The sequence below is a fragment of the Bradyrhizobium icense genome (genome assembly GCF_001693385.1).
Classification (GTDB): Bacteria; Pseudomonadota; Alphaproteobacteria; order Rhizobiales; family Xanthobacteraceae; genus Bradyrhizobium; species Bradyrhizobium icense.
The window spans coordinates 3,283,301-3,397,030 of record NZ_CP016428.1; the positions used below are offsets into that span (position 1 = coordinate 3,283,301).

106 protein-coding genes, 2 pseudogenes and 2 riboswitches (2 of these 110 only partly in view) are annotated in these 113,730 nt (G+C 63.3%); of the genes and pseudogenes, 63 read left to right on the top strand and 45 right to left on the bottom strand.

Translation table 11 applies throughout. The annotated features are described in order from the left end of the window. Together recA and LMTR13_RS15290 are read left to right on the top strand one after the other, a co-directional pair. Nucleotides 1–872, top strand: partial view of a recombinase RecA gene (gene recA / locus LMTR13_RS15285; protein ID WP_028350014.1) — the 3' portion only. 220 nt of this gene lie to the left of the window's left edge; the window shows 872 of its 1,092 coding nt (coding positions 221–1,092); its start codon lies beyond the left edge, outside the window; the stop codon is at nt 870–872. A 117-nt stretch (nt 873–989) separates the two neighbouring features. Continuing rightward, a complete protein-coding gene (locus tag LMTR13_RS15290) occupies nt 990–1,970 on the top strand; it encodes a hypothetical protein (RefSeq protein ID WP_065728592.1) in 981 nt (326 codons plus the stop codon). Nucleotides 1,971–2,053: 83 nt separating this feature from the next. Here LMTR13_RS15290 and gcvP read toward each other — a convergent pair whose 3' ends face one another. From gcvP to gcvT, 3 genes are all read right to left on the bottom strand, one after another. After that, nucleotides 2,054–4,927 carry an aminomethyl-transferring glycine dehydrogenase gene (gene gcvP, locus LMTR13_RS15295; protein ID WP_065728593.1) on the bottom strand — a complete coding sequence of 958 codons (2,874 nt, stop codon included), beginning with the start codon at nt 4,925–4,927 and terminating at the stop codon, nt 2,054–2,056. Between the two features lie 174 nt (nt 4,928–5,101). Continuing rightward, nucleotides 5,102–5,467, bottom strand: a complete 366-nt coding sequence (gene gcvH / locus LMTR13_RS15300; RefSeq protein ID WP_065728594.1) for a glycine cleavage system protein GcvH — start codon at nt 5,465–5,467, stop codon at nt 5,102–5,104. Nucleotides 5,468–5,493: 26 nt separating this feature from the next. Continuing rightward, nucleotides 5,494–6,639: a glycine cleavage system aminomethyltransferase GcvT gene (gene gcvT, locus LMTR13_RS15305; protein ID WP_065728595.1), complete on the bottom strand. Its 1,146-nt coding sequence runs from the start codon at nt 6,637–6,639 to the stop codon at nt 5,494–5,496. Between the two features lie 55 nt (nt 6,640–6,694). After that, nucleotides 6,695–6,773, bottom strand: a riboswitch (glycine riboswitch). 3 nt (nt 6,774–6,776) lie between these two features. Next, nucleotides 6,777–6,867: riboswitch (glycine riboswitch) on the bottom strand. Nucleotides 6,868–7,083: 216 nt separating this feature from the next. Here gcvT and alaS point away from each other — a divergent pair. The 3 genes from alaS (at nt 7,084) to LMTR13_RS15315 (ending at nt 11,417) form a co-directional block, all read left to right on the top strand. Further along, the gene (alaS, locus tag LMTR13_RS15310) at nt 7,084–9,756 is read left to right on the top strand and encodes an alanine--tRNA ligase (protein ID WP_065732712.1); all 2,673 of its coding nucleotides are present in this window, start codon (nt 7,084–7,086) and stop codon (nt 9,754–9,756) included. Nucleotides 9,757–10,163: 407 nt separating this feature from the next. Continuing rightward, a complete protein-coding gene (locus LMTR13_RS39320; RefSeq protein WP_083219062.1) occupies nt 10,164–10,487 on the top strand; it encodes a septal ring lytic transglycosylase RlpA family protein in 324 nt (107 codons plus the stop codon). A 255-nt stretch (nt 10,488–10,742) separates the two neighbouring features. Beyond that, a complete protein-coding gene (locus LMTR13_RS15315; RefSeq protein WP_065728596.1) occupies nt 10,743–11,417 on the top strand; it encodes a DUF2270 domain-containing protein in 675 nt (224 codons plus the stop codon). A gap of 94 nt (nt 11,418–11,511) precedes the next feature. On the opposite strand, the gene LMTR13_RS15320 is transcribed toward LMTR13_RS15315, so the two are convergent. After that, nucleotides 11,512–12,018 (bottom strand): DUF3455 domain-containing protein, encoded by a 507-nt coding sequence (locus LMTR13_RS15320; protein ID WP_065728597.1) that lies wholly within the window; start codon nt 12,016–12,018, stop codon nt 11,512–11,514. A 135-nt stretch (nt 12,019–12,153) separates the two neighbouring features. Further along, entirely contained in the window at nt 12,154–13,368 is a 1,215-nt protein-coding gene (locus LMTR13_RS15325; protein WP_065728598.1) for an NADP-dependent isocitrate dehydrogenase, read from the bottom strand. Nucleotides 13,369–13,926: 558 nt separating this feature from the next. Between LMTR13_RS15325 and LMTR13_RS15330 the strand changes: the two genes are divergently transcribed. From LMTR13_RS15330 to LMTR13_RS15340, 3 genes are all read left to right on the top strand, one after another. Then, entirely contained in the window at nt 13,927–15,126 is a 1,200-nt protein-coding gene (locus LMTR13_RS15330) for a TrmJ/YjtD family RNA methyltransferase (RefSeq protein WP_065728599.1), read from the top strand. 218 nt (nt 15,127–15,344) lie between these two features. Beyond that, on the top strand, nt 15,345–15,977 hold the full coding sequence (locus LMTR13_RS15335; protein WP_065728600.1) for a DUF1326 domain-containing protein: 633 nt from the start codon (nt 15,345–15,347) through the stop codon (nt 15,975–15,977). A 42-nt stretch (nt 15,978–16,019) separates the two neighbouring features. Then, nucleotides 16,020–16,814 carry a DUF2182 domain-containing protein gene (locus tag LMTR13_RS15340; protein ID WP_065728601.1) on the top strand — a complete coding sequence of 265 codons (795 nt, stop codon included), beginning with the start codon at nt 16,020–16,022 and terminating at the stop codon, nt 16,812–16,814. Nucleotides 16,815–16,819: 5 nt separating this feature from the next. On the opposite strand, the gene LMTR13_RS15345 is transcribed toward LMTR13_RS15340, so the two are convergent. After that, nucleotides 16,820–17,479 (bottom strand): TetR/AcrR family transcriptional regulator, encoded by a 660-nt coding sequence (locus LMTR13_RS15345; RefSeq protein WP_065728602.1) that lies wholly within the window; start codon nt 17,477–17,479, stop codon nt 16,820–16,822. Between the two features lie 228 nt (nt 17,480–17,707). Between LMTR13_RS15345 and LMTR13_RS15350 the strand changes: the two genes are divergently transcribed. From LMTR13_RS15350 to LMTR13_RS15375, 6 genes are all read left to right on the top strand, one after another. Continuing rightward, a complete protein-coding gene (locus LMTR13_RS15350) occupies nt 17,708–18,250 on the top strand; it encodes an OsmC family protein (RefSeq protein WP_065728603.1) in 543 nt (180 codons plus the stop codon). A gap of 35 nt (nt 18,251–18,285) precedes the next feature. Next, nucleotides 18,286–19,410 (top strand): acyl-CoA dehydrogenase family protein, encoded by a 1,125-nt coding sequence (locus LMTR13_RS15355; RefSeq protein ID WP_065728604.1) that lies wholly within the window; start codon nt 18,286–18,288, stop codon nt 19,408–19,410. A gap of 52 nt (nt 19,411–19,462) precedes the next feature. Beyond that, nucleotides 19,463–20,341 carry a sulfurtransferase gene (locus tag LMTR13_RS15360; RefSeq protein WP_065728605.1) on the top strand — a complete coding sequence of 293 codons (879 nt, stop codon included), beginning with the start codon at nt 19,463–19,465 and terminating at the stop codon, nt 20,339–20,341. Nucleotides 20,342–20,449: 108 nt separating this feature from the next. Next, nucleotides 20,450–21,832 (top strand): CmpA/NrtA family ABC transporter substrate-binding protein, encoded by a 1,383-nt coding sequence (locus tag LMTR13_RS15365; RefSeq protein WP_065728606.1) that lies wholly within the window; start codon nt 20,450–20,452, stop codon nt 21,830–21,832. Nucleotides 21,833–22,111: 279 nt separating this feature from the next. Next, nucleotides 22,112–22,606: a hypothetical protein gene (locus LMTR13_RS15370; protein WP_335622085.1), complete on the top strand. Its 495-nt coding sequence runs from the start codon at nt 22,112–22,114 to the stop codon at nt 22,604–22,606. A gap of 190 nt (nt 22,607–22,796) precedes the next feature. After that, a complete protein-coding gene (locus LMTR13_RS15375) occupies nt 22,797–23,051 on the top strand; it encodes a hypothetical protein (protein WP_065728608.1) in 255 nt (84 codons plus the stop codon). A gap of 133 nt (nt 23,052–23,184) precedes the next feature. On the opposite strand, the gene LMTR13_RS15380 is transcribed toward LMTR13_RS15375, so the two are convergent. After that, nucleotides 23,185–25,107: a sigma 54-interacting transcriptional regulator gene (locus LMTR13_RS15380; protein WP_065728609.1), complete on the bottom strand. Its 1,923-nt coding sequence runs from the start codon at nt 25,105–25,107 to the stop codon at nt 23,185–23,187. Between the two features lie 167 nt (nt 25,108–25,274). On the opposite strand from LMTR13_RS15380, the gene LMTR13_RS15385 reads away from it, so the two are divergent. From LMTR13_RS15385 to cynS, 4 genes are all read left to right on the top strand, one after another. Beyond that, nucleotides 25,275–26,657 carry a CmpA/NrtA family ABC transporter substrate-binding protein gene (locus LMTR13_RS15385; protein ID WP_065728610.1) on the top strand — a complete coding sequence of 461 codons (1,383 nt, stop codon included), beginning with the start codon at nt 25,275–25,277 and terminating at the stop codon, nt 26,655–26,657. A gap of 166 nt (nt 26,658–26,823) precedes the next feature. After that, complete coding sequence (gene ntrB / locus LMTR13_RS15390; RefSeq protein ID WP_065732713.1) at nt 26,824–27,663, top strand: nitrate ABC transporter permease; 840 nt, start codon at nt 26,824–26,826, stop codon at nt 27,661–27,663. A 4-nt stretch (nt 27,664–27,667) separates the two neighbouring features. After that, on the top strand, nt 27,668–28,594 hold the full coding sequence (locus tag LMTR13_RS15395; RefSeq protein ID WP_065728611.1) for an ABC transporter ATP-binding protein: 927 nt from the start codon (nt 27,668–27,670) through the stop codon (nt 28,592–28,594). A gap of 68 nt (nt 28,595–28,662) precedes the next feature. Continuing rightward, nucleotides 28,663–29,151 (top strand): cyanase, encoded by a 489-nt coding sequence (gene cynS, locus LMTR13_RS15400; RefSeq protein WP_065732714.1) that lies wholly within the window; start codon nt 28,663–28,665, stop codon nt 29,149–29,151. 49 nt (nt 29,152–29,200) lie between these two features. Here the strand turns inward: cynS and LMTR13_RS15405 are convergent, their stop codons facing one another. After that, the gene (locus LMTR13_RS15405) at nt 29,201–30,028 is read right to left on the bottom strand and encodes an isocitrate lyase/PEP mutase family protein (RefSeq protein ID WP_065728612.1); all 828 of its coding nucleotides are present in this window, start codon (nt 30,026–30,028) and stop codon (nt 29,201–29,203) included. 110 nt (nt 30,029–30,138) lie between these two features. Here LMTR13_RS15405 and LMTR13_RS15410 point away from each other — a divergent pair, with 110 nt between their 5' ends. Further along, nucleotides 30,139–31,035, top strand: a complete 897-nt coding sequence (locus LMTR13_RS15410) for a LysR family transcriptional regulator (protein ID WP_065728613.1) — start codon at nt 30,139–30,141, stop codon at nt 31,033–31,035. Between the two features lie 122 nt (nt 31,036–31,157). Here LMTR13_RS15410 and LMTR13_RS15415 read toward each other — a convergent pair whose 3' ends face one another. Next, entirely contained in the window at nt 31,158–31,481 is a 324-nt protein-coding gene (locus LMTR13_RS15415) for a DUF1476 domain-containing protein (RefSeq protein WP_065728614.1), read from the bottom strand. A gap of 336 nt (nt 31,482–31,817) precedes the next feature. Between LMTR13_RS15415 and purC the strand changes: the two genes are divergently transcribed. Further along, a complete protein-coding gene (gene purC, locus LMTR13_RS15420) occupies nt 31,818–32,585 on the top strand; it encodes a phosphoribosylaminoimidazolesuccinocarboxamide synthase (RefSeq protein ID WP_008974302.1) in 768 nt (255 codons plus the stop codon). A gap of 21 nt (nt 32,586–32,606) precedes the next feature. Continuing rightward, nucleotides 32,607–32,849 (top strand): phosphoribosylformylglycinamidine synthase subunit PurS, encoded by a 243-nt coding sequence (gene purS, locus LMTR13_RS15425; RefSeq protein ID WP_065728615.1) that lies wholly within the window; start codon nt 32,607–32,609, stop codon nt 32,847–32,849. Between the two features lie 25 nt (nt 32,850–32,874). On the opposite strand, the gene corA is transcribed toward purS, so the two are convergent. Further along, complete coding sequence (corA, locus tag LMTR13_RS15430) at nt 32,875–33,891, bottom strand: magnesium/cobalt transporter CorA (protein ID WP_083219460.1); 1,017 nt, start codon at nt 33,889–33,891, stop codon at nt 32,875–32,877. 148 nt (nt 33,892–34,039) lie between these two features. Here corA and purQ point away from each other — a divergent pair, with 148 nt between their 5' ends. Beyond that, the gene (gene purQ, locus LMTR13_RS15435) at nt 34,040–34,741 is read left to right on the top strand and encodes a phosphoribosylformylglycinamidine synthase subunit PurQ (RefSeq protein ID WP_065732716.1); all 702 of its coding nucleotides are present in this window, start codon (nt 34,040–34,042) and stop codon (nt 34,739–34,741) included. Between the two features lie 5 nt (nt 34,742–34,746). Beyond that, nucleotides 34,747–34,884 carry a hypothetical protein gene (locus LMTR13_RS40780; protein WP_156795639.1) on the top strand — a complete coding sequence of 46 codons (138 nt, stop codon included), beginning with the start codon at nt 34,747–34,749 and terminating at the stop codon, nt 34,882–34,884. Nucleotides 34,885–34,976: 92 nt separating this feature from the next. Here the strand turns inward: LMTR13_RS40780 and LMTR13_RS40785 are convergent, their stop codons facing one another. From LMTR13_RS40785 to LMTR13_RS15455, 3 genes are all read right to left on the bottom strand, one after another. Then, on the bottom strand, nt 34,977–35,300 hold the full coding sequence (locus LMTR13_RS40785; protein ID WP_156795640.1) for a hypothetical protein: 324 nt from the start codon (nt 35,298–35,300) through the stop codon (nt 34,977–34,979). A 192-nt stretch (nt 35,301–35,492) separates the two neighbouring features. Further along, nucleotides 35,493–36,437, bottom strand: coding sequence for a DMT family transporter (locus LMTR13_RS15450; protein WP_065728618.1), 945 nt, complete (start codon nt 36,435–36,437; stop codon nt 35,493–35,495). Continuing rightward, nucleotides 36,427–36,915 carry a PaaI family thioesterase gene (locus LMTR13_RS15455; protein WP_065728619.1) on the bottom strand — a complete coding sequence of 163 codons (489 nt, stop codon included), beginning with the start codon at nt 36,913–36,915 and terminating at the stop codon, nt 36,427–36,429. The genes LMTR13_RS15450 and LMTR13_RS15455 overlap by 11 nt, the downstream gene beginning before the upstream one ends. 161 nt (nt 36,916–37,076) lie before the next feature. Here LMTR13_RS15455 and purL point away from each other — a divergent pair, with 161 nt between their 5' ends. Beyond that, entirely contained in the window at nt 37,077–39,284 is a 2,208-nt protein-coding gene (gene purL / locus LMTR13_RS15460; protein WP_065728620.1) for a phosphoribosylformylglycinamidine synthase subunit PurL, read from the top strand. Nucleotides 39,285–39,426: 142 nt separating this feature from the next. Here the strand turns inward: purL and LMTR13_RS15465 are convergent, their stop codons facing one another. Then, nucleotides 39,427–40,611, bottom strand: coding sequence for an acyltransferase family protein (locus LMTR13_RS15465; RefSeq protein WP_065728621.1), 1,185 nt, complete (start codon nt 40,609–40,611; stop codon nt 39,427–39,429). A gap of 189 nt (nt 40,612–40,800) precedes the next feature. On the opposite strand from LMTR13_RS15465, the gene LMTR13_RS15470 reads away from it, so the two are divergent. Then, nucleotides 40,801–40,974, top strand: coding sequence for a DUF1328 domain-containing protein (locus LMTR13_RS15470; protein ID WP_065732717.1), 174 nt, complete (start codon nt 40,801–40,803; stop codon nt 40,972–40,974). 142 nt (nt 40,975–41,116) lie between these two features. Here LMTR13_RS15470 and LMTR13_RS15475 read toward each other — a convergent pair whose 3' ends face one another. Continuing rightward, nucleotides 41,117–41,476 carry a DUF427 domain-containing protein gene (locus LMTR13_RS15475; RefSeq protein WP_065728622.1) on the bottom strand — a complete coding sequence of 120 codons (360 nt, stop codon included), beginning with the start codon at nt 41,474–41,476 and terminating at the stop codon, nt 41,117–41,119. 184 nt (nt 41,477–41,660) lie between these two features. On the opposite strand from LMTR13_RS15475, the gene LMTR13_RS15480 reads away from it, so the two are divergent. The 3 genes and pseudogenes from LMTR13_RS15480 to LMTR13_RS15495 all read left to right on the top strand — a co-directional run bounded on the left by LMTR13_RS15480 (nt 41,661) and on the right by LMTR13_RS15495 (nt 43,938). Continuing rightward, entirely contained in the window at nt 41,661–41,915 is a 255-nt protein-coding gene (locus tag LMTR13_RS15480; RefSeq protein WP_065728623.1) for a BolA family protein, read from the top strand. A gap of 21 nt (nt 41,916–41,936) precedes the next feature. Continuing rightward, nucleotides 41,937–43,116, top strand: a pseudogene (locus tag LMTR13_RS15485) (low temperature requirement protein A). A gap of 522 nt (nt 43,117–43,638) precedes the next feature. Beyond that, entirely contained in the window at nt 43,639–43,938 is a 300-nt protein-coding gene (locus LMTR13_RS15495) for a hypothetical protein (protein ID WP_156795641.1), read from the top strand. 22 nt (nt 43,939–43,960) lie between these two features. On the opposite strand, the gene egtD is transcribed toward LMTR13_RS15495, so the two are convergent. Both egtD and egtB read right to left on the bottom strand, forming a co-directional pair. Then, nucleotides 43,961–44,932, bottom strand: a complete 972-nt coding sequence (gene egtD / locus LMTR13_RS15500) for an L-histidine N(alpha)-methyltransferase (protein WP_065728626.1) — start codon at nt 44,930–44,932, stop codon at nt 43,961–43,963. A 48-nt stretch (nt 44,933–44,980) separates the two neighbouring features. Beyond that, complete coding sequence (egtB, locus tag LMTR13_RS15505; RefSeq protein WP_065728627.1) at nt 44,981–46,231, bottom strand: ergothioneine biosynthesis protein EgtB; 1,251 nt, start codon at nt 46,229–46,231, stop codon at nt 44,981–44,983. A gap of 293 nt (nt 46,232–46,524) precedes the next feature. Here egtB and grxD point away from each other — a divergent pair, with 293 nt between their 5' ends. The 4 genes from grxD to LMTR13_RS15525 are packed head-to-tail and all read left to right on the top strand — an operon-like array spanning nt 46,525 to nt 50,025. Beyond that, nucleotides 46,525–46,863: a Grx4 family monothiol glutaredoxin gene (gene grxD, locus LMTR13_RS15510; RefSeq protein WP_065732718.1), complete on the top strand. Its 339-nt coding sequence runs from the start codon at nt 46,525–46,527 to the stop codon at nt 46,861–46,863. Next, nucleotides 46,860–47,414, top strand: a complete 555-nt coding sequence (locus LMTR13_RS15515; RefSeq protein ID WP_065728628.1) for an O-acetyl-ADP-ribose deacetylase — start codon at nt 46,860–46,862, stop codon at nt 47,412–47,414. The genes grxD and LMTR13_RS15515 overlap by 4 nt, the downstream gene beginning before the upstream one ends. 42 nt (nt 47,415–47,456) lie before the next feature. After that, nucleotides 47,457–48,740 carry a serine hydrolase domain-containing protein gene (locus LMTR13_RS15520; RefSeq protein WP_065728629.1) on the top strand — a complete coding sequence of 428 codons (1,284 nt, stop codon included), beginning with the start codon at nt 47,457–47,459 and terminating at the stop codon, nt 48,738–48,740. Continuing rightward, the gene (locus LMTR13_RS15525) at nt 48,721–50,025 is read left to right on the top strand and encodes a serine hydrolase domain-containing protein (RefSeq protein WP_065728630.1); all 1,305 of its coding nucleotides are present in this window, start codon (nt 48,721–48,723) and stop codon (nt 50,023–50,025) included. Before LMTR13_RS15520 ends, LMTR13_RS15525 begins: the two co-directional genes overlap by 20 nt. An 11-nt stretch (nt 50,026–50,036) precedes the next feature. Here LMTR13_RS15525 and LMTR13_RS15530 read toward each other — a convergent pair whose 3' ends face one another. Further along, nucleotides 50,037–51,521, bottom strand: a complete 1,485-nt coding sequence (locus tag LMTR13_RS15530) for a GH1 family beta-glucosidase (RefSeq protein WP_065732719.1) — start codon at nt 51,519–51,521, stop codon at nt 50,037–50,039. Nucleotides 51,522–51,718: 197 nt separating this feature from the next. Here LMTR13_RS15530 and LMTR13_RS15535 point away from each other — a divergent pair, with 197 nt between their 5' ends. Then, on the top strand, nt 51,719–53,314 hold the full coding sequence (locus LMTR13_RS15535) for a glycoside hydrolase family 17 protein (RefSeq protein ID WP_236843470.1): 1,596 nt from the start codon (nt 51,719–51,721) through the stop codon (nt 53,312–53,314). A 25-nt stretch (nt 53,315–53,339) separates the two neighbouring features. Here the strand turns inward: LMTR13_RS15535 and LMTR13_RS15540 are convergent, their stop codons facing one another. The 5 genes from LMTR13_RS15540 to LMTR13_RS15560 all read right to left on the bottom strand — a co-directional run bounded on the left by LMTR13_RS15540 (nt 53,340) and on the right by LMTR13_RS15560 (nt 58,295). After that, nucleotides 53,340–54,407 (bottom strand): threonine aldolase family protein, encoded by a 1,068-nt coding sequence (locus LMTR13_RS15540; RefSeq protein WP_065728632.1) that lies wholly within the window; start codon nt 54,405–54,407, stop codon nt 53,340–53,342. Between the two features lie 41 nt (nt 54,408–54,448). Then, entirely contained in the window at nt 54,449–55,594 is a 1,146-nt protein-coding gene (locus LMTR13_RS15545) for an alpha-hydroxy acid oxidase (protein WP_065728633.1), read from the bottom strand. Nucleotides 55,595–55,711: 117 nt separating this feature from the next. Next, nucleotides 55,712–56,329, bottom strand: a complete 618-nt coding sequence (gene rpsD, locus LMTR13_RS15550; RefSeq protein WP_065728634.1) for a 30S ribosomal protein S4 — start codon at nt 56,327–56,329, stop codon at nt 55,712–55,714. 206 nt (nt 56,330–56,535) lie between these two features. Beyond that, the gene (locus LMTR13_RS15555) at nt 56,536–57,315 is read right to left on the bottom strand and encodes an acyltransferase (protein WP_065728635.1); all 780 of its coding nucleotides are present in this window, start codon (nt 57,313–57,315) and stop codon (nt 56,536–56,538) included. Between the two features lie 200 nt (nt 57,316–57,515). Then, nucleotides 57,516–58,295, bottom strand: a complete 780-nt coding sequence (locus tag LMTR13_RS15560; RefSeq protein ID WP_065732720.1) for an HpcH/HpaI aldolase family protein — start codon at nt 58,293–58,295, stop codon at nt 57,516–57,518. 260 nt (nt 58,296–58,555) lie between these two features. On the opposite strand from LMTR13_RS15560, the gene LMTR13_RS15565 reads away from it, so the two are divergent. Next, complete coding sequence (locus LMTR13_RS15565; RefSeq protein ID WP_065728636.1) at nt 58,556–59,023, top strand: GlcG/HbpS family heme-binding protein; 468 nt, start codon at nt 58,556–58,558, stop codon at nt 59,021–59,023. 114 nt (nt 59,024–59,137) lie between these two features. On the opposite strand, the gene murI is transcribed toward LMTR13_RS15565, so the two are convergent. Both murI and LMTR13_RS15575 read right to left on the bottom strand, forming a co-directional pair. Beyond that, nucleotides 59,138–59,926 (bottom strand): glutamate racemase, encoded by a 789-nt coding sequence (murI, locus tag LMTR13_RS15570; RefSeq protein ID WP_065728637.1) that lies wholly within the window; start codon nt 59,924–59,926, stop codon nt 59,138–59,140. A gap of 184 nt (nt 59,927–60,110) precedes the next feature. Continuing rightward, nucleotides 60,111–60,509 carry a RidA family protein gene (locus tag LMTR13_RS15575; protein WP_065728638.1) on the bottom strand — a complete coding sequence of 133 codons (399 nt, stop codon included), beginning with the start codon at nt 60,507–60,509 and terminating at the stop codon, nt 60,111–60,113. A gap of 159 nt (nt 60,510–60,668) precedes the next feature. Between LMTR13_RS15575 and LMTR13_RS15580 the strand changes: the two genes are divergently transcribed. Further along, entirely contained in the window at nt 60,669–61,265 is a 597-nt protein-coding gene (locus LMTR13_RS15580; protein WP_065732721.1) for a TetR/AcrR family transcriptional regulator, read from the top strand. Nucleotides 61,266–61,291: 26 nt separating this feature from the next. Here LMTR13_RS15580 and purB read toward each other — a convergent pair whose 3' ends face one another. From purB to LMTR13_RS15595, 3 genes are all read right to left on the bottom strand, one after another. Continuing rightward, nucleotides 61,292–62,599: an adenylosuccinate lyase gene (gene purB / locus LMTR13_RS15585; RefSeq protein WP_065728639.1), complete on the bottom strand. Its 1,308-nt coding sequence runs from the start codon at nt 62,597–62,599 to the stop codon at nt 61,292–61,294. A gap of 172 nt (nt 62,600–62,771) precedes the next feature. Continuing rightward, complete coding sequence (locus tag LMTR13_RS15590; protein WP_065728640.1) at nt 62,772–63,425, bottom strand: response regulator; 654 nt, start codon at nt 63,423–63,425, stop codon at nt 62,772–62,774. Further along, nucleotides 63,425–64,795: a sensor histidine kinase gene (locus LMTR13_RS15595; protein ID WP_065728641.1), complete on the bottom strand. Its 1,371-nt coding sequence runs from the start codon at nt 64,793–64,795 to the stop codon at nt 63,425–63,427. Before LMTR13_RS15595 ends, LMTR13_RS15590 begins: the two co-directional genes overlap by 1 nt. 214 nt (nt 64,796–65,009) lie before the next feature. Here LMTR13_RS15595 and LMTR13_RS15600 point away from each other — a divergent pair, with 214 nt between their 5' ends. The 5 genes from LMTR13_RS15600 to LMTR13_RS15620 all read left to right on the top strand — a co-directional run bounded on the left by LMTR13_RS15600 (nt 65,010) and on the right by LMTR13_RS15620 (nt 69,922). After that, nucleotides 65,010–65,777 carry a MotA/TolQ/ExbB proton channel family protein gene (locus LMTR13_RS15600; RefSeq protein WP_065728642.1) on the top strand — a complete coding sequence of 256 codons (768 nt, stop codon included), beginning with the start codon at nt 65,010–65,012 and terminating at the stop codon, nt 65,775–65,777. Beyond that, nucleotides 65,774–66,448, top strand: a complete 675-nt coding sequence (locus LMTR13_RS15605; RefSeq protein ID WP_065728643.1) for a hypothetical protein — start codon at nt 65,774–65,776, stop codon at nt 66,446–66,448. The genes LMTR13_RS15600 and LMTR13_RS15605 overlap by 4 nt, the downstream gene beginning before the upstream one ends. Then, nucleotides 66,441–67,046 carry a hypothetical protein gene (locus LMTR13_RS15610; RefSeq protein ID WP_065728644.1) on the top strand — a complete coding sequence of 202 codons (606 nt, stop codon included), beginning with the start codon at nt 66,441–66,443 and terminating at the stop codon, nt 67,044–67,046. The genes LMTR13_RS15605 and LMTR13_RS15610 overlap by 8 nt, the downstream gene beginning before the upstream one ends. Nucleotides 67,047–67,391: 345 nt before the next feature. Continuing rightward, nucleotides 67,392–67,988 carry a TetR/AcrR family transcriptional regulator gene (locus LMTR13_RS15615; RefSeq protein ID WP_065728645.1) on the top strand — a complete coding sequence of 199 codons (597 nt, stop codon included), beginning with the start codon at nt 67,392–67,394 and terminating at the stop codon, nt 67,986–67,988. 263 nt (nt 67,989–68,251) lie between these two features. Beyond that, nucleotides 68,252–69,922, top strand: coding sequence for a response regulator transcription factor (locus tag LMTR13_RS15620; RefSeq protein WP_065728646.1), 1,671 nt, complete (start codon nt 68,252–68,254; stop codon nt 69,920–69,922). Nucleotides 69,923–69,968: 46 nt separating this feature from the next. On the opposite strand, the gene LMTR13_RS43685 is transcribed toward LMTR13_RS15620, so the two are convergent. After that, complete coding sequence (locus LMTR13_RS43685; protein WP_083219064.1) at nt 69,969–70,415, bottom strand: GFA family protein; 447 nt, start codon at nt 70,413–70,415, stop codon at nt 69,969–69,971. Nucleotides 70,416–70,583: 168 nt separating this feature from the next. Between LMTR13_RS43685 and LMTR13_RS15625 the strand changes: the two genes are divergently transcribed. After that, nucleotides 70,584–71,783 carry an NAD(P)/FAD-dependent oxidoreductase gene (locus tag LMTR13_RS15625; RefSeq protein ID WP_065728647.1) on the top strand — a complete coding sequence of 400 codons (1,200 nt, stop codon included), beginning with the start codon at nt 70,584–70,586 and terminating at the stop codon, nt 71,781–71,783. A 111-nt stretch (nt 71,784–71,894) separates the two neighbouring features. On the opposite strand, the gene LMTR13_RS15630 is transcribed toward LMTR13_RS15625, so the two are convergent. Both LMTR13_RS15630 and rpe read right to left on the bottom strand, forming a co-directional pair. Then, the gene (locus LMTR13_RS15630) at nt 71,895–72,275 is read right to left on the bottom strand and encodes a hypothetical protein (RefSeq protein WP_065728648.1); all 381 of its coding nucleotides are present in this window, start codon (nt 72,273–72,275) and stop codon (nt 71,895–71,897) included. A 139-nt stretch (nt 72,276–72,414) separates the two neighbouring features. After that, nucleotides 72,415–73,116, bottom strand: coding sequence for a ribulose-phosphate 3-epimerase (gene rpe / locus LMTR13_RS15635; protein WP_065728649.1), 702 nt, complete (start codon nt 73,114–73,116; stop codon nt 72,415–72,417). Nucleotides 73,117–73,374: 258 nt separating this feature from the next. Here rpe and LMTR13_RS15640 point away from each other — a divergent pair, with 258 nt between their 5' ends. Continuing rightward, nucleotides 73,375–74,130: an EF-hand domain-containing protein gene (locus tag LMTR13_RS15640; RefSeq protein WP_065728650.1), complete on the top strand. Its 756-nt coding sequence runs from the start codon at nt 73,375–73,377 to the stop codon at nt 74,128–74,130. 36 nt (nt 74,131–74,166) lie between these two features. Here the strand turns inward: LMTR13_RS15640 and LMTR13_RS15645 are convergent, their stop codons facing one another. Next, nucleotides 74,167–75,162 carry a P1 family peptidase gene (locus tag LMTR13_RS15645; protein WP_065728651.1) on the bottom strand — a complete coding sequence of 332 codons (996 nt, stop codon included), beginning with the start codon at nt 75,160–75,162 and terminating at the stop codon, nt 74,167–74,169. Nucleotides 75,163–75,232: 70 nt separating this feature from the next. Then, nucleotides 75,233–77,590: an MASE4 domain-containing protein gene (locus tag LMTR13_RS15650; RefSeq protein WP_197521159.1), complete on the bottom strand. Its 2,358-nt coding sequence runs from the start codon at nt 77,588–77,590 to the stop codon at nt 75,233–75,235. Nucleotides 77,591–77,891: 301 nt separating this feature from the next. Between LMTR13_RS15650 and LMTR13_RS15655 the strand changes: the two genes are divergently transcribed. Continuing rightward, nucleotides 77,892–78,290, top strand: a complete 399-nt coding sequence (locus LMTR13_RS15655) for a response regulator (RefSeq protein ID WP_065728652.1) — start codon at nt 77,892–77,894, stop codon at nt 78,288–78,290. 55 nt (nt 78,291–78,345) lie between these two features. Here LMTR13_RS15655 and LMTR13_RS15660 read toward each other — a convergent pair whose 3' ends face one another. The 7 genes from LMTR13_RS15660 to LMTR13_RS15690 all read right to left on the bottom strand — a co-directional run bounded on the left by LMTR13_RS15660 (nt 78,346) and on the right by LMTR13_RS15690 (nt 91,796). Further along, entirely contained in the window at nt 78,346–79,851 is a 1,506-nt protein-coding gene (locus LMTR13_RS15660) for an HWE histidine kinase domain-containing protein (RefSeq protein ID WP_083219461.1), read from the bottom strand. A 16-nt stretch (nt 79,852–79,867) separates the two neighbouring features. Beyond that, nucleotides 79,868–86,065, bottom strand: a complete 6,198-nt coding sequence (locus LMTR13_RS15665; RefSeq protein WP_418219798.1) for a HAMP domain-containing protein — start codon at nt 86,063–86,065, stop codon at nt 79,868–79,870. Between the two features lie 344 nt (nt 86,066–86,409). Beyond that, complete coding sequence (locus LMTR13_RS15670) at nt 86,410–87,528, bottom strand: branched-chain amino acid ABC transporter substrate-binding protein (RefSeq protein WP_065728654.1); 1,119 nt, start codon at nt 87,526–87,528, stop codon at nt 86,410–86,412. 306 nt (nt 87,529–87,834) lie between these two features. Beyond that, nucleotides 87,835–88,569 (bottom strand): ABC transporter ATP-binding protein, encoded by a 735-nt coding sequence (locus LMTR13_RS15675; protein ID WP_065728655.1) that lies wholly within the window; start codon nt 88,567–88,569, stop codon nt 87,835–87,837. Between the two features lie 148 nt (nt 88,570–88,717). Continuing rightward, entirely contained in the window at nt 88,718–89,551 is an 834-nt protein-coding gene (locus LMTR13_RS15680) for an ABC transporter ATP-binding protein (RefSeq protein WP_065728656.1), read from the bottom strand. Continuing rightward, nucleotides 89,548–90,867 (bottom strand): high-affinity branched-chain amino acid ABC transporter permease LivM, encoded by a 1,320-nt coding sequence (gene livM / locus LMTR13_RS15685; protein WP_156795642.1) that lies wholly within the window; start codon nt 90,865–90,867, stop codon nt 89,548–89,550. The genes LMTR13_RS15680 and livM overlap by 4 nt, the downstream gene beginning before the upstream one ends. Nucleotides 90,868–90,878: 11 nt before the next feature. Beyond that, on the bottom strand, nt 90,879–91,796 hold the full coding sequence (locus tag LMTR13_RS15690) for an ABC transporter permease subunit (RefSeq protein ID WP_065728658.1): 918 nt from the start codon (nt 91,794–91,796) through the stop codon (nt 90,879–90,881). A gap of 272 nt (nt 91,797–92,068) precedes the next feature. Here LMTR13_RS15690 and LMTR13_RS41720 point away from each other — a divergent pair, with 272 nt between their 5' ends. Further along, nucleotides 92,069–92,227, top strand: coding sequence for a hypothetical protein (locus LMTR13_RS41720; protein ID WP_197521110.1), 159 nt, complete (start codon nt 92,069–92,071; stop codon nt 92,225–92,227). Nucleotides 92,228–92,466: 239 nt separating this feature from the next. Here LMTR13_RS41720 and LMTR13_RS15700 read toward each other — a convergent pair whose 3' ends face one another. From LMTR13_RS15700 to LMTR13_RS15710, 3 genes are all read right to left on the bottom strand, one after another. Further along, entirely contained in the window at nt 92,467–92,859 is a 393-nt protein-coding gene (locus LMTR13_RS15700) for a carboxymuconolactone decarboxylase family protein (protein ID WP_065728660.1), read from the bottom strand. 105 nt (nt 92,860–92,964) lie between these two features. Continuing rightward, nucleotides 92,965–93,747, bottom strand: coding sequence for a 3-oxoadipate enol-lactonase (gene pcaD / locus LMTR13_RS15705; RefSeq protein ID WP_065728661.1), 783 nt, complete (start codon nt 93,745–93,747; stop codon nt 92,965–92,967). Between the two features lie 17 nt (nt 93,748–93,764). After that, a complete protein-coding gene (locus LMTR13_RS15710; protein ID WP_065728662.1) occupies nt 93,765–95,120 on the bottom strand; it encodes a 3-carboxy-cis,cis-muconate cycloisomerase in 1,356 nt (451 codons plus the stop codon). 156 nt (nt 95,121–95,276) lie between these two features. On the opposite strand from LMTR13_RS15710, the gene LMTR13_RS15715 reads away from it, so the two are divergent. The 13 genes from LMTR13_RS15715 (at nt 95,277) to adhP (ending at nt 106,300) form a co-directional block, all read left to right on the top strand. Continuing rightward, nucleotides 95,277–95,723, top strand: a complete 447-nt coding sequence (locus LMTR13_RS15715) for a CoxG family protein (RefSeq protein WP_065728663.1) — start codon at nt 95,277–95,279, stop codon at nt 95,721–95,723. Between the two features lie 203 nt (nt 95,724–95,926). Further along, nucleotides 95,927–96,406: a (2Fe-2S)-binding protein gene (locus LMTR13_RS15720; RefSeq protein WP_065732723.1), complete on the top strand. Its 480-nt coding sequence runs from the start codon at nt 95,927–95,929 to the stop codon at nt 96,404–96,406. 69 nt (nt 96,407–96,475) lie between these two features. Further along, nucleotides 96,476–97,279: an FAD binding domain-containing protein gene (locus tag LMTR13_RS15725; RefSeq protein WP_065728664.1), complete on the top strand. Its 804-nt coding sequence runs from the start codon at nt 96,476–96,478 to the stop codon at nt 97,277–97,279. Between the two features lie 38 nt (nt 97,280–97,317). Then, nucleotides 97,318–98,226 (top strand): AAA family ATPase, encoded by a 909-nt coding sequence (locus LMTR13_RS15730; RefSeq protein ID WP_065728665.1) that lies wholly within the window; start codon nt 97,318–97,320, stop codon nt 98,224–98,226. Between the two features lie 127 nt (nt 98,227–98,353). Then, nucleotides 98,354–99,559 carry a vWA domain-containing protein gene (locus LMTR13_RS15735; protein ID WP_065728666.1) on the top strand — a complete coding sequence of 402 codons (1,206 nt, stop codon included), beginning with the start codon at nt 98,354–98,356 and terminating at the stop codon, nt 99,557–99,559. Between the two features lie 11 nt (nt 99,560–99,570). Next, entirely contained in the window at nt 99,571–99,900 is a 330-nt protein-coding gene (locus LMTR13_RS15740) for an XdhC family protein (RefSeq protein WP_025589337.1), read from the top strand. Beyond that, the gene (locus tag LMTR13_RS15745; RefSeq protein ID WP_065728667.1) at nt 99,897–100,601 is read left to right on the top strand and encodes an XdhC family protein; all 705 of its coding nucleotides are present in this window, start codon (nt 99,897–99,899) and stop codon (nt 100,599–100,601) included. The genes LMTR13_RS15740 and LMTR13_RS15745 overlap by 4 nt, the downstream gene beginning before the upstream one ends. Then, nucleotides 100,598–102,202, top strand: a complete 1,605-nt coding sequence (locus LMTR13_RS15750) for an NTP transferase domain-containing protein (protein ID WP_065728668.1) — start codon at nt 100,598–100,600, stop codon at nt 102,200–102,202. Before LMTR13_RS15745 ends, LMTR13_RS15750 begins: the two co-directional genes overlap by 4 nt. A 221-nt stretch (nt 102,203–102,423) precedes the next feature. Continuing rightward, nucleotides 102,424–102,813, top strand: a complete 390-nt coding sequence (locus tag LMTR13_RS15755) for a DUF4189 domain-containing protein (RefSeq protein WP_065732724.1) — start codon at nt 102,424–102,426, stop codon at nt 102,811–102,813. 125 nt (nt 102,814–102,938) lie between these two features. Next, nucleotides 102,939–103,349 (top strand): DUF2000 family protein, encoded by a 411-nt coding sequence (locus LMTR13_RS15760; protein WP_065732725.1) that lies wholly within the window; start codon nt 102,939–102,941, stop codon nt 103,347–103,349. 76 nt (nt 103,350–103,425) lie between these two features. Next, a complete protein-coding gene (locus LMTR13_RS15765; RefSeq protein WP_065728669.1) occupies nt 103,426–103,944 on the top strand; it encodes a GNAT family N-acetyltransferase in 519 nt (172 codons plus the stop codon). 329 nt (nt 103,945–104,273) lie between these two features. Continuing rightward, nucleotides 104,274–105,235, top strand: a protein-coding gene (locus tag LMTR13_RS39330) for an IS630 family transposase (protein ID WP_156795382.1) whose coding sequence is annotated in 2 segments (ribosomal slippage) — nt 104,274–104,613 and nt 104,613–105,235 — 963 coding nt in all. Because the reading frame shifts where the segments join, the coding sequence is not laid out codon by codon here. Nucleotides 105,236–105,271: 36 nt separating this feature from the next. Beyond that, nucleotides 105,272–106,300: an alcohol dehydrogenase AdhP gene (gene adhP, locus LMTR13_RS15780; RefSeq protein ID WP_065728670.1), complete on the top strand. Its 1,029-nt coding sequence runs from the start codon at nt 105,272–105,274 to the stop codon at nt 106,298–106,300. A 197-nt stretch (nt 106,301–106,497) separates the two neighbouring features. On the opposite strand, the gene LMTR13_RS15785 is transcribed toward adhP, so the two are convergent. Beyond that, the gene (locus LMTR13_RS15785) at nt 106,498–106,815 is read right to left on the bottom strand and encodes a hypothetical protein (protein ID WP_065728671.1); all 318 of its coding nucleotides are present in this window, start codon (nt 106,813–106,815) and stop codon (nt 106,498–106,500) included. Between the two features lie 444 nt (nt 106,816–107,259). Between LMTR13_RS15785 and LMTR13_RS15790 the strand changes: the two genes are divergently transcribed. The 3 genes from LMTR13_RS15790 to LMTR13_RS15800 all read left to right on the top strand — a co-directional run bounded on the left by LMTR13_RS15790 (nt 107,260) and on the right by LMTR13_RS15800 (nt 109,378). Beyond that, nucleotides 107,260–108,579, top strand: coding sequence for a sulfite oxidase (locus tag LMTR13_RS15790; RefSeq protein WP_065728672.1), 1,320 nt, complete (start codon nt 107,260–107,262; stop codon nt 108,577–108,579). Beyond that, nucleotides 108,579–108,926 (top strand): hypothetical protein, encoded by a 348-nt coding sequence (locus tag LMTR13_RS15795; protein ID WP_156795645.1) that lies wholly within the window; start codon nt 108,579–108,581, stop codon nt 108,924–108,926. Before LMTR13_RS15790 ends, LMTR13_RS15795 begins: the two co-directional genes overlap by 1 nt. 239 nt (nt 108,927–109,165) lie before the next feature. Further along, a complete protein-coding gene (locus LMTR13_RS15800; protein WP_065728674.1) occupies nt 109,166–109,378 on the top strand; it encodes a hypothetical protein in 213 nt (70 codons plus the stop codon). A gap of 176 nt (nt 109,379–109,554) precedes the next feature. Here LMTR13_RS15800 and LMTR13_RS15805 read toward each other — a convergent pair whose 3' ends face one another. Then, nucleotides 109,555–110,508 (bottom strand): cyclase family protein, encoded by a 954-nt coding sequence (locus LMTR13_RS15805; protein WP_197521111.1) that lies wholly within the window; start codon nt 110,506–110,508, stop codon nt 109,555–109,557. Between the two features lie 211 nt (nt 110,509–110,719). On the opposite strand from LMTR13_RS15805, the pseudogene LMTR13_RS15810 reads away from it, so the two are divergent. From LMTR13_RS15810 to LMTR13_RS15820, 3 genes and pseudogenes are all read left to right on the top strand, one after another. Next, nucleotides 110,720–111,807: pseudogene (locus tag LMTR13_RS15810) on the top strand (TRAP transporter substrate-binding protein). A gap of 108 nt (nt 111,808–111,915) precedes the next feature. Next, nucleotides 111,916–112,329: a hypothetical protein gene (locus tag LMTR13_RS15815; RefSeq protein WP_156795646.1), complete on the top strand. Its 414-nt coding sequence runs from the start codon at nt 111,916–111,918 to the stop codon at nt 112,327–112,329. Nucleotides 112,330–113,241: 912 nt separating this feature from the next. Then, nucleotides 113,242–113,730, top strand: the 5' portion of a protein-coding gene (locus LMTR13_RS15820; protein ID WP_065728677.1) for a TetR/AcrR family transcriptional regulator. 219 nt of this gene lie beyond the right edge of the window; the window shows 489 of its 708 coding nt (coding positions 1–489); the start codon lies at nt 113,242–113,244; its stop codon lies beyond the right edge, outside the window.

Consider the following 113,730-nt stretch of genomic DNA (forward strand, 5'->3'; position numbering starts at 1 on the left):
AAATCTACGGGCCGGAATCGTCGGGCAAGACCACGCTGGCGCTGCACACGGTGGCGGAAGGGCAGAAGAAGGGCGGCATCTGTGCCTTCATCGACGCCGAACACGCGCTTGACCCGGTCTATGCCCGCAAGCTCGGCGTCAACATCGACGAACTCCTGATCTCGCAGCCCGACACCGGTGAGCAGGCGCTGGAAATCTGCGACACGCTGGTGCGCTCCGGCGCGATCGACGTGCTGGTGGTCGATTCGGTGGCGGCCTTGGTGCCGAAGGCCGAACTCGAGGGCGAGATGGGCGATGCGCTGCCCGGTCTGCAGGCGCGGCTGATGAGCCAGGCGCTGCGCAAGCTCACCGCCTCGATCAACAAGTCCAACACCATGGTAATCTTCATCAACCAGATCCGCATGAAGATCGGCGTGATGTACGGCTCGCCGGAAACGACGACCGGCGGCAACGCGCTGAAATTTTACGCCTCCGTCCGCCTCGACATCCGCCGCATCGGCGCGATCAAGGAGCGCGACGAAGTCGTCGGCAACACCACCCGCGTCAAGGTGGTGAAGAACAAGCTGGCACCGCCCTTCAAGCAGGTCGAGTTCGACATCATGTATGGCGAGGGCGTCTCCAAGATGGGCGAGATCCTCGACCTCGGCGTCAAGGCCGGAATCGTCGAAAAATCCGGCGCCTGGTTCTCCTATGACAGCCAGCGGCTGGGTCAGGGCCGCGAGAACGCCAAAGCATTCCTCAAGGCTAACCCCGACATGGTCGCCAAGATCGAGATGGCGATCCGCCAGAACTCCGGCCTGATCGCCGAGCAGATTTTGGCTGGTCCCGCCGAGCGCGACGCTGACGGCGAAGAGCCGGCGGACGACGAATAAGTTTTAAGAAACGCTTCAGGGGTTAAGGCCTGAAACGTGACGGACGGGTGCTGCGGACGTTGAGTTGCCGACGTCCTCAGTGCCCGTTTTGTTTTGTATGTATTGTCGGAGAGAGCAATGAAGCCTCTGATTCTGACCGGTTGGCCGATGCCGGACTTTGACTTCGCTGATCTCGCACTGGATTTAGCATTTTTCGACTTCATCTGGGGACAGCAGCCCTCGCCGGATGAACTCGCAGCCCACCTCGGTCCCCGCACTGCAAGCCACAGCCACGACAGAGCCACACACTGGTCGGACTGGGGCGGTAGCCAGTGGAAACACAGCAAAAGCAGGAAGCACCGGGATCTCAGCCTGGCCGAATTCTGCCAGCACTATGAAACCGTCGAACTATGGTTTGACGTGCGGCCGAAAGCGCAGATGAAACTGATCTGGCTGCTCGATTATTTCCGCTCTTATCCGCAAACCGTTGGCAGGTTGAAGCTGCGTCTTGTCGATCTGGACATGAGAGCGCTTGACAAATTTGGCCGGTGGGATCCGCCGGCCGTTGACGTCACGGAAAAGGAATTGGCGACGGCGAGCACGGCCTGGCAGGCTTGGCGATCGCCCACACCGGAAGCTTGCTTCGATCTGCTCGGCAAGGATTTGAGCGCTCTTCCGCTTCTCAGACCCGTCCTGATTGATCTGCTCGAAGAACTGCCGTCAAGTTCGACAGGGCTTGGCGCCTCGGAAATGCGGATGCTCGAGCTGATCGCGCGGGGATACTCGCTGACGAATGCGCTCTTCCATCTCTACCAACTGCGGCAAACGCGCATTTTCAGCGAGTGGGAATACGGATATTTGCTGGATGGGCTTGCGCATGGCCCGCGACCGGCCGTGGCAGGTCTCGACGAAGAACTGCGCACGCTCGACCGTGAAAATTTGCGGGACCGCCACGCGGCTTACCTGCGCAGCCGGCTATCGCTCACCGAGTTCGGCAGGGCTGTTGTCGCCCATGGGGAAGACTTCAGCCGACACAATCCGATCGATCGCTGGTGGGGTGGCACGCACCTGACCAACGATAATTTGTGGCGTTGGAATCAGATCCTGCTCGCGCCGTAGCGGCGCATCCGTGAACGGTAGGATGGGTAGAGCCACCGGGTCCGGCCTTTGGCCGGCCCGATGACTCCACCCATCCTACGAAGCTACTCCGCGGCTTGCGCGTAGTCCGCCACCGGCGGGCACGAGCACACCAGATTGCGGTCGCCATAGACATTGTCGACCCGTCCCACCGGGCTCCAATATTTGTCCGTGCGCGAGACGCCATCGGGGAAACAACCGGTGGCGCGGCTATAGGGGCGGCTCCATGCATCATCGACAATGTCGTGCACGGTGTGCGGGGCGTGGCGCAAGGGCGAGGCTTCGACCTTCCAGCGGCCGATCTCGATCTCCGTGATCTCGCTCCGGATCGCGATCATGGCGTCGCAGAACCGATCGAGCTCCGCCTTCGATTCCGATTCGGTCGGCTCGATCATCAGCGTGCCCGGCACCGGAAAACTCATGGTCGGGGCGTGGAAGCCGTAGTCGATCAGCCGTTTTGCAATGTCATCGACGGTGACGCCGCTGGTCGTCTTCAGCGGGCGGGGATCGACGATGCATTCATGCGCGACGCGGCCCTTGGCATTCCTGTACAACACCGGGAAATGCGGATCGAGCCGGCTGCCGATGTAGTTGGCATTGAGGATCGCCATTTCAGTGGCGCGCGTCAGGCCTTCGCCACCCATCATCAGGATGTAGATGTAGGAAATGGTCAGGATCGACGCCGAGCCTGATGGAGCCGCCGACACCGGGCCGATGGCATGCGGCACGGCGCCGTCGGTTGCGGGATGGCCGGGCAGGTAGGGGGCGAGATGCGCCTTGACGCCGATCGGGCCCATGCCCGGGCCGCCGCCGCCGTGCGGGATGCAGAAGGTCTTGTGCAAATTGAGATGCGAGACGTCCGCGCCGTAATCGCCGGGGCGTGAGAGACCGACCTGCGCGTTCATGTTGGCGCCGTCGAGATAGACCTGGCCGCCATGGCTGTGCACGATGTCGCAGATCTCCGTGATGTGTTCCTCGAACACGCCATGGGTCGAGGGATAGGTGATCATGACGGCGGCGAGACTTTTCGAATGCTTCTCCGCCTTGGCGCGGAGGTCGTCGACATCGACGTCGCCGCGCGCGTCGCAGGCGGTCACCACCACTTCCATGCCGGCCATGTGGGCCGAGGCCGGATTGGTGCCGTGTGCGGAGGAGGGGATCAGGCACACCTTGCGATGCGGCTCGCCGCGCGCGGCGTGATAGGCGCGGATCGCCAGCAGCCCGGCATATTCGCCCTGCGCGCCGGAATTCGGCTGCAGCGAGATCGCGTCATAGCCGGTGATGTCGCACAGCCATTTTTCAAGGCGCGCAAACAGCGCGTGATAGCCGGCGGCTTGTTCGCGCGGGGCGAACGGATGGAGCGAGCCGAATTCGGGCCAGGTCAGCGGGATCATCTCCGTGGTCGCGTTCAGCTTCATGGTGCAGGAGCCGAGCGGGATCATGGCGCGGTCGAGCGCGAGGTCGCGATCGCTGAGCTTGCGCATGTAGCGCAGCAGCTCGGTCTCGGAACGGTGCGTGTGGAACACGGGATGAATGAGGAAGGCGCTGTCGCGCTTCAGCGTGACAGGCAACGTCTCGCGCGCGTTCAACTCGACGTCCGCATAGGACAGCTTATCGCCGAAGGCGCGCCACACCGCCTCGACGATCGCAGGCGTCGTGGTCTCGTCGACGGCGATGCCGAGCGTGCCATCACCGATCCGCAGATTGATCTTCTCGGCGAGCGCGCGTGCAACGATTTCGCTCTGCTTCGCGCCCGCGGCTACCGTGATCGTATCGAAGAACGCTTGCGACGTCGGCGCATAGCCGAGTTTTGTCAGTCCCGCCGCCAGCACCGCTGCGCGCCGGTGGATGGTGCGCGCGATATGCGTCAGCCCCTCCGGCCCGTGATAGACCGCGTACATCGAGGCGATCACCGCCAGCAGCACCTGCGCGGTGCAGATGTTGGAGGTGGCCTTCTCGCGGCGGATATGCTGCTCGCGGGTCTGCAGCGCCAGCCGATAGGCCGGCTGCCCCCGCGAATCCACCGACAGGCCGACGATGCGGCCGGGCAGCGAGCGCTTTAGCGCGTCACGCACCGACATGTAGGCCGCATGCGGGCCGCCATAACCCATCGGCACGCCAAAACGCTGCGCCGAGCCGATGGCGATGTCGGCGCCAAGCTCACCGGGGGAAGCGATCAGCGTCAGCGCCAGCAGATCGGCGGCAACCACTGCAAGCGCGCCCTTGGCACGCAGCGCCGAGATCGCCGGCCGCAGGTCGCGCACCGCGCCCGTCGTTCCCGGATACTGCAGCAGGCCGCCGAACACATCCGCGCCTTCGAGATCGGCAAGGGGATCGCCGACGACGAGATTCCAGCCCAGCGGCTCGGCGCGGGTGCGCAGCACCGCGAGCGTCTGCGGATGCACCTCCGCATCGACGAAGAACGATTTTGTCTTCACCTGCGAGGCGCGCTCGGCCAGCGCCATCGCTTCCGCTGCGGCGGTGCCTTCATCGAGCAGCGAGGCATTGGCGACGTCGAGCCCGGTGAGGTCGCAGATCATGGTCTGGAAGTTGAACAGCGCCTCCAGCCGGCCCTGGCTGATCTCCGGCTGATACGGCGTATAGGCCGTGTACCAGGCCGGGTTCTCCAGAATGTTGCGCTGGATCACCGCGGGCAGGATCGTGCCGGAATAGCCTTGGCCGATCAGCGAGGTGAACACCTGGTTCTGCGCGGCGAGCTCGCGCATATGCGAAAGCGCTTCGGTCTCGCTCAACGCTGGACCCAGATCGAGCGGCGCCTTCTGCCGGATCGAGGACGGTAGCGTCTGGCTCATCAGCTCGGCGAGGCTGTTCGCGCCGACGCTCTCCAGCATCGCACTGACGTCGCGGGTCGAGGGGCCGATGTGTCGGCGCACGAAATCGGTGGCGGCTTCGGCGGTGGTTTTGAGCGGCGCGTTCATGGGTCTTTCCTCGTTATTCGTCGTCGTGCCCCGCGAAGGCGGGGCATCCAGTACGCCGTGACGTCAGCGATTGAATCGAGAATTCCCGGCGTACTGGGTCGCCCGGTCCCAGTGCGCAATTGCGCACAAGGCCGGGCGATGACAGTGAGTGTGTGGTGGCGGAGTGCCTCATCATCACGCCGTGTGGGCCTTGTAGGCGGCCTCATCCATCAGGCCGCCGAGTTCGCTCTTGTCCGCGATCTTCAGCTTGAAGAACCAGGCCTTGCCGCCGGCGTCGGAGTTGACCAGTGCGGGTTCGGCGGCGAGCGCTTCGTTGACCTCGATGACCTCGCCGGAGATCGGCGCGTAGACGTCGGAAGCTGCCTTCACCGATTCAACGACGGCGGCGGCTTCGGCCTTCTTCAGCGCGCGGCCGACCTTGGGTAGTTCGACGAACACGACGTCGCCGAGCTGCGATTGCGCATAATCGGTGACGCCGATGGTGGCGACATCGCCCTCGATGCGGAGCCACTCATGGTCGGATGTGAACAACGTTGTCATGAAAACTTCCCTCAGCGTTTGCAAGTTCAGCGTTTGTAGGTGTTGGGAACGAAGGGCATAGCTGCGACCTGCAGCGGCAGGCGCTGGCCGCGCACTTCGGCGAATACCTGCGCGCCGTTTGCGGCGAGCGCTGTCGGCAGATAGCCCATCGCAACCGGCGCATTGAGGCTCGGGCCGAAGCCGCCCGAGGTGACGTTGCCGACCGGCTCGCTTGAAGCGCTATCTGCGAATAGCACCGCGCCTTCGCGCACCGGCGCGCGGCCTTGCGCGCGCAAGCCGACGCGGCGGCGCGATGCGCCTTTCTCAAATTGTGAGAGGATTTTTTCCGCGCCCGGAAAGCCACCGGCGCGGGCGCCGCCGCTGCGGCGGCTTTTTTGCACCGACCATTCCAGCGCGCCCTCGACTGGCGTCGTCGTGGTGTCGAGGTCGTGGCCGTAGAGGCAGAGCCCGGCTTCCAGCCGCAGGCTGTCGCGCGCCCCTAAGCCAATCGGCAGCACGTCCGGATTATCCAGCAGTAGCGACACCAGCGCCTCGGCCTGTTCGGCCGGCACCGAAATCTCAAAACCGTCCTCGCCGGTATAGCCGGAGCGCGAGACGAAACAGTCGAAGGCGCCGATTTTGCGCGGTCCGGTATCCATGAACCGCATGGCGGCAACGTCTGCGCCAAGCTTCGCCAGCACCGATTCCGCTTTCGGCCCCTGCAGCGCGATCAGCCCGCGCTGGCTAAGCGAATCGATGATGCAGGTATCCGAGAGATGAGCGCGTAAGTGCGCTTCGTCCTCGGCCTTGCAGGCGGCGTTGACGACCAGAAACAGATGGTCGCCGAAGTTCGCCACCATCAGATCGTCGAGAATGCCGCCGTCATTATTGGTGAACTGGGCGTAGCGCTGCCGTCCCGGCGCAACGGCCAAGATGTCCTGCGGCACCAGCCGCTCCAGCGCCAGCGCCGCATCCTCGACCTTGCCGGTTTTCGCCCGCAGCGTGAGTTGGCCCATATGCGAGACGTCGAACAGGCCGGCGGCGCTTCGCGTATGCAGATGTTCCCTGAGCACGCCGGCCGGGAATTGCACCGGCATCTCGTAGCCCGCAAAGGCAACCATTTTGCCGCCGCGCGCGACATGGAGCGCGTGGAACGGGGTGCGTTTTAGGGGAGTTGCGTCGCGTGCCAGCATCGTTAAGGCCCTCATGGGTTCCGGAGACCAGCCTCCGAAAACCCAAAGAAAGCCCCATCTGTCGCTGTGCCTGAGAGTATTATCCCGTCGGCGGACGCCCTGGGCCAATGCAGCCCGGCGTCACTTTCCAGATGCTATTTCGTCACGCGGTCCGTTTGCCTGAGAGTTTCCGGGGCGGTTGCTCCTTCGGCGCCGGCGCTGAAGCCGATCTCTCCCGACGTGACGTCTTATAGATAAGAGGGAAACACAGCCCTGCCAAGCCTGTCAACGCAGCCGCAGCATTATCAACGGGACTTGCGCGCCCATCTTGTGTGCTGCGGCAAGCCTATGATCCGCCTGCACAGTTTCTGGACACCGCAGGCCGCCTTGTCTAAAAGCGTTCCGCCGGAAGGTTTAAAGGCTGGTTGTAGCCTGACCCGGCCCTTTTTTTCCGATTGGATGAACATGAGCGGCGTCAACGAGATCAGGTCTAAATTCTTGGATTTCTTTGCGGAGAACGGTCACGAGATCGTGGCCTCGTCGCCGCTCGTGCCGCGCAACGACCCGACCCTGATGTTCACCAACGCCGGCATGGTGCAGTTCAAGAACGTCTTCACCGGCGTCGAGAAGCGGCCCTACCAGCGCGCTACCACCTCGCAGAAATGCGTGCGCGCCGGCGGCAAGCACAACGACCTCGACAATGTCGGCTACACCGCGCGGCATCTCACCTTCTTCGAGATGCTCGGCAATTTCTCGTTCGGCGATTACTTCAAGGAGCGTGCGATCGAGCTCGCCTGGAACCTGATCACCAAGGAGTTCGGGCTGAAAAAGGACAAGCTGCTCGTCACCATCTACCACGATGACGAGGAGGCGGCGCGCCACTGGAAGAACATCGCGGGCTTTTCGGACGACCGCATCATCCGGATCGCGACCTCGGACAATTTCTGGGCCATGGGAGATACCGGCCCGTGCGGACCGTGCTCTGAAATATTCATCGACCGCGGCGAGCACATCTGGGGCGGGCCTCCGGGCAGCCCGGAAGAGGACGGCGATCGCTTCCTTGAATTCTGGAACCTGGTCTTCATGCAATTCGAGCAGGTGACGAAGGACGAGCGCGTCGCGCTGCCGCGCCCGTCGATCGATACCGGCATGGGGCTGGAGCGCATGGCCTGCATCCTGCAGGGGGTGGACAGCGTCTTCGAGACCGATCTTTTCCGTCATCTGATCGATGCCGCGGCGTCCGCCCTAGGGCACGGGCCGGAGGAGCAGACCGTCGCGTCGTTCCGGGTCATCGCGGACCACCTACGCTCTTCAGCCTTCCTCGTCGCCGACGGCGTGCTGCCGTCGAATGAAGGCCGCGGCTATGTGCTGCGCCGGATCATGCGCCGCGCGATGCGCCACGCGCAGTTGCTCGGCGCGCGCGAGCCGCTGATGCATCGTCTGGTCTGGGCCCTGGTGCGCGAGATGGGCCAGGCCTATCCGGACCTGGTGCGCGCCGAAACGCTGATCGAGGAAACGCTGCGGCTCGAAGAGACCCGGTTCCGCAAGACGCTGGAGCGGGGCCTTGCGATCCTCGACGAAAAGAGCGCCGGGCTGAAGAAGGGCGACATGTTCGACGGCGATACCGCCTTCACGCTGTACGACACCTACGGCTTCCCGCTGGATCTCACACAGGACGCGCTGAAGTCGCGCGGCATCAGCGTCGATCAGGCGGCGTTTTCGGACGCGATGGAGCGGCAGCGCGTGAAGGCGCGCGCGTCGTGGGCCGGCTCGGGCGAAGCGGCGAGCGAGAACGTCTGGTTCCCGTTGCGCGAAAAACTCGGCGCCACCGAATTCCTCGGCTACGACACCGAGAGCGCCGAGGGCGTGGTGACGGCGCTGGTGAAGGACGGCAGGGATGCCGACAGCCTGAAAACGGGCGAGAGCGGCGCGATCGTTTTGAACCAGACGCCGTTCTATGCGGAGTCCGGCGGCCAGGTCGGCGACATCGGTCTGCTGACGGGCGAGGGCGTCAAGTTCCGCGTCACCGACACGCAGAAGAAGGCGGGCGATCTGTTCGTGCATCTAGGCACAGTGGAGCAGGGCACGCTGAAGACAGGCACCGCGCTGCAGCTCGAGGTCGATCATGCGCGCCGGTCGTCGATCCGCGCCCATCACTCGGCGACGCACCTGCTGCATGAGGCGCTGCGCCAGGTGTTAGGGGATCACATCGCCCAGCGCGGCTCGCTGGTGGCGCCCGATCGTCTGCGCTTCGACTTCGTGCATCCAAAGCCGATCACGGCGGAAGAGCTCGCCCGCGTCGAGGACATCGCCAACGAAGTCGTGCTCGAAAACGACGAGGTCACGACACGGCTGATGGCGGTCGACGATGCTCGCGAGGCCGGCGCGCGCGCCTTGTTCGGCGAGAAATACGGCGACGAGGTCCGCGTGGTCTCGATGGGCAAGCAGGCCCGCGCCCACGGCCAGAACGCGCTCGGCTGGTCGGTCGAACTGTGCGGCGGCACCCATGTGCGCCGCACCGGGGATATTGGCTTGATCTCGGTGACCGGCGAAAGCGCGGTGGCCTCAGGCGTCCGCCGCATCGAGGCGCTGACCGGACGTCACGCGCGCAAGCATGCCAACGACACGATGGCGATTGCGAAGACGGCGGCGTTCGAGCTGCGCACCAGCGTCGACGACATGCCGGCGCGCATCGCAGCGCTGATGGAAGAGCGCAAGAAGCTGGAGCGCGATTTGTCGGATGCGCGTAAGAAGCTCGCGATGGGCGGCGGCGCCGGCAACGGCGCAGCGGCCGGCGGCGTGCGCGAAGCGGGCGGCGTCAAGCTGCTGGCCCGCGCGGTCGAGGGCGTCGAGACCAAGGATCTGAAGAGCCTCGTCGACGACGGCAAGAAGCAGATCGGCTCCGGCGTGGTCGCGATCGTCGGCGTCACCGAGGACGGCAAGGCCGGCATCGTCGTCGGCGTCACCGCCGATCTCACGGCGCGATTCAACGCCGTCGAACTGGTGCGCAAGGGCTCCGAGGCGCTCGGCGGCAAGGGCGGCGGCGGCCGGCCCGACATGGCGCAGGCCGGCGGCCCCGACGGGGCCAAGGCGAACGCAGCGCTGTCGGCGATCGAACAAGCGATGGCTGACGCCTGAGGGCGATTGTGCCGACGGCCGCTACATTCACCCTGAGCCCGCGCTGAACGGCGAGTTGGGCCTAGAATGCGGTAAGCAAGCGCCAACTATTGCAACGCTCGCACTCAAGTTTATCGGCGGCATTAAGATTTCGCCGTCGCCGATTACGATGACGCCATCCAACCTAATCGCAGTGTCCGTAGAGCGGCCAGAAAGAATCTGAAGGCGTCTCGCTGTCGCGCCTCACGCAGGACATTCCCCAATCGATCGAACCATAGTCCTGCGCCGGATACCGCCATTCTCCCGCGCTCAGATGATCCTGTTACCGCGCGATGCTGTGCCGCTTCTTCGTTCTTGCGCCGCTGGAACTTAGAGGGCCGGGAAAAGTTTGCAACTCGCCAATTGAGCCTCGGTCCTGGAAGGTGACGATGATCCGCCCGATATGCGCCGCCTTGGCGCTCACCTGTCTATCTGCGCCGGCATTCGCCGAAACCTGTATTGCTTCTCGCTATGGCTACAGCGGTGGCCGAACCGCATCGGGGGAGCGGATGAATCCAAATGTGATGACCGCGGCGCATCGTGCAAGACCATTCGGTTCTCACGTCACAGTCACCTCACATTCCACCGGGCGAAGTGTCACAGTCCGGATAAATGATCGTGGTCCGTTCGTGAAGGGACGGTGCATAGACCTATCCACAGGGGCTGCCCGTGTACTTGGCTTCACCGGGATTGCGAAGGTCTCTCTCCGCTGAAGTAGATGACGCCAAGTGGGAAGCTGTCGTGCTTTGATCGTCGTCGTTTTGTAGCGCACGACGAACGACCCAATGCGGACGCTAAGTCGTGATGTGCGGTGCACCGTTCTATGGCTCGGCCCGTCGCTGGCAATTCGGCCCCGGTGCGAGCATAGTTGCGGGCGTCACAATTCCGGATAGGTTCATCGGCGTTGATGATGTGGACTCTCCCGGTCAACGCCGCCGATCCCCGGTTCGGACAACCGGAGTCCCGCCATGTCTGTCACGGCTTCCAGCGAAACACACCGCCAACACACCTTCAATTCTGCTGAAATGGGCGCCATCGCACATCTCTACCGAGGCGAGGTCTACCGCTCGACGATCTGGAGAACGCGCCTCGACAACACGACGAACTGGGCGATCGTCACAATGGGCATCGCCCTGTCGACGACCTTTTCGAGCCCGGAAGCTTCACCGCTGCCACTCCTGCTCGTAGGCTTGCTCATTGCCGTGTTTCTCGGCATGGAGGCGCGACGTTATCGCTACTTCAATGTCTGGCGCGCCCGAGCCCGGTGGATGGAAACGAATTTCTACGCGCCGATATTCACCGGTGAAGCCCGCGACGATAGCTGGCAGGTGATACTCGGGCGCGACTACACCGCGCCTCGCCACCACATTTCGTTTGTCCGCGCAGCGGGGCGGCGGCTGCGTCGCAACTACGTCTGGATTCTCGCCGTCCAGGTGATTGCCTATTACGGCAAGATCGCAATCCATCCGGCGCCTGCGTCAACCTTGGCGGAATTTGTCGATCGAGCCGCAGTCGGACCGATACCCGGCTGGGTCGTTCTGATAGTAGGATTTGCCTACAATCTCGGCTGGCTGGCGTTCGCGTTCGGCACCATGTGGCTCGACGAACGCGAGCACCGGGGCGACAGGGTGGCGATGGGTTAGCGGCAGCCCTGGCTCATTTGAAGCTCGTCATAGCCGGTAAACCGCGCGATGCGCGTCTTCGCGTCAGGTGTTCCGGCCATGACGGAGAAGGCGTTCAGCTCTTGCGCAGGAATACGTAGTCCGCGGAGTAGGGCACGTTGCGATAGTTCCCCGCCTTATCGCAGGCGCCTTCGAGTTTTCCGCCCGACGTGTTGATCCGCTGCACCGTAGTGACGCCGGAGAGGATGCCGGTGCCGCGGCCGGACGTCACTTCCAGCTTCAGCCATGGAATATCGTTCGGCGTTGCGCCGGGCGCATTGCCGACGGCCTTGCCGACGACGGCGCTAGAGTCGATGTGCTCCCAGTTCGGCCCGGTGTAGTGCCGACCGACGGTCTTGCCGTCGAGCAGCAGCGTCGCGATCGGCTCGCGGAATGTCCAGGCCAGCTTGCCGTCGTTGCCGGCCCTGCATTCGTAGACCTGCGCGCCTTCGGCGTGGAGGGTGAGCACGGTTTTTTCTCCCGGCGCCGCGATGGCATCGGGAAGCGGCGTCTGGGTGGAGGCGGTTGAAAGCGACGCCAACAACGAGAGAATCGTAACTGCAGTACTTCTAAGCAGCGACATTGCGGCGCTCCGTCGTTAGTCTCCGTCATTGCGAGCGCAGCGAAGCAATCCTTGGTGCCGCAGGCTAAGAAATGGATTGCTTCGCTTTGCTCCTCGCAATGACGTGGATAGGACTTCGCGGAATACGAAGGCGGCCTATGCCGCCATCGCCTTCTCGAGATTGGCCGCGACCTTGTCGAGGAAGCCGGTCGTGGACAGCCAGCGCTGATCGGCACCGACCAAAAGCGCGAGGTCCTTGGTCATGTAGCCTTCCTCGACGGTCGCAACGCAGACCTTTTCCAGCGTGTCGGCGAATTTCGCGAGCTGCGGGTTGTTGTCGAGCTTGGCGCGGTGGGCGAGGCCGCGGGTCCAGGCGAAGATCGACGCGATCGAGTTGGTCGAGGTCTCCTTGCCCTTCTGGTGCTCACGGTAGTGCCGGGTCACCGTGCCGTGCGCGGCTTCAGCTTCCACCGTCTTGCCGTCCGGTGTCAGCAGCACCGAAGTCATCAGGCCGAGCGAGCCGTAGCCCTGCGCCACCGTATCCGACTGCACGTCGCCGTCGTAGTTCTTGCAGGCCCAGACGTAGCCGCCGGACCATTTCAGCGCGGAAGCCACCATGTCGTCGATCAGGCGGTGTTCGTAGGTGAGCCGCTTGGCCTCGAATTCCTTCTTGAACTCGCGGTCGTAGACGTCCTGGAAGATGTCCTTGAAGCGGCCGTCATAGACCTTGAGAATCGTGTTCTTGGTCGAGAGGTAGACGGGGTAGCCGCGCAGCAGGCCGTAATTGAAGGAGGCGCGGGCGAAGTCGATGATGGAATCGTCGAGGTTGTACATCCCCATCGCGACGCCCGCATCGGGCGCCTTGAAGACTTCCTTCTCGATGATGGTGCCGTCCTCGCCGACGAACTTCATCGTCAGCGCGCCCTTGCCGGGGAACTTGAAGTCGGTGGCGCGGTACTGGTCGCCAAAGGCGTGGCGGCCGATGATGATCGGCTTGGTCCAGCCGGGAACCAGGCGCGGCACGTTCTTGCAGATGATCGGCTCGCGGAAGATGACGCCGCCGAGGATGTTGCGGATGGTGCCGTTCGGCGACTTCCACATCTCCTTCAAGCCGAATTCCTTCACCCGGGCTTCATCAGGGGTGATGGTGGCGCATTTGACGCCGACGCCGACCTTCTTGATGGCGTTGGCGGCGTCGATCGTGACCTGGTCGTTGGTCTGGTCGCGGTATTCCATTCCGAGGTCAAAATACAACAGCTCGACATCCAGGAACGGGTTGATCAGCTTGTCCTTGATGTACTGCCAGATGATCCGGGTCATCTCGTCGCCATCGAGTTCGACGACGGGGTTGGTCACCTTGATTTTTGCCATGACGGAGGGGGCCTTTTCTCGGAAAACCGCGCGTTTGGGGCGGGGTGGGTGATTATGGGCGGGCTATAGCACCGCAAATCGGTCGGCGGAAGCTGGGGCAGGTCCGACTTTTAGCCCATCTTTCAGGCGCGGAATGCATGGGGGCAGTGCGGTTGAAGCCGCGTTCCCCGGATGCTGAGCAGCTCGAAGTGATGCGCTGCTGAGTCGGGGCGCACACGTGGCGGCGGTGGGTCCCGGCTCTGCGGTGCTGCTCCAAGCGCTGCACCGCGTCCGGGACACGGTGTCTGGCCGCACAGCGTTGGATCAAACCGCCGCCCAATGCCGACATTCGGGAAAGTGAGGAGGCATGCGCTAACTTGGCAGATCGAGCCTTCTTCACCGCAAAGAGCCGCATTTGGAGGCTTTGACCGAACGTCAAACCACGATACTAACCTCATTATTTTGCTTGAGAATTCTGGCCGCTTTGGTGAAAAGCGGCCAACCATGAGGCTTTGGATCAGGCGCTTGGCAAGCCGATTCAAGATCTTTGGAAGTTGAATCAGAAAGTGAAGTCGAGACATGTCCGGCACCGATAAAACCAAGACTGGTTTGGACTTGGCCGGGCCAATTGTGATCCTCGTCGAGCCGCAGCTCGGCGAGAATATCGGCATGGCCGCGCGCGCGATGGGCAATTTCGCGCTGTCGCGTCTGCGGATCGTCAATCCGCGCGACGGCTGGCCGAACATCGCGGCGCAGCGGGCGGCGGCCGGCGCCGACCAGATTCTGGAGCAGGTGCAGTTGTTCGACACGGTGGAACAGGCGGTGGCTGATCTGACGCTGCTATTCGCCACCACCGCGCGCGCCCACGACCAGGCCAAGCCGGTGGTTGGGCCTGAGAAGGCCGCACGCGAGATCGTGGCACATGTCGGAGCCGGCGGCGGGGCCGGTATCCTGTTCGGCCGCGAGCGCTACGGACTGCAAAACGAGGAGGTGGCGCTCGCCAACCGGATCATCACCTTTCCGGTCAATCCGGGATTCGCGTCGCTCAATCTGGCGCAGGCGGTGCTGTTGATCGGCTACGAGTGGTTCAAGCTGTCGACCGGCGGCACGTTGCCATTCGCGATGCCAGAGCGGTCGGAACCGGCGTCGCAACATCAGATGCAGGCCTTCTTCGACAATCTGGTTCGGGAACTCGACAAGGCCGAATTCCTCCGCCCGCGCGAGAAGCGCGAGACCATGCTGGTGAACCTGCGCAACATCTTCACCCGGATGGACCCGACCAAGCAGGACATGCACACCCTGCACGGGGTGGTGATGGCGATCGCCGAGGGACGCAAGGGTCCGGCCAAGGGCGGCGTGCTCGACGGCGAACAGGCGACGCGGCTGCGGGCGCTGTTGGCCGAGCACGGGCAGGGGCCGGCGGTGCCTGGCGACAGCTCGACCGTGCGAGGGCTCGCCCGGTTGCTCCGGCGCAACCCGACCGATGCCGAGCGGATATTGTGGCAGGCACTGACCCGCGACCGCCGTTTCGCCGGCCAGTTCAAGCGCCAGACCCCGGTCGGGCGCCATATCCCCGACTTCGTGTCCTTCGTGCATCGCCTCGCTATCGAACTGGTCAATCCGAACGAGACCGAGGCGATTGTGGCCGACCGCGCTGGGCGGCAGGCGTGGCTGGAGGCGAGGGATTACCGCGTAATCGAGATGCGGGTCGCTGATGTGGAGCGGGATCTGGCAACTGAGTTGGGACGACTCGAGGCGAGCCTGCGCGACCGCGGCTAGCATCCGGCCGGCGGGCACATTATCGCGAGGTGGCCGTCGGCGCTGCTGTCCCCGCGCGCACAAAGGAGGTAAGCTCGCATCGCTGGGACAGCACGTCGCTAGACGCCACTTGCCATGGTGCCTTGATCGCGACCCGGCCGCACCGATCGTGCATTCGACGCCGGCAAGCAAAGTCAAGCGGCTGCAGTCCGATCGACAACGCAAATCGGAGGTGTGCAATGGCGACATCTGACTGGCGTCTCGAAGGCGAATGGATCAAGAACTGCAATTGCGCGTTTGGCTGTCCGTGCGATTTCAACGCGCGGCCGAGCCAGGGCTATTGCAAGGGCCTGGTCGGCATGCGGATCACCAAAGGACATTTCGAGAGCACCAGCCTCGACGGCCTAGTTTTCGCGGTTACGGTTGATTTTCCCGGAGCGCTGCATGAAGGCAATGGCCAGATGCAGCCGATCATCGACGAGCGCGCCACGGCTGAGCAGCGCGAAGGCCTTTTCAACATCATGTCGGGCAAGCATTCCGCTGAAGGCACGCTGTTTCATATCTTCAGCCTGATCGTGACGAAAATCCATGAACCGGTGTTTGTGCCGTTCGAGTTTTCGTTCGACAAGGACGGACGCGTCGCGCGTGTCGTGGCCAAGGGCGTGCTGGAGACCGAAGTCGAGCCGATCAAGAATCCGGTGACCGGGCAGCCGCATCGCATTCAGGTCGTGATGCCCGAGGGCTTCGAACACCGCGTTGCCGAGATTGCCTCGGCCAACATCCGCTCGACGGGCGCGATCAAGTTCGACACCAAGGGGTCGCACAGTTCGCTGGCGAACGTCGTCCAGACGCCGGAGGGCGTCGCGGCCTGACGCTGCATTCGACGTGGCGTTACCGTGGCGGAGGTTAAGTCCATGTCCGGGACCTCTGCGCTTGAACAGACCTTGCGCCACGATCGCCTGATCGTGGCATTCAGCATGGCTACCGTGGTTGCCTTCGCCTGGGGCTATCTGGTCGCCGGCGCCGGCATCGACATGAGCATGGCCGATATGCCCATGGACCCGGAGCCGTGGTCGCCCTCGCAGGCCGCGCTGATGTTCGCGATGTGGTGGGTGATGATGGTCGCGATGATGGTGCCGAGCGCGGCGCCGATGGTGCTGCTGTTCACGGCAATCAAGCGGAGGCAGGCAACGGAGAATCCTGTCATCTCAAGCTGGCTCTTTCTCGCCGGCTATCTCCTGATATGGTCCGGCTTCAGCCTGGCCGCGGTCGCGGTGCAGTGGGCACTCGACCAGGCCGGGTTGCTGTCCGGCATGATGGCGAGCACCAGCAGCATGCTCGCCGGCATCATCCTGCTTGCCGCCGGGCTCTATCAGCTCACGCCGATCAAGCGCGCCTGCCTGCGGTACTGCCAGAATCCGGTGTTGTTCCTGAGTCGCCACTGGCAACCGGGTGCCATCGGAGCTCTGCGAATGGGTTTCCGGCACGGCAGCTACTGTGTCGGCTGTTGCTGGTTTCTCATGGCGCTGCTGTTCGTTGCCGGCGTGATGAACCTGCTGTGGATCGCAGCGGTCGCGATCTATGTCGCCTTCGAGAAACTGCTGCCCCGCAGCCTATGGCTCAGCCGCGCCGCCGGCGTGGGCCTGATCCTGGCTGGTGGGGTTGTGTTGGCGCGCAGCCTTGTGACGACGGCTTCCGCATCGCTGTAGTTTACTCAGACGGCGACAAGCTCCGCAGGGTTACCCGCGCGCTTCGTCTTCTTCACCCTCGAAGGCCCGAACAGATTGCCGGCGGCAAGACCTGCGGTGTCGGCGACGCCGGGATCGCGCGAAACCATGGCGGCGACGATGGCGCCATCGATCAGAAGCGCGAGCTGATGGGCCAGCACCTGCGGCTCAGACGCGCCCATCTCGGCGGCGAGCTTTTCGATGTGCGCCAGCACCACTTTCTTGTGGCGCAGCGCGATGTTGCGGAACTGCTTGGCGTCCTTGTCGTGCTCGGCGACCGCATTGATGAAGGGGCAGCCATAGAAGCGCTCCTCGCCGAACCAGCGCTTCAGCGCCGGAAAAATCCGCGTCAGCTTCGCCTGCGCGTCGCCGCCGCCATCCTCCATCGCGCCGATGAACCATTCGCGCCAGGCCTTGCCTTCGCTTTCCAGCACGGCGTTGACGAGGTTGGTCTTCGATCCGAACAATTTGTAGAGCGTGGTCTTCGCCGTTCCGGCTTCGTCGATGATGGCATCGATCCCGGTGGCGTTGATGCCGTTCTTGCAGAACAGGTGCGTCGCCGCGCTGAGCAGGCGACCGCGCGCGGATTCCTCGTCGCCTGCAGCCGACGCCGCGACAGCTTTCTTCCTGGAAACTGATTTGCCCATGCGCCGCAGTTAATCGGAGCGCGGCGCAATCATCAAGCCGCATCTTTGCGCCGAAAATAATCGCACGCACGCGGGCAATTGCTTCGCGCCTGTGCAGCGCGGCGCTGACCAGTTTCCGGGCAGGCATCGCTAAGCGACGAGAGACGTTCGGCTTTTGATTTCGACCTGATCTGGCACGCTTCATGCAGGAAACAGAACGTTCGGTATCCTACCCTAGGGAGAGAAAAGATGACTGCGGTCGCTCAGAAAACGGTGCTCACGGGCTGCCTGGCCCCGATCGACAAAAATGGGCTCGAACAGCTCATCGCCAACGGCAAGGCCAATCCGAAGGTCATCAAGACCTTGAAGTGCAAGACGGTGGCGGAGGGCAAGTTCCGTCACGCCAACTACATCCGCAACCTCGCGCCCTACATCGTCGACGAGCCGCCGGGCCTTTTGGGCGACGACACCGCACCCAATCCTTCGGAAGCCTCGCTCGCCGCGCTCGGCTCCTGCCTTGCGGTCGGTCTGCACGCCAATGCCGTGCACCGCGGCTGGATCGTCAACAAGCTCGAGCTCGAGCTGGAAGGCGACCTCAACATCACCGCGGTGTGGGGCACCGGCGACGTCAGCGAGAAGCCGGTCGGCTTCACAGATGTCCGCGTCAAGGTCGACATGGAATGCGAGGGCATTCCGAAGAGCGAGATCGATGCGCTGGTCGCCCACGTCAAGAAATGGTCGCCGGTCGCCAACACGTTTACGCGCCCGGTCAATCTCGACGTCAGCGCATAAGCAGTCGCAACAAGGTTTGGGGTGCGGAGGGTCTCATGGGTTCATTGGCGGTATCGCGGCTCGCAGTTGACGACGATCTCCCGGCGGCATCGACCGTGGATCAAGTCGCGGCGATTGCGCGGAGTGAACTCGCACCCCAGGCCATCGCGATCGATGAAGGCACGGTGTACCCGGATGCGTTGCTGCGGCGTCTTGGCGGCGCCGGCGCATGGGGCAGTCATCAGCCTCTCAATGGCGCAGCCGATCTGCGCTGCGCCATTCAATCGATCGCGGCACTTGGAGAGGTCTGCGGCGCTACCGCCTTTATGGCGTGGTGCCAGAACACGCTGGTCTGGTACGCCGCGAATTCAGACAATCCAGGGCTCGTCGCCAAGTTCGCCGGCAAGTTTGCAAGCGGCGAGATTCTTGGCGGCACCGGGCTGTCCAACCCGATGAAGAGTTTCTTCGGCATCGAGCGGCTGAAACTAAGGGGACGCAAGGTCGAGGGCGGCTACATCGTCAAGGGCGCGCTGCCCTGGGTGTCGAATCTCGGTCCCGATCATTTCTTCGGCACCATCTTCGAGCGCGAGGACGAGGGTGGCGGCATCGTCATGTTCCTCGCCGACTGTTCGAATCCCGCGATCACCCTGCAACCCTGCAAGCCGTTCCTCGCGATGGATGGCACCGGCACCTATGCCGTGCAGTTCCGCGATGTCTTCGTGCCGGATGAGCTGATCCTGGCCGAACCGGCGGGGCCGTTCGTGAAGAATATCCGGGCTGGCTTCATCCTGCTGCAGGCCGGCATGGCACTCGGTCTGATCAAGGATTGCATCCAGATCATGGATGAGGTCGGACCGCCGCTCGGCCACGTCAACCGCTATCTGCCGCAGCAGCCGGTTCAGTTCCGCGAACTCCATGCCGAGTTCGAGAAGGAGACCATGGCGCTGGCGTGCGATCCCTATAATTCCGACGACGGCTACTGGCGCCGTGTGATCGCGCTTCGGCTGCGTGCCGGCGACGCCAGCGTCGCGGCCGCGCATGCGGCGATGCTCCATTGCGGCGCGCGCGGCTATCTGAAGAGCCACCGCGCTCAGCGGCGGCTGCGCGAGGCCTATTTCGTCGCCATCGTCACCCCCGCCACCAAGCAGCTTCGCAAGATGCTGGCCGGCGACGAGCACTAAAGGGATTTCCGACCGACCCGAACCAGCAACCACGAAACAGGAGAGGCCTGCCATGACGGACGTTCTGATTACTGCCGGCGAACTCGCGGAATTCCTCAAGCAAGAGCCGTGTGTCGTCATCGACACCCGCAATCCCGAGGCTTACGGCGCGGGGCATCTCCCGAACGCCGTCAACGTCCATGAAATCTTCACTTATCTCGCGACCTCGACGCCGGAGGGCATTCACGAACTGAAGACGAAATTCGCCGACGCGTTCGGCGCCGCCGGGCTTTCGGGCAAGGAAACGGCGGTCATCTACGAACAGTCGATGAATTCCGGCTTCGGCCAATCTTGCCGCGGCTACTATCTGCTCACCATGCTCGGCTATCCCAAGGTCAAGGTGCTGCATGGCGGTTACGATGCCTGGGCGGCAGCGGGGCTGCCGGTGGCCACGGACGTGCCGTCGCCGGTGAAGGCGTCGTTCGCGGTTCTGCCCGAAGCCGGCGATATCCTGATCGATGCGAAGACCATGCTCGCCGCCGTCGGCAAGCCCGGCGTCGCCTTGCTCGACGTGCGCGACATCGACGAGTGGATCGGCGAAAGCTCTTCACCGTATGGCAAGGATTTCTGTCCGCGCAAGGGACGCATCCCCGGCGCCGTCTGGCTCGAGTGGTACCGCATGATGAAGCCGACCGCGGAAGGGCCGCGCTTCAAGTCCAAGAACGAGATTTTGGCGGAATGCGCCACCGTCGGTATCACGGAGAATACGCCGGTCTATCTCTATTGCTTCAAGGGGGCGCGCGCCTCGAACACGTTCCTCGCATTGAAGAATGCCGGCGTGAAGGACGTGCGGATGTATTTCGGCTCCTGGAACGAATGGTCACGCGATCCGTCGCTGCCGATCGAGGAGGGGCTGCCGATGGAGGCCAAGCTTACGACCAAGGCGGCGTAGAGCCGTTTGTTGCCAACGGCCCGGCTGGCAACGGCCGGGCCGTGAACGGGTGGACCGGATCACGGCAGGAGAATGGCTGCCGCTGTGGCGATACGACAGGGGCGCAACATGACATTCGATGATCCTTTCGATTCCGACCGCAAGCTCTCGCGCACAGGCTGCGTGTGCGGCCAGCATGGCTCCGCGGCCGAGCACAACCAGGCGACACTAGCGTTGCGCTGCGAGCCGGTTCGCAGCGAGGAGCAGCGGTATGAGGGCGTCGTCGCCTCCGCCGTGGTGCGGGCGATGTTTCCAAAGGATGCCGCGCGCCGCGCCTTCCTGAAATCGGTGGGGGCTTCGACCGCACTCGCCGCGATATCGCAGTTCTTCCCGCTGCAGACGGCGACCGAGGCTTTTGCCTCAGCCGGCGCGCCGGAGAAGAAGGACCTCAAGGTCGGCTTCATTCCGATTACCTGCGCGACGCCAATCATCATGGCGGCGCCGCTGGGTTTCTACTCCAGGCATGGCCTCAACGTCGAGGTCGTGAAGACAGCGGGCTGGGCGGTCGTTCGCGACAAGACCATCAACAAGGAATACGACGCTGCCCACATGCTGGCGCCGATGCCGCTCGCGATTTCGCTGGGTCTCGGCTCGAATGCGATACCGTTTGCGGTGCCGGCGATCGAGAACATCAACGGGCAGGGCATTACGCTGGCCCTGAAGCACAAGGACAAGCGGGATCCGAAGGACTGGAAGGGCATGAAGTTCGCGATTCCGTTCGACTATTCCATGCACAATTATCTCTTGCGCTATTATCTCGCCGAGCACGGCCTCGATCCCGATACCGATGTGCAACTCCGTTCGGTGCCCCCGCCGGAGATGGTCGCCAATCTCCGCGCCGACAACATCGACGGCTTCCTCGCGCCCGACAACATCTGCCAGCGGGCGATCTACGACGGTGTCGGCTTCCTGCACATCCTGTCGAAGGAAATCTGGGACGGCCATCCCTGCTGCAGCCTCGCGGTGAGCCGGGAATTCATCACCCAGTCGCCGAACAGCTTCGCGGCGCTGACGCGCGCGATCGTCGATGCCACGGCCTATGCCTCGAAGGCCGAGAACCGCAAGCAGATTGCCGAGGCTATCGCGCCGGCGAACTACATCAACGCGCCGGTGACCGTGCTCGAGCAGGTGCTGACTGGCACCTATGCGGATGGACTGGGAGGTGTGAAGACTGACGCGAAGCGCGTCGATTTCGATCCGTTCCCCTGGCAATCCTTCGCGGTCTGGATGCTGACCCAAATGAAGCGCTGGGGACAGATCAAGGGCGATGTAGATTACATGCAGGTCGCCGAGCAGGTTTATCTCGCAACCGGAACGCACAAGGTGATGGCCGAGATGGGACTGACGCCGCCTGCGACGTCGTACAAATCCTTCTCGGTGATGGGCAAGACGTTCGACCCGGCGAAGCCCGAGGATTATCTCGCGAGCTTCAGGATTCGAAAGTCGTCCTGATATCGCGCAGCGAATGCGCCCTGATGCTTCCGCCCGTTCGCGGAGGAACCGGCGCGCCGGGCCGAGGAGATATGCTGCGCGAGTTGATCCAACCCGAACAGCCCCTCTGGCGCTTCAGATGTCCCGAGCGTATAATTCGACGACATGTTGGTGGTCGCTCGGATGTCCGGTTCCTCACGTAGATTAGCTTTCGCCATAGCATTGGTCGTGGTTTGTTTCGGCGGGCGAACGGCCCATGCCCAAGCGAGCCCCGTAAATTACTGGATCCCAGGCTGGCCTATGGGGTTCAGCGGGGAAGCGGGCGAGAGCCCGAGCGCTTACGGCAATTTTCCGAGCTTCGATTTCCGCGACGTCGGAAACGGCTCTTCCTATGCGCGCTACAATTTTTCGAACGGCTTTTTTGTCGGTAGCCAGCGCAGCAACATGGGTTTCAGCGGTCTGAGCCAGAGCGCGTTCGGCAGTTTCGGCTCGATCTATAGCGAAGGCGTGCAGTTCGGCTATAGCCTCAAGAACAGCGGATTGCCCATCACCTTCTATGCCGGTTTCGACACGCTGAAATACAATACCGGCATCGGCGGCCCGTTCGCGCCGTTCGATTCCAAATCCGGCACGCTGCCGATCTCCAGCGTGAATGCCGGCGTCGAATTCCAGGCGACGTCGAATCTCAGCCTCTCTCTGGGCGTCGGCTACGTCCAGCAGTCGGGCCGGATCGACAGCGAATTCAATTCGCTACCCGGCGCCTCGCCGTTCGCCATCGGCGGCCGCCGCTATTAGGGCATGTACTCGCAATTAAGTCAGGTCCGCTTTACTCTCGGAAGGCGACTAGCAAGCCAACATTGATGCATGTCGCCTTTTTGGGGCCACATTCAGACATCCGCAGGGTCGGGGGCTTCCTCCTGATGCCTTTAGGTTGGAACAGACTTGGCTTAAGCCGGTTTCCTTTGCTGAATTGGAGAATGCACAGATGAAGCCCTTCTTGATGGCGTTCGCCACTGCACTTGTAAGCAGCACTTTCGCGCTTGCTGACACCCCAGTGACACCGGCAGAGGCCGAGAAGATCAAGGCTGCCTTGGAAGTCTTTGGCTGCACGGGCGGCAAGATGGAAAAGGAGACCGAGGGCAGCGGCTACTTTGAAGTCGATGACGCCAAATGCAAGGACGGGCAGTACGACATCAAGCTCGACAAGGACTTCAAGGTACTCGCGATGACTCGCGACTGAGCATGCTCAAGGACTGTTTTGCAGTGGGCCGTCCAGCGATGTCCGAGATGGGTCACCCACGCTGCCGATCGCGGCAAGCCCGGTGATCTCCGCATCGGCGTGGGAAGCCGACGTTTATGAGTGCACGCCCTGATTAGCCAGCCAAGCTTCGCGTATTCGTAATTCCCAGCGCCTTGATGCGCGAGGCCAGCGTGGTCGGCTTGATGTCCAGCATCTCGGCAGCGCCGCCGGGGCCGAACACTTTCCCAGAGCAGGCCTGAAGCGCGGCGAGAATATTGGCGCGCTCGTGGGCGCGCATTTCCGACGCGGTCAAGACAACCGGCCGGGCATCGGCTTTCACGTGCGCCGCGCCGGGGGAGGGCTGCGCGCCGGATGTATCGGGCAGGTCAATGCGCAAGCGGCCGTTCTGCGCCAGGATCGCCGCGCGCTCGATCACGTTCTGCAGCTCGCGGACGTTGCCAGGCCAGTCGTAACGCGAAAGCCGGCGCGCATCGCCTTCAGATAGCCGCAGCCTGGATTTCAGCGCCTTGCTCTCGCGGGTCAAAAAGTGCTGCGCCAAGAGCGGAATATCCTCGCGCCGTTCGCGCAGCGGCACCGACTCCACCGGAAAGACATTGAGCCGGAAATACAGGTCCTCGCGAAATCGGCCGCGCTGCACTTCCTGCTTGAGATCGCGGTTGGTGGCGGCGATCACGCGCACATCGACCGCGCGGGTGCGCTCCTCGCCGACGCGTTCGAAATTGCCCTCCTGCAGCACCCGCAACAGCTTGCCTTGAAGTTCGATCGGGATTTCGCCGACCTCGTCGAGAAACAGCGTGCCGCCGTCGGCGAGCTCGAAGCGTCCGATGCGGTCGCGCATCGCGCCGGTGAAGGCGCCGCGGACGTGGCCGAAGAACTCGCTTTCAAAGAGTTCGCGCGGGATCGCGGCACAATTGACGCGGATCAGCGGCCGGTCGCGGCGGCTGCTCGCCTCGTGGATGGCGCGCGCGATCAATTCCTTGCCGGTGCCGGATTCGCCGGTAATCATCACCGCGGCGGTGGTCGGCGCCACCAGCTTGACCTGGCGCAGCGTCTTCTGGATCGCTTCGCTCTGGCCGATGATGCCGCGCGGGTTGGTCTCGATGCGGATTTCTTCCTGCAGGTAGGCATTTTCCAGCTCGAGCCGCTCGCGCAGGCGATCGACCTCGGCGAGCGCTGCATGCAGCTTCTCGTCGGCCTCGCGGCGCTGGCTGACGTCACGGAACACGATGACGGCGCCGACCACGACGCCGCGGTCGCGGATCGGCGTCGAGGTGTATTCGACCCAGACCGGCGTGCCGTCCTTGCGCCAGAACACCTCGCCCTCAACCTGGTGCACGGCGCCGTCGCGAAACGCCGCGTAGATCGGGCAATCGTGATCGGGATAGTGTCGCCCATCATGATGGGTGTGATGGACGATCGGGTGGATTGCCTTGCCGACCAGTTCTTCCGCACCCCAGCCCAGCATGCGCTCGGCGGCCGGATTGACAAAGGTGGTCTTGCCCTCGGCGTTGACGCCGTAGATGCCTTCGCCAGCGGCGCGCAGGATCAACTGGTTCTCCCGCTCGATATCCTGGAACACGCGCTCAACGCGCTGCCAGGTCGCGATCCCGCCGCGCATGTGGTCTTCGGCCGCCGCATCGACATAGCGGCGGCGGCGCGCGTCGAGATCGCTCATGGTGAGGAGCACCAGCGGGCGGCCGTCACCTGGCACGAGTGAGCCGGCATATTCCAGGCGCAGGCTTTGCCCAGTCGCGTGGCGCGGGGTCAGCGCGTTGGTCCAGTACGCGCCCTTGTCGAGCACGGCCTGCGTGAACACGATCAGGACAGGCAATTGTCCGGCATGCAGCGTGCTGACCTTGGTCTGGCGCAGCAAGGCGCGGTCATAGCCGAGCAGGGTGCAGGCGGCCGGATTGGCGTCAAGGATCTGGTCGGCATAGGGGTCCAGCAGCAGCGCTGGCTCGATCGCAAACTCGAACGCTGTGGCACGCAGTTCGACATCCTGCGGCGGGGCGGTTGAGCCGAGGGCCAGATCCATCCGGTCGATACTCCGAAAATTCGTAATTGAACTACGACATTTCGTGTATCACGAATTCTCGTAGCCTCCAACTTCAGCAAAATCCCTGTGATGTCAGAGCCATTGCCGCAGAACGGGGCTGGCATGTGCCTTGCTTAATTAGGGGGCAACGTCGCGCAGGAGGTCTGATGTCTACCTTCGACAATCCATTCGATCCCAACCGCCGCCTTCATGCCGGTGGCTGTAGCTGTGGCCAGCATGTCAGCGAAGCCGAGCACCAGGCCGCCCAACTGCAGGCCCAGTCCGCCATCGAGAGCGAGCAGAAGCGCTACGAGGGCGTCGTCGCCTCCGCCGTAATGCGGGCGATGTTTCCGCAGGACGTCGCCCGGCGCGCGTTTTTGAAGTCGGTGGGCGCGGCAACCGCCGCGGCAGCGCTGTCGCAATTCTTCCCGCTCAAGACCGCGACCGAAGCGTTCGCGGCAGGCGGGCCGCTGGAAAAGAAGGATCTCAAGGTCGGCTTCATTCCGATCACCTGCGCCACGCCGATCATCATGGCGGCGCCGATGGGTTTCTATGCCAAGAACGGCCTGAACGTCGAAGTCATCAAGACCGCCGGCTGGGCCGTCATCCGCGACAAGACCATCAACAAGGAATACGACGCCGCCCACATGCTGTCGCCGATGCCGCTCGCCATCACCATGGGCGCCGGCTCCAATCCGATTCCCTACACCATGCCGGCGGTCGAGAACATCAACGGCCAGGCCATCACTCTGTCGATCAAGCACAAGAACAGGCGCGATCCGAAGAGCTGGAAGGGGTTCAAGTTCGCCGTGCCCTTCGACTACTCGATGCATAATTACCTGCTGCGCTATTATCTCGCCGAGCATGGCCTCGACCCCGACATCGACGTGCAGATCCGCGCGGTGCCGCCGCCGGAGATGGTCGCTAACCTCCGTGCCGACAACATCGACGGCTATCTCGGTCCCGATCCGATGAACCAGCGCGCCGTCTTCGACGGCGTCGGCTTCATTCACATCCTCACCAAGGACATCTGGGAAGGGCACCCGTGCTGCGCCTTCGCCGCGTCGAAGGAATTCGTCACCTCGATGCCGAATACCTATGGCGCGCTGCTCAAATCGATCATCGAGGCCACCGCCTACGCGCACAAGGCGGAGAACCGCAAGGAGATTGCCGCGGCGATCGCGCCGGCGAATTATCTCAATCAGCCGCCGATCGTGCTGGAGCAGATTTTGACCGGCACGTTCGCGGACGGGCTGGGCAACATCGTGCAGCAGCCGAACCGCGTCGATTTCGATCCGTTCCCGTGGCAATCCTTTGCGATCTGGATCATGACCCAGATGAAGCGCTGGGGTCAGATCAAGGGCGATGTCGATTATGCCGGCATTGCTTCGCAGGTCTATCTCGCGACCGACGCCATCAGGCTGATGAAGGAAGCCGGTCTGACGCCGCCCGCGGCGACGACCAAGAGCTTTTCGGTGATGGGCAAGACGTTCGATCCCGCCAAGCCGGAAGACTATCTCGCCAGCTTCAAGATCAGGAAGGCGTCGTGATGAGCGATGCTCTCGTGTCCCGGACGCAATGCAGCGCGCAGCACGACGTGCGTGGCGGTGCATTGCTGAGCCGGGACCGCCGCGAGTTGGGTGGGTCCCGGTTCTGCGGCGCACCACTGCGCTGCGCCTCGTGCTGCGCCGCGCCCGGGACACGGAGGACTCGGCCATGACCTCATCCCTTCGTTTCCGCGCAGCCGTGGTCTCGATCGCGTTGTTCGCGGCCTTCCTCGGCATCTGGCATCTCGCCACGCGCCCGACCGCTGCGGCCACCAACATGTCGCCGGAATACGCCAAGCTGATGGGGCTGACGGCGACCCAGGGCAAATCGGCGATGCCGGGCCCGCTCGATGTCGGCGCCAAATTGTGGGAGCACCTCAGGCAACCGTTCTATGACAACGGCCCCAACGACAAGGGGCTCGGCATCCAGCTCGGCTATTCCATTGCGCGCGTCGGCCTCGGCTATTTTCTCGCCGTGATCGTCGCGATCCCGCTCGGCTTTTTGATCGGGATGTCGCCCTTGATCAGCAAGGCGCTCGATCCGTTCATCCAGGTGCTGAAGCCGATCTCGCCGCTCGCGTGGATGCCGCTGGCGCTCTACACCATCAAGGATTCCTCGATCTCGGCGATCTTCGTCATCTTCATCTGTTCGGTGTGGCCAATGTTGCTCAACACCGCGTTCGGCGTCGCCGCGGTGCGCAAGGAATGGATCAACGTCGCACGCACGCTGGAAGTCGGTACCGTCAGGCGTGCCTTCACCGTAATCCTGCCGGCAGCGGCGCCGACCATCCTGACGGGCATGCGGATTTCGATCGGCATCGCCTGGCTCGTGATCGTCGCGGCCGAGATGCTCGTCGGCGGCACCGGCATCGGCTACTTCGTCTGGAACGAGTGGAACAACCTCTCGATCACCAACGTCATCATCGCCATCCTCATGATCGGCATCGTCGGCATGCTGCTCGACCAGATCCTGGCGCGGTTCACGCGCATGGTCACTTTCCCGGAATAGCACCATGACAGACAAGTTCATTTCCATCGAGGGTATCGCTCGGCGATACCCGGGCGCGGGTGGCGGCGAGACCACGATCTTCGAGGATCTGTGGCTGTCGATGAAGCGCGGTGAATTCGGTTGCGTGATCGGGCATTCCGGCTGCGGCAAGACGACGGTGTTGAACATCCTGGCCGGGCTCGACGAGCCGAGCGAGGGCGCCGTCATCGTCGACGGACAGGCGATCGAAGGCACGAGCCTCGATCGCGCCGTGATCTTTCAGAGCCATGCGCTGTTGCCGTGGCGCACGGTGCTCGGCAACGTCGCCTATGCGGTGACCTCGAAATGGCGCAACTGGGATCGCGCCAAGGTGAAGGCGCATGCGCAGAAGTTCATCGATCTGGTCGGGCTGACAGGTTCCGAGCACAAGCGGCCGTCCGAATTGTCCGGCGGCATGAAGCAGCGTGTCGGCATTGCGCGGGCGCTCTCGATCACGCCAAAGATCATGCTGATGGACGAGCCGTTCTCGGCGCTGGATGCGCTGACGCGCGGCACGCTGCAGGACGAGGTGCGCCGCATTTGCCTCGAGACCGGACAGACTGCGTTCATGATCACCCATGACGTGGATGAAGCGATCTATCTCGCCGACAAGATCTTCCTGATGACCAACGGCCCCGGCGCCGTGCTCGCCGAGATCGTGGAAAACCCGCTGCCGAAGGATCGCGGCCGCATCGATCTGCACCGCCATCCGCTGTACTACGCGGTGCGCAACCACATCGTCGATTTCCTGGTCAGCCGAAGCAAGACGTTTGCCGCCACCGTGGCCGACCATGATCCGCGCAACGTGCCGGTCGTGCGGCCGGGCAAGCCGGAACTGGTGCTGGCCGCGGAGGCGGAGGATTCGATTGAGGCGTCATGGCCGGGCTTGGCCCGGCCATCCGCATCTTCCTAGGCAATCCAAAACAAGACGTGAATGCCTGGGACAAGCCTGGGCATGACGAGCACACAAGGAGACAAGGCATGAAGCGCGAAGACCTCACCGAAAAGCTGCTCGACATCAAGCGCGAGAAGGGCTGGAGCTGGAAACACGTCTGCGAAAAGATCGGCGGCTATTCGGAAGTGCTGATCGTCGGTGCCATCATGGGCCAGATGAAACTGACGAAGCCGCAGGCCGCAAATGCCGGCGAATTGTTCGGGCTGTCGAAATCGGAAGTCGCGATGCTCAACGAGGTGCCGATGCGCGGCACCGGTACGCCGATGCCGCCAACCGATCCGTTGATCTACCGCTTCTACGAAATGGTGATGGTCAACGGGCCGGCGTGGAAGGCGCTGATCGAGGAGGAGTTCGGCGACGGCATCATGTCCGCGATCGACTTCGACATGGCGATCGACCGCGTCGCCAATCCGAAGGGCGACCGGGTCAAGATCACGATGTCCGGAAAATTCCTGCCGTATAAGTACTACGGCGCCAGCGGCAACGTGCCGGAATATGGCTTTAAAGAGGAGTGAGGGATGCGAATGGCGAGTAACGAATAGAGGAGGGGCCACTCGCCATTCGCTACTCGCTATTCGCCGCGATAAACGCCTTCCGCACTTCAGCGATCGGCGCCATGTCGCGCACATAGGTAAACGCACCGCGTTCCTTCATCTCGCGGGCGCATTTCAGGAAAGCAGCGAGCGCGTAGCGCTCCATCGCGCCGCCGACGCTGATGCGCTTGACGCCGGCCTCGGCGAGTTGCGGGGCGGTCAGCGTCGGATCGGCTAAGCCCATCACCAGATTGAACGGCTTCCCGACCGAGGACACCACGGTGCGAATGGTGCCGATGTCATAAAGGCCGGGCGAATACAAAACGTCGGCGCCGGCGGCCTCGAACGCCTGCAGCCGCTTGATGGTGTCGTCGAGATCCTTGCGGCCGTGCAGGAAATTCTCGGCCCGCGCGGTCAGCGTGAACGGAAAGGGCAGGGCGCGGGCCGCTTCGACCGCGGCCTGCACGCGCTCGACCGCGAGCGAGAAATCGTAAATCGGCCTCGTTGGATCGCCGGTAAAATCCTCGATCGAGCCGCCGACGGCGCCGGCTTCGGCCGCGCGCGTGATCGCCCTTGCCGCAGCCTTCGGATCGTCCGCGCCGCAGTTCTCCAGGTCGGCGCTGACGGGAAGGTCGGTTGCTTCGGCGATCGCCCGGCAGTTCTCGAGGATAGCATCGAGGCTGACGGTCACGCTGCCGAGCGTGTTGGCAAGGCCGAGGCTCGTGGTCGCCAGCGCCTCAAACCCCATCGCGGCGAGCAGTTTTGCGGTGCCGGCGTCCCATGGATTGGGGATGATGAAGGCGTCCGGGCGCGCATGCAGCGCGCGAAACGCTTCGGCTTTTTCCATCTGACTTCGCATCGGTAGCTCCGCTTGTCGTCGTTCTGATGGCCGCGAAACTAGCGGGCTGTCGCCCATCAGCCAAATTTGTTATTTCTCTATACAACATCAGCTTTTTGCATGAGCCTGATATGGACAGCGATGCGCTTCTCACCTTCCTGACGGTTCATCGCCGCGGCGGTATTTCGAACGCCGCAAGAGCGCTGCACCGCTCGCAGCCGGCGATCTCGCGACGCATTGCGCTGTTGGAGCAGGAACTCGGCGTGCCGCTGTTCGAGCGCATTGCAGGCCGCACCATGTTGAGCGATGCGGGGAGGGTGCTGGTGCCGCATGCCGAGCGCGCGGTTGCTGCCGCACAGGATGCGGAGAATGCGGTGCGCGCGCTGGCGCGGCCGAATTCGGGCCCCATTGCGCTGGCCGTAGTCGGCACGCTCGCCGGCGGGCGGCTGTCGGCGGTTCTCAAGCGGTTTGCGGCCGAGCACCCGCAGGTCGAATTGTCCCTGCGCACGGCGACCAGCGCGGAGGTCAGCGACATGGTCCGGCGCGGCGAGGTGACCATCGGCCTGCGCTATGACCGCGAGGGCTCGCGCGATCTCGACTGCGAATTGCTGTTCTCCGAGCGGCTGCAGGTGGTGTGCGCGCTGGACCATCCGCGCGCCGGTCGCCGAGTGGCGAAGCTCGCCGACTTGCGTGGCGAGCGCTGGATTGCATTTCCGATCGTGCCGGGACGGCGCGAGATTACGGCCGCGCATGTCTTTGCGCTGTTCCAAACCCATGGATTGGGTGAAATAGACTGGACGCCAGTCGACAGCCTGACCGCGCAGAAGCGCCTGGTCGAAGCCGGCCTCGGCATCGCGCTATTGTCTGAGAGCAATGCGGCCGAGGAACTGCGACACAAGACGATTTCGACCATCAGGGTCGGCGACCTCAAGGCAAGCCACGACGTCGTCACAGTGACGCGCCGCGGCGGATTTTTAAGCGCGGCAGCGCGGCGGCTGCTGGAGATCCTTCGGAAGGAGTATCGCTAGACGTCATCTTACCGTCATTCCGGGATGGACCGAAGGACCAGACCCGGAATCTCGAGATTCCCCGATGCGCAATTGCGCATCCGAGATCGCGGCTTCGCGTCGTCCGGAATGACGGTGAGGTGTCAGGTCCCCGCCTTCACCTGGGCGGCGGCCTGCGCCATTAGCTCGTCCATCTTGGCGCGCACCTCAGGGGCAGCGATCGCGACGCCCTTGGCGGCAAAGTCCTTCACGATCTTGTTCTGGACGTCCTTGTCGCCGGCTTCCTCGAAATCGGCGGCAACCACTTCCTTGGAATAGGCAGTGGCGGCGTCGCCTGTCAGCCCGAGCTTTTCCGCTGCCCAAAGACCGAGCAGCTTGTTGCGGCGCACCTCAGCCTTGAACTTCTGCTCCTCGTCGAGGGCGAATTTCTTCTCAAAACCTTCCTCGCGCTTGTCGAAAGTGGTCATTCTTCGGTTCCAATCCCCGCAAACGGTAAATAAGGCCGCGTTGTCGCGGCCCGCTGGACTACCTAGATAGAGGGAGCGAATCGGTAAAACAACGGTCCGTTAAGCCGCAGGCAATCGGGATAAGTTGGGCCCAATCGGGCCGGGTCGATTGTGCTGGATGGGCCAATCGGATAGGTTGCCATCAGGCGAGGTTCTTGTTCTGTTTCCGGTCGCTTAAGTTCAGGACGCCGTTAAGGATCAAGACTTGGCCTTCACGGCAGCTCCGTCGTGGTCGCAAACCCTTGTCATCCGGAGCACACCAATTTCATGGATTTCAACAAAACACGGTACATCCCAATGAGCCGTCGACGCCGTATTTATGAAGGCAAGGCCAAGGTCCTATATGAAGGTCCGGAGCCGGGAACTCTGATTCAGCACTTCAAGGATGATGCGACCGCGTTCAATGCCAAGAAACACCAGGTGATCGAGGGCAAGGGCGTCCTCAACAACCGGATTTCGGAGTACCTGTTTCAGCACCTCAACGATATCGGGGTGCCGACCCATTTCATCCGCCGCCTCAACATGCGCGAGCAGTTGATTCGCGAGGTCGAGATCGTGCCGCTGGAGGTGGTGGTGCGGAACGTCGCGGCCGGTTCGTTGTCGCAGCGCCTCGGCATCGAGGAGGGCACGCAACTGCCGCGCTCGATCATCGAATTCTATTACAAGAACGACCAGCTCAACGACCCCATGGTGTCGGAAGAGCACATCACCGCGTTCGGCTGGGCGACGCCGCAGGAAATCGACGACATCATGGCGCTCGCCATCCGGGTCAATGACTTCCTCACCGGGCTGTTCCTCGGGATCGGCATCCGTCTAGTCGATTTCAAGATGGAATGCGGCCGCCTGTTCGAGAACGAGATGATGCGGATCATCGTCGCCGACGAGATCTCGCCCGACTCATGCCGGCTGTGGGATATCAAGTCGAACGAGAAGCTCGACAAGGACCGTTTTCGCAGGGACCTCGGTGGCTTGCTCGAAGCCTATACCGAAGTGGCGAAACGGCTGGGCATTCTGATGGAGAACGAGCGCCCGGCCGGTTCGGGTCCGGTGCTGGTGAAGAGCTAAAGAAGAACTGGGGCAAGTCTCGTGAAGGCACGCGTTACCGTTACGTTGAAATCCGGCATCCTCGATCCGCAGGGCAAGGCCATCGAAGGCGCGCTGAAATCGCTCGGCGTCGATGGCGTCGCCAGCGTCCGCCAGGGCAAGGTGTTCGACATCGAGCTTTCAGGCTCGGACAAGGCCAAGGCCGAGGCGGCACTGAAGGATGCTGCCGACAAGCTCCTGGCGAACACCGTGATCGAGAATTACCGGGTCGAGCTTCTGGGGTAGCAACGCGCGCGGGCCGGTCCGCCGCTCACAGCCACCCCACGCGGCGGAATTGCCAATACAACCCCGTGCAGGCGGCGAGCATCAGTCCCAGCACCATGAGATATCCGTACTGCCAGTCCAGCTCGGGCATGTGCTTGAAGTTCATCCCGTAGATTCCGGCCAGCGCCGTCGGCACCGCGATGATGGCGAGCCATGAGGCCAGCTTCTTGGAGACAGCGGTCTCCTGCGCCTGGCCGACCAAAAGGCTTGCCTCGAACGCGAAGGCCAGCACCTCGCGCATTGAATCGGTGCGCTCCTGAATGGTCCTGACATGATCGGTGACATCGCGAAACAGCGGCCGCATGGTCGAGCGCACCATCGGCAAATTGTCGTGTTCAAGCCGGCGGCAGACTTCCACCAGCGGCCCAATCGCGTTGCGCAGCCGCAAGAGATCCCGGCGCAGCATATAGAGCCGCTCGACCTGAGTCCGCGTGATGGCGCTGGCGAGCACGTGGTCTTCGATCTCCTCGACCTCTTCGTGGATCGCGTCCAGCACGGGGGAGTAATTGTCGACGATGAAATCGAGGATGGCGTAGAGAATATAGTCCTCGCCGCGCGCCAGCGCTCGGGGACAGCTCTCGCAGCGCGCGCGTACCGCCGCGTATGACGTCGATGCGCCGTGGCGCACCGAGACCAGATAGCCTTCGCCGACGAACAAGTGGGTCTCGCCGAACGCAATCCGGCCCTGGATCAATTGCGCCGTCCGCGCCACGATGAACAGGCCGTCGCCATATTGCTCGATCTTGGGGCGCTGATGGGCGTGGTTGGCGTCCTCGATCGCGAGATCGTGCAGGTCGAATTGCTGCTGCACGCTGGTCAGAAGCGCGAGATCCGGCTCGTAGAGGCCGATCCAGACGACGTGACCGGGCTTGCAGCGCCAGCTCGATGCCTCCTCGATGGCGATATTGGCGATACGGCGGCCATCGACGTAAACACCGGCCGCGACGACGCCTTCGGAGGTCCTCGGTTGGGTTGCAGATGTCGCCCGCGACGGGACATTCATGGTTTCCATCCCTGAGCGATTGTTGTTGAACGTGGCTTCCACGCAGGCCGTTTTGGCGACGCTAGCACTGGAAAAACCCGCGTCAAATGGTTATGTCTTCGGCCGGTCGGCGGTCTGCCGCCGAATCTCCTTTCCAGTCGGAACCGCCATGAAATCAGCCGTTCTCGTCTTTCCCGGAATCAACCGCGAGCGCGACATGGCGCGGGCGCTGAAGCTCGCCTCGGGGCAGGAGGCGGCGATGGTGTGGCATGCCGAGACCGAGTTGCCTGATGGCACCGATCTCGTGGTCGTGCCCGGCGGGTTTTCGTATGGCGACTACCTGCGCTGCGGCGCCATTGCGGCGCGCGCCCCTGTCATGGACGCGGTGCGCAAATATGCCGCCGATGGCGGCCTGGTGCTCGGCGTCTGCAACGGGTTTCAGATCCTCTGCGAAGCGGGGCTGTTGCCTGGCGTCCTGATGCGCAATGCCAAGCTGAAATTCGTCTGCAGGGACGTGCATCTGCGGGTCGAGCGCTCGGATTCGCCGTTCACGCGCGGCTACAACGCCGGCCAGGTCATTCGCGTGCCGGTCGCCCATGGCGAGGGCAACTACGAAGCCGACGAGGAAACAGTGAAGCGGCTCGAGGGCGAGGGGAGGGTGCTCTACCGCTACTGCTCCGCCGAGGGCATCGTCGACGAGGAATCCAACATCAACGGCGCGGCGCAGTCGATCGCCGGCATCGTCAACGCGCGCGGCAATGTGCTCGGCATGATGCCGCATCCGGAAAACCACGTCGAAGACATCATGGGCTGCACCGACGGCCGCGGCCTGTTCGCGGGCCTTGCCGCGCATCTGCAAAAGGCGGCGTAAGATTCTTGGTGTCGCGCCTGACGGTCGTCGGTTTGGCGCTGCTATGCGCCGTGGCAACCCGCGCGCAGGATTATCAAGACGATCTCTCCACCGTTGCTCCTGACGCCAACGAGTATGCGAGCGAAGTGCTCGGCCAGTGGTGACGGCGATGTCGAGAAATACAAAGCTGCTGGAAGAGAAGAAGTAGCACCCAGCGATCATGCAATGAAAAAGCCCCGCCGAGCGGGGCTTCTTGTTATCGGCCGGTAGTCGAACCCGGACCCGTCGGCGATAGGGTCGAACCGCTCGGCGAGGGGTTGATGTGGGTGTTCCCTGACGGATTCACTGCACTGTTTCGGTCGGCTGCGGCGCTGCCGGCATCGTTGCTCATGCCGGTGGTGGAATTACCGCCCGTTCCACTTCCGGCGGTCGTTCCGCTGGTAGAGGATCCTGCCGCACCACCTGCCGCCGCGCCACCCGTGCCCGAACTTCCGCCCGCGCCGCTGCCGCCGGTTTGCGCCAGGGCAAAGGTGTTCGTGAATGCCAGCGCCATGGCCAATCCGATTGTTGCGAGTTTCATGATTGCTCCTTTTCTTGCTGCGTAACGGCGCAACACGATGCGCCTGCGAGCGTTCCAGTGGGTCAATCACGGTTGGTTGCTGTTCCACCACCGTTCCCCGCTGCGACGCGCGCCGAAATATTTGCGCGAAGCCCAGGCCGAGTGGCTTTCGACCGCCGAGAAACAATTTGTCGACTTGAACGCCGACGGTCTTCATCCGGCTTTCGGCTTGCCGCGCAGGCGCTCGACCCACTTGCGATAATGGGCGCGCGGGATGGTCATTGCGGCGACGCCCGCCATCACGAGGACGAGGCCGAGCGCCAGATTCGGCGGTACGGGTTCGCCGAGCAACAGCACCGACAGGCCGACGCCGATCGGGATGCGCAAGTAGCCCTGCGCATTGGTGGTCAGCGTGCCGAGCCGCGTCAGGCACATGTAGAACAGCATCAGCCCGAAGGCGCTCGAGAAGATGCCCATCGCGGCGGTGGCCACCAGCGCCTCGGCCGTCGGCCGCAAGGTCCAGGGATGATCGACGATCAGCGCGAGCGGCAGCAGCACGGTGCCGCCGAACAACAGCGAGCCGGCCGCGACCACCATCGGATCGTAGTCGGTCAGCTTGAGCCCGAAGATCGTGGCGCAGGCGAACGAGATGGTGGCGATCAGGATGACCGTTTCGGCAAAGAGGTTGCTGGAGAGCCCGCCGAGCGTATCGAGGCCAATGGTCACGGCCGTACCGGCCAGGCCCAGAATGGCGCCGATCAGCTTCAGCAGCGTCGCGGGCTCGTGCCGCGTGATGGCCCAGGTGATGAGGAAGGCGAAGATCGGCGTGGTCGAGGCCAGCACGACGGTCGGCGCTGCCGCCACATATTGCTGCGCCCAGGTGATCATCAGGAACGGAATAGTCGAGTTGATGGTCTGCTGGAACGCAAACAGCTTCCAGGCCTTGCCGTCCGTCGGCAGCCGTAAGCCGCGGGCGCGCAGGATCACCAGCAGGAAGCCCGCCGCGATCAGCGAGCGCGCCGAGATGAAGGTGACCGGCGGGATCGAGCCGAGGCCGATCTTGGTCAGCGGATAGGTCGAACTCCAGCAGCACGCCAGCGCGAGCAGCAACGCATAGTCGCGCCAGCCGCGACGGGCCTGTGGCGCGTCAGGTGGCAACGGCGGCGGTGCCGGCAGGCTTCTTCCACTTCACCCGCTTGATCGTCCCTGAGAAGGTGAACAGCGACCGCTCGCCCGATTTCAGCACGCCGCGCAGGAAGATCAGCGAGCCGCCGGCGCGGGTGATCTCACCCTCGCATTCGACCAGCTCGCCTTCGCGCGCGGCATCGAGAAACTCGCAGGCAAACGATACCGTCACGCCCGGCCCCTCAAGCACGGAAGAGGCGATCGCAAACAGGCAGTAGTCGGCGAACGACATGAAGCAGCCGCCATGGACGTTGCGCATGCCGTTGAGGTGTTTTTTCTCGACCCGGAACGCGCAGCGCACCTGGCCGTTTTCGTCCATTCGGTGCCAGAACGGGCCGTTATGGGTCTCGAAACTGTCGCGGGTCCAGGTCCGCCAGCCCGCAAATTCGCCCTCGGTTTCGACATGCAGATCGGGGCGGCGGTGAAATGCATTTTGGGGGAGTTCGTTCACTAAAAATGACCTTCAATTCGATGTTTCAGCCCTTAAATCCGATCCGGGAACGATGTGCAAACGCCGATCCCGCAAGGCCCCCTTCGCAAAGCTCTGGACAGGGCGGAAATGCGCCATAAAAGGCCTTTTCGCATCCCCTTGATCTTCCTATTAAGGCACCCATGAACGAGCCCCAGATCACCCCCGAACTCGTCGCCAGCCACGGGCTGAAGCCCGACGAGTATGAGCGCATCCTCAAGCTGATCGGGCGGGTGCCGACCTTCACCGAGCTCGGGATTTTCTCGGCGATGTGGAACGAGCACTGCTCGTACAAATCCTCGCGCATCCATCTGCGCGGCCTGCCGACCAAGGCGCCCTGGGTGATCCAGGGGCCCGGCGAGAACGCCGGCGTGATCGACATCGGGGACGGGCAGGCGGTCGTCTTCAAGATGGAGAGCCACAACCACCCGAGCTACATCGAGCCGTATCAGGGCGCGACCACCGGCGTCGGCGGCATTTTGCGCGACGTATTCACGATGGGCGCGCGGCCCATCGCTTGCCTCAATGCGCTTTCCTTCGGCGCGCCGGAGCACCCCAAGACGCGGCATCTTGTTTCGGGCGTGGTGGCTGGCGTCGGCGGCTATGGCAATTCCTTTGGCGTGCCGACAGTCGGCGGGCAGGTGCGCTTCCACACCAGCTACGACGGCAACATCCTGGTCAACGCAATGGCGGTCGGTCTAGCCGAGACCGACAAGATTTTCTATGCGGCCGCCTCCGGCGTGAACATGCCGATCGTCTATCTCGGCTCCAAGACCGGGCGCGACGGCATTCACGGCGCCTCGATGGCCTCGGCCGAGTTCGACGACAATTCCGAGGAGAAGCGCCCGACCGTGCAGGTCGGCGATCCCTTCGCGGAAAAGCTGCTGCTGGAAGCCTGCCTCGAAATCATGGAAAAGGGCTGCGTCATCGCAATCCAGGACATGGGCGCGGCGGGCTTGACGTGTTCGGCGGTCGAGATGGGCGCCAAGGGCGATCTCGGCGTCGAACTCGATCTCAACGCGGTGCCGACCCGCGAAACCGGCATGAGCGCCTACGAGATGATGCTCTCGGAAAGCCAGGAGCGCATGCTCATGGTGCTCAAACCGGAGAAGGAGAAAGAGGCCGAGGCGATCTTCACAAAGTGGGGGCTCGATTTCGCCATCGTCGGCTACACCACGCCGACCAAACGCTTCGTGGTAAAGCACGGCGGCGACGTGATGGCCGATCTGCCGATCAAAGAGCTCGGCGACGAGGCGCCGGTCTATGACCGGCCGCACGTCCCATCCGCAGCCTTGCCGATGGTGCAGGCGCGCGAGGTGACGGCGCCGATCGGCATTTCCGCGGCGCTGGAGAAGCTGATCGGCACGCCGGAGCTATGCTCGAAGCGCTGGGTCTGGGAGCAATACGACCACGTCATTCTGGGCAATACCGTGCAGCGTCCGGGCGGCGATGCCGCGGTGGTGCGCGTCGAGGACGGGCCGAAGGGGCTCGCGCTCACCGTCGACGTGACGCCGCGCTATTGCGAGGCCGATCCATTCGAAGGCGGCAAGCAGGCCGTCGCCGAAGCATGGCGCAACATCACCGCGGTAGGCGGCCGCCCGCTCGCGATCACCGACAACCTCAATTTCGGCAATCCGGAACGGCCCGAAATCATGGGCCAGTTCGTCGGCTGCCTGAAGGGCATTTCGGAGGCTTGCCGCACGCTCGATTTCCCTGTCGTTTCGGGCAACGTCTCGCTCTACAACGAGACCAACGGCCGCGGCATTCTGCCGACGCCTTCGATCGGCGGCGTCGGTGTGCTCGACGACTTCACCAAGTCGGCAACGCTGGCTTTCAAGGCGGCCGGCGAAGCGATCCTCCTGATCGGCGATACGCAGGGCTGGCTCGGACAGTCGGTGTACTTGCGCGACATCTGCGGCCGCGAAGAAGGCGCGCCGCCGCCGGTCGATCTGGCCGCCGAAAAGCGCAACGGCGACGTAGTGCGCGGCATGATCCACGCCGGCACGGCGACCGCGGTGCATGACGTCTCCGACGGCGGCTTGCTGATCGCGCTGGCCGAGATGGCGATTGCCAGTGGCATCGGCGCGCAGCTATTGGCGGCGCCGAACGCGATCGTGCCGCACGCTTACTGGTTCGGCGAGGACCAGGCACGCTACATCGTGACGGTGCCGGCGGCGGATGCCGGTCTCGTGCTGGCGAAGATGAAGGGCGCGGGCGTGCCGTGTGCACGGATCGGTACCACGGGCGGCGATGCGGTTGCGGTTGCCGACGACGCGCCGGTCGCGGTGGACGTGCTGAAAACGGCGTTCGAGCACTGGCTGCCTGCCTATATGAGCGGCAAGGCGGCGTAACAGTTTGTCGTCATTCCGGGATGGTCCGAAGGACCAGACCTCAGATGCGCAATTGCGCATCGGGGAATCTCGAGATTCTCAGGTGCGCAATTGTGCATCATAGTTCGATGCTACGCATCGCCCCGGAACGACGGCGTGGCGCTCACAGTACCTTGCTCGCGCCCGGGATCTGCCGCAACGCTCGCGTCAGCGCCCAGCTCGCCGCGACTGTCAGCACGAACCCGATCGTGACCTTGACGACCGCTGGCAGGTCATAGTCGAACAGCCAGTATTGCAGCCAAAGCGCGATCGGGTAGTGCACCAGGAACATGCCGTAGGCGTCCGACTGCATCGGGTCGAGTAGCCTGGCTGAGCCTGATTGCCTGAACCTCTGGAAAAAGGCCAGGATCAGAAACATGATGGCCACGCTGAAGACGGTGAAGCAGATGGCATAGAGCGCTTCATACCAGTCCGGCAGCGGCGACGGATTTCCCAGTATTTGGCGCTTGATGAAGATCAGCACCCACAAGAGGCAATACGGAACGATCGCCAGCACCATCCAGTCCCAGCTCACTTTCGCCATCCGTCCGTCTGCCGAGAGCAGCCCGCGATCCATTTGTGCGACGCCGATGCCGGCACCGAAAAAGAAATAGCTCGCATAGAGCATCACGCGCCCGTGCTGCACCGAGAACGGCCCGAACTCGAACCAACTGCTATGTCCGTAGTGAACCAGCCCGGGAATGTAGAACGCAGCGGTGACAGCAAGCATGACCGCGAAGAAAACTGCGGGGCGGCGACGACCGTGCAGCGAGAGGCGGTTGATCGGATCGAGCAGGTTGGGTGACAGCCGATACAAGATGCAGGCCACCACGTCGAAACTGAGCAGGACCCAAAGGAACCAGATCGGCCCGCTCGGCCAGGGGCCCTTCGTAATCATATTCCACCAGTATTCCGAAAAGCCGATCTCGGGATGGTGCCGCAGTGAGATGGCGTAATAGGCGAGCGGAATGACCGTGAAGGCGCAGATCACGAAGGGTAAGCCAAGCCGAAGCAGGCGATCTGCCAAATAGCTCAGCGGTCCCTTCCGGGCGATACCAGACCAGGCGAACAGTCCCGACAGGAAAAAGAACATCGCCATGAAGAAACTGTCGGTGGCGAGCACGATCATATCGAAGCCGAAGAAGTACTTCGGATCGGTATGACCGAAATAGGTATAGGGGATGACGGCATGGTGGAGCAGCACCACCAACGTCAGGAAGGTGCGGGCGCGATCGAGCGAAAGGTTTCGCGATTTGGCCTTGGGCTCTGCGCCCACGTCGGCATGCCCCACGGCGGAAATCGATGTCATGCGCGCCTCCCAGCCAGGCTATGTAGTCAAATGTTGCAGCGGGGAACCTGATTCAGCAAGGCCGAATTGTGCCGGACAACTCTGCCTCGTCGCGCCGGGTTGCTGCGGAACCCGTGACGCAACCCGCGGTTAGAACGAGTGGATGGATTGGCCGCCATTGGCGCGGCCATGGAGGTCCCGGAGCACGCAATGACAATCCTCAAGTGGGCGCTGATCTTCTTTCTGGTGTCCATCGTCGCAGGCATTCTCGGCTTCACCGGCATTTCGGAAGCCTCTGCCGACATCGCCCGCTTCCTGTTCTATGTCTTCGTGGTGATCTTCCTGGTTCTGCTCATCCTTGGGCTGACGATATTCAGGGCGTAGCTCTACGTCGTCATTCCGGGATGGCGCAACGCGCCAGACCTCAGGAGTGCAATTGCACCCCGGGGAATCCTGGGATTCTCAGGGGCGCAAGGGCGCCCCATAGTTCGCGCTTCGCATCGCCCCGGAATGACGTTCTTCTTTATTACGCCACTTCCTCGACCGTCACCTTGTCCGGATAGAACGCCAGCCGGCCGGCGATCTCGGCCATGGCCGGGAAGGGCGTCTCGTAGGTCCAGATCGAATTTTCGAGGTTCTTGCCCTTGGCGTTGATGCTGAAATAGTTCGCGTCCCCCTTGTACGGACAATGGGTGGTCCGCTCGGTGCGGGACAATAACGCCATATTGGCGTCCTCGCGCGGGACATATTGCACCGCCGGATAGCTGGCCTCCTTGAGGATCAGCGCGCGGGTGGTATCGGCAATGACCACGCCATTTGCCGAGACCCGGACGCGCTTGGGGTTTGCCGTAATCGTGATCGGATGGTCGGGACCAGGCAATTTCATGATTTTGAGCCTCTTTTTAGGTCAGCCCGAAATGATCGGGCGCGACGCGATCTCGCGGTGTCAAACGGTTCGGCCGGGAATATAGTGCCGCCAGGCGTGACCTAGAAGAGCGTACGCGCTAGGTTCGGCCGTCACGGTCGCGCGAGCCGGCCGTGATTCGAAACACCTGAGGAGACATGCTGGAATGCCGATGGATGCCCACGATATCGAGTCGATGATCAAGGCAGCTATCCCCGATGCCGAGGTGACGATCCGCGATCTCGCGGGCGATGGCGATCACTACGCCGCGACCGTGATCTCGGAGTCCTTCCGTGGCAAGTCGCGCGTGCAGCAGCACCAGATCGTCTACCAGTCGCTCAAGGGGCAGATGGGCGGCTTGCTGCATGCGCTGGCGCTGCAGACCGGCGTACCTGGCGGACCGGGAGTACCTGACAGCTAGTCCCGGCCGGCGGGGGCATCGATGACGGAGAACGCACACGGCGCGCTGTTTCGCCCGATCGTGCCGCACCAGCATAGCCGCGTCACTTACGCAGAGCTGTTCTTCGACCTCGTCTTCGTCTTTGCGATCACGCAAATATCGCACACGCTGCTGGCTCACTTTACGCCGCTGGGTGCGTTGCAGGTCACGCTGCTGTTTCTCGCGGTCTGGTGGGTATGGGTCTTCACTACCTGGATCACCAACTGGCTCAATCCCGAAAAGACTCCGGTCCGTCTCCTGCTGTTCGCGATGATGCTGGGCGGGCTGGTGCTATCGACCTCGATTCCAAAGGCGTTTGACGAGCGCGGCCTGTGGTTTGCCATCGCCTACGCGTCGATGCAGGTCGGCAAGACGATATTTCTCTGGTTATCGACGCCGCCCTCGCGCCCGCGGACACGCCTGAATGCCATCCGGATCGCCGCCTGGCTCTCGGTGTCGGCCATCTTCTGGATCGCCGGCGGGATAGTCGAAGGCCAGTGGCGGTTGGCGCTATGGGCCGCCGCGCTTGTCATCGAATATGTTTCGCCGGCGGTGCGGTTCTGGATTCCCCGCCACGGCGCGTCCTCGGTCGCCGACTGGATGATCGAAGGCGGTCATATGGCGGAGCGCTGCGGGCTGTTCATCATCATTACGCTCGGCGAATCCATCGTCGTCATCGGCGCGACTTTTGCCGAACTCGCCTGGACCACCGAAAACGTCCTGGCGTTCGTCTCGGCCCTGGTCGGCAGCATCGCGATGTGGTGGATCTATTTCCACCCTTGGTGCCAAGGCCGGCTCCGAGCAGCTTTCAAAATCGAGCGAGCCGGGAAGGCTGGCGCGGCTGGCCTATACCTATCTGCACCTGCCGATCGTGGCCGGCATCATCGTCGCGGCGGTGGCGGACGAACTCGTGCTGAAACACCCGGGCGGACATTCCGACCTGAAGACGGTAACGAGTGCGATCGGCGGCCCCTTGCTGTTTCTGTTCGGGACCATCCTGTTCAAGTTGAGCTTCCGCGGCTTCCTTCAGCTCTCGCACGGCGCGGGCATCATCACGCTTTGCGTGCTCGCCTGGTTCGCAAGCGAGCTGTCGCCGTTGATGCTATCGATCCTGACCACCGCGATCATGATCGCGGTCGCGGTGTGGGAATCGGTCTCGCTGCGGTCCGATCCGGCGGGATAGCGCCCTTAGTCCAGCCTGGGCCTTCTCACCGGCATCAATTGCGGCGAGTTGTGCTGATCGACGACATTTCTGAGAACGAGATTTGACAGTTGGACGACGAGAGCGCGGAGCCTCGCATTTTCCTCGCGAAGTGCCACCCGCTCGGTGTCTGCTCCTTCGTCCCAGCCGGTGTCCGTGTCATTGTGAACAGACGACGATGCCGAACGTTGCTTGCGGTTGCTGGACGCTGGATATGCGTTGCCCATGACTGATATCCCCTGGCACGAACTCACCCCAAGCCATGCTGCCGCGGAGGCTCGGCTGAGTCCGCGTCAAAAATTGGACATTTCGAAGGGGAAACGACAGCGCAGATGGACCGTTTTGCGGGCGGGGTAATAAAGATGAATACTTGTTAAGAAGTTTGGTTATACTGAGCCCGGACAAGGTGTGGGGACGCGCGGCGGCGTAAGCACCTTTCCATCAAACCTTGACCAGCGCGATCACTCAGTGCCCACGGGGGTGCCGTGGTGGGAATACGCGCCTATGAAACAGAGCGAAGCAAGAGTACGGATTATTGAAGAGTGGGACCGCTGGATATTGACGCGGGCGATCGAGCCGGACGGACCGACTGGAAAAGACTCGTTGAAATTTTTCCACGAAATGCAGGACGCAGGATCTCCGCTGCTGGATTTCCAGTCCCGCGGACAGGACAAGTGGCGGATCATTCACGCGTGGCTGTTGGGTGCAGACCGGTTGTCCGACGACTGGATATCTGTCGCCCCCCGCATTGCGCCAACGCGCAGACCGCGGCCGGACCGCAGGCGGTCCGTCTGCAAGACGTGAGCAGCAAGCCCGCGACCAATTTTCAGGCTGACGCCATCAGCGCGTGAACCGAAAACATCTGGTCGCGGTCGGTCCAGGATTCCCGCACCGACCAACCCGACTCGCGCGCCAACACGGTGAAGCGGTCGAGACTGTATTTGTAGCTCGACTCGGTGTGGATGCTCTCGCCGGGACGGAATGAAAAATTCCGTCCCAGGATGCGCACGCTCTGCGCCTTCTTGGAAATCAGATGCATCTCGATGCGATGCCGCTCGCGATTGTAGATCGAGCGGTGCATGAAGGCGGAGACGTCGAAATTGCCGCCGAGTTCGCGGTTGATGCGGACCAGAACGTTGAGATTGAACCGCGCGGTGACGCCGGCAGCGTCGTTATAGGCGTCGTACAGCACCCGCTCGTTCTTCTCGAGGTCGACGCCGATGATCATCTGTGCGTCTTCGCCGAGAATATCGCGCGCGCTGCGCAGGAAGGCGCGCGCCTCGTGCGGCTCGAAGTTGCCGAGCGTCGATCCCGGGAAGAATCCGACCTTGGGCATGTCGGCGATTTCGGCCGGCAGCTCGAATGGCGCGGTGAAATCGGCGGCAACCGGGTAAACGCCGAGATCGGGAAAATCCTCGCGCAAGCCGCTGGCCTGCGCATTCAGGAAATCACCCGAAATATCGACCGGGACGTAGGCGGAAAAATCGCAGCGCTCCAATAGCAGGCGGACCTTGGTGGTCGCGCCGGCGCCGAATTCGACCAGGGCCGCACCCTTCGGAATGAGTGCGGCGATTTCGTCGCCGCGGCTGCGCAGGATGCCGAGCTCGGTGCGGGTCGGGTAATATTCCGGCAGCACCGTGATCTGCTCGAACAGCTCCGAGCCTGCGGCGTCGTAGAAATATTTCGGCGACAGGCGCTTGGGGAATTGCGAGAGGTTGCCGATCACATCGCCGGCAAAGGCGGACGTCTGCTCGTCGAACGGGAGCGTGTGGGCCAAAGCGGCGGCATGCACATTCATGATACTCTCCTGAACGCGCTTTCCGGCGCGCTTCGATGATCGAAAATGTCAGGCGTAATCGGCGAGGCGCAGCCCCGTGAATTGCCAGCGGTGATGCGGATAGAAGAAGTTACGGTAGGTGATGCGGCTGTGGCCGGCCGGGGTTGCAAGCGAGGAGCCGCGCAGCACCAGTTGATTGACCATGAACTTGCCGTTGTATTCCCCGAGCGCCCCCTCGATGGCACGGTAGCCGGGGTAGGGAGAATAGGAGCTGCGGGTCCACTGCCAGACGATGCCGAAGGCATCGTTGAGCTGACCGGCGCGGGCGGCGACTTCCCATTCCATTTCGGTCGGCAGATGGCGGCCGGCCCAGCGCGCGAATGCGTCCGCCTCGTAATAGCTGACATGGCTGACCGGGGCGGCCGGATCGATCGGCTGCAATCCGCCGAGCGTCATGATCCGCCATTCGCTGTCGAGCTGGCGCCAGTGGCCGGGCGCCTGCCAGCTCTCGCCAGTCGCCGCGGCAAAGCCGTCCATCAGCCAGAGCGTCGCCGTGCCGTAGCCGCCGTCCTGCATGAAGGCGAGCCATTCGGCATTGGTGACGAGGTTGCGGGCGAGCCTGACCGGGCCGACCAGCGCGCGGTGCGCCGGCTTTTCATTGTCGAAATGGAAGCTGTCGTCGGCGTGGCCAACGCTGTGGATGCCCTCGTTGAGGGTGACCCATTCCTCTGCCGAACGGTGCGGCACTGGGAAGCGCCACGACGGATCGTAGGCCGGCGGGATCGGGTTCTGGGCAAAGGCGTGCAGGATGTCGGTCAGCATCAATTCCTGATGCTGCTGCTCGTGGTTGAGGCCGACCTCCACCAGCGGGACCAGTTTTGCGAGGCGCTCCTCGCCGGCGGTCTGGAAGAATTTTATCACGGCGGCATCGACATGCCGGCGATAGGCGGTGACTTCGTCCGCGCTCGGGCGGGTCAAATGGCCGCGCTGGTGACGGGCGTGCCGCGGTCCGGCGCTGACATAATAGGAATTGAATAGAAACGCATAATCAGGGTGGAACGGCTGGTAACCCTCGCAGTGCTCGCCGAGCAGGAATTGCTCGAAGAACCAGGTGGTATGGGCGCGATGCCATTTGGCCGGGCTAGCGTCCGGCATCGACTGTATGAGCTGGTCCTCGGGGCTCAAGGGAGCGGCCCGGCGCTCGGTCTCGCCGCGGACGGCCAGATAGGCTTCCGCCAAGTTCTGGGCGAGGGCGCCGGAATCGGAGAAAAGTGACGGTGCGGGGGTCGCGAACGCGGCGGCGGCTACTGGTTTCGTCACGGGTATCTCCGTTCGAAGGAGAGAACGTTAGTCCGGGAAACTGGTTCCCGGCGGGCAGTCCGTCCTAGATAGGGGCTCTGTTCCGGGAAAAAAGCCTGCCCCCGCTATGATATTAATGCTGTCAGACTATGGGTCAGGGGTGCCCGAGCCGGCCCCGAGCATGCCAGCTCTTCGCCATTTTACTTTGGATGCACAATCGTTTGGGCTACATATATGGCATGTATCCGGGTTAGGTGGACGAGCCGGCCCGTAAGGCGACGCCGCAGGGGGCAGAGCCCCAAAAGGAAGCAAATATGAGCATTGAACAATTCATCGACAACGAAGTGAAGTCGAACGACGTCGTGCTGTTCATGAAGGGCACGCCGCAGTTTCCGCAGTGCGGTTTCTCGGGGCAGGTGGTCCAGATCCTCGACCACGTCGGCGTCGGCTACAAGGGGCTGAACGTGCTGGAATCCGCCGAGCTTCGCAACGGCATCAAGGAATACTCGAACTGGCCGACCATCCCCCAGCTTTACGTGAAGGGCGAATTCGTCGGCGGTTGCGACATCATCCGCGAGATGTTCCAGGCCGGTGAATTGCAGCAGCTCTTTGCCGACAAGGGCGTCACCCTCAACGCGGCGGCTTCCGCCTGAGCGGCACCGCGCGCCGGGTCGGCCAGGCGCGGTTGGAAGTCGTTGTTGCCGACATTACGACGCTGCGCGTTGACGCCATCGTCAACGCGGCGAACTCGTCCCTGCTCGGCGGGGGCGGCGTCGATGGCGCAATCCATCGGGCGGCCGGACCTGAACTGCTTGCCGAGTGCCGCACGCTGAACGGCTGCGCGACCGGCGACGCCAAGATCACCCGAGGATACCGGTTGCCGGCCAGCCATGTGATCCACGCCGTAGGGCCGGTTTGGCACGGCGGCACTGATGGAGAGGAAGGGCTGCTCGCTTCCTGCTATCGGCGCTCTCTCGAGCTCTGCCAGGCCAACGCGCTCTCCTCTCTGGCCTTTCCCGCGATCTCTACGGGCGTCTATCGCTTCCCTGCCGACCGTGCGGCGGGCATCGCAGCCGCAACCGTCGTCGATGGACTGGCCGCGGCGCCTACCGTGACAAGGGTTATCTTCTGCTGCTTCTCCCGCGACAGCGCTCGGTTGCATGAAGAGGCGCTGGCAGCCTTTGGCAGCCCTTGCGCCGACTAACGGCGCAGCTACACTCCTGTCCGAATTCCGGAGGGGGTTCCAATGAACTCACGTCAATTGCGGCGCGTGCTTGTCTGCGGCGCGCTAATGCTCGTTGCAGTGCCACAAGTCCGTGCCGATGGCACGTTCGATATTCCCGCCGGCGCGCGTTTCAACAAGGACAAGCTTGCGAAGATCACCGAGTTCTTCAAGAACGAGGTGACGAACGGCAAGATCGCCGGTGCGAACGTTCTGATCCAGCAGCACGGCAAGCCAGTCTATCACGAAACCTTCGGCGTTCAGGACGTGGAGTCCAGGAAGCCAATCACCGACAAGACGATCTTCCGCCTGTTCTCGATGACGAAAGCGATCACGTCGGTCGTGGCCATGCAATTGGTCGAGGACGGCACGATCAAACTCGACGATCCCATCTCAAAGTACATTCCATCCTTCGCGAATGTGAAGGTTGGTGTCGAGAAGAAGAACGAGGATGGCACCAAGACGCTCGAACTGGTGCCAACGATCCGGCCGATGACCGTCCGTGACCTGATGGTGCATACGTCAGGGATCACCTATGGCTTCTACGGCGACAGCCTGGTCCGCAAGGCCTATGCGGCCGCCAATATCTATGAGGGAGATTTCGATCTGGCCGGGTTCGCCGAACGGATCGCCAAACTGCCGCTGCACAATCAGCCTGGCGCGCTCTGGCAATACGGTCATTCCACCGACGTCCTGGCGCGCGTGATGGAGGTCGCGTCCGGAAAATCCCTGCTCACGATCATGCGTGAAAGGCTGCTCGATCCGCTCGGCATGGTCGACACCGGCTTCTACATCACCGATCCGGAGAAGCAAAAGCGGATCGCGCTGCCGGTGCCCAACGACAGCAACTTCCGCGTCGGCCGCGACACCAACCCGACCAACGTCAAGAAGATCGAATTCGCCAGCGGCGGCATGTACTCGACCATGGCAGATTACCGCCGCTTTACGCAGATGCTGCTCAATGGCGGCACGTTCGAGGGCAAGACCTATCTGAAGCCCGAAACGTTCAAGCTGATGACGACCGACTATGTCGGCCCCGGGTCCGGGGTCGAGCGGGATTATTTCTATTTCCCGGGGGACGGCTTCGGAATGGGCCTCGGGCTTGCGGTGCGCACCGATCCCGGCAATGCCAAGCCGCCGCCGCCGGGATCCCTTGGCGAATTGAAATGGGATGGCGCCAGCGGCTGCTATTTCGTGGTCGACCGCAAGCAGGACATGTTCTTCGTGCTGCTCGAGCAGACTCCGACGGAACGCCAGCGCATCCAGCGGACGCTGAAGCAGTTGGTCTATGAAGCGCTGGAGAACTGATGGCGCCACCGGGCGCTGCCTTGCTGCGGCGGCGCTCGTGGGTTCCCTGATCGGCGGCCATCCGCATGAGGCGCGGGCCGAGCCGAAAGCGCCGGCCGCGCCAACTTTTTCGCGCGCGGCCCTTGACCGGATCGGTGACCACGTTCGCAACGAGATCACGACCGGCAAGATTCCCGGCGCGGTGCTTCTGATCCAGCAGCACGGCAAGCCGGTCTATTTCGAATGTTTTGGCGTGCGGGATCCGGCGTCCAGCCAGCCGATGACGCGGGACACGATTTTCCAGATCTATTCGATGTCGAAGGCCGTCACCTCGGTTGCCGCGATGATGCTGGTCGACGACGGCAAGCTGGCCCTCGATGATCCCGTGTCGAAATACATTCGCTCCTTTGCGGACGCAAAAGTCGGCGTCGATCTTTCCGATGAAGCAGGAAAGTATCCGCTCAAACTCGAGCCGCTGAAGCGCCCGATCACGATCAGGGATCTGCTCCGGCACACGTCGGGTATCACCTACGGTTTCTTCGGCGAAACCGCGGTGCAGAAACTCTATGCCAACCCGCAATTGTACGCCGGCGACTTCGACAACGCCGAATTCGCTGACCGCATCGCGACACTGCCGCTCGCCGATCAGCCTGCAACACGTTGGAACTACAGCCACTCGACCGACGTGCTCGGCCGCGTCGTCGAGGTGGTCTCGGGGCAGACGCTATCTCAATTCGAGAAGCAGCGACTGTTCGACCCGCTCGGCATGTCCGAGACCGCATACTATGTCACCGATAAAACGAAATGGCCGCGCATTGCCCAGCCATATCCAGTCGACCGCTTTCGGGTGGCCGGAATCGGCGACCCGACGGTGCCGCGGCGATGGGAATCCGGTGGCGCGGGTCTGGTCTCGACGGCCGCCGACTACGCCCGGTTCCTGCAGATGCTGCTGAATGGCGGCAAACTGGACGGCAGGCGGTACCTCAAGCCCGAAACAGTCGCGCTCATGACGTCGGATCAGATCGGTCCGGAAACCAGGATCATTCACGATCCCTTTTATTTTCCGGGCCCGTCCAGCGGCTTCGGTCTTGGCTTTGCCGTGCGCACCTCACCGCCGCCAAACACCACATGGCCGCTCGGCGAATACCGGTGGGATGGCGCAGGCGGCAGTTTCTATTTCGTCGATCCGCAGGACGACTTGCTCGTTGTCTTCATGGTGCAGGCGCCTACGCAGGGCGGACGAATTCAACTGGCGCTAAAGACGATCATGTATGAGGCGCTCGGCAAGGGCCTGCGCAAGGATTGACAATCGTCTGATTACGCCACCGCGTTTCGAGCGATCGTCTCGCGATAGAAAGCCGCGCTCAGTTTCGGCGTACGCCGCTTGGAATCGAAGTCGACGTGGTAGATGCCGAAGCGCTGCTCATAGCCGTCGGACCATTCGAAATTGTCCATCAGGCTCCACAGGAAGTATCCGAGCACGGGCACGCCCTCGGATGTCGCACGCTGCAACTGTGTCAGGTAGTTGCGCAGGTACATGATGCGATCGACGTCGTAGATGGTCCCATCCGCGGCCGGCTGGTCGCTGCCCGACGTTCCGTTCTCGGTGATATAGATCGACTTCACGTTCCACAGTTTGGCGACATGGCGCGGCACCCAGTAGATGGCCTCGGGGCCCGGCCTGAGCCAGCTCGCTTTCATGTGCGGAAACGAGGCGGGAAACGGCGCCAGCGTGAAGCCGCGCTCGTTGTCGGCGGCAACGACATAATGGTCGGGCGTGTAGACGTTCAGCCCGACGAAATCGATCGGGGATGAAATGACGCGCAGATCATCGGCGGTGAATTTCGGCGCGTCGTTGCCGGCCCGCGCCAGATATGCGTCCGTGTATTTTCCCTCTAGCATCACGGTCAGATAGCCGGCGTTGAGTTCGCGCGTCGCGATCTCGGCCGCACGGATGTTGGCCGGCGTTTCGATGGCAGGGATGCAGCTCACGGCATTTTCCGCCGGACCGACTCGGGTTCCGGCGCGCCCATGTGCGCGAATCGCCTGAACCGCGAGACCATGTCCCAGCGCGACGTGGTGACGGACCTGGTTCAATCCTGATTGCGGTAGTTTGAGGCCCGGCGCGTCGGCGCCAAGGCCGTGGCCGAGATGAACGAGCCTGGAGCATTCGTTGATGGTGAAGAAATGCTTCACGCGGTCGCTCAGACGGGCAGTGACATGGGCTGCGTAGTCCGCGAATGCCTTTGAGGTGTCGCGCGAGGTCCAGCCGCCGAAGCGATCCTGCAGCGCCTGCGGCAGGTCCCAATGATACAGGGTTGCAAACGGCTCGATGCCGTTCGCCGACAATTCGTCGACAAGGCGGCTGTAGAAATCGAGGCCTTTTGGATTTGCCGATCCGGTCCCCTCCGGGAAGACGCGCGGCCATGCGATCGAGAATCGATAGGCTTTTACGCCCAGCGACTTCATGAGCTGGATGTCTTGCTTGTAGAGACGATAATGGTCGGTCGCGGTGTCGCCATTGCTGCGATCGGAGATGGTGCCGGGCGTGTGGGCAAAGCGGTCCCAGATCGACGGCCCGCGGCCGTCTTCGTTGACGGCGCCTTCGACCTGATAGGCGGAGGTTGCCGTGCCCCACAGAAAGCCGCTCGGAAAATCCGACGGGGGGCGCTGATTCTGTATTCCGGTCGCTTGATCCGATTGAGCCGTACTGGACCTGGCCGACAGCATCATCGACAATCCAAACGCCGACGAGCCTGCAAGTCCGCCAAATTGTCGCCGGGAAAATCTCTTGAATGGCATCATTTCACTCGTCGAAGCGGGATCAATTTTGAGCAAACAAAGCTCACTTTTGAAGGAGCCTAATATCACCGCTTCCGTACTCTCGCGCAATTGTACACACGGCGGGCTCAGCGGGTCGACATGCGTGCCGCGCACGGCTAAACAGGCTCATCTATTCGTCTGTCAGGGGAGCAGGACTAATCGGCTTTCGCACGCCGCTGGCGCTTTTGTTTCTATCGCTGGGCATCATTGTCGCGGCGTGGTGGTGGCTGGCCACGCCGGTGGCGCTGACGCGCGCGCCGATCGATGATGCATCGAAGCTGGAATGCGTTTCCTACGCACCGTTCCGCAACGATCAGACGCCGCATGATCCGACGCTCATCGTCAGCCCGGAGCAGATCGCGGAGGATCTGAAGGAGCTTGCCAAAGTCTCCAAATGCATCCGCACATATTCCATCGATAACGGGCTGGACAAGGTGCCCGAGCTTGCGTCCAGGGTCGGATTGAAGGTTCTGCTCGGCGTGTGGATCGGGCGTGATCGCGCGAAGAACGCCCAACTTTGCGACATTGCGGTCTCGCTGGTGAAGGATCATCCCGGCACGGTCGCGGCGCTCATCGTCGGCAGCGAAGTGCTGCTGCGCGGCGATATGACGGTGGGCGACCTTCGTCAAACAATCCAGACGGTCAAGCCGCGCGTGGATGTTCCGGTAACCTATGCCGATGTCTGGGAATTCTGGCTGCGTTACCGCGAAGTGGCCGCTGATGTCGATTTCGTCACCGCCCATTTCCTGCCTTATTGGGAGGACCTTCCGCCGCGCGCCGAGGATGCGGCCGCGCATGTGGATGATGTCCGCAAGCAGGTCGTCGCGGCCTTTCCTGGCAAGGAGATTTTGATCGGCGAAACCGGTTGGCCAAGCCACGGGCGGATGCGCGACGGCGCGCTGGCTTCCCGCGTCAACCAGGCACGTTTCATTTCCGAGATTCTCGAACGGGCAAGACGCGACAAGTTTCGCGTCAATCTGTTCGAGGCCTATGACGAGCCATGGAAGCGCCGCTGGGAAGGAACGGTGGGTGGCTATTGGGGCCTGTTCGACGGAGCCGAACGCAAGCTGAAATATCCGGCCGGCGTGGCCATCAGCAACTACCCGTTCTGGAAGCTGCAGATGGCAGGTGGGCTGTTGCTCTGCATGGGCGTATTCGCGGTTGCCTTCTTCACGCCGAAGCGGCGGCTGGCGTCGCCGTCCCTGGCATCATGGGTCGCGGTCGCCGTATCCGCGACCGCCGGCGGGATCTTGCTGGGCATCAGCATCGACAAGATGCTCCAGGAAAGCTACGGGCTTGGCGGTTGGCTGGTCCAGGGTTTTCTGCTGACGGCGGCCGTGACGGCGCCGCTGCTGTCCAGCTACGCGCTGATGTCGGGTCAACGGCTTCCGGCGTTTCTTGAAGTATTGGGACCGCCCAAGGGCCTGACCCCGCTGTTCTTGAGCAACATGCTCGGCGTTATGCTGATCGTGACGACGCTCATTGCCGCGCAAACCGCGCTCAGCCTGATATTCGACGCGCGCTGGCGCGACTTCCCGTTCGCCGCACTGACCATGGCCGTGGTGCCGCTCTGGACGTTGGCGTTTCTCAACGGCTCGAAATCCGGCGAGCGGGCACTCTCGGAAGCCGTGTTTGCCGGGCTGTTCGCCCTGGCGGCGGTCTATATCGTCTTCAACGAAGGCTTTCAGAACTGGCAGGCGATGTGGACCGGCGCGACCTATTTGCTGCTCGGCAGCGCGCTGTGGCGGGCGCGCACGCCTGCTGCTGTCTGAGTTCACGGCCTCGGGCTGACGTCTCTTACGCCCCGCGGACGATCTCGCGCACCAGCCCGACGGTCTCCTCGATCATCGCAGCACTGACGTCGAGATGCGTGCAGGCGCGAATGCGGCCGTCCATCATGGCGAGCAGCACGCCGCGCTTGCGCAAGGCCTCGACCATCTTGTCGCCCGCGATGCCGGCTCCATCAGGCTTGAAGAACACCAGGTTGGTCTCGGGCTCTTGCACCTCGATGCCGTCGATCTGCGACAGGCCCCGCGCCAGTGCCCGCGCATTGGCATGATCGTCGGCGAGGCGGTCGACGTGATGGTCGAGCGCGTAGACGCAGGCTGCGGCGCAAATGCCGGCCTGCCGCATCGATCCGCCGAGGCGCTGCTTCCAGCGCCAGACATCGTCGATGAAGGCGCGCGAGCCCGCAATCACGCCGCCGATCGGCGCGCCGAGGCCTTTTGAGAAGTCGATCCAGGCCGAATCCCAGCCCGCGGCCATGTCGCGCGCCGATATCCCGGTCGCGACGCAGGCGTTCAGCAGCCGCGCGCCGTCCATATGGGTGATCAGCCCATGCGCCCCGGCGATCTCCACGATTTCATCCAGCGCCGCTTTTTTCCAGATCGTGCCGCCGCCGATATTGGCGGTTTGCTCGACGCTGACGACCGTCTGCGGCGGCTGGTAGCGCGAGCGCGGGTGCAGTGCGGCGCGGAATGTTTCCGGCGCGAACTGCCCGTCCTCGCCCGGCAGCGGCATGATCTGGAAGCCGCCCAGCGCTGCATGCGCGCCGCCCTCACGCGCGATGATATGGGCGGTGGCGTGGGCCAGGATTTCATCGCCCGGCCGGCAATGGGCGAGGGTGGCCGCGACGTTGCACATGGTGCCTGACGGCATGAAGACGGCGGCTTCCTTGCCGAGCAGGTCAGCCACGCGCTCGCACAGCAAATTCACGGTCGGATCGTCGCCGATCTGCTCGTCGCCGACTTCCGCCCGCGCCATCGCCTCCCGCATCGCGGGTGTGGGTCGCGTCTGGGTATCCGACAACAGATTGATGCGAATGGGATCGGCCTTGGGATCGCGCTGGGCAGGGGTGTAGTGCATGGCAGTTTCTCGTCTCTTTCAACTTGATGGCGGGACAGAAATTATCTGAACCGCAGATTTTCGCGAGAGAGCTGATTGATCGCGGTGCATCCCATCAGCTTCATTCCCCGCTCGAGTTCCGACCGCATCAGGTCGAGAGCCCGCTCGACGCCGGCCTGGCCGGCTGCCGCGAGAGGATAGAGATAATAGCGTCCAACGCCTACGGCCTTGGCTCCAAGCGACAACGCCTTCAAGACATGGGTGCCCCGCTGAATTCCGCCGTCCATGATCACGTCAATTCGACCGCCGACCGCATCCACGATTTCGGCCAATTGATCGAATGGCGCACGCGAACCGTCCAACTGCCGGCCGCCATGATTGGAGAGCACGATGCCGGTGCAACCGATCTCGACGGCGCGCCTCGCGTCCGCCACCGACATGACACCCTTCAGGCAGAAGTGCCCGTTCCATAGCCGGACCATTTCAGCCACATCGTCCCAGTTCATGGAAGGATCCAGCATCTCGGTGAAATATTTGGAGATCGACAGCGCGCCGCTGCCCATGTCGACGTGCTGGTCCAGTTGCGGAAGCTTGAACCGCTCATGCGTGAGATAATTGATGCCCCAGGCCGGCTTGATCCCGAACTGGTACATCCCGGCAAGCGTCAGCCGAAATGGAATCGAAAAGCCGGTGCGCTTGTCGCGCTCGCGGTTGCCGCCCGTGATGCTGTCCACGGTGAGCATCATCACCTGGACGCCGGCTTCTTTCGCGCGTTGCATCATCGCGCGATTGAGACCGCGATCCCGATGATAATAGAACTGATAAACCTGCGGCGTGTCGTGGGCCTTGCGCAGCTCCTCCAGGCTTACCGTGCCGAGCGAGGAGACGCCGAACATCGTGCCGTACTTCGCCGCAGCGGCGGCGACGGCGCGTTCGCCGGCGTGGTGGAACAGGCGTTGCAGTGCGGTCGGAGAACAATAGATCGGGATGGCGAGCTTCTGGCCCAGGACCGTCACCGACAGATCGACGTTTTCGACGCCGCGCAGCACGTTGGGTACCAGGTCACAGCGCTCGAAACTCGCGGTGTTCTGGCGATGGGTCACCTCGTCGTCAGCCGCGCCATCGATGTAATCGAAGATAGGACCGGGCAGCCGCCGGCGCGCCAGCCTGCGGAAATCATGAAAGTTGTGGCAGTCGCGCAAGCGCATGTTGATCCCGCATTGGTGCAAGCCCACAGCGAGGCTCGCGTTGAGACGACGCCATACTCGCATACAAAAAGGCCCCGGCAAAACCGGGGCCTTTGATATCTCGCAACTGAAAACCGATCAGCGCGAATAGAATTCGACGATCAGATGCGGCTCCATCTGCACCGCGAACGGCACGTCCGACAGCGCGGGGATGCGGCTGAACTTCGCCGTCATCTTGGAGTGATCGGCTTCGATGAAGTCGGGCACGTCGCGCTCGCCGAGCTGGCTTGCTTCCAGAACCGGGGTGAGCTGCTTGGAGGATTCCTTGATCTCGACGAGATCGCCGGGCTTGAGCTTGTAGCTCGGAATGTTGACGCGGCGGCCGTTCACCTTGATGTGGCCGTGGTTGATGAACTGGCGGGCGGCAAACATCGTCGCGACGAACTTGGCGCGATAGACCACCGTGTCGAGACGGCGCTCCAGGAGGCCGATCAGGTTCTCACCGGTGTCGCCCTTCATCCGGCCGGCCTCGACATAAATGCCGTGGAACTGGCGCTCGGAAATGTTGGCGTAGTAGCCTTTAAGCTTCTGCTTGGCGCGAAGCTGGACACCGAAGTCGGACAGCTTGCCCTTGCGGCGCTGGCCGTGCTGGCCGGGGCCGTATTCCCGGCGGTTCACGGGGCTCTTCGGGCGGCCCCAGATGTTCTGGCCCATACGGCGATCGATCTTGTATTTCGCCTCACTGCGCTTTGTCATCGCGTCCTCTGCTTAAGAGTTTGGGTTTGAGGAAACGCGCCCTCCTGTGCACCGGGGTTGCCGGGGCCGACAGGTCCGCCTCGAAAGCTCGGGGAGGACCACGGGTCGCGAAACGCATCGCGGGCCGAAACCGGCCCGCGAGCAAGCGGGTTCTTAGGGAGAAACCACCGTTCTGTCAACGAAAAGCGCCCCCAGAGGAGGCACTGTCACGTCGCGACCGCTCGGACCGGTTTGGGCTCGGTTTGCTGACGATTGGCCCGCAACTCGGCTGATAATTCGCCGTTCAGCACCTGTTCCAGCCGGTTGAGCGCCCTAGCCATCGGGGCGGCGTCGGTAATCCGGTGATCCCAACGCAAGACCACATCGATGGTCTGGTCGGGCTTTTCCACCCCATAGCTCAGGACAAAGGGCCCGGGGCTGATGGCATGGAGCTGGCCCGCGCCATAGGCGGCCACGGATGTGACGCCAAAACTACCGAAATAATTGGCCCGCTGGCGGCCGAAATTCAGCCCGACCGCCCAGAACAGCCGCCGCAACGGCAGCGGCAGCCGTGTGGTCCGCAGGATCTTCCGGAACGCCGGCACCTCGTCGATCGGCGCCACCTTGGCGTGCCGGATCAGGGCGTCGACCTCGGCAAGCGGCATTTCGTCAGGCGCGGCGACCTTTTGCGGCAGCACGCAATCCTGATCGTCCTCGACCCGGGCGATCGCCACCATCGCGACGCTGCGCGGCAGTTCGTAGAAGGCAGGAATCGGCCATTTGACATAGAGGGTGCGCAGGATCGGCTCTTCCTTGGCCACCAGCGCGAAGGCCTTGACGAAAATCGCGGCCCAGCCCGGCCGCAGGGCGGCCTGCGCGCGGGCTTCCTGCAGGCCGCGAATGCTAAGGGGCCGCGAGAGCGAAACAAAGGGCACGCGGATCGAGGCGTGCATGAGGTCGGCGACCAGACGGCGCGGTAGTGTGATTTTTCGAACCGTTCCGCGCATCGCTCCGCCCAGGTTTCCGCAATAGATCAATCAAAGGGCCGGCTGGCTGCCCCGGCACCCTGCCAGCACCTCATCTAGCACGAACAAGGCGTTTTGACGCCAGAAGGTTCGTATCCGGATTGCCCCGGATGCCAGCGCCGCGCACTCGAGGGACCTCGTAAACCCCGAGAACTTTGAAGGGCTTGCCGCCGTCTCGGCACCTATCGCTTGATCCCTTCAAAGCTTGCCGCGATGCCGCGCTGGAACAGCGACCAGTCGAAGCCGAGCGCCAGCGCGACGTAGCCGCGGTCGATCATCTTGTTGGCTTGCTCGGCCGTACGCGCGACGCCGCCGATCGGGACGCCGCTCCTGAGGATGCCTTCCTCGGCACGCTTCATCAGTGCCACTACCTCGGGATCATCCGGCCGGCCGCGCTTGTTGATGGAGGTGGCGAGATCGCCTGGGCCGATCACGGCGACATCGATGCCGGGCGTGGCCATGATCTCGTCGATGCGCTCGACCGCTTCGACATGTTCGATGGTGACCATGCAGATCATGTCGTCGTCCGCGGTCGCCATATAATCCGCCATCGAGACGCCCCAGCGGAACGGCGCATGAAACGGGCCCCATAGCCGCTCGCCGTTTGGCGGGTAGCGCACGCTGCGCACCGCCTTCTCGGCGTCGGCACGATTGCAGATCATCGGAAAGTTGATACCGAGCGCGCCGAGGTCCATCGGCGCTTTCGCCAGCCACGGCTCGTTGGCAGCAATCCGCACCATCGGCACGCACGGCGTACCAGAAGTCGCCGTGATCATCGCATGCGCCGAACCGAGATCGATCGGGCCGTGTTCGAGGTCGACAATGATGAAGTCGATTCCTGAACGCGCCATGATCTGCACGGTCTGGATCGATGGGATGGTCGCGATCGCGCCGAAGGTCGGGCGTCCCTCCCGCCATAGCTGACGGAGGCGGTTAAGCGGCGCAGGCTTTGCGGAGGTCAAGACGGAAACTCCCTCTTCAAATGATCGATTTAAAACTTGGCGCTCGGCATCATATGGATAAATTCGCGGGCCATCGAGCCACCAATTTTTGCGCATCGCATTCGGCCCGTCATGGATGCTGCGTCAAACCGCACAACCACATGTCAATTCGGGCGCTTGGCTGGCGGCGAACCACACAGGGCTTTGCGACATCATTCGACATCGACGTTTTCATTCGCCCCGGTATGATCCCCTGCACAATAAAACCTAGGGAGGAGAAGATGAGGACAATTCTAGTCGCCGCCGCACTCGCCGCCCTTACCGCTGGCGCATCCGCTCAGGACAAGCGCCCTGATTACGGCACCGCGGTCAATGCCGCGGGCGCGAAGAAGATTGCAGCCGGCGTACTCGCCGAATGCCAGAAGAACGGATGGAACGTGGCTGTCGCTGTGGTCGATAATCACGGATTCCTTGTGTACTTCGAGCGCATGGACAACACGCAAACGGCCAGCATGGACATCGCCGTCGGCAAGGCGAGGGCCGCGGCGACCTATCGGCGCCCGACGCGCGTCTTCATGGAGGCGATCAACAAGGGCGGGCCGGCCACGGCCACACTTCCCGGTGTCTTCGCCTCGCCTGGCGGAGTGCCGATCATGGTCGACGGCAAAGTCACTGGCGGCGTGGGCGTGAGTGGCGTCACCGGCGACCAGGACGAGCAATGCGCCAAGGCCGGCCTTGGAACGACATAAAAAATTTCATCCGACGTGCGAGAGCCGGCACGGTTCTGTTGCAGCCGTGCCGCGCCTTGACTAGCCACCAATACGCAGAGGCAATAGTTACGCGTCTGATGATCGGCGAGCGCTTTACGCCGGCACGCGGCCGCCGAAGAACGGCATCAGCGCCTGGCTCAGCGTGTGCGGCCGCTGGGAGGTAAATATCATCTCGGCTCCGGCCTCATTGCTTTCCCGGCCTGGAGACCCGAGCAGGTCGGACACGCGGCGGGCGATGGCGGGGGCCGGATCGATCCAGTCGACCGGCCACGGCGCGAGCTTGGTCATGCGGTCGAGCAACAGCGGATAATGGGTGCAGGCCAGCACGACGGTGTCGGTGCGGACATCGCCGTTTCCGACAAAGCAGGGGGCAAGCTCCGCCGCGATATCCTCGTCGCGCACGTCGTTGCCGCTGAGGGCGGATTCGGCAAGCGAGGCGAGCTCGGCCGATCCCACTAGCGTCACTTCGCAGCCTTGCGCGAAATCATCGATCAGCCGCCTGGTGTATTCGCGCTTGACGGTGCCCTTGGTGCCGAGCACCGACACGCGCTTGGTCTTCGAACTGGCGCAGGCCGGCTTGATCGCCGGCACGGTGCCGACGAACGGCACGCTATAGGCGTTGCGCAGATGCGACATCACGAGCGTGGACGCGGTGTTGCAGGCGATCACCACCAGGACCGGGGCGTGGCGGGCGATCAACTCGCCGACCAGCGGCACCACGCGGGCGATGATCTCTTCCTCGCCGTGATGGCCGTAGGGAAAGAACGCGTCGTCGGCGACATAGACGTAATGCGCGTCGGGCCGCATGCGGACGATCTCGCGCAGGACCGAGAGGCCGCCAAGGCCGGAGTCGAAGACGAGGATTTTCGGCGAAGATGACACGCTGCGACCTTAGCCGATTTGCGGTTACCGTTAGGTTGCTTCGAGGGTGCCGGCGGGGGTCGTGGAGGTTATCGACGGCGGTTGCGACGAGTTGGAACCATTTAATTCGGCTTGGCAAGGCCGGAAAACTGCTGGTTCGGCCACCCAGAACGCCCTACAAGCGGGGACGCCCGCCGCCAATCGGTCAGGTGGACTGAGGAAGGCGCGCGATGACCTTGATTTCAAAATCGAAGCCCGCCAGCCAGTTCACGCCCACCGCGGTCCAGTTCGGATAGGGCGGCTCACCGATCTCCTTCAGGCGAACTGCGTTGACCGCTTCCCACTGCGTGGCCGGATCGGTGTGGAACGTGGTCACGTCAACGACGTCGTCGAACGTGCAACCGGCAGACTTCAGCACGGCCGAGAGATTGTCGAAGGCAAGCTGGACCTGCTTTTCGAAGACCGGCTCCGGCGACCCGTCATCGCGGCTGCCGACTTGGCCCGAGACGAACAGGAGGTCGCCCGAGCGGATCGCCGCCGAATAACGGTTGATCTCGTACAGCGCCTGCCGGCCGGCGGGGAAGATTGCATCGCGTTTGGCCATGACGTCACTCCTGTTCAAAGGCAAACCAGACCTCCCGGGTCCGGCTGTTCGCATCCTACTCGAGCGATAAATTGACATACGCTCCGTATGTTTCTATAGGTTACATACGCGGCGTATGTCAACTAGCATACGGAGCGTATGTGATTTGCGGAGATGGCGGTGGCCGCGAAGCGACGCGCACAGATGGTGGAGGAAACCCGGGCCAAGCTGATCCAGGCCGCCCGTAAGGCTTTCGCGACCAAAGGCTATGCGGCGGCGTCGATGGACGATTTAACCGCCGAGGCCGGCCTGACGCGCGGTGCGCTCTATCACAACTTCGGCGACAAGAAGGGTCTGCTGCAGGCCGTGATCGGCCAGATCGACGCCGAAATGGTGGCGCGAATGCGCGCTGCACAAAATCAGGCGGAGACCCGGTGGCTCGGTTTTCTCGCCGAGGGCGTCGCCTATATCGAGATGGCGCTGGAGCCGGAGATCCAGCGCATCATGCTGCTGGACGGGCCGGCCGTGCTCGGCGATCCATCGCTATGGCCCAATCAGACTGCGTGTCTTCGCGCGACCACGCAAACGATCCAGGCGCTTATCGACGAAGGAACGGTGAGGCCGATGGATGCGGAAGCTGCCGCGCGGCTCATCAATGGAGCGGCGCTCAACGCTTCGCTCTGGATTGCCGCAGCCGACGATCCGCACGCCGTCTTTGCAAAAGCTGTCGAGGCTTTCCGATATCTCGCGGTTGGGTTGCTGCAGACCGAGAGATGACGTCAAGCGTTCCGATGGGTGCGTAATCAGCTCTCGCCGAACACGCGCCTGAAAATCGTATCGACGTGCTTGAAGTGATAGCCGAGGTCGAACTGCTCCTCGATTTCGGCATCGGAGAGGTGCTTCTTCACGTCGGGGTCTTTCTTCAGCAGCGTCTGGAAGTCGCCTTCGCCGCGCCAGACCGGCATGGCGTTGCGCTGGACGTATTTGTAGGCGTCCTCGCGGCTGGCGCCCTTCTGCGTCAGCGCGATCAGAAGCCGCTGCGAATGCACGAGACCACCGAGGCGGTCGAGGTTCTTCTGCATGTTGGCGGGATAGATCAGGAGCTTCTCGATCAGGCCGGCAAGGCGCATCAAGGCGAAATCGAGCGTCACGGTGGCGTCCGGCCCGATCATGCGCTCGGCCGAGGAGTGCGAGATGTCGCGCTCGTGCCAAAGCGCCACGTTTTCCATCGCCGGCATCGCATAAGCGCGCACCATGCGCGACAGGCCGGTGAGATTCTCCGACAGCACCGGGTTGCGCTTGTGCGGCATGGCCGACGAGCCCTTCTGGCCCTCGGAGAAGAACTCTTCGGCTTCCAATACCTCAGTGCGCTGCAGATGGCGGATTTCGATGGCGAGCCGCTCGACGGAAGAGGCGATCACGCCAAGCGTCGCAAAATACATCGCATGCCGGTCGCGCGGGATCACTTGCGTGGAGATCGGCTCCGGCTCCAGCCCCATCGCCTTGGCTACGTGCTCTTCGACGCGCGGGTCGATCTGGGCAAAAGTGCCAACGGCGCCCGAAATCGCGCAGGTCGCGACTTCCTTGCGGGCGGCGACCAGGCGCTCGCGGGCACGGGAGAACTCCGCATAGGCATAAGCGAGCTTGAGCCCGAACGTCACCGGCTCGGCGTGGATGCCGTGGGAGCGGCCGATGGTCGGCGTCATCTTGTGCTCGAAGGCGCGCTTCTTCAGCGCGGCCAGCACCTTGTCGAGGTCTGATATCAAGAGGTCGGCGGCGCGGGTGAGCTGCACGTTGAGGCAGGTGTCGAGCACGTCGGAGGAGGTCATGCCCTGGTGCACGAAGCGGGCCTCGGGGCCGACAATTTCGGCCAGATGGGTCAGGAAGGCGATCACGTCATGCTTGGTCTCGCGCTCGATCTCGTCGATCCGCTCCACGTTGAAGGTCGCGTGCTTGGCCTTGGCCCAGATCGTCTTCGCCGCCTCCTTGGGGATCACGCCGAGCTCGGCCTGGGCGTCAGCGGCATGCGCCTCGATCTCGAACCAGATCTTGAAACGCGTCTGCGGCTCCCAGATGGAGGCCATTTCCGGGCGGGTATAGCGGGGGATCATCGACAACTCCGAAACGGGCAAGCGAGGCGCGCGAGGCGGCTCCCGGCCGATTTGTTTTTACGCCGTGCTTTAGCAAATCGGGCCCGTGGAGGCCACCCGTACGGCGGCCGCGAGCGGGGAAAACCGGGCCTTTGCAAGGGCCTAGCCGGACGAAAAATCGCCCGCGCCGCCGCTACAGACTGGCCAGCCCGCATTCCACGGCCAGGCGGACAAGCTGCGCGTCCGTCCGCATGCCGGTCTTGGTCTTGATAAGATAGTGGTAGTTCTGCACGGTCTTGATGCTGAGATTGAGGTTTGAGGCGATCTGCTCGGTGGTCGCGCCGGCGGCCAATTGCCTGAGGATCTCGATTTCCCGTTCTCCGAGTTGATCGAGCGCCGATCCCGAGGGGGAGAGGCTTTCCAGCGCCAGCACGCGGGCGATGTCGTCGCTCATCGCCTGTTCGCCGCGGACAAGCGAACGGATCGCCCGGATCAGCGCCGATGGGTCGGAGCCCTTCGTGACATAGCCGTTCGCGCCGGCATTGAAGGCGGCTTTCACCTGGGTCGCCTCGCAGTGCATGCTGAAGACGAGAATGCGCGTGTCGGACGAGCGGGCGCGAATGTTTCTGATTGCCTCAAGCCCGCTGGCACCCGGCATCGATATGTCCATGACCACCACATCTGGAGCATGCGCCTTGAACGCGCGGTAGGCCTCTGCGGCGTTGTCGGCCTCGGCCACCACCTCGAAATCGTCCTGATGCTCCAGCACGCGCCGGTAGCCTTGCCGGACCACGGGATGGTCGTCGACAAGCAGGATCGAAATGCCTTTGGTCTGCGACGTGGTCATCAGGCTGCAAGCGGGATCGTGGCGGCCACGCTCACTCCGCGGTTCGCATCCGCGATCGACAGTGAGCCGCCAAGCGCGGCGACCCTCTCGCGAATGCCGGTCAGGCCGAAGCCGGGAGAGCAGGCCACTTTGGCAGCATCGCCGCCGCCGTCGTCCTCGACGTGGACCAGCAGCGCGTTTTCCGCGCCAGTGCGCCGCTCGATCCGCAGCACGATCACCCGTGCCGAACTGTGCCGCAAGGAATTGGTCAGGCACTCCTGGGCGACCCGATAGGCAGTCGCAGCGACGGCGCCGCGGACGTCGGCGAGATCGCCCTTGAGATCGAGCTGGATCATCGGCTGCGTCGCGTTCCGCGAGCGCCAGCTATCGACGAGATCGACGAGGCAGGCTTCGAGCCCGAGCTCCTCGGCGGGCGGATGGCGCAAGCGGTTCAACGTGTCGCGCAGGCACGCCATGATGCGATGGGTGGCTTGCGAGATCATCCGCGCGTCCTGCGCGACCTCGCTCTTGTCCTTTTCCCGCGCGCTGGTCGTTTCGATCGTGTTGGCAAACGCGAGGATCGCCGTCAGGTTCTGTCCGAATTCGTCATGCAGTTCACGGGCGAGCGCCCGCCGCTCGTCGCTGCGGATTTCGAGCAGGCGCCGCGTCAGCGCGGCGCGTTCATCCATGGACTGCGCGAGGCGGTCGCCGAGATCGCCGACGGCCTGTCCGATCATGGCAAGGTCCATCGATCGGAAGCGGGGCAGCGACGTGCTGTATTGCCCACGTGCCATCCGCTGCAGCGCGGCGACGATTTGCTGCGCCGGCGCAAGCGTATGCGCAATCGCGAGTGAGGCAAGCAACGCGATTGCCACCGCCATCAGCAGGGCGACGTGGATGTTGTCGAGGATGTGCTGCCAGGCGAGTGCGATGGCGGCATTTGGATCGGCGGCGGCCGAGACGCTGCCTGCGTTGGCCGTTCGCGTGCTGATCGGTCGCACGATCGCAGGGTGATCCCCAAGCAGCGTCTGTACGGTGGCCGCGAACCAGCGCGGCGGAGATTGGCCGATTCCCTTGTTCTGACCGCAAAGCGGCTTCTCGAACGCGCCTGCGGGCTCGAACCGGACGCATATGCCCGGAGAGATCAGCGCCATCGTTTCGATCGTACGCCATTCCGGCGTCGGCAGCAGTTGCTCGCGCATCCTGTTGCTGCGCAACAGCAATTCGCGCCAGTAGAGCGCTTCAAGCGCCACCGAGACACGCTCGGCGGAAGCGGCCGTGGCTCGATCGACGCTGCGATGGGCGTCGATCGTCGCCCAGACGGTTGCCGCTCCCAGGCACAGAATGACCACGACAAACAGGCGGGCGACGAGCTGAAGCACGAGGCGCATGCGATCACTCCCGAACGTGCGGACAAGCGTAACAGCACCGCCAATTCGTGCCAATTGCAAGCCGGGCCGTGAGGTCCAATTTGGGAAAATTTCCCAACCAACCGTGGGCATATGTCTTTGGACGCGGCCATGACCGCTGATCTATCAAAGCTAAAGGGCCTAATCGCAGGCGGCCTTTGGGCCGAGGCGCACTTTTCCAGGGAGCTGACGCAGCATGAGTGCAACGGTTGGCGCCGAGACCGCATCATCCAGCGCAGATACGTCGGAACGCAGCGTTCTCCTGTTGTGGATGATTTTTACCGGGCTCTCGGTTTTCGCCGTGGTGCTGTTGTGGCGATACGGGTTGCTCCATCTGATGATCATTTCAGACCGCACCTACATTTCGAGCGTCATTGCCGTCCTCTATATCGTTACGTGCTTCCATTGCTTTTGGCGGACGCGCGCGATCGCGCATGAAGGCGAGGTCGCGCGACGCTGCCGCGCGATCCTGTCGGTCCCGGGCGGCGCAAGGGGGCTGGACGAGGATGCGCGGGCGCTACCGGGCGGGCTGGTGACGGATCACATCCGCAGCCTCGCGCAGAAGGCGAGGGCGCAGGCTGCCGGGCGCATCGACCAGACGCTGCTGCTCCGCTCGCTCGCCGACCGGCTGCGGGGCTCCAACGGATTTGGCGCATTCGTGTCCGACACGCTGATGAAGCTTGGGCTGCTCGGCACCATCATCGGCTTCATCATCATGCTGGCGCCGATTGCTACCCTCGATGCGGCCGACAAGGTGGCGATGAAATCATCGATGGGCCTGATGAGCGATGGCATGGCCGTGGCCATGTACACGACGCTAGCCGGCCTGATCGGCTCCATCCTCGTGAAGATCCAGTACTACATGCTGGATGCCGCGACCCAGCGGGTGTTTTCCGATGCCGTCATGCTGACCGAGACGCACGTCACCCCGGCGCTGGAACGCCATCTTGGAACGCCGGCATGATGGATGATTTCGGTCTCTATCCGCGCGAGGAGGCCTTCGATCCGCTCGGCGTCATGCTGTTCAAGGCGCTGCAGGTGATTGCGTTCCTGTTCTTCCTGGCGCTGCTCGCGGTCTCGCCGGACGCGAAGGACGGCAAAATCGATTCCAAGGCCGAGTTCATCATCACGATGGACTGGCCGGACAATCATCCTGACGATCTCGACCTGTTCGTGCAGGATCCTGCCGGCAACATCGCATGGTATCGTCATCGCGAAGCCGGATTCCTCACACTCGACCGTGACGACCGCGGCGGCGCCAACAATTCCATTGTCGTCAACGGCAAGAAGATCGCGTCGCCGATCCGCGAAGAGATCGTCACCGTGCGCGGCATCGTCGCCGGCGAATACACCGTCAACGTCTCGCACTTTCAGGCGACGACCGGGCAGCCCGTCGCGGTGAGCGTGAAAGTCCAAAAACTCAATCCGACTGCGCAGGTGATCTTCGACAACAAGCTGACGCTCGTCCACACCGGCGAGGAAAAAACCGCGCTGCGGTTCTGGCTCGATGCCGAAGGCAAGGTGGTCGACGTCCAGCAGCGGCAAAAGTCGCTGATGGAGACGTTCCGCAACGTCCGTGCCAATGGTGCGGATCTCGATCCGAAAACCGGTGTCAGGATGCCGCGCCGTGAGTAACCTGCAATCCGTCGTCCTGACGCTCTCTCTTAGTTACGCGCTGATCGGCGCGCTGTTGCTGATTGTCCTGGTCTATGCGCGCTTGCCCTGGTCGGCCAAGGCGGTCGCCGTGGTGGTGACGAGCGCGTTCTACATTGCGAGCTTCATGGGCGTGCGCGGCCTGTTGGGGTGGGCCAGCATCGACAGCCTGCCCGCAAGTTTCAAGCTGTTGCAGGCCCGGATCGTGGAGCCGCACTCGCTGGAGGGCGACCCAGGCTCGATCTATCTCTGGGTCGAGGCGCTCGACGACGGCAATCGGCCAAGCGGCGTGCCCCGGGCGTTCCGCGTTCCCTATAGCGACAAGCTCGCGCAAAAGACCGACAAGGCTGCCAGTGAGATCGCCGCTGGCCGTCCGCAGGGCGGCCGCGCCGCCGATTTTGGCGATGGCGGGGGCAGCCTTCTTGAGGCCGCCCGGGAGTACATCATGCCCACAGCGATCATCGATACTTCGGGAGGCGACGCCTCCACGGGCTGGGGATTGGCCGCGCCCCGCGACGGCGACGGCGTGTCGTTTACACCGCTGCTCCCGCCGCGGATGCCGCCCAAGGACGAGCAGTAGGCTCCAGGTCGGGGGGAGGGAGGCCCTCGGAAAGGTCGGTCGATCACGGGTTATTGACTGACAGATATTGAAATCTGTCAGCGAGACATGCTACATCCATTGCCGACGCCGCTACTGGGCGTCGCCCGCCTCGTTGGCCCTGAGGCCGGGGACTTGCAAAGGACTACGCCATGACTGCCCATCTCATCCATCTCACCGCCCAAATCCAGCGCTGGCTCAATCAGATCGTCGCCCGCCATCTGGCCGCCCAGGCCGAGCGGCTGGAACCGGTGAAACATTAATCCGCCAAGGGATTTACAAGGGGATTAGAATGACCGCCCGTCCCATCGTTACGCAGGTGTGCGCATGAACGAAGTCGTGGTTTTGACCCCCGAACGGATCCTGGAGGTCACCGAGGACGTATTGCGGCGCTACGGGCTGGCCAAGGCAACGGTGGTGGACGTGGCCCGTGCGCTGGATGTCAGCCACGGCAGCGTCTACCGCCATTTCCCCAGCAAGGCCTCGCTGCGCGAGGCGGTGGCCAAGCGCTGGCTTGATCGTCTCAGCGCGCCGCTCCTGAAGATCGCTGAAAGCTCCGGCTCGGCACCGGCGCGGTTGGATAAGTGGCTGCGCACGATGTTTTCGATGAAGCACAAGCGGCTCGGCGACGACCCCGAGATGTTTGCGACTTACCTCACGCTGGCGCGCGAGGCCTGCAAGGCCGTGAACTGTCACAAGGACTGCCTGGTCGATCAGATTGTCCTGATCCTGTCCGACGGAGTGAAGCAGGGCGAGTTCCAGGTCGCCGACGTCAAGGTGACGGCGCGCGCCATTTTCGACGCCACCAGCCGCTTCCACCATCCAGCCCATGCCGAGGAATGGAACGAGCCGGGTGCTCCGGCGCGGATCGATGCACTCCTGGCATTGCTGCTCATGGGGCTGGAAGCGCCGCGCAAGCGCTGACGATCCTTCCATTTCAAGCAGTCAGCGATGTCGCCCATTGGACCCAAGGCGGACACATTCGAGCAACGGACATTCGGCTCTGATTGAGCGGCGCCGGATGCGCAAGAAGCTGCAATCCGACGTTGTCCAGCAGATATCTGCTCAATTCTGTTCCCATCGGAAATCTACCCGCGCGAAAGGCATACTGCCTGTCGACTGTTCCGCATATGATGCTTTGGCAAAATCTCATGGGTCCCCTTATCTCTTGGGACTGGAGCAAACGCATGAAGCAGCGTCCGGGCCAGCAGAAGCGCGGAGGTGCCAACAAATCCGGTGACCTCGAGCTGGCCCGTGAACATTATCGACAGCGCGCTTGGGCCGACGCTTACCAGGCATTCTTGCGCGCCGACCAGGAAACCTCGTTAACTGCCGAGGCTCTCGAACTGCTGGCGATGGCCGCATATTTGGTTGGCCGGGACGAGGATTATCTCAAGGCGCTCGAACGGGCCTACAATGCGCACCGGGATACTCCCCGGCGCCTTCGCGCCGTCCGTTGCGCGTTCTGGCTCGGCTTTCGCCTGCTGATGCGCGGCGAGATGGGCCGTGCGAGCGGCTGGTTTTCCCGTGCTGAACGTTTGCTGGAGCGTGACACGCGCGAATGCGCCGAGCGGGGCTATTTGCTGCTGCCGATCGTCGAGCAACGCCTCGAATCTGGAGAGTACGAGGCCGCGTTCGTCGCTGCAGCCGAGGCCGCCGCAGTCGGCGAGCGCTGTGGCGACCCGGACCTCGTCGCCTGTGCCCGCCACCAGCAGGGCCGCATACGACTGCAGCAGGCGCAGCTCGGAGCCGGACTCGCGCTCTTGGATGAGACCATGGTCATGGTCACTGCTGGAGAGCTATCGCCGCTGGTGACTGGCTTGATGTATTGCAGCGTGATCGCGGCCTGTCAGCAGGTATACGCACTCGACCGAGCCCGCGAATGGACAGGCGCCCTGGCGCGGTGGTGCGAGGGCCAGCCCGATATGGTCGCCTTCGCCGGGGTTTGCCAAGTGCATCGCGCGGAGATCCTGCAGTTGCAGGGCGCCTGGGCTGAGGCGATCGAGGAAGCACGGCGCGCCTGCGCGCGGTCGCAGGATTTCGACCGGCGGGCTGCCGCCGGAGCGCTCTACCAGCAGGCAGAGGTCCATCGTCTGAAAGGGGAGTTTGCAGCGGCTGAAGAGGCGTATCGAGGCGCGAGCCAGCTTGGCCTGGAGCCCCAGCCGGGCTTAGCGTTGCTGCGCCTCGTGCAGGGACGCCCCGACGCGGCCGCCATTGCCATTCGCCGCGTCGCAGGCACGACGGTGAGCCGCCTGAAACGCATGGGTTTGCTGCCCGCCTATATCGAGATCGCGTTGGCCGCCGGTGACGTTCAGGACGCACGCAACGCCTGCCGAGAACTGGAGGACGTTGCGCGGAGCTTCGATACGCGCGTGCCGGATGCAATTGCCGCGCAGGCCTGCGGAGCGGTGGACCTTGCCGAAGGGGACGCGCGGGCCGCACTCGGTTCGCTGCGCCGTGCCTTCGAGGTGTGGCAGGGGATCCCGGCGCCGTACGCAGCGGCGCGCGTGCGCGTGCTGATCGGACAGGCCTGCCGCGCCCTCGGAGACGAGGACGCTGCCGATCTGGAATTCGACGCGGCCCGGACCATATTCGAGCGTTTAGGTGCCGGCCCCGATCTCGCGCAGATCCGCTCACTGACGAAGGGCGTCGCTTCCAGCAATGTGCATCGGCTGACCCCGCGTGAGCTTGATGTTCTTCGTCTGGTCGCCGCCGGCGAAACCAACAAGGCGATTGCTGGCAGGCTCGCCCGAAGCGAGAAGACGGTCGACCGGCACGTCAGCAACATCCTCGCCAAGCTTGACGTCCCCTCGCGGGCCGCGGCGACGGCCTTTGCGTGCCGACACAAGCTGATCTGAACACTGAGATTAAGGTCGAAGTTTTCTTCGGGTCAGCTTCGGACGGTCAAACGGACGAGCCGGACACGGTTTCCGGGTGCAACCACAGGAGCCTTTCGCCTGCAACCGCCTCTCCCGTGGGCTTGAGCTTCTCGGGTTGTTCGAACGCGCCGAGATGAAAGTGCGTCTCATTGGGCCGTCGCTGGTTCGCGCAGGTCAGGGTCGAGCCGCACCTTGCGCAGAACCCGCGCTCCACGCCCGGCGATGAATTGTACTTGCTGATCGCTCCGCTTGTTACGGTGACGGCGGAGTCGTCGAAGGCAACGAAGACGGATGCCGGCGCTCCGGTATGGCGCCGGCAACTGTCACAGTGGCACCACAGGACCCATTTCGGGCGCCCAGCCGCACGGAAGCGTACGGCACCGCAGAGACAACGCCCCTCGAATGTATCGCTCATATCGTTTCTCCTTCCTGGCGGCTTGCCGCCGGCTTCGACACGTCGCGATCGTGCCATAGCTACGGCGCCCGCGAATGGGGAAGATCACCCATACGTTTGCAAGGTCCCGATTGGGGCGTTATCCCGAAGCGCCGGCTCCCGTTTCTCTCTAGCACCACCAGGATACGCCGCGGACCAGCGATGCGCCGAGCCCGCGTCTGATGTCAGCACAAGGAGAGAGCCGCGATGACCAAGGCATTCGACGCAATCGTAGTGGGCGCCCGCTGCGCGGGATCGCCGACCGCAATGCTGCTGGCCCGGAAAGGATATCGGGTTCTCGTGGTCGACCGCGCAACTTTTCCGAGCGACACGGTCTCTACGCACATCTTGCATCCCCTCGGCGTAAGTGCGCTGTCCAGTTGGGGCCTTCTCGATCGTCTGACTGTGACCGGGTGCCCGCCGATCGACAGCTACGCTTTCGACTTTGGTCCTTTCACGATTGTGGGCGCGCCAGGCACGAGCGAAGCGCCGGTTGCGTACTGTCCGCGCCGCACGACACTCGACAAGCTGCTCGTCGATGCTGCGGCTCAGTCCGGCGCGGAAGTTCGCGAAGGCTTCGCCGTGGATGAAATCTTGATCGAGGACGGACGGGCGGTCGGCATCAAGGGCCGCTCGAAGCATGGCGGCCCTATCACCGAGCGCGCTGAAATCGTCGTCGGCGCCGACGGCAGACACTCGTTCGTGGCCGAAGCGGTCCGGCCAGAGCACTATGACGAGAAACCCATTCTGCTCGTCGCGTATTACACCTACTGGAGCGGACTGCCGATGGTCGGCAAGTTCGAGCAATATATCCGTGACGGGACCGGATTTGCCGCCGCTCCAACCCATGACGGGCTGACGATGGTGATCGTCGGTTGGCCATACGCAAGGTTCGGCGATTGCAAGAAGGACATCGCGGGGAATTACCTGAAGACCATCGCGTTGGCGCCGGCGTTCGCCGACCGCCTGCGCGAAGCCAAGCGGGAAGCGCGCTTCGCCGGTGCGGCGGTGCCGAACTACTTTCGCAAGCCCTACGGCCCCGGCTGGGTGCTCGTGGGCGACGCGGGCTACAACCGGGACTTCATCACTGGACAAGGAATCATGGACGCCTTCCATGACGCCGAGCTCTGCGCGGTCGCGCTCGACAGGGCCTTCTCGGGAGCGCAGCCGTTCGACGCGGCGATGAGCGAGTACCATCGCGCGCGGGATACAAGGGTGGCGGCAATGTATGAATTCACCTGCATGCTGGCGACGCTGGAACCGCCGCCGCCGGATATGCAGCACCTCTTTGGCGCGATTCACGGCAATCAGAGAGCTATGGACGCGTTCGCGCGGATGAATGCCGGAACAATATCACCTGCTGAGTTCTTCGCGCCGGAGAACGTCAATGCGATTACGGCCGCTTAGGACGACCGATGCCGCATGCCACCGGAACGGTGGTGTGCCCGCCACGGTCGGCCTTGGCGCCGGTGCAGCACGGCGGCAAGAGGTAACGCCGCGATCAGACGGCGCGTGCGCTCACTCGAGAGGCTGGACGGGCGGCAGCGTCTTGGCGGCGCGCGGCGGGTTCGGCACGGGATAGCTGGCGACGCGGCCGCTCGGTTCGGCCTGACCGGCGGAATTGGATGCGGGGGCTATCGCTTCCGCTCTGGCGCCTCGCACGCTGTCCCTCGAGGTATGTCTGCGGTGCCGCGACGAGCGCGAGCCTTCCAGTCCCCACGAGCGCGATATCGAAGGCCCGGCCGTATAGCCGACGAAAGCGCCGGCGACGGCCCCGATCGGGCCCAGCACGACGGCGCCGGCCACGGCGCCGAGGGCCGCATCGCCTGCGCGCTGCGCAAGCGCGGCAGAGGGCGCGAGTACCAGGAGCATTGCGGCTGTGGTGAAGGCCTTGATCATATCTGTGTCCCGTCCGTGGAAGGCGGGATGCTGGTCGGCATTTATGGCGAGATGCGTCAAGCTTTGTGGCCACAGCGTGGACTTTAGGGTTCCATGGCTCGCTGCACGCACGGTGTGGCTTTCGTGCCGGCTGGCGGCGTCAGACCGCTTCGCCGCGCGCCAGTGCCGCGGCGTTGCGGATCGCGGATATGTTGGTCTTGTAGGCTTCCACGGTACCGCCCTTGAACACCGCCGAGCCCGCGACCAGCGCATTGGCGCCGGCGGCGGCCAAAAGGCCAGCGACATCTGGACCGACGCCGCCATCGACCTCGATGTCGATCGGACGGCCCGCAGCCATCGCCCTGACATCGCTGACCTTGCCGAGCGCCGACTTGATGAAGGCCTGGCCGCCGAAGCCGGGATTGACCGACATCACAAGCACCAGATCGATCAGGTCGATGACGTATTCGATTGCACTCGCCGGCGTGCCCGGGTTGAGCGAGACGCCGGCCTTCTTGCCGAGCGCGCGGATTGCCTGCAGCGAGCGGTGCAGATGCGGACCGGCCTCGGCATGGACCGTGATGTGATCGCAGCCGGCCTTTGCAAATGCTTCGAGATAGGGGTCGCAGGGCGAGATCATCAGATGCGCATCAAAGATCTTCTTCGTGTGCGGGCGCATCGCCTTGATGACGTCGGGGCCGTAGGAAATGTTCGGCACGAAATGCCCGTCCATCACGTCGAGATGGATCCAGTCGGCGCCGGCCGCGTCCACAGCGCGGACTTCCTCTCCGAGCCTGGCGAAATCCGCCGCCAGGATCGACGGCGCGATGACGAGGGGACGTGACGCAAATTGCTGGGACATGTGCGTTTTCCCGAAAGGCTTGCGAGAGGGCGGAATGGCCCCGCGTAACATGCAGGACGGCCCGGGGCAATGCGCGGCGCCGACGTCTCTGTGGGCGGAAAAATCTGCCGCGGCGGGCAGCTATTGCCGGGTTTGCCGATCGAACGGAATACGAAAAAGCCAGATTTTATTGGGTTTTCCTCATGGCACGGCCCTTGCTGAGGGAATCGGTACACGAGCTGTGGGCCGCCGTCTGCGCGGCGTTGTTGGAGTTCCGCCATGTTCTTTGCTCTGGGCGCCGCGTCATCGGCGATCGATGCCCTCAAGGCGCTCGCGTCGTCGAAGTCATCAGCGCCATCCACCGGCGTCAGCCAGAACTCGGCAAGCCCGTTCGCCTTCATGTCCGCGAACGCGTCGGCTTCGATCAGTCCAAGGTCAGGCTCGGGCTCGGGCGGCACCGGCTCGCCGATATCGCCGGAAACCATGAGCGCGCTGCTCGACGCGCAAAGCCACTCCTCGACGGGATCGACCATGGCATCCAAGAGCCGCCACGCCGCGCTGAAGGACCTGTTCGGGCAGATCGATGGCGACGGCGACGGCAAGATCAGCAAGACGGAATTCGAAGAGGCGCTCGGTGCCGGCGGCACCAACCTCGCGCAGGCCGACAGCGTGTTCGGCAAGCTCGACCAGGACGGCGACGGCTCGGTCAGCCTCAAGGAACTGGCGTCGGCGCTCCGGCCCGACAACGGCCATCACCGCGATCGCGATGCGGCGAGCGACAGCGACGGATCGGGCTCCGATCCAGTCTCACAGGCACGGCAGGGCGCCACCACCACGTCCGTCACCAACGGCGACGGTTCGGTGACGACGTCGCTGACCTATGCGGACGGCTCGAAGGTGACGATGACCTCGCCAGCCTCGGGAAGCTCGTCCACATCAGCAGCGTCGTCCTATAATTTCATCGAGCGGATGATCCAGCGCGAGGCCAAGGCGATTTCGTCGGCGGCCGCCGCCTCGCTGTCGGTCAGCGCCTGAGCACGAGACCCGGCGAGGTCACTTCCGATGGTCGGCCTAACCAAAGCGATCTTTCCAGGCAGGTAATGCGCCGGCAAAAGGCAGCGCGGTTGCAGCATGAACGCCGCGCGCGATCGCGCGGGCGACCGTGTTGGCGGCCACCATGCCGAGTTCGGTGAGGCCAAACAGCGGTTCGATCGGCTTCTTGCCGGTCGCGGCGGCAAACACCACGTCACCATCCAGCGGCGCATGCACGGGATAGATGGCGCGCGCCATGCCGGTTTGCGCGATCATCGCGAGCCGCCTGGCCTGCGGTTTGGTCAGCACGGCATCGGTGACGACGACCACCAGCGTTGTGTTCTCGGACGGCGTCGCCAACGGCCCGCCCTTGAGGCGCGCTCTCAGCATGTCCGGCGTGAACGAAGGCGGCAACCCGTGCCCGCCAAACTCATTGTCCTTCTCGAACGGCGCCGCCCAGAGCCACGGGCCGTCGCCGACCGTCACGCTGCCGACCGCATTGACCACCGCGAGCGCGCCGACGGTCACGCCGCCTTCGGTCTGCGCGGAAGCGGAGCCGAGGCCGCCCTTGAAATTGGCAGTGGTCGCGCCGAGGCCGGCGCCGACGCTGCCCAGCGCGAAATCGTCAGCCGCCGCATTGGCCGCAGCGTAGCCGAGATCGCGATAGGGTGGGAAGCGTCCCCATGCCTTGTTGCCGCCGTTGAGCAGATCGAAACAGATCGCGCCCGGCACGATCGGAATGACCGCGTCACGGATGCGAAAACCGCGCCCTTGTTCGGCAAGCCAGGCCTGCACGCCGCCTGCGGCGTCCAGCCCGAGCGCCGAGCCGCCGGCAAGCGCGATGCCGTCGATCGCCTCGACCGTGCTTTCCGGGCTGAGCAGCGCGTCCTCGCGGGTGCCAGGGCCGCCGCCGCGCACGTCGATCGAGGCCACGGCGGGAGAATCGAACAGGATCGCGGTGACGCCGGAGGCGACGCTAGCGTCATGGGCGTGGCCGACGCGAACGCCGGAAATATCGGTGAGCAGGTTTTTCAAAGTGCCGGTCCGTGGAGCTGTATCCGCCTGGGGCGTTCCATCAACGGATATATCAACCGCGGCGCTTGCTTCAACTGGCCAATGCCAGCCGGATCATCCGCGCGAGCTCGGATTTGCGATAGGGCTTTGCCAACAGCAGCACGCCCGAGTCCAGCCGGCCGTGATGGACGATGGCGTTTTCGGTGTAGCCAGAGGTGTAGAGCGTTTTGAGGTCAGGCCGGCGCTTCAAAGCCTCGTCAACCAGTTGGCGGCCGTTCATGGTGCCGGGCATGATCACGTCGGTGAACAGCAGGTCGATGGTGGGGGCTTCGTCGATGATGCGCAAGGCGTCGGAAGCGTTGGCCGCCTCCAGCGTGGCGTAGCCCAGGCTTTCGATCTGGGCGATCACATAGCGCCGTACCAGCGCGTCGTCCTCGACGACGAGGACGGTTTCGCTGCCGCCTTCGATATTCGCCGAGACCGCTTCAGCCGCAGTCTGCTGCAATCCCGCTGCCCGCGGCAAATAGACCCTGACGGTCGTGCCGTGGCCTTGCTCGCTGTAGATCTTGACATGTCCGCCCGACTGCTTGACGAAGCCGAACACCATGCTCAGCCCGAGCCCGGTGCCCCTTCCGACTTCCTTGGTCGTGAAAAAGGGCTCGAATACCCGTTCGAGCAGCGCGGGCGGAATTCCTGAACCGGTGTCGCTGACCGCGATCATCACGTAATGGCCGGGCGTGACCTCGCTATGCATGCCCGCGTAGCTTTCGTCCAGGACGACATTACTGGTCTCCAGCGCGAGCTTGCCGCCATTGGGCATGGCGTCGCGTGCGTTGATGGCCAGATTGAGCACGGCCGTGCTGAGCTGGTTCGGATCGACCAGTGCGGTCCATGCATCCTCGGCCAGCAGCGGCGTGATTTCGATGTGCTCGCCGAGGGTCGGATGCAGCAGCTTGGCCGCCTCCAGCACCAGCGCATTGACGTCGACTTCGACGGGCTGCAGCGGCTGCTTGCGCGCAAAGGCGAGCAGGTGCTTGGTCAGGTTTGCCCCGCGTTCGGCGGCCTCATCGATCAGCTTGGCGACGGCGGCGAGCTGGGGCTGATCGGCGACCGCTTCTTCCAGAATGCCGATGGTGCCGGTGATCACGGTCAGGATGTTGTTGAAGTCGTGCGCGACGCCGCCTGTGAGCTGGCCGACCGCATCCATCTTCTGCACATGCCGCAATTGGGCTTCCGCAGCCTGCTTTTCGGTCAGGTCGCGGCCGATGAAGAAATGGCGGCGGACCGGCTCCGACCACGTCCCGGTCCAGTTCAGCGCGACTGACTTGCCCTCCTTGCTGATATAGCGCGTCTCGAAATTGCGCTTGCTTTGTCCCCGTCGCCCCGCCCGCATCTCCTTACGGGTGTGTTCGAGGTCATCGGGGTGGATGAACTTGATCGCGTTGTGCCCGACCATTTCCGAAGGCTGATAGCCGAGGATGTCGCTGACACTCGGGCTGACCTGGATCAAATTCCCCGCAGAATCGCTTACCAGGATGAGGTCGTTCGAAGATTCGAATATGCGCCGCCGCTCTTCCATCTCCTGGTCAAGCGCCTGCTCCGTTCGCTTGCTTTCCGTACGCGATGTTCCGAGCAGGCGCGCGAGCTTCGCTTGCAGGCCGACGTTGTCGACGAGCAGCACGGCTAGCACGAAACTCGCGGCGCAGAGGCCGTAGATGCGGCCGAGATAGAAGCCGACATCGAACCGCGCAACGTTCAGGATCGCCGACAGGGCGATGTCGAACAGCCAGGCGCACATCACGACCATCAGCCAGACGTCGAGAACGAAATGCGGCCTGCGAAGCCACAGCACCAGCAATGCGGCGAAGCTCAGGCACCATACGGTCGAGACCACCCCCAGCATGATGGGCGTGTAATGGCCGCCGCTCAGAAGGATCGGCAGACGGTCGTGCTGGACGGTGACGAGCCAGGTGAATGCGGCCATCGCGACACTGACCGCCACGATGCTCGCAACGACTGCCGCACCGGTCGAGCTTCGCATCTTGTCGTTGTCCGTCGCCTTCAGCAGCGCATAGCCGAGCACCAGTAGCGGGAATACGCCGTGCCAGACCATATAGAGCCAAACGGTGGTCTGCGTTCCCGCGCCGAGCAGCCCGCCGGGTGCAAACAGGCCCGGAAAGGTGAGGGCGTGGACGATCGCCGCCATCGCCGTGAACAAATATCCGCTCGCGAGCAGCAGCAGCCCCCGCGAGCGGGAAATCGCGAACTGCGAAAACAGCAGGACGGCAGTGATCAGGTCGTTGATGGCCAGTGCGGACTGGTAGCTCGCAACGAATGCCGGGACCGGGGCAAGCGGCACGCCGGCGAACGGCACGGCGCAGGCGAACAGCACCGCCGAGACGCCGACCACGGTCAGCGCGGCCATGCGATCGCCGCGCGTCGCCTTCATCGTGGAAAGAAAGATGTTGCGCTCGTCACCCAATATCAGCTCCGGCAAACTGGCAGCGCCATGACAAAGGTTCAAACATGCATAAAGAATGTATCCCGCCGACACGGCCTGCGGGAATCGTGCCTGCCAGACTACGCTAGCGGTGCCGCGGCAGGAATCAACCCAAGGCATTAACTGAGGGAACAGCGGCCAGATCGATGAGGGTAACCACCTCTTTACCGACCGGCCGAATAATGCTCGCGGAACCGCCAAAATCCACTGGTTTCATCGTAATCTCGTATGACCGACCCGGGAGGCCTCGATGCCCCGCGTGCTTGTTGTGGACGATCAGGCAGACGTTCGCGCGATGATTTCCATCGTGCTGCGTATCCATCGTTTCGAAATCGTCGAGGCAGGCAGCGCCGCATCCGCATTGAAGCTGTTCGAAGATGCGAGCTTCGATCTTGCGATCGTCGATATCTTTTTGCAGGGCACCAACGGCTCCGACCTGATCGCAGCGATGCGCGCCCGCGTGCTGGGCCTGCCCGTGATTGCGATTTCGGGAATGACCGCGCTGGACTTTCTGTCAGAAACGCCTGAGCTTTCCGACGTCGTCTGTCTGCAGAAGCCGTTTCGTCCGTTGGATTTGATGCGCGCGATCGAATCGGCGATGGGATCGGCCCGGCCGCGGGGCGATGCCATAGCGGGGGCAGCGCTTTAGCAGTCCGCCGTCTGGCAACAGCTTCTGCATGGCCGCTGATCCGTTCAGCGCCGCCTTACCGCTCGGCGCGTCGCAGACCATTGCCATTGCCATTGCCATCGATAGCAGCCTCGAGGAGCGAAACCGGATCGGCAGCAAACTGCCGTTGCGACAACGGAACCGACAGGCGGCAAACGAGACCTTCCGGGCGCCAGTCGAATTCCGCCCGGCCACCAAGCTGCGACTCGATGCTGGCGATGACGCTTCTGGTTCCGAACCCGCGCGACACCGGCTTCTCGACGCGCGGCCCGCCGATCTCCACCCATATGATCTCGAGAAGGCCCGCCTGGTCTTCCCAACTGACCGACAGCCGGCCCGACAGCGCAGACAGCGCGCCGTATTTCGCCGAATTGGTGACCAGCTCGTGCAGTGCCAGTGCAACCGTCTGAGCCGTAGCCGGCTCGAGGTGGATCTCCGGGCCGGTCAAATCGATCTGGTCGCCGGTGGAATAGGGCGCCAGCTCCTCATCGATCAGTTTCCGAATTTCGGCACCTTGCCAGCTCGAGAGCGAAAGCACGGTGTGCACGCGCGCAAGCGCATTGATCCGACCTTCGACCGAACGGATGTAGGTCTTCACATTGTCGCCGCGCGTCAGCCGGACGATGGATTGCGCGAGTGCCAGCGCGTTCTTGGCGCGGTGATCGACCTCGCGCGCCAGCAGGCTTTGCCGCTCCTCGGCCTGTTTGCGTTCGGTGATGTCGACGGTGACGCCGCTGACGCGGATGACGCGGCCGCCCTTGTCGGTGCTTGCCGCCGCCGTTCCAGCGCACCAGCGCACCTCGCCATTCGGCCGGATGATGCGGAATTCCGCTTCATATGATTTCGCGCCCCGGGCGAAGCTCGCCCACGCCTCGTGCAATTCATGAACGTCGTCGGGATGAAGCAGCGCCTGGATATTGGCCGGCGTCAGTTCGAACTTGCCGGGATCGACGCCGAGTATCTGATACTGGCCTTCGTCCCACATAAAGTCGCCATTGACCCAGTCCCAGTCCCAGGAGCCCATCTTTCCGGCCGCGATCGCCAGACTGCGGCGCTGCTCGCTTTCCAGAAGCCTGGCGTGCGATTCCTCGAGTTCGGCAGTGCGCGCGCGAACCCGGTCCTCGAGTTCGACGTTGAGCCGTTCGAGCTGGCGCGTTTTGCGATAGAGCTCCGCGAACACCTTGATCTTGGCGCGCAGCACTTCCGGCACCACGGGCACTGGAACGTAGTCGACCGCGCCCATCTCATAGCCGCGCAGCCGATCGATGTCGCTGACCTGAATCGCCGAGATGAATATCATCGCCGTCTTCTGGAAGCGGGGATGTTCGCGGATCATCGCGGCGAGTTCGAACCCGTCCAGTTCGGGCATGCAGACATCGACCAGGATGATGGCAACATCGTTCTTGAGCAGGAATTCGAGCGCTTCGCGCCCGGACGAGGCCTTGACCAGGTTCTCGCCCAGTTCCTTCAGGATGACTTCATAGGCGAGCAGCTTCGCCGGCTGATCGTCAACCAGAAGAATGTTTACCTTTTCTTGATCCATCATCTGCTTACGCCGGTCAGCGGTGTAACCACATTCGGATGGCGAGCAGCAACTGCTCGGTATTGACGGGTTTGGCGAGATAGTCCGAAGCGCCGGCTTCGAGACATTTCTCGCGGTCGCCCTTCATCGCCTTGGCGGTCAACGCGATGATCGGCAGGCGGCTGAAGGACGGATTTTCTCTGATCACGCCGATAGTCTGATATCCGTCCATCTGCGGCATCATGATATCCATCAGCACGATCGCGATATTCGGATTTGATTCGACCAGCGCTATGGCCTCATGGCCGGTTGTCGCGGTCAGCACCTTCATACCGCGCCGTTCCAGCACGCTGGAGAGAGCAAAGATGTTGCGGGCGTCGTCGTCAACCAGAAGCGCAGTCTTGCCAACCAGATCCTCATCGGAACTATTGAGCTTCTCCAGCATCCTCTGCTTTTCGACCGGCAATTCCGTGATGACACGGTGTAAAAACAGCGACGTTTCGTCGAGCAGGCGTTCCGGCGACTCGACGCCTTTCACCACGATGCTCCTCGCCATGGTGTGAAGTTCCGCGTCTTCCTCGGCCGAAAGTTCCCGACCCGTGAACACCACGACCGGTACGCTCGACAGCGCTTCGTCGTGGCGTAGCTTGTCGAGCACCTCGAAACCGCTCATGTCAGGCAATCGCAGATCGAGCACGACGCAGTCGCAAGGCTGATTCCGCAACGTCGACAACGCATCGGCGCCGGTGTCGGCGGTGAGTATCTCGATATCGTCATGGCCGAGCAATTCGGTGATGCTCATCTGCTCGGCGGCATTGTCTTCCACGATCAGCAGGCGCTTGCGGCGCGGCTTGGCATATTCCTTGATCTGCGCAAGCGCCGCGCTGACGCCCTCGGTCGTCGTCGGCTTGTTGACGAAGGAAAACGCGCCGCGCGCCAGCGCATGCTGGCGGTCCTCGTCGAGCGTGATGATCTGCACCGGAATGTGCCGCGTCAGCGGACTGTGCTTGAGCTGGCTCAGCACGGTCCAGCCCAGCATGTCCGGCAGGAACACGTCGAGCGACACCGCGGTCGGCTGGAACTGCTTGGCGAGTTCGAGCGCTTCGGCGCCGCGGCTGGCGACCAGCACCTTGAAGCCCTTGTCGCGGGCCAGATCGATCAGCACCCGCGCATAATGCGGATCGTCTTCCACGATCAGCAGGATGGTGTCTCCCGGCGCGAGGTTGAGGCGGTCGTCGGGCAATTGCTCGACGGCGCGCTCCTGCGTCGCCTGGAGCGCCGGCGCGGGTGTGAATGCCGACGAGGCAGGGGACCGTGCCGCGACGGTGGGGCCGGAATAATGCAACGGCAGGTAAAGCACGAAGGTGCTGCCCTTGCCGGGCGCGCTGCGCAGATGGATTTCGCCGCCGAGCAGGCTTGCGAGTTCGCGGCTGATCGCAAGGCCGAGGCCGGTGCCGCCGTATTTGCGGCTGGTGCCGGCGTCCGCCTGCTGGAACGCCTCGAAGATCAGCTTCTGCTTCTCCAGGGGGATGCCGATGCCGGTGTCGGTCACCTCGAAGGCGACGACGGCAGGGGCGTGGTTGAGGATCGGATGCTCGGCGCTCCAGCCGCCGACGGCGGCCGACACGTTCAGCTTCACACCGCCCTCCGCGGTGAACTTGAACGCGTTCGACAAGAGGTTCTTCAGCACCTGCTGCAGGCGCTTGGAGTCGGTCACCATGCTGCGGGGGAGGGTCTCGTCGACATTGATGTTGAACGAGAGGTGGCGGTTTTCGGCCTCGTGCTTGAACGGACGGCCGACGGTCTCCAAGAGGCTCGATGTCAGGATCTCCTCGGCATCGACGGTCACCGTGCCGGATTCGATCTTCGACAGGTCGAGGATGTCGCTGATCAGGTTGAGAAGGTCGGTGCCGGCGCCGTGGATGGTGCGGGCGAACTCGACCTGCTTCAGCGACAGATTGCCGTCGGGGTTTTCGGTGAGCTGCTGGCCGAGGATCAGGATGCTGTTGAGCGGCGTGCGCAGCTCGTGCGACATGTTGGCGAGGAATTCGGACTTGTACTTCGAGGTCAGCGCGAGTTCGGTCGCTTTCTCTTCGAGCGCGCGCCGCGCCTGTTCGATTTCCTGGTTCTTTCGTTCCACCTCGACGTTGCGTTCGGCGAGCTGCTGCGCCTTCTGTTCGAGCTGTTCGTTGGTCTGCTGCAATTCCTTCTGCTGGGTCTGCAGTTCGCCGGCGAGCTGCTGGGATTGCTTCAACAGGCCCTCGGTCTGCATCGTGGCCTCGATCGAGTTGAGCACGATGCCGATGCTGTCGGTGAGCTGTTCGAGGAAGGTCATTTGCGAGGTCGTAAACGATGAGATCGAGGAAAGCTCGATCACGGCTTTCACCTGATTCTCGAACAGCACCGGAAGCACGACGATATTCTTCGGGATCACGCGCAACAGCCCCGAATTGATCGGCGCTGTATCACCAGGGATGTCCGCTACCAGCAGTTGGTGCTTGTCCATGGCGCATTGGCCGATCAATCCTTCGCCGAACTGAACGACCTGCGGATGCGGATGGGCGCCGTCGCCGGCGTAGGACGAGAGCAAGTGCAATTGCGGGCTGTCGGCGTTCTCGACCTGGTAGATCACGCCCATATGCGCGTTGACGAGCGGCGCCAGTTCGGTCAGCAGCAGCCGGCCCACGGTAGACAGTTCGCGCTGCCCCTGCAGCATGTTGGTGAATCTGGCGAGGTTTGTCTTCAGCCAGTCCTGCTCGGTGTTGACCTGCGTGGTGAGACGCAGGTTGCCGATCATCGTGTTGATGTTGTCCTTGAGTTCGGCCACTTCGCCGCGGGCGTCGACCTGAATCGAGCGGGTCAGGTCGCCCTTGGTCACGGCGGTCGCCACTTCGGCGATCGAGCGCACCTGCGAGGTCAGGTTGGCTGCGAGCAGGTTGACGTTGCCGGTGAGGTCCTTCCAGGTGCCGGCGGCGCCCGGCACGTTGGCTTGGCCGCCGAGCCGCCCCTCGACGCCGACCTCGCGCGCCACGCTGGTGACCTGATCGGCGAAGGTCGCGAGCGTCTCGGTCATGTTGTTGATGGTGTCGGCAAGCGCTGCCACCTCGCCCTTCGATTTCACCGTCAGGTTCTGCTTCAGGTCGCCGTTGGCGACCGCGGTCACGACCTTGACGATACCGCGCACCTGTTCGGTCAAATTGGCCGCCATGAAGTTGACGGTGTCGGTGAGGTCCTTCCAGGTGCCGGCGACGCCCGGGACCTGCGCCTGGCCGCCGAGCTTGCCCTCGGTGCCGACCTCGCGCGCCACGCGGGTCACTTCGCCGGCAAAGGCGTTGAGCTGGTCCACCATCGTGTTGATGGTGTTCTTCAGTTCGAGGATTTCGCCCTTCACGTCCACGGTGATCTTGCGCGACAGGTCGCCGCGCGCCACGGCCGTGGTGACTTCGGCGATGTTGCGGACCTGCGTGGTGAGGTTGGCCGCCAGCAGGTTGACGTTGTCGGTCAGGTCCTTCCAGGTGCCGCCCACGCCCGGCACGACGGCCTGGCCGCCGAGCCGTCCCTCGGTGCCGACTTCGCGCGCCACGCGCGTCACTTCGGCGGCGAAGGAGCGTAGCTGCTCGACCATCGTATTGAGGGTGTCTTTCAGCAGCAGGATTTCGCCGCGGACGTCCACCGTGATCTTCTTCGAGAGGTCGCCGCCGGCGATCGCGGTTGCGACCTCGGCGATGTTGCGGACCTGTGCCGTCAGGTTCGAGGCCATGAAGTTGACGTTATCGGTCAGGTCCTTCCAGGTGCCGGCGACTTCAGGCACCTGGGCCTGGCCGCCGAGCTTGCCTTCGGTGCCGACCTCGCGCGCCACGCGCGTCACTTCCGACGCGAAGGCGTTGAGCTGGTCCACCATCGTGTTGACGGTGTTCTTCAGTTCGAGAATCTCGCCCTTGACGTCGACCGTGATCTTCTTCGACAGGTCGCCCTTCGCCACCGCCGTGGTCACTTCGGCGATGTTGCGGACCTGGCCGGTGAGGTTGCCGGCCATCGAGTTGACGTTGTCGGTGAGGTCCTTCCAGGTGCCGGCGACGCCGGGTACGTTGGCCTGGCCGCCGAGCCGCCCCTCGGTGCCGACCTCGCGCGCCACGCGCGTCACTTCGCCCGCAAAGCGGTTGAGCTGGTCGACCATCGTGTTCAGCGTTTCCTTGAGCTGCAGGATCTCGCCGCGCACGTCCACGGTGATTTTTCGCGAGAGGTCGCCGCCGGCGATCGCGGTCGCCACTTCGGCGATGTTACGGACCTGGGCGGTGAGGTTGCCCGCCATCGAGTTCACGGAGTCGGTGAGATCCTTCCAGGTGCCGGCGACGCCGGTCACCTGGGCCTGGCCGCCGAGCTTGCCGTCGGTGCCGACTTCGCGCGCGACGCGTGTCACTTCTGATGCAAAGGCGTTGAGCTGGTCGACCATCGTGTTCAGCGTTTCCTTCAACTGAAGGATTTCGCCTGATACGTTCACCGTGATCTTCTTCGACAGGTCACCCTTCGCCACAGCGGTCGCGACTTCGGCGATGTTGCGAACCTGAGCGGTGAGGTTGCCGGCCATCGAATTGACGTTGTCGGTGAGGTCCTTCCAGGTGCCGGCGACGCCGCGCACGTTGGCTTGGCCGCCGAGCTTGCCTTCGGTGCCGACTTCGCGCGCCACGCGCGTCACTTCGCCGGCAAACGCGTTGAGCTGGTCCACCATCGTATTGATGGTGTCCTTCAGCTCGAGAATTTCGCCGCGCACGTCGACGGTGATCTTCTTGGACAGGTCGCCATTGGCGACCGCCGTCGTCACCTCGGCGATGTTGCGGACCTGCGCGGTCAGGTTGGAAGCCATCGAGTTGACGCTCTCGGTGAGGTCCTTCCAGGTACCGGCGACGCCGAGCACGTTGGCCTGACCGCCGAGCCGTCCCTCGGTGCCGACTTCGCGCGCCACGCGCGTCACTTCGCCGGCGAAGGCGTTGAGCTGGTCGACCATGGTGTTGAGCGTTTCCTTCAACTGGAGGATTTCGCCCGAGACGTTCACGGTGATCTTCTTGGAGAGGTCGCCGCCCGCGATTGCGGTGGCGACGTCGGCGATGTTGCGGACCTGCGCCGTCAGGTTGGAGGCCATGAAGTTGACGTTGTCGGTGAGGTCCTTCCAGGTGCCGGCCACACCAGGCACCTGGGCCTGACCGCCGAGCTTGCCTTCGGTGCCGACTTCGCGGGCGACGCGCGTCACTTCGGAAGCGAACGAATTGAGCTGGTCGACCATCGTGTTGATGGTGTCCTTCAGCTCGAGGATTTCGCCGCGGACGTCCACCGTGATCTTGCGCGAGAGGTCGCCACGAGCGACCGCGGTGGTGACGTTGGCGATGTTGCGGACCTGGGCGGTGAGGTTGCCGCACATCGCGTTGACGGAGTCGGTCAGGTCCTTCCAGGTGCCGGCGACCCCGGGAACGATCGCCTGACCGCCGAGCTTGCCGTCGGTGCCGACCTCGCGGGCCACGCGCGTCACTTCGGAAGCGAAGGAGCGGAGCTGATCCACCATCGTGTTGATGGCTTCCTTGAGCTGCAGGATCTCGCCGCGGACGTCGACTGTGATCTTCTTCGACAGGTCGCCATTGGCGACCGCAATGGTAACTTCGGCGATGTTGCGAACCTGGCCGGTCAGATTGTTGGCCATCGAGTTGACGCTCTCGGTCAGGTCTTTCCACACGCCGGTTACTTCCGGCACCTGGGCCTGGCCGCCGAGCTTGCCTTCGGTGCCGACCTCGCGCGCCACGCGCGTCACTTCCGAGGTGAAAACGCCGAGCTGCTTGATCATCGTGTTGACGATGGTTGCCGACTGCAGAAATTCGCCGCCCAGCGGGCGGCCGTCGACGTCGAGTTTCACGGTTTGCAGCAGGTCGCCCTGTGCCACCGCGGCGACCGCGCGCGTGACTTCGCGGGTCGGCCACAATAGATCGTCGATCAGCGTGTTGACGGAGCCTTCCATGTCCGCCCACGAACCGCTCGACAGATCGAATTTGACACGCTGGCGCGTCTTGCCTTCGCGGCCCACGACCTGGCCGACGTGCTCCAGTTGCTGCGCCATTCGCTGGTTGGAGGCGACGATTTCGTTAAAGGTGTCGGCAATCTTGCCCTCGATGCCGAGGTGATCGCCGGTCATGCGTACCGAGAAATCGCCGGCGCGCATGGCCTGCAACGCGTGCAGCAGGTCCTGCATCGGATCGGATGTGCCGTTGGTGGTGGGTGGTTTAGGTTTGGCGACCCGGCGAGCAGAGGATGATGCTCCAGGGGAAAGATCACTCATGGTGTTTCCTCGGCCAGTTCGCGCAAATCACGTCGGCTGAAATGCGATTTCACAAATAGACCGCTGCCCTTGCGGCTGATCAAGTTGGAATAACGGTTAAGGTCGTGAAATCAATGACATGGAACTCAGCCCGGGTTTCTCAATGCGCCGGGAACCCAATTGTTCCAACGGGTTAAAAATTATTTGGAACAAGAAATGAAAACGCCCCGGCAAGCCGGGGCGTTTGGTGTTCTGATCGACGCTGATCGTCGAAGGGATCAGGAGCCCTTCGGATGGATCTCTGTATAGTTGCCCTTGGCATCCCACTTGTAAACGACATAGTCGATCACCTTGATGTCGCCCTTGGCATCGAAGCCAAGCTTGCCGAGCACCGTGTCCCAATCGCCGGCCTTGATGGTCTCCATGACCTTCTTCGGATCGGTGGTCTTCGCCTTGGCCACTGCCTGCGACCAGACCTGCATCGTGGCGTAGGTGTAGAGCGTGTAGCCTTCGGGGTCGATGTTCTTGCCCTTGAACTTTTCGACGATCGCCTTTGCCGTTGCCTTGTTGCGCGGGTCGGGACCGAAGGTGAACAGCGTGCCTTCGGCGGCCGGACCGGTGATCGAGGCGAATTCCTTGTCGTTAAGGGCGTCGCCCGCCATCAGCACAGTCTTGAGGCCCTGATCGCGCATCTGGCGCAGGATCAGGCCGGCTTCCTGATGGTAGCCGCCGACAAAGACCAGATCGATGTTGTCGCGCTTCAGCCGCGACACGATCGAGTTAAAATCCTTGTCGCCCTTGTTGTAGGACTCGAACATCTTCTCGGTGACGCCGGCCTTGTTGAGCGCCTTCTTGGTTTCGTCGGCGAGACCTTTGCCGTAAGTGGTCTTGTCGTTGAGGATGGCGACGTTCTTGCCCTTGTAGTTCTTGACGATGTAGTCGGCGGCAACCAGGCCCTGCTGGTCGTCGCGGCCGCAGACACGCGCCACGTTCCAGAGCTTGCGCTCGGTGAACAGCGGGTTGGTCGAGGCCGGCGTAATCTGCAGCACGTTGCCGTCGGCATAGGCTTCGGAAGCCGGGATCGACGAGGACGAGCAGAAGTGACCGGCCACGAACGGGATCTTGGCGCTGGCGAATTTTTCTGCGATCGAGCGCGCCTGCTTCGGGTCGCAGGCATCGTCGCCGACCTGCAGCGCCAGCTTCTTGCCGAGCACGCCACCGGCGGCGTTGATGTCGGCCACGAATTGTTCGGCGCCGTTCTTCATCTGCCGGCCGAATGCCGATTCGCCGCCCGTCATCGGGCCCGCCACCGCGATGGAGATGTCCTGCGCCAGCGCGGTCGTCGACAGTGCCAGCGATGCGCCCAATGCCAGGCCGATGAGTTTCAGTGATTTCATGAGGTGTCCTCGCAGGTCAGTCGATTTCAGGAAGCACCCGGCAAACCGGGTACCAAAATCACGCCTATTGTCGGCTGATTTTGCGGCGAAGTCATCGGCAATTTTCGGGCAAATCCACGGTCCGTTCGCAGCATCTTGCCGCAGTTGCGTGTCCCGGACGCGGTGCAGCGCTCCTTCAGCGCTGCTCCGCAGAGCCGGGACCTGCCAGAGATCGACCCCGGATCAGCAGCGCACCACCATAGCGCGTCGAAGACGCGCGTAAACGCGCTTATGGCGCTGCGCAGCATCCGGGGAACGCACCAAACGCTACTCCCGGCGGCCGCCTTCCAGATAGGCGGCGCGGATTTCCGGGCGCTGCAGCAATTCGCTGCCGGTTCCGGAGAGCGTAATCAGGCCGTTGACCATGACATAGCCGCGATGGGCCAGTTTCAGCGCGTGGTTGGCGTTCTGCTCGACGATCAGAACGGTCAGGCCGTCCTGCCGGTTCAAGGTCCTTATCGCATCGAAAATCTGCCGCGCGATCAGGGGGGCCAGCCCCAGCGACGGTTCGTCCAGCATCAACAGCCGCGGCCGGCTCATCAGCGCCCGGCCGATCGCCAGCATCTGCTGCTCGCCGCCGGACAACGTGCCGCCACGCTGCGTCATGCGTTCCTTGAGCCGTGGAAACAGCGCGAAGACGCGTTCCAGGCCGCTCGCCCGATCGGCCTCGCTCGAGTCGGTCGCATCCGCGCCCATCTGCAGGTTTTCCGCCACGCTCATGCGCGGGAAAATCCGGCGGCCCTCGGGCGACTGGGCAATCCGTAGCCGCGCAATCTGATGCGTCGGCACGCCGGTAATGTCCCGGCCGTCGAATTCGATGCGGCCCGCGCGGGCCCGGGGCCGGCCGAAGATCGTCATCATCAGCGTCGACTTGCCGGCACCGTTGGCGCCGATCAGGGCGACGATCTCGCCGGCGTTGATGTCGAGGTCGACGCCCTTCAGCGCCTCGATCTTGCCATAAGCCGCCCGCAGCGAGCGGATGGCGAGCAGGGGGTGAGTCATGCGACGGCTCCCGTGTCCCGGGCGCGCTGCGGCGCGTCGTGCCGCTGTGCAGAACCGGGACCCAATCTCCCGCGCACGAAAATGGATCCCGGAACAGCGGAACAGCGTTGCACGCTGCACCGCATCCGGGAAAGGTGCGGAGCCTCGCTCACGCTCCGCTCTCCATCACCGCGATGGCTTCCTCCTCGTCGGCGCCGAGATAGGCGGCGATCACCTTGGGATCGTCGCGGATCTCCCGCGGCGTGCCTTCGGCGATCTTGACGCCATGGTCCATCACCACGATGTGGTCAGAGATTTCCATCACCACGCTCATGTCGTGCTCGATCAAAAGGATCGAGGTGCCCTGGTCGGCGCGAATCGAGAGCAGCAATTCGCTCAATGCCGCGCTTTCGCGCGCGTTGAGGCCAGCCGCCGGCTCGTCGAGGCAGAGCAGTGCGGGCTGGGTGCACATCGCGCGCGCGATCTCCAGACGCCGCTGGTCGCCATAGGGCAGGTTGCCGGCGGCATCGTCGGCGCGGTCCAGAAGCCCGATGCGGTCGAGCCAGGTCCGCGCCAGGTCGATCGCGGCCTGCTCGGCGTTGCGCCAGGACGGCGCGCCGATCAGGCCAAGGAACGTCAACCCGGAGGCGCGCATCAGCGCGTTGTGCTGCGCCACCATCAGGTTTTCCAGCGCCGTCATGCCGGGAAACAGGCGGATGTTCTGGAAGGTGCGCGCGACCTTGGCCAGTTTGGCAATCCGGAAATCGTTGAGCCGCTCGAGCCGGATGGCCTGGCCGTCATCATGGGTGAGGCCGATGGCGCCCGAGGTCGGCTTGTAGAAGCCGGTGATGCAGTTGAACACGGTTGTCTTGCCGGCGCCGTTCGGTCCGATCAGCGCGGTGATCTTGCGCCGTTCGGCATCGAAGGAGAGATCGTTGACGGCGACGATACCGCCGAAGCGCATCGACAGGCGATCGACCGAGAGAATTTGATTGCCGCTCATCCGTGTCCCTCCTTGACGAGGTCGGACGAGATCGTCTGGCTGCGCTTGAGGAACACGGTCGGTGCGCGATGGCCGATCAGGCCGCGCGGCCGCCAGATCATCAACAGCACCATTGCCATGCCGAACACCAGCATGCGGTACTGGTCGAACCCGCGGAACAGCTCGAAGCCGCCGATCATGGCGAGCGCCGCCAGCGCCACGCCGAGCTGCGAGCCCATGCCGCCCAGCACCACGATCGCCAGCACCAGCGCCGATTCATGGAAGGTGAAGGATTCCGGGCTGATGAAGCCTTGTCGCGTCGCGAAAAACGCGCCGGCGAAACCGCCGAACATGGCGCCGATTGCAAACGCCGTCAGCTTGGTTGTGGTGGTGTTGATGCCGAGCGCGCGGCAGGCGACTTCGTCCTCGCGGAGCGCCTCCCAGGCGCGGCCGATGGGAAGGCGGCGGAGGCGGATCGTGACCCAGTTGGTCAGCAGCGCCAGCGCGAAGATCAGGTAGAACAGAAACACGATGCGGTGGGTCGGCGAGAACTCGATGCCGAGCATGGCCGCCAGCCCGTCGTCGGCCGGCGTCAGCGGAATGCCGAACAACGTCGGCCGCGGAATGCCGGTGACGCCGTTCGGCCCGCCGGTCAGGGTCTGCCAGTTGATCAGGACGAGGCGAATGATCTCACCGAAGGCCAGCGTGACGATGGCGAGATAGTCGCCGCGCAGGCGCAGTACGGGAAAGCCGAGCAGCACGCCCCAGAACGCGGCGAGAATGCCCGCGAGCGGCAGGCAGATCCAGAACGACAGTCCGAAATTGGTCGCCAGCAGCGCGTAGGAATAGGCGCCGACCGCGTAGAACGCGACATAGCCGAGGTCGAGCAGGCCGGCGAGGCCGACCACCACGTTCAGCCCCCAGCCGAGCATCACATAGGTCAGCACGAGGATGGCGAGGTCGAGAATGTAGCGCTCGTCGTAGAAGAGCACCGGCACCAGGAACGTGAACACCAGCAGCACCGGCGCGACCATACGTCCGGCCAGCGACAGCGCGCTTTGCACCGAAGGCGGCACCACCCTGACCGTGTCAACCGGCCCCCACCATCGCCGCAGCAGCTCGATGAGGATGCTGCCGCCAAACACGGCTGCAACCATGACGGCGAGGTCGTCGAAGCGCGTCCAGTAAACCAATTGCCCCTGCGGGCCGGCCTCGGTGCGCACGCCGATCATCAGCGAAAACAGCACCAGCGCCACGAACGCGCTGATCAGCGCTTTCTTGAGGATGAAGGCGGCGCCCGGAGCGCGCGAGGTTTGGGCGGCGGGGGGTGCGCTCACGCTGCGGCCCGTCAGACTTTTTCGACTTCAGGCCGGCCGAGCAGGCCGGTCGGAAGGAAGATCAGGACCACGATCAGGATCGAAAATGCGGCGACGTCCTTGTACTCGACCGAGAAGTAGGCCGACCACAGCGTCTCGATCAGGCCGATCAGGAGACCGCCCAGCATCGCCCCGGGCAATGAGCCGATGCCGCCGAGCACGGCGGCGGTGAATGCCTTGATGCCGGCGACAAAGCCCATGAAGAAATCGACCAGCCCGTAATAGAGCAGGTACATCATGCCGGCTACCGCAGCGAGCGCAGCCCCGATCACGAAGGTCATGGAAATGGTGCGGTCGACGTCGACGCCGAGCAGCGACGCCATGGTCTGGTCCTGCGAGCAGGCGCGCATGTCGCGGCCGAGCCGGGTGCTCGACACCAGCCAGGTGAACAGCGCGAGTAGCACGATGGTGGTGACGACGACGATGATCTGGATGTTGGAAAGCTGCACGATGAAGCCGCCTGCGCCCTCGTGCAGCGTGTAACCGCCGGTGACGATCGGCGGCACCGGCTTGACGCGCGCGCCCTGGGTCACCTGCGAATAATTGCTCAGCACGAATGACATACCGATCGCCGAAAGCATCGGCGCCAGACGGAACGAGTGCCGCAGCGGCCGGTAGGCGATACGTTCCACCGTCCAGCCATAGAGCGCCGTGATCGCCATCGACACCAGCAATACGACCAGGAGGATCAGCGGGATGGCGGTCAGCCCGAACGAGACCAGGATCAGGAACGTGATCAGGGCGATGAAGCCGCCGATCATGAAGATGTCGCCATGGGCGAAATTGATCATGCCGACAATGCCATAGACCATGGTGTAGCCGATGGCGATCAGGCCGTAGATCGAGCCAAGCACGAGGCCGTTGATCAGTTGCTGGGCGAAATAATCCATGCGCTGCCGTTTTTGTACGAGGACGCGGCGAGAGCTCCGGCAGCCCATGACGACGCGTCTGGCATTTTCTAACAGTGGGAACCGGGGGCGGCAACAGCGCCGGGTGCGGCTTATTTGGCTTGTACAGAGCTAGTTTTTAGTCAGCCGGTTCCGGCTCCACAGTCCCGCCACGTGTTTGCCGTGGAATGATCGCAGCGGAACTGGCCGTCCCTTGCAACGAATGCGCTCATCCTCCGTTTACCGCGGCTATGGTCAACAACGGAGATCCCTCGATGACCAAGATGAACCAGAACCCGGGCCAGCAGAACCAGAACCCGGGTCAGAAGCCCGGCCAGCAGCAGGGCGGCGGCCAGAAGCCGGGTCAGCAGCAGCAGGATCCGGGACGTCAGGGTCAGAAACCCAGCCAGGATCCCCGGCAGATGCCGGAGTAGAAGGGCAGATGCCGGAACAGAAAAAAGCCCCGCCGAAAAGGTGGGGCTTTCTTTGTGCGCCTTCGCGTCCCGGACGCGGCGCAGCGCCGTGGCGGCGCGACGCCGAGCCGGGACCCAGACTCAGCCACGTGGGTCCCGGCCCTGCGTCGCGTCACCATAGCGTGTCGAAGACGCGCGTAACGCGCTGATGGCGCCGCGCCGCGTCCGGGACACGAGTGCTCGGCCATCGTGATGCCAAGCTAACTCTTCAGCAAACCTAGTTCGGCGATGATCGCGTTCGCCTCCTTGACGGCGTGGTTGGCCGCCGGGACGCCGCAATAGATCGCCTGCTGCAAAAGGATTTCCTTGATGTCGTCGGGCGTGAAGCCGCCTTCGGCCAGCGCCGCGCGCACATGCAGGCGGAATTCATCCCACTGTCCCAGCGCCACCATGGTGCCGATCACGAGCACGCGGCGGGTGCGGTGATCGAAATGCGGCCGGGTCCAGATGTCGCCCCAGGCATAGCGGGTGATCAGGTCCTGGAAGTCGGTATTGAACGCGTTGCGGTTCTTGATCGACTTGTCGACCCATTCATTGCCGAGCACCTTGCGGCGCTGGGCCATGCCGTCGTCGCGGCGTTTGTTGTCGTCCATTGAGATCCTCCCGGGTCGTCATTCCGGGGCGATGCGAAGCATCGAACCCGGAATCTCGAGATTCCGGGTTCGCCTCTTCGAGGCGCCCCGGAATGACGAAGACGTCTACCGTTGCGTCAAAAAACCGATCACCGCGTCGGTGAAGGCGTGCGGCTGCTCGACGTTCGAAATATGCGCGGCATCGAGCAGCGTCATGCTGGCGCCGGGAATCCGGCTGCGCATGAACTCGGCATCCGCGACCGTCGTCGACATGTCGTGGCGTCCGGCAATTACCAGCGTCGGGCTCTTGATCTTCGGCAAGAGCTCGCGCTGGTCGAGCGTCGACAGCGCCTCGCAGCATGCGATGTAGCCCTCGACCGGCGTGGTCAGCATCATCGCCTTCATGTTGGCCGCGATCTGCGGCTCGCGCTCGCGAAAGTCCGCCGTCAGCCAGCCGGCAATAACGGTATCGGCCACCGCGGCGATGCCGCCTTCCTTCACCGCCTTGATGCGGTCGTGCCAGCGCGTCGGGTCCGGATAATGGCAAGTCGTATTGGACAGGATGATCTTGCCGAACCTGTCGGGCGCGTTGGCGCCGAGCCATTGCCCGACCATGCCGCCCATCGACAGCCCGCACCAATGGGTCCGCGCGATGTTGAGATCGTCGAGGATTGCCAGCACGTCGCGGCCGAAGCGCTCCAGCGAGTAGGGCCCGGGCGGCACGCTCGACTTGCCGTGGCCGCGCCGGTCGTAGCGGATGACGCGGAACACCTGGGTAAGCGCCTTCATCTGCGGCTCCCACATCTGCATGGTCGAGCCCAGCGAGTTCGACAACATCAGCGTCGGTCCGCCGTCGCGGCCTTCGACGGATACGTTGAGCAGGCAACCGTCGGCGTTGATCATCGGCATGGGAGGTCTCCGGTCTCTTACTTGTCGTGAAGCGAGGCGAGCAGGCGGTCAATCAGGGCCTGCGACGCGCCCTGATAGGCCATCGGCTCGAACAGATCTGCAATTTTCTCGGCCCCGAGTTGCGCGGTGACTTTCGAATCCGCGGCCAGCACATCGCGCAGATGCTTCTTGTCTCTAACCGCCTGCTTGCTCGCCGTCTCGACCAGATGGTGCGCGTCGCTCTTGCCGATCTTTTCGGCCAGTGCCATCGCCACCGCTTCGGCCATGATCAGCCCGTCGGTCGCGTCGAGATTGGCGCGCATGCGTGCGGCGTCGATTTCCAGCCCTTCCGCGATATCCACAATGGCCGCAAGCGCACCTGATGTGACCAGCAACAGCGTCGGCAGCGTCGGCCATTCCGCGTGCCACGGACCGGCGCTGCGCTCGTGATCCTGCACCTGCGCGGCAAGGATCGTTGCTGCGAGATTGGGCGCCATGGTGGCTGCGGCAAGCGCGCTGGCCGCGGCCACCGGATTGCGCTTGTGCGGCATGGTAGAAGAGCCGCCGCGGCCTTCGCCCGACGGCTCGAACGCTTCGCCGACATCGGTCTGCATCATCAGCGACACGTCGCGCGCGATCTTGCCGCAGGTGCCGGCGACGATGGCCAATATAGATGCCGCTTCCGCAATGCGGTCGCGATGGGTGTGCCAGGGCGCGTCCGCTAGCGGCAGCTTCAGTTCCTCGGCCAGTTTTTCCGCGACCGCCAAGCCCTTGTCACCGAGGGCCGCGAGCGTGCCGGCAGCGCCGCCGAATTGCAGCGCCAGCGCTTCGCTGCGCACGCGCTGCAGCCGCAACTTCGAGCGGTGCAATGCAGCGGCATATTCGGCGAGCTTCAGTCCGAACGGCATTGGCAGCGCGTGCTGCAGCCAGGTGCGGGCGACGACCGGAGTGTCGCGATGCTGTCGCGCCAGTTTGGCAAAGCCCGCGATGGCGCGATTGACGTCGACGAGCAGCGCGTCGATGCCGGCGCGAAGGCCGAGCATGGCGCCGGTGTCGATGACGTCCTGACTGGTTGCACCCCAATGCACGTAGCGAGCCGCGTCGGCGTTCGCCTTGGCGACATTGGATGTCAGCGCCTTGACGAGCGGAATGGCGAGGTTGCCGGACCTCGTTGCGGCTTCGGCCAGTGCGCCAAGGTCGAATGATTCGGCCCGGCACGCGCTGGAAATCGGGTCGGCTGCGCTTGCCGGAATTACCCCGGCTGCGGCCTCGGCGCGCGCCAGCGCCGCCTCGAAATCCAGCATGTTCTGCAGGCTTGCCACGTCGTCGCAGACCGCGCGCATCGCGGCGCTCGACAGCATCGGGGCAAGCAAGGGGGAGAGGGACGTACTCATTGACGCGACCTAACCATTCCGGCCTGTCAATGCCAATGCCCTTGTCGCCTTGCACTTGTTGCACGTGCGAATATGCATCGCTTATCGCCCTTCCTTTTGGCCCAGACGTGCTTTACTTGGGGAAGATCAGGTCGACGCGATCCAGGAGGCACTCCCATGGCCATGACGATGAACGGCGAAGTCCAGCTTGCGGCGTCGCGGGAGGCCGTGTGGGCCAAGCTGAACGATCCGGAAGTGCTGAAGGCCTGCATTCCCGGCTGCGAGGAGCTGGAAAAGACCGATGAGACCAGCTTCCGCGCCACCGCGAAGATGAAGGTCGGCCCGGTCTCCGCCCGCTTCAAGGGCAGGGTCACGCTGAGCGATCTCGATCCGCCCAACGGCTATAAGATCTCGGGCGAGGGCGAGGGCGGCGTTGCCGGCTTTGCCAAGGGGGGCGCCACGGTGGCGTTGACCGAAAAGGATGGCGGCACGCTCTTGAGCTACAACGTCGAGGCCCAGATCGGCGGCAAGCTGGCCCAGCTCGGGCAGCGGCTGATCAACGGCGCGGCCAAGAAGCTGGCCGACGAATTTTTCGCCAATTTCGGCAAGGCCGTGCAGGGCTGATTCTGACCAGGCTGATTCTGGCGAGTCCGATCCCGCGAGCCCAGTCCGATAGCCCCGTCAAGTCACTCAGGCCATGCCCCAGAAGAGGGGCTCGTTGGGACTCCTGAGGTTGCTCATTATCGGGATGGCCCATATTATGGGCTTTGGAATGACTATAAACGCCTGCGTTGCCGGCTCCGGCAGTGCGGCCCAAGAGAGTGCTGATGGCCAAGATTTCCCTGATCGTGAACGGTAATCCCGTAAACGCCAACGTCGATCCCCGTACCCTTCTGGTCCAGTTTCTGCGGGAAAATCTCCGGCTGACGGGCACCCATGTCGGCTGCGACACCTCGCAGTGCGGTGCCTGCGTCGTGCATGTCGACGGCAAGGCGGTCAAGTCCTGCACCACGCTTGCGGTGATGGCTGACGGCCACGAGGTCAAGACCATCGAGGGCCTGGCGCCCGACGGCGCGCCGCTGCATCCGATGCAGGAAGCCTTCCGCGAGCATCACGGATTGCAGTGCGGCTTTTGCACCCCCGGCATGATCATGACGGCGGTCGATCTGGTCAACCGCAAGGGCCACGATCTTTCGGACCACGTCATCCGCGAAGAGCTCGAAGGCAATCTGTGCCGCTGCACCGGCTATCAGAACATCGTGACCTCGATCGCCGCCGGCGCCAAGGCGATGGCCAAATCCGCTTAACCGATATGCCCGCTTAATCGACAAGTTCGCCTAATCGATTTCATCGCGAGTAGCGATCAGGAAGTTCTCATGTACGAATTCAAATACCATCGTCCGGCGACCGTGCGGCAGGCCGCCAATCTCCTGGTGAAGAACGAAGATGCCAAGGTAATCGCCGGCGGCCATACGCTGGTGCCGGTCATGAAGCAGCGCCTCGCCAGCCCGCCGCATCTGGTCGACCTCTCCCACATCGAAGGGCTCGATACGATCGAGATGAAGGGCCGCTCGCTGGTGGTCGGTGCCACTGCAACTCATAACGACGTCGCGACGTCGCCGATCGTCGGCGAAGCCATCCCTGCGCTCGCCGAACTCGCCGGCGGCATCGGCGATCCCGCGGTGCGCCACAAGGGCACGATCGGCGGCTCGCTCGCCAACAACGATCCCACGGCGGATTATCCCGCAGCCGTTCTTGCGCTCGGCGCCACCATCGTCACCAACAAGCGCCGGCTGAAGGCGGAGGAATTCTTCCAGGGCCTGTTCACGACGGCGCTGGAAAGCGACGAGATCATCACCAAGGTGATGTTCCCGCTGCCGAAGAAGGCGGCCTATATCAAATTCCGCAACCAGGCCTCGCGTTATGCGTTGGTCGGCGTGTTCGTCGCCAAGCGTCCGTCCGACGTGCGCGTCGCCGTCACTGGCGCGGGCTCTGAAGGCGTGTTCCGCGCCACCGCGTTTGAGGAAGCGCTGAAGAAGCGTTTTTCGCACAAGGTGCTCGACGGCATTTCGGCATCAGCAGAGGGGCTGAACAGCGATCTGCACGGCAGCGCCGAATATCGCGCGCATCTGATCGGCGTGCTGGCGCGCCGTGCCGTCGAAGCCGCGACGGCGAAGTAGGTTTTGCTGCTTTCCGGCTCATCAAGATTGGCTATCCCATGAGTACATCGGCGCTGCCCAAATCCGTCGATGGGATGCTCGAACTCCTGACCTCGCGCGGCTATCTCGCCGAGCGGTCGCTGGCGACGGTGACTTATCTGTCGCTGCGCATGGGCCGGCCATTGTTTCTCGAAGGCGAGGCGGGTGTCGGCAAGACCGAAATCGCAAAGGTTCTGTCGGCCGCGCTCGGGCGAAAACTGATCCGCCTGCAATGCTACGAGGGACTCGACGTTGCCTCTGCCGTCTACGAGTGGAGCAGCGCGGCGCAGATGATCGCGATCCGCCTTGCGGAGGCCGCCGGCGATACCGACCGTGAGCAATTGTCGTCGGATATCTTTGCCGAGCGCTTTCTGATCAAGCGCCCGCTGCTGCAGGCGCTGGAGCCTGATGTCGCCGGTGCGCCGGTACTGCTGATCGACGAACTCGACCGTGCCGACGAGGCATTCGAGGCGTATCTTCTGGAAATCCTCAGCGACTTCCAGGTCACAATCCCCGAATTCGGCACCATCAGGGCGCCGCATCCGCCGATCGTCATCATCACCTCGAACCGCACCCGCGAGATCCACGACGCGCTGAAGCGCCGCTGTCTCTATCATTGGGTGGATTACCCCGAGGCCGAGCGCGAGCTTGCGATCGTCAAGTCGCGCGTGCCCAATATTTCCGCAAAGCTGTCGCAGCAGGTCGTCCGCTTCGTGCAGGCGCTGCGCGACCAGGATTTCTACAAATCGCCGGGCGTTGCCGAGACCATCGACTGGGCCACCGCGCTGACCGAACTCGACGCCCGCTCGCTGACGCCGCAACTGGTCGGCGACACGCTGGGTGCGCTGTTGAAGTACCAGGACGACATCGCGCGCATGCAGGGCGATACGCTGCAGAAGGTTTTGAAGGACGCGACGAGCGAGGATTAGGCCACAGCGTCGCCCGTCATTCGGGGGCGATGCGTCAGCATCGAACTATGGTGCACCTGAGAATCTCGAGATTCCGGGTCTGGTCCTTCGGACCATCCCGGAATGACGACGGAAGTTGGTTCGGACCATGACCACCATCGATCACCTCAATCCCCCGACCGGCCACATGGCCGACAACGTCGTCGGCTTCGCCCGCGCGCTGCGCGCCGCCGGAATCCCCGTCGGGCCCGGCGCCGTGATCGACGCGCTCAATGCACTGCAGGCGATCGAGATCGGCAACCGCGCCGACGTCTACGCGACGCTGGAAGCGATCTTCGTCAAGCGCCACGAGCATATGCTGATCTTCGCCCAGGCCTTCGACCTGTTCTTCCGCGCCGCCGAAGACTGGAAGCACATGCTGGATTCGGTGCCGCTGCCGGACCACGCCAAAAAGAAGCCGCCGCCGGCCTCGCGTCGTGTGCAGGAGGCACTGGCGCAGCCCTCGATGCGCGACGAGACCGAGCAGGTGCAGGAACAGGAGCTGCGGCTGTCCGTCTCCGACAAGGAGATCCTGCAGAAGAAAGACTTTGCGCAGATGAGCGCGGCCGAGATCGCGGAAGTGACCCGCGCTATCGCCAACATGAAGCTGCCTCAGGCGGAGCTGCGCACCCGCCGCTACCAGCCTGACGCCAAGGGGCTGCGGCTCGACATGCGCCGGACCTTACGCAGTTCCTTGCGCACCGGTGGCGAGATCATCGACATCCGAAAACTCGGCCGGATCGAGAAGCCCGCGCCGATCGTGGCGCTGCTCGATATCTCCGGCTCGATGAGCGAGTATACCCGTCTCTTCCTGCATTTCCTCCATGCCATCACCGACGCCCGCAAGCGTGTCTCCGTGTTTCTGTTCGGCACGCGGCTGACCAACGTCACGCGGGCGCTGCGGGCCAAGGATCCCGACGAAGCCTTGGCGAGCTGTTCGTCCTCGGTGGAGGACTGGGCCGGCGGCACAAGGATCGCGACCTCGCTGCACTCTTTCAACAAATTGTGGGGCCGCCGCGTGCTCGGGCAGGGCGCCATCGTGCTCCTGATCTCCGACGGGCTGGAGCGGGAGGCGGATGCCAAGCTCGCCTTCGAGATGGACCGGCTGCACCGCTCCTGCCGCCGCCTGATCTGGCTCAACCCGCTGTTGCGTTACAGCGCTTTCGAGGCCAAGGCGCAAGGCATCAAAATGATGCTGCCGCACGTTGACGAATTCCGCCCGGTGCATAACTTGACCTCGATGGAAGGGCTGATCGAGGCGCTTTCGGCGCCGCCCCCGCCGCACCACATGAGCCGCATCCGCTCAGCAGCTTGAAAGGGCATCCCATGCTCAACCGCGACGAAGACATTCTGCAGGCCGCCGAAAACTGGCAGAAGGCGGGACACGGCGTCGCGCTGGCGACCGTGGTGGAGACCTGGGGCTCGGCGCCGCGGCCGGCCGGCTCCAGCCTCGTCATCAACGATGACGGTACGTTTCTGGGGTCCGTCTCCGGCGGCTGCGTCGAGGGCGCCGTCGTCACCGAAGCGCTCGACGTGATCGCCAGCGGCAAACCCAAGATGCTCGAATTCGGCGTTGCCGACGAGACCGCCTGGAATGTCGGCCTGTCCTGCGGCGGCACCATCCGCGTCTTCGTCGAGAAGGTGGGCCAATCGTGAAACTAGAAACCCTCACACAAGTCAACGCCGAGCGCGCCGCGCGCCGGCCCGTCATCGTCGTCACCGATGTCGCCAATGGCGATCAACGGCTGGTGAAGGCCAAGGATATCGCGACCGACCCGCTGAGCGCCGAGCTTTCAAAGCAGCTCCGCATGGGTAAGAGCGGCATGATCGAGTCCGGCGGCAAGAAGCTGTTTCTCAACGTCTATGCGCCGACCGCCCGGCTCGTCATTGTCGGCGCGGTCCATATCAGCCAGGCGCTGGCGCCGCTCGCCCGTTCGCTCGACTACGACGTGACCGTGGTCGATCCGCGCACCGCGTTTGCCAGCCCCGAGCGCTTTCCCGACGTGCCGCTGATCGCGGAATGGCCCGACGTCGCGCTGCCGCCGCTCAACATCGACCACTACACCGCGTTCGTCGCGCTGACCCATGATCCGAAGATCGACGACCCGGCGCTGCTGCACGCGTTCGAGCGCGACTGCTTCTACATTGGCGCGCTGGGTTCGCGAAAAACTCATGCCAAGCGCGCCGAGCGGCTGAAGGCGCAGGGCGCATCCGACGCCGACATCGCGCGCATCCATGCGCCGATCGGCCTTTCCATCGGCGCGGTGTCGCCTTCGGAGATCGCGGTCGCGATCTTGGCCGAGATCACCGCCGAGCTTCGGCTGCCGAAAGAAACCGCGAAGGTGCAGGCAGCATGAAGTTCGGTCCCGCCAGTCCGGCCGATGCGATTGGCGGCGTCACCGTGCACACGCTGCGGCAGGGTTCGCTGGTACTCAAGAAAGGCACCACGATCGGGGCCGCCGAGGTCGAGGCGCTCGACAAGGCGGGCGTGAAGGAAATCGTCGTGGTGCGGCTGGAGGAGGGCGACGTCTCCGAAGACGAGGCCGCCGCCAGCATCGCGCAGGCGGTCGCGGGCGAGGGCGTCAACGTCGAGCGCGCCTTTACCGGCCGTGCCAATCTGTTTGCGGCGCAAGCCGGCGTGCTGGTGGTGGACCGCGCCGCGGTCGACCGTATCAACGGCGTCGACGAAGCCATCACCTTTGCGACGCTCTCTGCCTTCAAGCCGGTAGTCGAAGGCGAGATGATCGCGACCGTAAAACTCATTCCGTTCGGGGTCGAGGCGAAGCTGCGCGATGCGGCTGTAGCTGCTGCAGGCCGGGATGTACTGCGAATTGCGCCTTACGTCATCAAGCGCGTCGGCGTGGTCTCGACCATGCTGCCCGGGCTTGCGCCGAAGGTGATCGACAAGACCCTGCGCGTGACAGCGGAGCGGCTGGCACCGGCCGGCGCCAGCATCGTCGCCGAGCGGCGCGTGCCGCATGATGAGGCCGTGCTGGCGTCCTCGATCAAGGAATTGCTCGCCCTCGGCGCTGAACTGGTAATCGTGTTCGGCGCATCCGCCATCGCCGACCGCCGCGACGTGATTCCGGCCGCGATCACCGAAATCGGCGGCGCGATCGAGCATTTCGGCATGCCGGTCGATCCCGGCAATTTGCTGCTGATCGGCAGCGCCGGCGGCGTGCCGGTGCTGGGAGCGCCGGGCTGTGCGCGCTCGCCGGTCGAAAACGGCTTTGACTGGGTGCTGATGCGGTTGCTGGCGGGGCTGAACGTCACGCGCGCCGAAATCACCGGCTTGGGCGTCGGCGGCCTGTTGATGGAAATCGTGACCAGGCCGCAGCCGCGCACGGTTGCCGATACCGAAGCCAACCGCAACGTCGCCGCCATCGTGCTGGCGGCCGGGCGCTCGACGCGGATGGGCGGCCCCAACAAGCTGCTGGCCGAGATCGACGGCAAGAAGCTGGTGCGCATCGTGGCCGAACAGGCGCTGGCGTCGAGGGCGACTGAGGTGATTGTCGTAACCGGCCACCAGGCCGAACTGGTCGAGCAGGCGCTGGCGGGGCTTAACGTCAAGTTCGTCCGCAATCCGGATTTCGCCGGCGGGCTGGCGTCGTCGGTCAAGGCCGGCATCGCGGCGGTACCCGAAAATGCCGACGGCGCCGTCATTTGCCTCGGCGACATGCCGCTGATCGATGCCAAGTTGATCGATCAGCTCATCGAGACCTTCGCGCCGGACCGCGGCCACCTGATCGCCGTTCCCGTCAGCGACGGCCGCCGCGGCAATCCCGTGCTGTGGTCGCGGCGTTTCTTCAAGGAGCTGATGACACTGGACGGCGATGTCGGCGCCCGCCACCTGATCGCCAAGCACTCGGAAGCCGTGGCCGAAGTCCCGGTGGATGGCCAGAGCGCCTTCCTCGACATCGACACACCGCAAGCGCTCGAAGCTGCGCGGCGGGGGTAAAACGCAAGGACCCACAGGCGGCATTTGTTTTAGAAAGTGTTCGCCCGCGTGCCTCACACCAGGGCCGCGGCGTATGCGTCCCGGCGCCTGATGCGCAATTGCGCACTAGGTCGGGACGACGTCTTGGAAAGATTGGCGCTTCACTCCTTCAATCCCTCATTCACCAACTGGAAACTCGCCCCCGCTAAAATCTTCCCGTTACCTCGGGGGAGGGGATATTGATCGTTTCGACCGTCGCGGCACGGCGCCGCGCGCTGTTCGTCGTTGCATTGACGCTGATGGTGGCCGTCTCGAGCTACATCAGCAAGGCGTGGGCGGCCGGCGCATTCGCGGTCGGCAAATGCGGCGCCTATGGCCAAGCCTATGATTATCCTGCCGAGGCCGCCGCGCGCGCCGCGGCGCTGAAGCAATGCAAGGGTAACTGCACCGCGCTCATCATGAAACGCGCCTGCGCCGCCTTCGCTATCGACCTGACCAATCCCTGCGGCCCCCACGGTTATGCCGTGAAACCGAATATCTCCAGTTCACTCAATGCCGCGACCAAGAAGTGCTACGAGTTCGGCGGCAAGGAATGCGTGATCCGCGCCTGGGCCTGCGACGCGAAGGGGTGATTTTTGTTATTGTCATTCCGGGGCGATGCGAAGCATCGAACTCCGATGTGCAACTGCACATCGGAGAATCTCGAGATTCCGGGTCTGGTGCTGGCGCACCATCCCGGAATGACATGGGAGTTCTCATGCAATTCGACACCAAGATCGCGGTCGTGATCCGGACCGATCTCGAACCGTGGCAGAAGCTCAACGTCGCGTCCTTCCTGGCCGGCGGTATTGCCGCGGCATTTCCCGAATGTATCGGCGAGCCCTATGGAGACGCATCGGGCACGAAATATCTTTCGCTGATCGGCCAGCCGATCCTGATCTACGGCGCCGACCGCCCGGCGCTTTCCCGCGCGCTGGAGCGCTCACTCGCCCGCAACGTCACGCCCGCGGTCTATACCGAGGACATGTTCAGGACCACGCATGACGCGGCCAACCGCGAAGTGGTCCGCGCCGTGATCCGCGCCGAGCTCAATCTCGTCGGGCTCGCGATGCGCGCCGAGCGCAAGGTGATTGACAAGATCATCGACGGGCTGAAGTTTCACAGCTAGCGCGGCGGCGTCGATAAATTCAAAGCGGGCCCGCCGACGCCGCTTTGAGGGCCCTCGTGCAGGGATGTGAGCGGGCATGATCAGGCAGGCCGAAGTAAGAGATGCGTCCAGCCTGGCCGCAGTGAGCATCGAAGTCTGGGTGAATACGTATCTCCGGGATGGCGTTAGTCCGGTGTTTGCGGACTATGTCCTTGCAGAATTCACGGCGCAGAAGTTTCGTAACGCGATCGGCGATCCCGATCTTTCGATCTGGGTATCGGAGAACCGGACCGGAATTGATGGTTTCGTGACGGTCTGTTCGACGGCTGCACCCGCGCTGGCCGATTGCTCGCCGCTGGAAATCACGACACTGTATGTTCAGCCGAGGCACCAGTCGGGCGGAAGGGGCAGCGCGCTGTTGCGTCGTGCCCTGGACCACTGCAGGCGCACGGGCGGCGAAAACGCCTGGCTGACAGTCGAAGCCCAAAACCTCCGGGCCATCGACTTCTATCTCCGGCATGGCTTTACCAGGATCGGCTCCACGGATTTTGTGATCGCCGATCAGTCCTACGAAAACTATGTGATGCAGGTAGACCTTCAGAATCCGCTGAGCTGATCCGTCGCGCCATGGGTAGGGCGAAACTTACTTCCGGCTTTCGGCGCCGAGCTCGATCCGGCCGGCACCGCGATGCGCGCCGAGCGTAAGGTCGACGGCTCAAGTTCCACCGCTAGGTCTCGCTTTCGAAACGTTCCGTCCGATACCCGCGCCTGCGTCATCGAACTGTCATGCTCGTCTTCCGCGCGCGGTTCCGAAACGTTTGACACCGATCAAACTGAAAACCCGCTCGCGCTCTAGAGCGTTAGCCCATCTGACTGAATCGTCGGGGATTCACAAATCAGCATTTTAGTGATTCAAGCTGGTCGCCGGACTGGAGGCCGGCGGGCATGGCGAAACCGCTGTCGATGGATCTGCGCGAACGTGTGCTGGCCTGTATTGGAGGCGGCGTTTCAGGTCGGCAGGCTGCTGAGCGATTTGGCGTCAGCGCGGCGAGCGTAAGCCGCTGGCGAACGCGCGAGCGGGAGCAAGGCGATGCCCAGCCGAGAGCTCAGGGCGGCGATCGCAAGTCCCACCGGATTGATGCCCATCATGCGACGATCGTGGCTCTGCTCAAGGCCTCACCCGACATCACCATCGAGGAATTGCGTGATAGCTTGAGCAAACAAGGCCTGTCCTTTGGTTATGGCACGATCCGACGCTTCTTCGAGCGGCACAAGATCACGCGTAAAAAAAGACCGCCCATGCCACAGAGCAAGATCGCCCGGATGTCTTGACGCGACGCCAGGCCTGGCGCGAGAGCCAGGGCAAGCTCGACCGGGATCGGCTCGTCTTCATCGACGAGACCTGGGCATCGACCAACATGGCGCGAACACATGGTCGATGTCTGCGCGGAGAACGCCTGCGGGCCAGCGTTCCTCACGGCCACTGGAAAACAACAACCTGCGTCGCCGCCCTCACCACGCGCGGCATCATCGCGCCCTGGGTGCTCGATGGTCCCATCAATCGCGATGCCTTTGAAACCTACATCGAAAAGGTGCTCGTCCCCGAGCTCCCGGACGACGCTATTGTCATCATGGACAACCTCTCCAGCCACAAAGGGCCCCGCATACGTGAGATGATCGAGGCAGCTGGCGCGACGCTTCTCTACCTTCCGCCCTATAGCCCCGACTTCAACCCGATCGAAAACGCCTTCGCCAAGCTCAAAGCAAGCTTGCGAAAGGCCGCCGAACGCACCGTCGGCGGCCTTTGGGACGCTATCGGGCGCACCGTCGACACCTACACGCCAGCAGAATCCACAAACTACTTCACCGCCGCCGGCTACTTGCAACCTGATAGGCTAACGCTCTAATGTGCCTCCAACAAGCAGCAACGGAGCACATCAGAGATGTCGACGATGATGAAGGCGGCGGTTGTTCGGGCGTTCGGTAAACCGCTTGTAATCGAGGATGTCCCGATGCCGGTTCCGGGACCGGGAGAGATTCTCGTCAAGGTCAAGGCCTGCGGCGTCTGTCACACCGATCTGCACGCCGCTTCCGGCGATTGGCCGGTCAAGCCTGTGCCGCCCTTCATTCCCGGCCACGAGGCCGCAGGCGTGGTGGCCGCGCTGGGCCCCGATGTCGCCGATTTCAAGCTCGGCGATGCGGTCGGCGTTGCCTGGCTGCACGACGCCTGCATGCGCTGCGAATATTGCGAAACCGGCTGGGAGACGCTGTGCGAGCATCAGCACAATACCGGTTACAGCGTGAACGGCGGTTTCGCCGAATATGTGGTTGCGTCGGCCGCCTTTGCCGCGCGGTTGCCTGCCGGCGCGGACTTCGCGGCCATCGCGCCGATTCTGTGCGCCGGGGTCACCACCTACAAGGGGTTGAAGGAGACCGATACGCGGCCCGGCGAATGGGTCGTCATTTCCGGCATCGGCGGTCTCGGTCATGTCGCGGTCCAGTATGCAAAGGCGATGGGCCTGAAGGTCGTCGCACTCGACATTGCCGAGGACAAGCTGAAGCTGGCGCGGGCGGCCGGTGCCGATCACGCGGTCAATGCCATGTCAGCCGACGCCGTCGACAGCGTGCTGCGGGATACCGGGGGAGGGGCGCATGGCGTGCTGGTGACGGCGGTCTCGACCGCAGCGTTCGCGCAGGCGCTCAAGATGGTGCGGCGGAAGGGCACCGTCAGTCTGGTCGGGTTGCCGCCGGGCGAATTCCCGACGCCGATCTTCGATGTCGTGCTCAAGCGGATCACGGTGCGCGGCTCGATCGTCGGCACGCGGCGGGACCTCGACGAAGCCATCGCCTTCGCCGCGGAAGGCAAGGTGCATAGCGAGATCACCAGGGCCCCGCTGGCCGACATAAACGCGATCTTCGACCGGATGAAGTCGGGCAAGATAGATGGCCGCATGGTGCTGGACATGGGCTGATCATGGGCTGATCTGGCGTACGCGCCGTCGCACGGGAGCCAAAAATCGCTGCCGATCACGGCTGTCGCTGCAATCCGATCGGCATCGCGATGCATGCCGAGCGCAAGGCGGTCGACAGGATCGTCGACGGCTGAAGCTTCACAGCTAGCGCGGGTATCGCTACGGGAGCGCAAAGCCGCGCATCGCTGTGTTGCGCCTCAGCTCTGCAGTCCGACAAATCCGCGCAGCTTCTTGACCGTCTCGGCAGCGTCCTTGGCTTCCTCGGTGGTCAGGACGGTGATCTCGCCATTGCGCCTGTGCATGACGCTGTGGTGGATTGGTGCGCCGGACATGCCGTCCACGTCCGATTTCACCGCGATGTCGTCGATTTCGGAGAGCGGGAACTCGACAGGCTTCTTGTTCCACAGCAACATTTTTTGCTGCAGTATCGCCTTGCCGGAATCCTTGTCGAACGTAAGCGTGGTCGAGCCTGCTTTCAGAACGAGCTTGCTCGGAGCTTCTTGGATACTAGCCATTGCAGGTCTCCGCTGTTTCCAACTTTGACATGGCAGCTATCGGGCGATGCCTCGATAGACGACGATACCTGCCCCTCAGCGACCGGTGATGATGATTGCTGCCAGTACATCGCCGGCACTTCGAAGGCGCGATTTAACGGCCGCCTGTCTGCCTTGCAGACAAAGTCACAACTCCACAATCGAAGTTGCGAGCAATGCTGGTCTAACGACAAGCATGTCCCGCCTTTCTGTGGGCGGTTGCATCTTGGAATCTCGCAAGGTTTGCGGGCCGTGTCGAGCGACAAATTGACGCCAATGCCGGACGCCTCGAAGCGCAGAATCGCGCGGCGGCTCCCCCAGGCCGTCTTGCAGCAAGGCCGCAAAACGCGAATACTCCCACCAGCCGGGTTTCCCGAAGGGAACTGCGGCCAAAAAGCCCGGCATAGGGCAACGAGGGAGGATATCATGGCGGGGAGGTCCGGGCGCGATGCGCCCAATGGCAACAATTTCGATAGCAGCCGGCGCAGATTTTTGGGCAGTTCAGGACTGGCTGCGATCGGCGTCGTGATCGGAGGTGCGATGCCGCTCTCGCGCAACGGCGGCGGAATTCCTCGGGCCCATGCGCAGGCCGCGCCGGCCGCCGCGCCCCCGTCGGCCGCCGCGCCCGCCCCGGCGAAGGGGCCGCAATACCTGAAATTTCCCGGCAAGCACGAAGGCCTCGTCGTGCTCGGCGAAAAGCCGCTGGTCGCCGAGACGCCGGAAAGCCTGCTCGACGACGACACCACGCCGATCGAGAAGTTTTATATCCGCAACAACGGGCAGATCCCCGAGGAGACGAAGGATCCAGACGCCTGGAAGATCACCATCGACGGCGAGGTCAACAACAGAATCGAGATCACGGTCGGCGAGTTGAAATCGAAATACAAGGCCGTGACGCGGCGCATGGTGCTGGAATGCGGCGGCAACGGCCGTTCGGGATTCTCGCCGCCGGCGCGCGGCAACCAGTGGACCAATGGCGGCGCCGGCTGCGCCGAATGGACCGGCGTGCCGCTCGCCGATCTGCTCAGGAAGGCGGGCCTGAAGCCATCAGCAAAATACACCGCGCATTATGCGGCCGATCTTCATCTGTCCGGCGACGCCAATAAGCCGAGCCTCTCGCGCGGCGTGCGGCTGGAGAAGGCGATGGACCCCAACACGATGATCGTCTGGGCCATGAACGGCAAGCCGCTGCCGAACATCCATGGCGGGCCGGTGCGCCTGATCGTGCCGGGCTGGTCAGGCTCGGCCTCGCAGAAATGGCTGACGCGCATCACCATCCGTGACCGCGAGCATGACGGCCCCGGCATGACGGAGTTTTCCTATCGCACCCCGATCAAGCCGATGGTGCCCGGCGGCAAGGGCGATCCGGCAAACTTCCGCATTCTGGAATCGATGCCGGTGCGCTCGATCATCACCAATCCGGCCAACGGCGCCAAGTTCGCGGCCGGCACCAAGGAGCTGAAGCTGCGCGGCGCGTCCTGGGCCGGCGATCTCACCGTCAAGCAGGTGGATGTCTCCACCGATTTCGGCGCGAGCTGGCAGCGGGCCACGCTGGAAAAGCCGAAAAACAAATACGACTGGCAGCGCTGGACAGCGACCTTGAAACTGCCGAGTGACGGCTATTTCGAGATCTGGGCGCGCGCCACCGATTCCAAGGGCGCGATGCAGCCGCATCAGGCAGGCTTCTGGAATCCGCAAGGCTATGGCGGCAACGCCATGCACCGCATCGCCGTACTGGTCGGATGATGCAGCGCTTTGCGTGGTTCGCGGTGGCCGGCGTGCTCTGGATAGTGCCGGCCATGGCGCAAACGGGCTTCACGCCGCGTGACGAAAGTCCGGAGGAGTTTCCCGCAGGCCCCGGCCGCGACGAGACCTTCTACACCTGCACCGCCTGCCATGGCTTCCATCTGGTTGCGCAGCAGGGCATGACGCGCGCGCAGTGGGAGGATTCGATCGACCTGATGATCCGCCGCCACAACATGCCGCCGCTCGACGACAAGGACCGCGAAAAGGTCCTGAGCTATCTCGCGTCCGCCTATCCGCCGCGCGCGCCGGCGGGCCGGGGAGGCTGGGTGAACCCGTTCGCGAAGTGAGCAATCGCGACTCGCACGCCGCCCATTGATCTTGCAGCATCGATGATTCGCCTCGGCGCGGCGGACATGCGTATTTGATATTACAGCCATGTGATTGCGCCGGGCATGTTGCGCGGCGCGGTGCAAAATTGATGCATGACTGCGAGCTATTTGATCTCGCATTTGTTGGTACCAATACCTATCTCTCGCATCAGGGAAGGAAATTCGCCCAAGGACAACTCCGATAAAAGGAGCCATCCATGGCGAACGTACTCACCACTGGGGCCTGGTTTTCTGCCCCGACCGGAAAACCCTCGTTCTTCACCCGATTGTTGCGCGTTTATATCGAAGGCCGGCAGCGGCAGGCTGACCGTGCGGTCGAGCAGTATCTTGCCGCCCGCGGGTTCAAACTGACTGATGACGCCGAGCGTCAGACCGGGCGTCTGTTTGCTAAAGCGGGCCGGCAGCCATGATCACACTCATCCTCGTGCAGTTGACAACCAGGCTCGCTCGCCTTGGGAAGGAGGGTCTTGCGACGTGGCGCGAAGCTCAGCGGCTTCGCCGTCTCCTTCCGGGGCCGACCGAGGAGTAGCAAGCGTAACCCGCATGAGCGACTTACTCATGCGGGGCTACTTGCTGTCATAAGCCGCTACCTCACCGCGATCGGCGACACCGTGGAGCCCGAGCCGCCCTGGATTTTGAGCGGCTGCATCACGAAGGCGAATTCTCCGACGCCTTTTTGCACGAGCTCGTCGAGCTTGAGATTCTCCAAAAGATGGATGCCGTTCACCACCAGCGCGATCTGGTGCACCGGAAGCGACAATTGCTTGTCGGGATTAGGCGCGACTTCGACCGGCCAGTTGTCGGCGCCGAGCAGCATCGGGTCCTTTGCGGCAAGCCAGAGCGCGGCCGGCACGCCGATGCCCGGGCAGGATTTCACGTAGCGCGGGTTGTCCTTGCCGTAGAGCTTGCCCCAACCGGTATGGATGATCACGGCATCACCGGGCTGCAGCGACAGATTTTGCTTCTTCAGCGCACCCTCGAGATCGTCCACGGTGATCTCGTAATTGTCACCAAGCATTTCGACGCCCTTGAAGCCCGCAACGTCGATCAGGACGCCGCGCGTGAACAGCGCGCCGACATTGTGGATACCGAACTTCTTGAAGCCGCCGCGATCGGCGTTCTCGTCGACCTTCTGGCAATTGTACCAGCTATTGAGATGGGTCTGGTGCGCAAAGCCATCGAACTGCGTACCGACCTGGCCGAGCTCGGTAATGATGATCTCTTCGTTCGAGCCGCGCATGTTGGAGAACTGGTTCATGAACGTGCGCTTGGTGTGCATGTCGAAGCGCCGCGTTCCGAAGAACGCCATGCTGGGGCCGAGCACGTGCGCGAGCTCGATCACTTCGCCGGTCTTGATCAGTTTTGCGGCGTTCAACACGGCCGCCGGCTTCTGGTGATTGACCGAACCGCGCTCGTCGGCCGCGCCCCATTTCGACGGACAACGCTGGCTTTCCGCCGGAACGGTCCAGGTTGGCGCTTGCGCGTAGGCGGCAGCGGAAAACGCGAGTGCAATCGCCGCACCCAATGTGAATGCTTTCATCTGTAACCTCCCAGGAGCGGGCGCTCTGACGGCGGCGCCCTGGGGATCAATAATGCTGCTCCGATTGAGGCGGTTCAAGCGACAATCCACCTGATGACGGTGAGGTTCTGCTTCCACGCATGCCTCGAAGTCCGTTATGATGAGGTCAAACGGAGGCGGAAGGATCTTTGTCCCGCGCCAATGGACGTGCATCCAAGGGAGCAAGCACATCATGAAACGCCGAACGTTCCTCAAGGGCAGCGCCGTGGTCGGCGCGACGACGCTGGTTGCGGCACCTGCGATTGCGCAAGCCGCACCCGAGATCAAATGGCGCTTGACCTCGAGCTTTCCGAAGTCGCTCGAAACCATCTTCGGCACGGCGCAGACTTTCGCAAAGTACGTGGCTGACGCCACCGACAACAAGTTTCAGATTCAGACCTTTGCGGCAGGCGAGATCGTGCCCGGCCTGCAGGCGCTTGACGCGGTGAGCTCTTCGACCGTCGAGATCGCGCAGACGCCGCTCTATTTCTACATCGGCAAGGAGCCGGCGCTGGCCTATGCGACAGGCGCGCCGTTTGGCATGAACCATCGCCATCAGCATTCGTGGTGGACGTTCGGCGGCGGCGCTGATCTCTGCAACGAGGCGCTGAAGCCGTTCAAGGCGCATGCGATTCTGTGCGGCAATTCCGGTACGCAAATGGGCGGCTGGTTCCGCAAGGAGATCAAGACCGTCGACGATCTCAAAGGCCTCAAGTTCCGCATCGCGGGCATGGGCGGCCACGTGCTCGCAAAGCTTGGCGTCGTGCCGCAGCAGATCGCGGGCGGTGACGTCTATCCGGCGCTCGAGCGAGGGACGATCGATGCCGCGGAGTTCGTCGGTCCCTACGACGATGAGAAGCTCGGCTTCACAAGGTGGCGAAGTACTACTACTTCCCCGGCTGGTGGGAAGGCGGAGCCATGCTGCACATGGTCGTAAACGAGGAGAGGTGGAATGCGCTTCCCAAGCCATACCAGGCGGTCCTCAGCCAGGCCGGTTCGGCGGCAGGCGCCTGGATGATCGAAAAGTACGACAGCGTCAATCCCGCTGCCCTGAAGCGGCTTGTCGCTGGTGGAGCGGAGCTGCGCGCTTTCCCGCAACCGGTCATGGAGGCCTGCTACCAGGCCACGCAGGACCATCTGAACGGAATTGCCGAGAAGAGCGCGCTCTTCAAGAAGACCAAGGAGAGCCACGACGCCTACATGAAGGAAGTGCTGTTCTACACGCAGATCGCTGAGAACTACTACGACAACTACCTGCTCAGCAAAACGCGCAAGGGGTGAGGGCGGGATCGGAGAGCGTATGCATAGCCCGGATGAGCGAAGCGCATCGGGTCGCTTCGGTCATGCGGGCGACGTGCTGCTTGGGGAATCATGATGAGACGGCGGAGCTTGATCGCGATCGTGCTAATGGTGACGACGTTGTCTGTCGCTGCAGCCGCGCCATGGCTGATTTATTGGATTGCACTCAACGAGATCGAAAGCTGCCCGACGCCAGCCAGGCACACGGCCACGGCGGAGCAGGTAGATAGCTTGTTTAGGAAACTGCGGTTATCTCAACCTGTCCACATCGATCCGATCTCGCCATACTCCTATTTTCTTCAAGGAGTGCACCCAAGCGCAAGCACTCGGATCGCATGGATCATTGCACGCTCTCATAATGTGAACCACTTGAGTGATCATCGATATTGGCACTTGTCTGGCGCGGCGTTGACCATTTGGCTCACTCGCTACTGGACGTCGACAGAGCTGATCGCCAGGGCCGTTGAGCTGGAAAACCTGACGGCCACCTCAGTTATGCGTTAGGTAAGCACGGCGCGCGAATGCGGGCCCGACGATAGATTGCAGCGCCCCATTGCAGCGGAAAGGCCGCTGCGCGTAGCTGATTTGGGTCGTCCAGTCGGCCCCGCAAATATAATCCGCTTCCACATCACCCCAAATCAGTGGCTATTTCCGTCCTGTCCCGCCTCGACAAGAGGGGCGTATCGCGATCGTCACGAACGCGAGGCGGGATGCGGTGGACGCGAGGGCGTCGGCGCGCAAGGTGAGCGCAGGGCGAAAGTCAAGTTCGTGAGCGGCTCACGGCGCGCAAGATGAACGACGTTATTGCGTACGGCAAAACCGTGTGGTCCTGGCACCCGTGCCTGGTGTCAAGCTGTCGGTGGCGCATCTGATCCAACCGGATCGAAGCGCCATCAAGCCGGCAGCGATGGAGGCAAGAGGAATTCGTCTCCAGGGAGAGCGCGGCATAAGCCGTCAACCCATTGTGCAGGGAATGCCGGAGTGCCTCGGCTGTACCTATATGCTCGTGTGCGTGCTTTTTGCGCATATTTGCACACGAGACCGCGGGCGCAGCAAGCACCCGGCATTCCCTACACCCTCTGTTTTCAAGAGGGCGACATCAAGTGCAAACCTCGGGCGCAGTGCGTCGCGAGAACGCGAACCTTTATCCACCGTCATTACGAGGAGCGGATACGACGAAGCAATCCATTTCCTCGACAAGCGGCAAAATGGATTGCTTCGCTGGCGCTCGCAATGACGTGGAAAGGCCACAGCGACATCCCGCATGCATGGGATGTGACGCTCCTTTGGCGAGGCGCAAACATCCTCGAGGGGCCGCGCGATCGAAGGGATCTCCAGCCCGGGGTCACGCCCATGTGAAAGGCCCTTTTTCTGGTTCGAATTGACAATGACTGACCGGTCAGTCATAAATGAAACATGACAAATGAGGCTACCAAAACCGCCAGGAAATCGGCCCCGAAGCCGGTCAATCGCCGGACCGGGGCGAAGGCGCCGACCTCCTCCAAGCCCAAGCCGGCCTCCAACCGCGCCGAACGCGCTGCCGAGCGGCGCGGGGCCATCATTGAGGCGGCGATGGAGGAGTTCATTGCGCGCGGATTTGCGGCGACGAGGCTCGACGACATCGCCAAACGCGCGGGCGTGGCCAAGGGCACGATCTATCTGCACTTCAAGGACAAGGAATCGATGTTCGAGGAATTGATCCGGACCGCCATCGTGCCGCTGGTCACCCGCCTCTGGGCGACGCCGCCGCAGCCCGGAGCATCGGTGCGCGACATGGTGGAGGGGTTTGCCAAAACCTTCATCGAGGAGGTGGCGGCCACGCGGCGCGGCGACCTCGTTCGGCTGATCGTTGCCGAAGGCCCGCGATTTCCTGAAGTCGCCGACTTCTATTACCGCGAAGTGGTG

Coding starts and splice junctions, on each gene's coding strand:
- LMTR13_RS15290 (WP_065728592.1), top strand. CDS start 990: ATGAAGCCTCTGATTCTGACCGGTTGGCCGATGCCGGACTTTGACTTC.
- gcvP (WP_065728593.1), bottom strand. CDS start 4,927: ATGAACGCGCCGCTCAAAACCACCGCCGAAGCCGCCACCGATTTCGTG.
- gcvH (WP_065728594.1), bottom strand. CDS start 5,467: ATGACAACGTTGTTCACATCCGACCATGAGTGGCTCCGCATCGAGGGC.
- gcvT (WP_065728595.1), bottom strand. CDS start 6,639: ATGCTGGCACGCGACGCAACTCCCCTAAAACGCACCCCGTTCCACGCG.
- alaS (WP_065732712.1), top strand. CDS start 7,084: ATGAGCGGCGTCAACGAGATCAGGTCTAAATTCTTGGATTTCTTTGCG.
- LMTR13_RS39320 (WP_083219062.1), top strand. CDS start 10,164: ATGATCCGCCCGATATGCGCCGCCTTGGCGCTCACCTGTCTATCTGCG.
- LMTR13_RS15315 (WP_065728596.1), top strand. CDS start 10,743: ATGTCTGTCACGGCTTCCAGCGAAACACACCGCCAACACACCTTCAAT.
- LMTR13_RS15320 (WP_065728597.1), bottom strand. CDS start 12,018: ATGTCGCTGCTTAGAAGTACTGCAGTTACGATTCTCTCGTTGTTGGCG.
- LMTR13_RS15325 (WP_065728598.1), bottom strand. CDS start 13,368: ATGGCAAAAATCAAGGTGACCAACCCCGTCGTCGAACTCGATGGCGAC.
- LMTR13_RS15330 (WP_065728599.1), top strand. CDS start 13,927: ATGTCCGGCACCGATAAAACCAAGACTGGTTTGGACTTGGCCGGGCCA.
- LMTR13_RS15335 (WP_065728600.1), top strand. CDS start 15,345: ATGGCGACATCTGACTGGCGTCTCGAAGGCGAATGGATCAAGAACTGC.
- LMTR13_RS15340 (WP_065728601.1), top strand. CDS start 16,020: ATGTCCGGGACCTCTGCGCTTGAACAGACCTTGCGCCACGATCGCCTG.
- LMTR13_RS15345 (WP_065728602.1), bottom strand. CDS start 17,479: ATGGGCAAATCAGTTTCCAGGAAGAAAGCTGTCGCGGCGTCGGCTGCA.
- LMTR13_RS15350 (WP_065728603.1), top strand. CDS start 17,708: ATGACTGCGGTCGCTCAGAAAACGGTGCTCACGGGCTGCCTGGCCCCG.
- LMTR13_RS15355 (WP_065728604.1), top strand. CDS start 18,286: ATGGGTTCATTGGCGGTATCGCGGCTCGCAGTTGACGACGATCTCCCG.
- LMTR13_RS15360 (WP_065728605.1), top strand. CDS start 19,463: ATGACGGACGTTCTGATTACTGCCGGCGAACTCGCGGAATTCCTCAAG.
- LMTR13_RS15365 (WP_065728606.1), top strand. CDS start 20,450: ATGACATTCGATGATCCTTTCGATTCCGACCGCAAGCTCTCGCGCACA.
- LMTR13_RS15370 (WP_335622085.1), top strand. CDS start 22,112: ATGGGGTTCAGCGGGGAAGCGGGCGAGAGCCCGAGCGCTTACGGCAAT.
- LMTR13_RS15375 (WP_065728608.1), top strand. CDS start 22,797: ATGAAGCCCTTCTTGATGGCGTTCGCCACTGCACTTGTAAGCAGCACT.
- LMTR13_RS15380 (WP_065728609.1), bottom strand. CDS start 25,107: ATGGATCTGGCCCTCGGCTCAACCGCCCCGCCGCAGGATGTCGAACTG.
- LMTR13_RS15385 (WP_065728610.1), top strand. CDS start 25,275: ATGTCTACCTTCGACAATCCATTCGATCCCAACCGCCGCCTTCATGCC.
- ntrB (WP_065732713.1), top strand. CDS start 26,824: ATGACCTCATCCCTTCGTTTCCGCGCAGCCGTGGTCTCGATCGCGTTG.
- LMTR13_RS15395 (WP_065728611.1), top strand. CDS start 27,668: ATGACAGACAAGTTCATTTCCATCGAGGGTATCGCTCGGCGATACCCG.
- cynS (WP_065732714.1), top strand. CDS start 28,663: ATGAAGCGCGAAGACCTCACCGAAAAGCTGCTCGACATCAAGCGCGAG.
- LMTR13_RS15405 (WP_065728612.1), bottom strand. CDS start 30,028: ATGCGAAGTCAGATGGAAAAAGCCGAAGCGTTTCGCGCGCTGCATGCG.
- LMTR13_RS15410 (WP_065728613.1), top strand. CDS start 30,139: ATGGACAGCGATGCGCTTCTCACCTTCCTGACGGTTCATCGCCGCGGC.
- LMTR13_RS15415 (WP_065728614.1), bottom strand. CDS start 31,481: ATGACCACTTTCGACAAGCGCGAGGAAGGTTTTGAGAAGAAATTCGCC.
- purC (WP_008974302.1), top strand. CDS start 31,818: ATGAGCCGTCGACGCCGTATTTATGAAGGCAAGGCCAAGGTCCTATAT.
- corA (WP_083219460.1), bottom strand. CDS start 33,891: ATGAATGTCCCGTCGCGGGCGACATCTGCAACCCAACCGAGGACCTCC.
- purQ (WP_065732716.1), top strand. CDS start 34,040: ATGAAATCAGCCGTTCTCGTCTTTCCCGGAATCAACCGCGAGCGCGAC.
- LMTR13_RS40785 (WP_156795640.1), bottom strand. CDS start 35,300: ATGAAACTCGCAACAATCGGATTGGCCATGGCGCTGGCATTCACGAAC.
- purL (WP_065728620.1), top strand. CDS start 37,077: ATGAACGAGCCCCAGATCACCCCCGAACTCGTCGCCAGCCACGGGCTG.
- LMTR13_RS15465 (WP_065728621.1), bottom strand. CDS start 40,611: ATGACATCGATTTCCGCCGTGGGGCATGCCGACGTGGGCGCAGAGCCC.
- LMTR13_RS15470 (WP_065732717.1), top strand. CDS start 40,801: ATGACAATCCTCAAGTGGGCGCTGATCTTCTTTCTGGTGTCCATCGTC.
- LMTR13_RS15475 (WP_065728622.1), bottom strand. CDS start 41,476: ATGAAATTGCCTGGTCCCGACCATCCGATCACGATTACGGCAAACCCC.
- LMTR13_RS15480 (WP_065728623.1), top strand. CDS start 41,661: ATGCCGATGGATGCCCACGATATCGAGTCGATGATCAAGGCAGCTATC.
- LMTR13_RS15495 (WP_156795641.1), top strand. CDS start 43,639: ATGAAACAGAGCGAAGCAAGAGTACGGATTATTGAAGAGTGGGACCGC.
- egtD (WP_065728626.1), bottom strand. CDS start 44,932: ATGAATGTGCATGCCGCCGCTTTGGCCCACACGCTCCCGTTCGACGAG.
- grxD (WP_065732718.1), top strand. CDS start 46,525: ATGAGCATTGAACAATTCATCGACAACGAAGTGAAGTCGAACGACGTC.
- LMTR13_RS15520 (WP_065728629.1), top strand. CDS start 47,457: ATGAACTCACGTCAATTGCGGCGCGTGCTTGTCTGCGGCGCGCTAATG.
- LMTR13_RS15525 (WP_065728630.1), top strand. CDS start 48,721: ATGAAGCGCTGGAGAACTGATGGCGCCACCGGGCGCTGCCTTGCTGCG.
- LMTR13_RS15530 (WP_065732719.1), bottom strand. CDS start 51,521: ATGCCATTCAAGAGATTTTCCCGGCGACAATTTGGCGGACTTGCAGGC.
- LMTR13_RS15540 (WP_065728632.1), bottom strand. CDS start 54,407: ATGCACTACACCCCTGCCCAGCGCGATCCCAAGGCCGATCCCATTCGC.
- LMTR13_RS15545 (WP_065728633.1), bottom strand. CDS start 55,594: ATGCGCTTGCGCGACTGCCACAACTTTCATGATTTCCGCAGGCTGGCG.
- rpsD (WP_065728634.1), bottom strand. CDS start 56,329: ATGACAAAGCGCAGTGAGGCGAAATACAAGATCGATCGCCGTATGGGC.
- LMTR13_RS15555 (WP_065728635.1), bottom strand. CDS start 57,315: ATGCGCGGAACGGTTCGAAAAATCACACTACCGCGCCGTCTGGTCGCC.
- LMTR13_RS15565 (WP_065728636.1), top strand. CDS start 58,556: ATGAGGACAATTCTAGTCGCCGCCGCACTCGCCGCCCTTACCGCTGGC.
- LMTR13_RS15575 (WP_065728638.1), bottom strand. CDS start 60,509: ATGGCCAAACGCGATGCAATCTTCCCCGCCGGCCGGCAGGCGCTGTAC.
- purB (WP_065728639.1), bottom strand. CDS start 62,599: ATGATCCCCCGCTATACCCGCCCGGAAATGGCCTCCATCTGGGAGCCG.
- LMTR13_RS15590 (WP_065728640.1), bottom strand. CDS start 63,425: ATGACCACGTCGCAGACCAAAGGCATTTCGATCCTGCTTGTCGACGAC.
- LMTR13_RS15595 (WP_065728641.1), bottom strand. CDS start 64,795: ATGCGCCTCGTGCTTCAGCTCGTCGCCCGCCTGTTTGTCGTGGTCATT.
- LMTR13_RS15600 (WP_065728642.1), top strand. CDS start 65,010: ATGAGTGCAACGGTTGGCGCCGAGACCGCATCATCCAGCGCAGATACG.
- LMTR13_RS15605 (WP_065728643.1), top strand. CDS start 65,774: ATGATGGATGATTTCGGTCTCTATCCGCGCGAGGAGGCCTTCGATCCG.
- LMTR13_RS15615 (WP_065728645.1), top strand. CDS start 67,392: ATGAACGAAGTCGTGGTTTTGACCCCCGAACGGATCCTGGAGGTCACC.
- LMTR13_RS15620 (WP_065728646.1), top strand. CDS start 68,252: ATGAAGCAGCGTCCGGGCCAGCAGAAGCGCGGAGGTGCCAACAAATCC.
- LMTR13_RS43685 (WP_083219064.1), bottom strand. CDS start 70,415: ATGGCACGATCGCGACGTGTCGAAGCCGGCGGCAAGCCGCCAGGAAGG.
- LMTR13_RS15625 (WP_065728647.1), top strand. CDS start 70,584: ATGACCAAGGCATTCGACGCAATCGTAGTGGGCGCCCGCTGCGCGGGA.
- LMTR13_RS15630 (WP_065728648.1), bottom strand. CDS start 72,275: ATGATCAAGGCCTTCACCACAGCCGCAATGCTCCTGGTACTCGCGCCC.
- rpe (WP_065728649.1), bottom strand. CDS start 73,116: ATGTCCCAGCAATTTGCGTCACGTCCCCTCGTCATCGCGCCGTCGATC.
- LMTR13_RS15640 (WP_065728650.1), top strand. CDS start 73,375: ATGTTCTTTGCTCTGGGCGCCGCGTCATCGGCGATCGATGCCCTCAAG.
- LMTR13_RS15650 (WP_197521159.1), bottom strand. CDS start 77,590: ATGAAGGCGACGCGCGGCGATCGCATGGCCGCGCTGACCGTGGTCGGC.
- LMTR13_RS15655 (WP_065728652.1), top strand. CDS start 77,892: ATGCCCCGCGTGCTTGTTGTGGACGATCAGGCAGACGTTCGCGCGATG.
- LMTR13_RS15660 (WP_083219461.1), bottom strand. CDS start 79,851: ATGGATCAAGAAAAGGTAAACATTCTTCTGGTTGACGATCAGCCGGCG.
- LMTR13_RS15665 (WP_418219798.1), bottom strand. CDS start 86,065: ATGCAGGACCTGCTGCACGCGTTGCAGGCCATGCGCGCCGGCGATTTC.
- LMTR13_RS15670 (WP_065728654.1), bottom strand. CDS start 87,528: ATGAAATCACTGAAACTCATCGGCCTGGCATTGGGCGCATCGCTGGCA.
- LMTR13_RS15675 (WP_065728655.1), bottom strand. CDS start 88,569: ATGACTCACCCCCTGCTCGCCATCCGCTCGCTGCGGGCGGCTTATGGC.
- LMTR13_RS15680 (WP_065728656.1), bottom strand. CDS start 89,551: ATGAGCGGCAATCAAATTCTCTCGGTCGATCGCCTGTCGATGCGCTTC.
- LMTR13_RS15690 (WP_065728658.1), bottom strand. CDS start 91,796: ATGGATTATTTCGCCCAGCAACTGATCAACGGCCTCGTGCTTGGCTCG.
- LMTR13_RS41720 (WP_197521110.1), top strand. CDS start 92,069: ATGACCAAGATGAACCAGAACCCGGGCCAGCAGAACCAGAACCCGGGT.
- LMTR13_RS15700 (WP_065728660.1), bottom strand. CDS start 92,859: ATGGACGACAACAAACGCCGCGACGACGGCATGGCCCAGCGCCGCAAG.
- pcaD (WP_065728661.1), bottom strand. CDS start 93,747: ATGCCGATGATCAACGCCGACGGTTGCCTGCTCAACGTATCCGTCGAA.
- LMTR13_RS15710 (WP_065728662.1), bottom strand. CDS start 95,120: ATGAGTACGTCCCTCTCCCCCTTGCTTGCCCCGATGCTGTCGAGCGCC.
- LMTR13_RS15715 (WP_065728663.1), top strand. CDS start 95,277: ATGGCCATGACGATGAACGGCGAAGTCCAGCTTGCGGCGTCGCGGGAG.
- LMTR13_RS15720 (WP_065732723.1), top strand. CDS start 95,927: ATGGCCAAGATTTCCCTGATCGTGAACGGTAATCCCGTAAACGCCAAC.
- LMTR13_RS15725 (WP_065728664.1), top strand. CDS start 96,476: ATGTACGAATTCAAATACCATCGTCCGGCGACCGTGCGGCAGGCCGCC.
- LMTR13_RS15730 (WP_065728665.1), top strand. CDS start 97,318: ATGAGTACATCGGCGCTGCCCAAATCCGTCGATGGGATGCTCGAACTC.
- LMTR13_RS15735 (WP_065728666.1), top strand. CDS start 98,354: ATGACCACCATCGATCACCTCAATCCCCCGACCGGCCACATGGCCGAC.
- LMTR13_RS15740 (WP_025589337.1), top strand. CDS start 99,571: ATGCTCAACCGCGACGAAGACATTCTGCAGGCCGCCGAAAACTGGCAG.
- LMTR13_RS15750 (WP_065728668.1), top strand. CDS start 100,598: ATGAAGTTCGGTCCCGCCAGTCCGGCCGATGCGATTGGCGGCGTCACC.
- LMTR13_RS15760 (WP_065732725.1), top strand. CDS start 102,939: ATGCAATTCGACACCAAGATCGCGGTCGTGATCCGGACCGATCTCGAA.
- LMTR13_RS15765 (WP_065728669.1), top strand. CDS start 103,426: ATGATCAGGCAGGCCGAAGTAAGAGATGCGTCCAGCCTGGCCGCAGTG.
- adhP (WP_065728670.1), top strand. CDS start 105,272: ATGTCGACGATGATGAAGGCGGCGGTTGTTCGGGCGTTCGGTAAACCG.
- LMTR13_RS15785 (WP_065728671.1), bottom strand. CDS start 106,815: ATGGCTAGTATCCAAGAAGCTCCGAGCAAGCTCGTTCTGAAAGCAGGC.
- LMTR13_RS15790 (WP_065728672.1), top strand. CDS start 107,260: ATGGCGGGGAGGTCCGGGCGCGATGCGCCCAATGGCAACAATTTCGAT.
- LMTR13_RS15795 (WP_156795645.1), top strand. CDS start 108,579: ATGCAGCGCTTTGCGTGGTTCGCGGTGGCCGGCGTGCTCTGGATAGTG.
- LMTR13_RS15800 (WP_065728674.1), top strand. CDS start 109,166: ATGGCGAACGTACTCACCACTGGGGCCTGGTTTTCTGCCCCGACCGGA.
- LMTR13_RS15805 (WP_197521111.1), bottom strand. CDS start 110,508: ATGAAAGCATTCACATTGGGTGCGGCGATTGCACTCGCGTTTTCCGCT.